Here is a 115,343-nt window from a genome sequence, read left to right as displayed (position 1 = left end):
TGGAGCGCTTGAGCTTCCAGTACCGCTCAGCCCAGCGGGCGTGCGCCTCGCGGTCGGGGCAGGAGTGACAGGGATGCCGCTGCATCCGCCGCCGCAACGACTGGATCTGCTGCTGCCGCTCGTCGCGCAGACGGCGCGGCGCCGTCGCGTCGCGGCGGTTGATCTTCTCGAGGTCGGACAGCTCGCGGCGGATCGTGGAGTACTCGCGGAAATCGCCGCGATCGCAGGTCATCGCGGTCTCGTACCCGGCGAGCGACTCCTCGGCCTCCTTCACCTGACGCGCGAGGCCGACGACCGAACGGTCGGCCTGGAACTGCGCGAACGAGGACTCGAGGATCTTGCGCGCGCGAGCGCGACCGAACCGATCGATGAGGTTGACGGCCATGTTGTACGTCGGGCGGAAGCTCGAGTTCAACGGATACGTGCGACGCGAGGCGAGGGCGGCGACGGACTGGGGTTCGAGCCCCTCGGTCCACTGCACCACCGCGTGGCCCTCGACGTCGATGCCGCGGCGACCCGCACGGCCGGTCAGCTGCGTGTACTCCCCCGAGGTGATGGCGACGCGCGCCTCGCCGTTGAACTTCTCGAGCTTCTCCAGCACCACGGTGCGGGCAGGCATGTTGATGCCGAGCGCGAGCGTCTCGGTCGCGAAGACCACCTTGACGAGCTTGCGGCGGAACAGCTCCTCGACGACCTCCTTGAAGGCCGGCAGGAGTCCGGCGTGGTGCGCCGCGATACCCCGCTCGAGGTTCTCGCGCCACTCCCAGAAGTGCAGGACCGCGAGGTCCTCGTCCTTGAGCGCGAACGTCAGCTCGTCCACCACGCGGCGGATCTCGGAACGTTCCTCGGGGGTGGTCAGCCGCACATCCGCACGCCGCAGCTGCTGCACCGCCGCGTCGCAGCCGGCGCGGCTGAAGATGAAAAAGATCGCCGGGAGGAGGTGATTCCGACGCAGCAGGTCGACGACCTGCGGACGATCGATCCGCTCGATCCGCGGGGCCTGCGCCGCGCGCAGCGGGCGCTGTCCTCCGCGCGGCTGACGCCGCCCGCCGGCGTGGCGCGCGGAACGGTACTCCTGCGCACGCCGGTTGCTCTCGTAGGTCGAGGCGTGACCGCCGCGGATGCGCAGGAGCTCCTGGTTCACCTGTGCGGTGGCGACACCGGCGCGATCGTCGAAGAGCGGCAGCAGATCTCCCCGGACGAGGACGTGCTGCTCGAGCGGCACGGGCCGCGTCTCGGACACGATGACCTCGGTGTCGCCGCGAACGGTGTCGAGCCAGTCACCGAACTCCTCGGCGTTCGAGACGGTGGCCGAGAGCGAGACGAGCTTCACCGATCGCGGCAGGTGGATGATGACCTCTTCCCACACCGCTCCGCGGAAGCGGTCGGCGAGGTAGTGCACCTCGTCCATCACGACGAACCGCAGTCCGCGCAGCGCCGGGGAATCGGCGTAGAGCATGTTGCGCAGCACCTCGGTCGTCATGACCACGATGCGCGCGGAGGCGTTGATGTTGGTGTCGCCGGTGAGCAGCCCCACCTCGTCGTCGCCGTACACCTCTTGGAGCTCGTGGAACTTCTGGTTCGAAAGCGCCTTGATGGGGGTCGTGTAGAACGCCTTGTCGCCGGGCTCGAGCATCGCCAGGTGGATGGCGAACTCGCCGACGATCGTCTTGCCCGCTCCGGTGGGGGCCGCGACCAGCACGCTCCGACCGTCTTCGAGGGCCTGGCATCCCGCGATCTGGAAAGGATCCAGGTCAAACCGCTGCGACTCCGCGAAATCGGCGGTCAGAGGGTGCTGGGCACGGGCCGAGGCCCGCGCGAATCGATCTGCCGCGCTGAGTCCGCTCACACGACCGATCCTGGCAGACCCATCGTGTTGAGGCGCTTGGCCTTGCGCCGGTCGAAGAGCAGGGATACCCCCGCGGCGGCGAAGAAGAGCACGACCAGGATGCCGGCGAGCATCACCATGCTGATGACGTCGGCGGCCGGAGTCGCCAGGGCGGCGAAGACGGTCGCGACGATGATGGCGACGCGCCACCCCTTCAGGATGGCCCTGCCGGTCAGGACGCCCGCGACGTTGAGCGCGACGAGGAACACCGGCAGCACGAAGGCGACACCGATGACCAGCATGAGCTTGAACACGAAGTCGTAGTACTCGGTGGCGCTGAACAGGTTGGCGGCCCCGTCCGGCGTGAAGCCCGCCATCAGTTCGATCACGTGGGGGACGATGAGGAGGCCGACCCAGCAGCCCACGAAGAACAGCGGGATGGCCGCACCGACGAAGCTCGCGGTGTACCGGATCTCTTTGCGCGTGAGCCCGGGCACGACGAACGCCCAGATCTGCCAGATCCACACCGGCGCGGACAGGAAGATGCCGATCGTGAACGCGATCCGGATGCGCAGATCGAACGCCGACGTCACCGTCGGGAAGTTCAGCATCGACTGCGCGTCGCCGCGCTGTTCGTTAATAACGCGGATCGGCTCGGTGATCAGTTGGATCACCGGATCGGTGATGATGAATGCGATCACCATTCCGATGACGAGGCCGAGAGCGGCGATCACCAACCGCTTGCGAAGTTCGACGAGGTGAGCGCCGATCGACATGCGCTTGTCGCGCCGCGGTCCTTCCGGGACGTCGATCCGCGGCGGGCCTGCCGTTGCCACGTGTCAGGCGGAAGTGTCGTTCGGCGCGCGCTTCTCGGGCGCCACCGAGGAAGCGGTGCCGGCGTCCGTCGCGCGGGGCGCCTCGGGGGACGGCGCGGCGACCTCGTCGTCGCGCTTCATCTCCTTCATCTCGCTCCGGAAGACGCGAGCCGACTGGCCCATGCTCTTGGCCAGGGCGGGGAGCTTCGCGGCACCGAACAGCAGCAGGATGACCGCGAGAACGATCAGCAGGTGCCATCCGTTCAGATTGCCTAGCATGAGGACTCCTCAGTCTCGTTCGGGCGTGACTCTCAGTGTAGCCCGTGCTCCCCGGCGACGGCCGGAGAGCACCCCGGGTTCACCCCTCGGGCGACACATCGCCGCCGTACTGGGCGAGACCCGCCGCCGCCCACGCGGCCGCGGCCGCGCGGGCACCGGTCGGCTCGATCAGCTCGACCTCGCCGCCACGGCGGGCGGCGAGGCGCTTCAGGCTCTGCTCGTCGGCCAGGCGGAGCGACGCGACGGCGACGTCGCCCTCACCCTCGATGGTGGCGCGCTCGAGGTAGTCCGACAGCAGCGGCGCCACCGCACGGGGGAACCGGAAACGCGCGACGACCTCGTCGTCGGAGGGGGCAAATAGCTCGGGCACGGGGTCGGCGCCGTGGACGGCGGGGATGTCGGTGAGCTCGGGATCGGAGACGCGCTCGAGGAGGAACGTCCGCACGGCCTCGCGCGTGTGGCACCACCCCTGCAGGTACCACTGCCCGCCGGCGATGTGCACCTTGATGGGGTCGACGGTACGGATGGTGGGGCCGGTCCCCGGGGCGCGGTAGGTGAACGACACCGCCACGCGCCGGCGCAGAGCCCGGTCGACCACGTCGCGGACGCCGTCCACGGGGCCTGGCGCGACGATCACCGCGGGCGGGGTCGACGACGCACCGCGCCGCAACTTCGCCAGCAGGCCCGTGACGAGCGCGCTGTCACCGACGCCGGGGAGCGTCCGGGTCAGCTGGAGACCCGCGAGCAGAGCGGCGGCCTCGCGGGCGGTGAGACGCGGCGACCGCTCGAGCCCGACGGTGTTCGTGATCGAGATGACGTCGTCTCTGTCGAGCAGATCCCAGTCGATGTCGAACAGTTCGTTCGGGAGCTGCCAGTAGCCGCCCTCGCCGGGCAGTCCGATGACGGTGAGACGCTCGACCATCGCCCGCATCTGGTCGGCGGTGACGTCGAAGTCGGCCGCGGCTTCGGCGATGGACACCTCGCCCTTGCCGACGATGTACGGCACGAGCTGGAGGAGGAGGGCGGCTCGGTCGAGCGCGGGAAGGGCGCGGTCGGAACTCACGCGGCACCTCCGTGCAGCGCGAGTGTCGCGGTCAGACGCCGGATCACCTGGTCGCGGAGGTCGTCGGGCGCCACGACGCGGACCTCGGGCCCGTACGACGCGAGCTCGTCGGCGAACACGTGGAGATCGACGTACGGGACGACGATGCCCTGCGGCGCGGACTCGGCGCGACGCGACAGCCGCAGCGCGGCCTCGGTGCCGGGATGCACCTCCAGCAGCGCCCGCTGTCGTCGCGCGACCTCCTCGAGACCGGCGAGGGCCCGCTCCCCCGCACCGACCCGGAGCGCCTCGTCGAAGCGTTCGCGCGTCACCGTCACGTCGCCGACGATGCGCGACAGCAGGAACGTGCGCTCGGCATCCATCGTCAGGTCGAACCCGAAGACGTGCCACCGCGCCTCGTACTCCAGCAAGGCCAGAGGACGGATGCGACGCTCCCGCGACCGCGCATCGCCCGGACGCAGGTAGCTGAACGTGACGACGCGGCACTGCTCGATCGCGCGCTGGAGCGCAGGGAAGGCGGCATCCCGAGCCCGGATGCGCGGCGCGTAGCCGATGATCGGTTCGTCGACCGGGATGCCGAGCGCGCGGATCTTGCGCAGTCCGCTGCGCGCGTCGGCGGAGAGCGATTCGCTCCCCCAGACGCTGCCGGCGATGTTCAGCAGCGCGACCTCGGCCGGGCTGAAGGAGATGTCTTCGGGGAGGGCGTACTCGGCGGTCGGCACGCGGTAGCGGGCCTCGCGCAGGTCTTCGGGGTCGGCGCGGTCGCCGATCGTCTCGATCGGAACGCCGAGTCCGCGCAGATTCTCCTTGTCGCGCTCGAACATCTTCTCGAGCGCGTCCTTGGACGCCCCGGCCTCCCACTGCTCGCGATAACCGGCCACCGACGACAGGATCGTCTCTTTGGTCAGCCCCTGTTCGGTCGCCATGAGGGCGACGACGAGGTTGACCAGACGCTCCTCCGGAGCGGGTCGGGACGAGGTGGCGGACACCCGCCCATCCTAGGCGCGGTGGTCGGTCAGCCGACGACGCCGAGGATGTCCACGACGTAGACGAGCGCCTTGTCCGCGGGCGCCTGCAACGCCTGCTGGTCGGCCTCCGTCTGGTCGGCGGGCACGACGACCAGCACCTGGGAGCCGACGGTCTGGCCCTCGAGCGCGGAGGCGAGCGCGGGCGGCAGTGCCGACACCGCCGCCTGCCCGGGCGCGCCGTTGTCCCAGGTGGAGGCGAACGTGGTCGTGGCTCCCCACGCGATGCCCTGGAGGTGGATGACGACCGACGAGTCGGCGGTCACCTCTTCGCCCGAGCCCTTCTTGATGGTCTGCGACCGCGCCTCGGTGGGAGCGTCACCGGCGGGGATGACGACACCCGGCTGACCGTCGGGCGCGCGCACGACGGAGGGCATGCCCGAATCGGCGTTGAACTGGTCGGCGCCGTTCGCCGCGGGCAGGAACACCCGGCGGAGGTCGAAGACGAAGACCGCACCGTCGCCCTCGTTCACGCCGAGGGCCTGGGCGCCCTGGGCACCGAGATCGGAGCCGGGGATCGCCACCGCCACGCGGGAGCCCTCCGCCGCGCAGTGCAGCAGCGGCGCGATGGCGGGGATCGACTGCGCGAGCCTCGACAGGGGCGTCGCCGACGCGACGTCGGACTTGTACGGGGTGGCGACCAGCTTCTCACCGGTGGTCGCGTCGAACACCGTCACATCGACCAGGGCGAGCTGGTTGTCGACGGTGAGGCGCTCGCCGTCGCCGGCGATGAGCGTCTGCGCGCCGGACTGCTCGGGAAGGAAGGGGGAACGCACGGAAACCGTGGGCGCCGTGCCGAAGTCGCCGTCGGCCTGGACCGCGGCCCCGATCGCACTGTCGGTGGGATCCGAGCACGACGCGGCGGGGGATGCCGAGCATCCGACGAGACCGATGGCGGCCAGGGCGGTCACGGCGACGAGGGCGGGGAGTCTGCGCACCGGATCAGTTTAGGCGTTCGCGTCGGGTGTCTCCGTCGCGCCCGCGGGGTCGCCCTCGCGGTGACGGACACCGTCGGCGGCCTTCTGCGCCTCCCGCACGCGCTTGCGGAGGTTCTTGTCGGTGATCTCGCGGTCGCCGACGGCGCCGGGGGTCCACAGCTCGACGTCCTCGTCGCCGTAGCTCGACTTCGACGCGCGGCGCTTGACCTCGGGCGGGACGGCGCCCGGGGCGAGACGGCGGGCGGTGAGCAGGAAGCCGGTGTGCGCCACCATGCGGTGGTCGGGGCGGACCGCGAGTCCTTCGACGTGCCAGCCGCGGACCATGGTCTCGGAGGCATCCGGGTCGGTGAACAGCCCCGTGGCACGGATGTACTCCGCGACGCGGCTCAGCTGGGTCGCGGTGGCGACGTAGCAGAGCACGACGCCTCCGGGGGTGAGCGCGTCGGCCGCGGCGTCGATGCACTCCCACGGCGCGAGCATGTCGAGCACGACACGATCGACGGATGCCGGGGCGACGGCATCCGGGAGGTTCTCGACGAGGTCGCCGACGACGACCTCCCACGTGGCGGGGGTCGCGCCGAGGAACGTCTCGACGTTGGCGCGCGCCACGTCCGCGAACTCCTCGCGGCGTTCGAACGACACCAGGCGCCCGCTCGGACCGATGGCACGCAGCAGCCACAGCGACAGTGCGCCCGAACCGACGCCCGCCTCCACGACCGTCGCGCCGGGGAAGATGTCGGCCTGCGAGAGGATCTGCGCCGCGTCCTTCGGATAGACGATCGCCGCCCCCCGCGGCATCGACATCACGAAGTCGCGCAGCAGCGGCCGCAGCGCCAGGTAGTCGTGACCGGAGCTGTTGGTGACGACGCTGCCGTCGGGCTGGCCCACGAGGAGTTCGTGCTTGAGGACGCCGTTGTGGGTGTGCAGCTCGCCGTTCTCACGCAGCGTGATCGTGTGCATCCGGCCCTTGGGCCCGGTCAGCTGCACGCGATCGCCGACCCGGAAGGGTCCGCTCAGGTGCGGGGTCTCGCTCATCGGGTCTCCTGCGGGTTCGGCGCGGCTGCGTGGGTGAAGTGAAGGGTCGCGAGGTCCGCGGCGCCGCGTCCCTCCAACGTCGGCCAGAGGTCGTGGGCCCCGACCCCGTCGAGCGGCACCATGAGCGGGACGCCGAGGGTGACCGCGCCGCTGGCGATCGCCGAGCGCAGGCCGTTGGGCGAGTCCTCGATCGCGACGGTGTCGACGATCGAGACGCCGAGGGCGTCGGCCGCCTGGAGGTAGGGATCGGGGTGGGGCTTGGGCCGTGCGACGTCGTCGCCGGCGACGACGACGTCGAACGCGGGGAAGTCGATCAGGTCGACGACCGAGAGCGCCATGCGCCGCATCGACATCGTCACGAGGGCGGTCTTCACGCCGGCGCGGCGGAGGTCGGCGAGCAGTTCGCGGGCGCCGGGCCGGAAGGGCACGCCTTCCACGGCGAGCTGCCGCAGCACCTCATCGGTCAGGTGGGCGATGATCTCGTCGACGCCCCAGGGGACCCCGGCGTTCTGCAGCAGGCGGGCGGAGTCCTCGAGGGCGAGCCCGACCATCCCCAGCGCCTGCGCGTGCGACCAGGTGCCGCCGAAGCGCTCCACGAGGGGGGTCTCCGCCGCCATCCAGAAAGGTTCGGTGTCGACCAGGGTGCCGTCCATGTCCCACAGGACGGCGGCGGGGGCGGGGGAAGTCATCGTTCCATCGTATCGAGCGCCCGGCGGCCGCCTCGCGCTCCCCCGGGCGCATGCGCCTATCCTGGATATCCAGCCCCGCAGGGGCAGAGGAGGTTGCGTGGACGCACTGGGTCGCCGGATCATCGTCGCCGCTTTCGACGGGTGGAACGACGCCGGAGAGGCGGCCTCGGCCGCGGCGTCGATGCTGCGCGCCGGCGGCGACTACGAGGTGGTGCACTCGGTCGACCCCGAGCTGTACTTCGACTACCAGTACACGCGCCCGCAGGTCGGAGTGGATGCCGAGGGTCGCCGCACGCTCACGTGGCCCGAGGCGACGCTCCTCCGCCCCGCCGAGCGCACCGACGGCCCGGAGATCTGGCTGCTCACGGGCGTCGAGCCCGCCCGAGCCTGGCAGGCCTTCGCCGCCGAGTTCGTCGACGTGGCGCTCCGCGAGGACATCACGGGCTTCGTCGCGCTGGGCTCGATGATGTCCGACGTCCCGCACACCCGCCCGATCTCGGTCTTCGCCGGCAGCGACAACGACGCGGTCCGCCAGTCGCTCGGACTCGAACGGAGCCTCTACGAGGGGCCCGTCGGCATCCTGAGCGCACTCGGCGACGCGGCCGAGCGCGCCGGCATCCCCACGGCGAGCCTCTGGGCCAGCGTCCCGCACTACGTCGCGGGGCACACGCCCTCCCCCAAGGCCACGCTCGCGCTCCTCGACCGCCTCGAGACCGTCTCCGGCATCCCGGTTCCCCGGGGCGAGCTGGCCGCCGAAGCCCTCGCGTGGGAGGCGTCGATCGACGCCGCCGCCGCGGACGACGACGAGATGCGCGACTACATCCACCAGCTCGAGCAGACCCGCGACACGTGGGATTCGCCCGAGGCATCGGGAGACGCCATCGCGCAGGAGTTCGAACGGTACCTGCGGCGCGGCGGCGACGGCCCGACCAAGCCGGGCCGCGACGACCCGCCCCGCCGCTGAACGCGAGAACGGCGCCGTCCCCGAGGGGGCGGCGCCGTTCTGCTGCGTGCGGGGTCAGCCGGAGATGATGGTCGACTCGGCCGGCACGACTCCGGTGAGGAGCAGCACGATGACCACGACGCCGAGGACGATGCGGTAGATCACGAACGGCAGGAAGCTGCCCTTCTTGAGGTACTGCATCAGGAAGGCGATCACGAGGAAGCCCACCACGAACGCGATCACCGTGGCCAGGGCGGTCTCGCCGAGGTTGTACGGCCCGGTCCCCTCGTCGAAGCTCTTATAGAGCTCGTACAGCCCGCTGACGAACACCGCGGGGACGGCGAGGAGGAACGAGTACTCCGCGACGGCGGTGCGCTTGTACCCGAGGGCACGGCCGAGCGTGGTCGTCGCGCCCGACCGGGACACGCCCGGCACGAGGGCGAGGGCCTGCGCGAACCCGTAGGCGAGGCCGTGCGGGTAGGTCAGGTCGTCGAGATCGCGTCGACGCTTGCCGTAGTGGTCGGCGAGACCGAGCAGGATGCCGAAGACGATGAGCACGACCGCGGTGATCCAGAGGCTGCGGAAGTTGTCGCGGATGAGGCTCTGCAGGAGGAACCCGGCCACCCCGATCGGGATCGTGCCGATGATGATCAGCCACCCCATGCGGGCGTCGGGGTCGTTGCGCGGCACCCGGCCGGTGAGCGACCCGAACCAGCGGGAGATGACCCGGCCGATCTTCTTGCGGAAGTAGATCAGCACCGCCAGCTCGGTCCCGAGCTGCGTGATCGCGGTGAACGTCGCCCCCGGGTCGGTCTGCGACGGCAGGAACTCCCCCACGATGCGGATGTGCGCACTGGAGGAGATGGGGAGGAACTCGGTCAGGCCCTGCACGAGCCCGAGGATGATGACCTCGAAGATGTTCTGCATGCGTTCCTTCAGTACGTCCGGATGAGGTCGGCGAGAACTCGACGACCGAACTCGAGCGCGTCGACGGGGACGCGCTCATCCACACCGTGGAACATCCCGGTGAAGTCGAGATCGGACGGGAGTCGCAACGGCGCGAACCCGTAACCGGAGATTCCGAGGGAGGCCAGGGCCTTGTTGTCGGTGCCGCCGCCCATGAGGTACGGGATCACCGGGACGCCGGGGTCGTGGCGGGCCAGCTGGCCCACCATGGCATCCACGAGGTCGCCGGCGAACGGCACCTCCAGTCCGATGTCCTGGTGGACGATCTCGACCTCGATGTCGGGGCCGACGATGCGGCGGATGTCGGCAAGCGCCGCCTCCTCGGTACCGGGCAGCACCCGCACGTCGATGAGGGCTTCGGCACGGTCGGGGATGACGTTGTGCTTGTACCCCGCGGTGAGTCCCGTGGGGTTCGTCGTGGTCCGAAGCGTCGAGCGGAGGAACCCCGATGCCGCGCCCGCGCGCTGCGCGAGGAGATCGGGGTCGCCCGCGTCATCGCCGGTGAGCTCGGCGAGGCCCGCGAGGAGCTGCGTCGTGGTGTCCGTCAGGCGGACGGGCCATCGCGTCCGGCCGAGGGCGGCGACGGCCTCCGCGACCGCGGTCACGGCGTTGTCGGGGTGCAGGGCGCTGCCGTGACCGGCGCGGCCCCGCGCGACGAGCTTGATCCACAGCAGGGCCTTCTCGCCCACCTGCAGCAGGTACGCGCGCCGATCGTCGACCGTGATCGAGTATCCGCCGACCTCACTGATCGCCTCGGTGGCACCCGCGAACCACTCGGGGCGGTCGCGGACCACCAGGGCCGAACCCTCGACGCCGCCGTTCTCCTCGTCGGCGAAGAACGTCACGATGATGTCGCGTTCGGGCTGCTCCCCCGCGCGCAGCACGTCGGCCACGGCGGAGAGGATCATGGCATCCATGTCCTTCATGTCGACCGCCCCGCGGCCCCACAGGATGCCGTCGCGGATCTCGCCCGCGAAAGGGTCGACGCTCCAGTCCTCGGCGACGGCGGGGACGACGTCGAGGTGGCCGTGCAGGATCAGCGCCGGCTTGTCGCGGTTGCGGCCGGGCACGCGCGTCGAGAGGTTCGTGCGGCGCGCGATCGGCTCGTAGTAGTCGACGTCGAGACCGAGGTCTTCGAGGTACGCGCCGGCGTACTCGGCGGCCTCGCGCTCGCCGCGCGACCGTCCGCCGCCGAAGTTGGTGGTGTCGAAGCGGATCAGGTCGGCGGCCACGCGGGCGACCTCGGGCGGGTCGGCATCGTGCTCGGACATGGGCACTACGGTACCCGGATGCCGGGCCCTCCCCCGTCCACGCCACGAGGGGGACGCGCCCGGGTTGCGGCCGCGGTTCGGGGGCACGGCGCGGGCGTGGTAATGTCGTTCTTCGTTGCGAAAGCGACCAACACCCAATGCGCGGGTGGCGGAATAGGTAGACGCGCTAGCTTGAGGTGCTAGTGCCCGTATAGGGCGTGGGGGTTCAAGTCCCCCCTCGCGCACAGATGAGAAAGACCCCCGGGTTCATCCCGGGGGTCTTTCTCGTTTCTGCGGGAGCGGGAGGGCTGTGAACCCGTGCGGGGTTGGGCCCACGCCGCCGGAGGCTCCGCGTGCCGCGCAGCGGCGCGTGGAGGGGCGGTGGGGAAAGTCCCCCCTCGCGCACAGAACGAAGAAGGCCCCGGATTCGTCCGGGGCCTTCTTCGTTGTCTGCAGGAGCGGGCGGGCGACGAACCCCGACCCGGCGCAACCGTGACACCGACGAAACGCCCACGTGACATCGTGGCTTTAGCGTCGAGGCATCCCGGAAGGATGGATGCCACATGTACCGGTTCCACGTTCCCACCATCGACATCTCCGCCTGGGTCGGCCGAGGACCCGAGGCGGCCCGCGCGGCCGTCGTCGCCGCCGTCGATCACGCCTGCCGCACCGTCGGGTTCATGCAGATCGTCGGGCACGGCGTACCCGACCGGGTGATCTCCGATCTCGAAGAGGCGCTCGACGACTTCTTCGGCCTGCCCCTGGATGCCAAGAAGCAGTACGTCCGCCCGGCCGCCGAGAACCGCGGGTACACGCCTCCCAAGAGCGAGTCGCTGAGCTACAGCCTCGGCATCGACCCGGTGACGCGGATGAACGACTTCTTCGAGGCGTTCAACGTGGGCACGTCCTGGCGCGACTATCCCGGCACGACGGCGACCCCCGCGGACTACGCCGAGAACACGTGGCCGGACGCCACCCCCGCGTTCCGCGGTGCGGTCGAGGCGTACTTCGACGAGGCCCGGCGGGTGGCCCAGACGCTGACGCGCGTCTTCGCGGCGGCGCTCCGGGTGCCCGACGACTCTTTCGACGCTCTCACCGACCACTCGATCGACGTGCTGCGGATGAACAACTACGCGCTGCCACCGGGCTCGATCGAGCTGGGCGCCGAGCTGACCGGAATGGGCGAGCACACCGACTTCGGACTCGTGACGGTGCTGTGGGCCGACCGCGTCGCGGGGCTGCAGGTGCTGGGGCTCGACGGGTCGTGGAACGACGTCATGCCGGCCGAGGGGGCGCTGCTGGTGAACATCGGCGACGTCGCGGCACGGCTGACGAACGACAAGTGGCTCTCGACGCTGCACCGGGTCAAGCCTCCCGTGATCAACGGCACCATCGAGCGGCGCCGGTCGGCGGCGTTCTTCCACGACGGCAACGCCGACGCGGTGGTCGGGGTGCTCCCCCACTTCGCCACGCGGGAGTCCCCGGCCCTCTACGAACCGGTGACGGTCGCGCAGCACATCGCCGCGAAGCTCGCCGGTTCGCGCGCGGGCCGGAAGAACCTGTCGGCGGTGCGCGAGGCCGCGCGGGTCAGCGCGAGCCGCGGCTGAGCGTCGCGCCGCGAGATGCCCCGGGGCGCCCGGGCCGTCGCGGCGCCCGGGGTGCCGCGCGAGGCCGCGGCCGCCGGGACGATCCGTCGGCGCCGCGCCGCTCGGCATCCGTCATAAACGCGATCCGCGCGCATAAACGCGTTGTCTGCGCGTTTCTCGTCGTGGATCGCGTTTATGGCGGACAGAACGTCGGGTGCGAGCGGATGCCAGGGCGTCAGGCCGCGGACACCCCGAACAGCAGGCCCAGGACGTACGTCACGGCGGCGGCGCCGAAACCGATCGCGAGCTGGCGCAGACCGCGCTTGAGCGGCGAGGCGCCCGAGAGCAGCCCCACCATCGCGCCGGTGCCCAGCAGGGCGACCCCGACGAGACCGAGTGCGAGGGCGACCGCCCCGACACCGCTCATGCCGAAGATCCACGGCAGCACGGGGATGATCGCGCCGGAGGCGAAGAACAGGAAGCTCGAGATCGCCGCGCCCCACGCGCTGCCGACGACCTCGTGCGACGACTCCCCGGGCGCTGCGGCGGCCGGGGCGGTGCCGGCCTGGGCCGCGGTGACCACCTCGCGCGCCTTGGCGAGGGCCTCCTCGGCATCCATTCCGCGGGTGCGGTAGACGAGCGCGAGCTCGTTGGCATCCAGGTCGAGGTGCGGCAGGGCCGCGTCGGCGTAGTCGTTCTCCTCGGTGGCCTCGAGCAACTCGCGCTGCGAGCGCACCGAGACGAACTCGCCCGCGCCCATGGACAGGGCGCCGGCGAGGAGGCCCGCGATGCCGCTGAACAGCACGAAGCTCGGGGCGACGCCCGTGGCCCCCACACCCATCACGAGCGCGAGGTTCGACACGAGGCCGTCGTTCGCGCCGAACACGGCGGCGCGGAACGTCCCGGACAGGCGGCGTCGGCCGCGCGCGGCGAGGCCGCGGACGACCTCGTGATGCACCTGCTCGTCGGCGGCCATCTGCGCGGTCGCGTACGGCTCGTCGGCGTACGGCGAGCGCGCCTCGGCGTTCTGGGCGAGTGCGAGGACGAAGATCGAGCCGAAACGGCGGGCCATCCAGGCGAGCATCGTGGTGCCCAGGCCCGGCCGGGGAAGTCGGTGGGGAGCGTCGCCGAGCAGGTCGATCCAGTGCTGCTCGTGGCGGCCCTCGGCCTCGGCGAGCGCGAGGAGGATCTCGCGCTCCTCGCCGGTGCGGCGGCTCGCGAGGTCGCGGTACACGCGGGCCTCGGCACGCTCGTCGACGAGATAGCGCGCCCAGCGGCGGCGGTCGCGGGCGGTGGGTGTGGCGGCGATCGTCACGGTTCTCCTTCAGGTCGGCCCCCACGTTAGGCCGCGGGATCCCCTCCCCCGGGCGCGTCGGCCGATACTGACAGCATTTCGGGCCTCCGAAGCCCGGAAAGACGCGGATGCCGGCGGCTCGGCGTCAGCATTTCGGCCCGGCGAATCCGCTGCTCTCAGGACCGGACGCGCTTGCGCAGCACTTCGATGCGCGCCTGCAACTGCGCGACGGTGGCGTGCGAGACGGCGGGTCCGCCGCAGATGCGGCGGAGCTCGGCGTGGACGAGGCCGTGCGCTTCGCCGGTCTGCCGGGCGTAGAGCCCGACGAGGCTGTTGAGGAGCTGCCGCTGTTCCTTGAGCGTGCGGTGCAGGGGCTGGGGCAGCCCGCCCTCGTCGACGCTGGGCGGCTCCTGGCCGCTCGCCTTCTCCTTCGCCTCGCGCGAGGAACGGTGGCGCGACTGGCGCGACGCCCGCGTCATGAGCACCTCGTGCACCTGTTCGGGTTCGAGGAGCCCCGGGATGCCGAGGAACTCCTCCTCCTCGACCGTGCCGGGGACGGCGAGCTGACCGAACTCCTGCCCGTCGAACAGGACGCGGTCGAAGTGGGCCAGCGAGCCGAGGGCCTGGTACTCGAACTCCTGCTCGAGCGCGTCGGACGCTTTGTCCTCGCGCTCGGCGGCATCCATCATGTCTTCTTCGGCGTTCCACTGGTCGTCCGCGTCGCTGTCGCGGTCGAGGGCGTGGTCGCGCTGGGCCTCCATCTCCCCGGCGAGCGCGAGGAGCTGCGGCACGTTGGGGAGGAAGACGCTCGCGGTCTCACCGCGTCGGCGGGCACGGACGAAGCGGCCGATGGCCTGGGCGAAGAAGAGCGGGGTCGAGGCGCTCGTGGCGTACACGCCGACGGCGAGGCGCGGGACGTCCACTCCCTCGGACACCATGCGCACGGCGACCATCCAGCGGCTCGTGCCCTTCGAGAACGTCTCGATGCGGCCCGAGGCCTCGGCTTCGTCGGAGAGGACGACGGTGACCTTCTCGCCGCTGATGTCCTCGAGGATCATGGCGTAGGCCCGCGCGGCGGTCTGGTCGGTCGCGATGACGAGGCCGCCGGCATCCGGGACCGTCTCGCGCACCTCGGTGAGGCGCCGGTCTGCGGAGCGCAGGACCGCGGGGATCCAATCGCCGTTGGGGTCGAGCGCGGTGCGCCAGGCCTGCGAGGTGATGTCCTTGGTGTTGTCCTGCCCGAGCTGGGCCTCCATCTCCTCCCCGGCCTTGGTGCGCCAGCGCATCTGTCCGGCGTAGACGAGGAAGAAGACGGGACGCACGACCCCGTCGTCGAGCGCGCGCCGGTAGCCGTATGCGTAGTCGGTGCGCGAGAGGCGGATGCCCTTGTCGTTGGGGTGGTACTCCACGAACGGGATGGGCGCGGTGTCGCTGCGGAACGGCGTCCCCGACAGCAGCAGACGCCGGGTGGCGCGGCCGTAGGCCTCGCGCAGCGCGTCGCCCCAGCTGAGCGCGTCTCCGCCGTGGTGCACCTCGTCGAGGATCACCAGGGTTCTGGCATCCATCGTCAGGCGCTGGTGCACATCGGCCTTCACGGCCACCTGCGCGTAGGTGACCGCGACGCCGTGGTACTGCCGCGACGGGGTGGCGTGCCGGTTGGAGAAGTACGGGTCGAGGCGGATGCCGACGCGCGCCCCCGCCTCGGCCCACTGGGTCTTGAGGTGCTCGGTGGGGGCCACGACGACGATGCGGTCGACGACGCGGCGGCGCATGAGCTCGGAGGCGAGGCGGAGCGCGAACGTCGTCTTACCGGCGCCCGGGGTGGCGGCGGCCAGGAAATCGCGCGGGCCCTTGCCGACGCCGTCCGGCCCGTCGGAGCCGAAGTACTGGTCGAGGGCCTCGGCCTGCCAGGCGCGCAGGCGCTGGGCCGTTCCCCAGGGTGCGCGCTGCGGGAAAGAGGGTGAGAGGTGCTCGGCGGCGAAGCTTCCGAAGTGGTGCTCGTCGGCATCCGCGGCCGGGTCGTACGCCTCGGGGGTGCGAGCCTGTTCCTCCAGCATCGAACCTCCATCCCTCACGAGCGCGAACATCCACGATAGGCGAAGCCGTGGGGGTGCGGTTGCGGCCTGGGGAGGGTTCCGCCACCCCACCAGCGATAAACGCGATCGGCGATGAGAAACGCGCCGTCGTCCTGTTTCTCGCCGCCGATCGCGTTTATCGGCGCAGATGGGCGCGCAGACCGCAGCGCAGCGCACGGCACCGTCGCCGAGAGGGGCCCCGCAGCACCCCTTGCCGTGTCGCAGCCCGGGGTTAGCCTGGAAGCGGAGGTTTCGATGACACTCGATCCGCACTCGCCCGCCCCGTCTCCGTTCGACAACCCCGGCCCGCACCCCTGGCGCCGCTTCGTCGCCCTCGGCGATTCGTTCACCGAGGGGATCGGCGACCCGCTGCCCGACGGCGGGCACCGCGGCTGGGCGGATCGTGTCGCCGAGGTGCTGGCCTCCCAGGTCGACGACTTCGCGTACGCCAACCTCGCCGTGCGGGGGAAGCTGATCGGCCAGATCGTCTCGGACCAGATCGAGCCCGCGCTCGCGCTCAAGCCCGACCTCATCACGTTCTCGGCGGGCGGGAACGACGTCATCCGCCCCGGCACCGACCCCGACGCGGTCTCGCAGCAGTTCGAGGATGCCGTCGTGCGGCTGCGCAGCGGGGGCGCGACGCTCGTCGTCTTCACGGGGATCGACACCGAGTTCACGCCGGTGTTCCGCGGCATCCGGGGGAAGGTCGCGATCTACAACGAGAACATCCGCTCCATCGCCGACCGCTACGACTGCATCGTCGCGAACCAGTGGGGGCTGAAAGAGGTCCAGGACATGCGCTTCTTCGACGACGACCGCCTGCACTACAACACGCTCGGCCACCACGAGGTGGCACGAATGGTGCTGCGCGCCCTGAACGTCCCCAACGACCTCCAGCCCATGCAACCCGAAGCGCTCACGCCCACGACGTGGCGCGCGGCGCGCGAGAAAGACCTGGTCTGGGCACGCTCGTACCTCGTGCCGTGGGTGCTGCGGCGCCTGCGCCACGAGTCGTCGGGCGATCACATCCTGCCCAAGCGCCCCGAGCCGCTGCCCGTGATCACCCTCGCCCCGGGCCGGGACCCCGCCGCCTCCCGCGAGACGCAGGTCTGAACTCAGCGCAGCGCGCGACCCAGTTCCCACAGCGCGACCGCGCTCGCGGCCGCGACGTTGAGCGAGTCCACTCCCCCGGCCATCGGAATCGTCACGACCGTGTCGGCGGCGGCGAGCGCCCCGCGGCTCAACCCGTCGCCCTCCGCCCCGAGCAGCAGGGCGACGCGCTCGTGCCCCGCAGCCGAGAACGCGTCGAGCGTCACCGCGTCCTCCGACAGTGCGAGGGCGGCGAGGTGCAGCCCTGCCTCCTGCAGCAGGGGCTTCGCCCGGGGCCACTCCGGCAGCCGCGTCCACGGCACCTGGAACACCGTTCCCATGCTCACCCGCACGCTCCGCCGGTACAGCGGGTCGGCGCACCGGGGCGTGACGAGCACGGCATCCGCCCCGAGGGCCGCTGCCGAACGGAACGCCGCTCCGATATTGGTGTGGTCGACGATGTCTTCGAGTACGACGACGAGCCGCGCGTCCTTCACGACCTCCTCGACGGATGCCAGGACCGGCCGGTGCATGGATGCCAGGAGCCCGCGGTGCACGGCGTATCCCGTCACCTGTTCGGCGACCTCGGCGGGCACGACGTAGATCTCGGCGTCCTCCCCGACGAGGGCGAGCGCGTCGTCGAGGAACTTCTCCTGCACGAGAACGGAGCGGGGACGATGTCCCGCGCGGAGCGCCCGATCCAGCACCTTCGCGGACTCCGCGATGTACAGGCCGCCCGCGGGCTCGGAGACCCGCCGCAAGGACACGTCGGTGAGGTCGCGGTAGTCGGCCAGGCGCGGATCGTCGGCGGCGTCGAGGGGGATCACGGGCATCGTCCCACTCTGCCAGCCTCCTCGGGCGACGGCGTCCGCGCGCGGTCCTAGACTCGATCCGACGGAGGTGGGCATGACGGACACGACGAAGGATGCCGAGACCATGGCATCCATCGATCGAGCCGTCGAGGTGCTCGCCGGTCGTCGCGTGGCCGTCCTCACCGGCGCCGGGGTGTCCACCGACTCGGGGATCCCCGACTATCGCGGCAAAGGTGCGCCCACGCGGACGCCGATGACGGCACAGCAGTTCCTCGCGAGCGCCGAGGCACGCCGGCGCTACTGGGTCGGCAGCCACCTCGGCTGGAAGGTGTTCGCCGCGGCCGAGCCGAACGACGGCCACCGCGCGCTCGCCGCGCTCGAGAACGCCGGCGTCTCCAACGGTGTCATCACGCAGAACGTCGACGGTCTGCACGTTCGGGCCGGCAGCCACCGCGTCGTCGAGCTGCACGGCACGATGCGGCGGGTCGGCTGCCTGCACTGCGGTCAGGTGTTCGACCGCCGCGATCTCGCGGCGCGCGTCGAGGCCGACAACCCGTGGATCACGCTGCCCGAGAACGTCGAGCTCGGTCCCGACGGCGATGTGACCCCGGCCTCGGCCGAGGGGTTCGTCGTGCCGGTGTGCTCGGTGTGCGGCGGCACGCTCAAGCCCGACGTGGTGTTCTTCGGCGAGTACATCCCCGTCGAGAAGTTCCGCGAGGCCGAGCAGCTCGTGCACGCCAGCCAGGCGCTCATCGTGGCCGGATCGTCCCTCGTGGTCAACAGCGGCATCCGGCTGGTCGAGCGCGCGCGGCGACGCCGCCTCCCCGTCGTCATCATCAACCGCGGGGCGACCCGGGCCGATCAGCGGGCCGCGGTCAAGATCGACGCCGGCACGAGCGACGTGCTCGGCGCCTTCGCCGAACGCCTGCCCGGGCTCCTCTAGCCGCCCGACGCCTCACGCCCCGCAGCGACGGGCCCGGCGGCGACGGCACCGACACCCGCGGGTAGGCTCGGACCGTGACGATTCTGACTCTGGTGCGACATGGCGAGACGGCGTGGAACTTCGGAGGACGCATCCAGGGCTCGACCGACATCCCCCTCAACGACACGGGCCGGGTTCAGGCCCAGGGCGTCGCCGAGATCCTGGCCGCCGAGAACGCCGGCCGCGAGGTGACCGTCGTGTCGAGCGATCTGTCGCGCGCGGCCGAGACCGCCGACATCATCGCCGCAGCTCTCGGCACCACCGTGAGCCGCCGGCTGGCAGGGCTCCGCGAGAGGTCCTACGGCGACGCGGAAGGCATGGATGCCGCCGCTTTCCAGGCGAACTTCGGCCCGTGGAACACCGCCCAGGTGCCGAACGCCGAAGCGTGGCCGGTCGTGCGCGAGCGCGCGCTCGCCGCGATCGCCGAGGTCGTCGCCGAGACGCCGGAGGGCGTGGACGTCATCGCGGTCGCGCACGGCGCGCTCATCCGCGAGGTGATCATGCACGCCACCGACGGGGAGTTCCCCCGCCCCGGCGAGCGCCTGCCGAACTGCTCCGCCACGGTCTTCCGCCTGGACGGCGAGAGCTGGGAGATGCTGGCCTACGCCGGCGTCGTGAGCTGAACCCCGGCCCTCACCCCGCCGCGTCCCGGGACCACACCAGCACCGTGCGGGTCGCGGTGGCCACGACCTCGTCGTTCTGCGAGCGGCCGGTGTGCGCGAGCACGACGACGCCCTGACCGGGGCGGGATGCCGACGGCCGCACCGACACCACCTCGGTCTCGGCGGTGAGGGTGTCACCGACGAACAGGGGCGCGGGGAAGCTCACGTCGCTCAGCCCCAGCTGCGCGACGAGCGTGCCCTGGGTCAGCTGCGCCACCGAGAGTCCGACGAGGGTCGACAGCGTCCACATCGAGTTCACGAGGGGCCTGCCGAAGGGCTGGGTCGCCGCGTACGCGGCATCCAGGTGGAGAGCCTGCGCGTTCATCGTGAGGGTCGTGAACAGAACGTTGTCGGCGTCGGTGACGGTGCGTCCGGGGCGATGCCCGTACCGCTCACCGACGACGAACTCCTCCAGATACAGGCCCCGCTGCTCGATCATGCGGCAACGGTACTCCCGGCCAGGCCCAGCGCCCGCGAGATCACCAGGAGCTGCACCTCGGTCGTCCCCTCGCCGATCTCGAGGATCTTCGAGTCGCGGTAGTGCCGCGCGACGGGGTACTCGTTCATGAAGCCGTTGCCGCCGAAGATCTGCGTCGCGTCCCGGGCGTTGGCCATGGCCGCGTCGCTCGCGGTCATCTTCGCCACGGCCGCGTCCACCGCGAAGGGCTTGCCCGCGTCGCACAGGCGCGCCGCGTGCACCCAGGCCAGACGTGCGGTGTGGACGCGCGCGTGCATCCGCGCGAGCGTGAACTGCACGTTCTGCTTCGTCGACAGGCGCTCACCGAACACGGTGCGGCTGCGGGCGTAGTCGACCGCCGCTTCGAGGCATCCCTCGGCCGCTCCCGTCGCGAGCGCCGCAATCGCCACGCGTCCCTCGTCGAGGGTGCGCAGGAAGTTCTTGAACCCCTGACCGCGCTCGCCGAGCAGGTTCGCCGCGGGGACGCGTACGGCGTCGAAGGTGAGCGGATGAGTGTCGGAGGCGTTCCAGCCGACCTTGTCGTACGCGGGTCCGACGGTGAAGCCGGCGGTGTCCCGCGGGACGATGATCGTCGAGATCTCGGGGCGGTCGCCGCTCCGGTCGGTGACGGCGGTGACGGCGACGTAGCTGGTGATCGCCGTGCCGGAGTTGGTGATGAACTGCTTCGACCCGTCGATCACCCACTCGTCGCCGTCGAGCCGGGCGGTCGTGCGCGTGGCTCCGGCGTCGCTGCCGGCCTCCGCCTCGGTCAGGCCGAACCCGGCGAGGGCGCGCCCGGAAACGAGATCGGGCAGGTACTCGGCCTTCTGCGCGTCGCTGCCGAACCGGTAGAGGGGCATGGCACCGAGCCCCACCCCCGCCTCCAACGTGATCGCGAGCGACTGGTCGACACGGGCGATCGCCTCGATCGCGACGCACAGCGCGGCGTAGTCGCCGCCCTGGCCGCCGACCTCCTCGGGGAACGGCAGCCCGAACAGCCCCAACTCCCCCATCTGGGCGACGATGTCGAGCGGCAGCTCATGGGCGCGATCGGCCTCGTAGGAGCGCGGCGCGATCACCTCGTCGGCGAACTCGCGCACCATCCCGGCGAGCTCGCGCTCGTCGTCGGTGAAGGCCTGCTGGCTGTCGATGCTCACGGGGATCCTCCTGGGGATCGAGGGGACGGATGCCGCGAACGCGGCGTTTCGAATCGGGTGCGGGGCAAGGAGCGCGAGTCCTCGTGCCCGGGTCACCGCAGGAGCATCGCCCGGCCGGGCTCGCGCAGGACGCCGGCGACGTCGGTGAGGAAGCGTGCGGCCTCGGCTCCGTCGACGAGCCGGTGGTCGAACGAGAGGCTGAGGGTCAGCACGTCCCGCAGCGCGATCTCGCCGTGGTGCTCCCATGGGGTGCGGCGCACCGCCCCGACGGCGAGGATCCCGGCCTCACCCGGATTGAGGATCGGGGTTCCGGCATCCACGCCGAAGACGCCGACGTTCGTGATCGAGAACGTCCCGCCGGTCATGTCGGCGGGCGCGGTCCGGCCCGCGCGGGCGGTGCCGGCGAGCTCGGCGATCGCGTCGGCGAGGTCGACGAGCGGCAGGGCGTCGGCATCCCGGACCACGGGGACGACCAGACCGCGATCGGTCGCCGCCGCGATGCCGAGGTTCACGAAGTGGTGCTCGACGATCTCGCCCGCCTCCTCGTCCCAGCGGGCGTTGAGCGCCGGGGTGCGCCCGAGAGCGAGGCACACCGCCTTCGCCACGATCGCGAGGACTCCGATGCGGTGGCCGTCGAGGGCCCGATCGGTCTTGAGTGAGGCGAGGAGCTCGGTCGTCGCGGTGACGTCGAGCGTGAGGAACGTCGTGGCGTGCGGCGCGGTGAAGGCGCTGCGCACCATGGCGGCGGCGGTGTGCTTGCGCACCCCGCGGATCGGCGTGCGCGTGGTCCGCGGGTCGGAGGAGACAGCCGGGGGGACCGTCGACGCGGGGGGAACGGTGTCGGCGCGCGATGACCCCGCCCGTGACGCCTCAGCCGGGGGGACCGTCGACGCGAGGGAGAACGGATCGGCGGAGGCACGCGCGGGGGTCGACGCCACGGAGGTCGCGCCGGTGGATGCCGCCCGCGCGGCGAACTCCTCGACGTGCGCCCGCGTCACCAGGTCGCCGGGGTGGGCGGCGGCGACGAGGACGAGATCGACGCCGAGGTCTTTCGCGAGCTTGCGCACGGGCGGTGTGGACCGGGGCCGCTCGGGAGCCGAGTCCGCCGCCGCCGCGGGCACGACGTCGTGCGGCGCCGACCGGTGCACCGCGTGCTCGATCTCCGCCGTGGCGGTCGTCCCGGCGGCGCGGGGGCGGCGGCGCGGCCGCGCACCGGAGGCGGGCGCGGCGCCGTAGCCGACGAGGTTCGGGGTCGCCGCGGGCGCGGACTCCCGTTCCGTCGTGCGGGGTTCGTCAGCGACACGCCGTTCGGCGTCATCCGCGGCCGGGGTGTCGGCGGCGGACTCCGCGGACCCGGGCACAGCCCCGGGCGTGGTCGGGGCGGCATCCGCCTCTCCCACCGCGAAGGACACCAGGGGCGAACCCACGGCGACGACATCTCCGGCGGCGGCGTGGAGCCCTCGCACGGTCCCGGCGTACGGCGAGGGGATCTCCACGACCGCCTTGGCCGTCTCGACCTCGGCGATCGTCTGGTTCAGACTCACCTCGTCTCCCTCGTCGACGAGCCACTGCACGATCTCGGCCTCGGGGAGTCCTTCGCCGAGGTCGGGAAGCAGGAATTCGGCGATCACAGCGCCACCTCCGTCCGGGTCGGGGTCGACGTGCACGGGCTGGGGTGTTCCGCGATCACAGCGCCACCTCCCGGTCACCGGTCCGCTCGAGCACCGCGTCCACCGCGTGCAGGATGCGGTCGAGGTCGGGCACGTGGTGCTTCTCCAGCTTCGACGGCGGATACGGGATGTCGTGCCCCGTCACGCGCTGCGGCGGCGTCTCGAGGTGGTGGAAGCAGCGTTCCGTGATGCTCGCGACGATCTCGGCGCCGAGTCCCGCCTGGCGCGCGGCCTCGTGCGCGACGACGACCCGCCCGGTCTTGCGCACCGACGCGGCGACGGTGGTGAAGTCCATGGGCGACAGCGACCGCAGGTCGATGACCTCGAGCGAGATCCCCTCGTCCTCCGCGGCGAGCGCGGCGTCCAGCGCCGTGCGGACGAGCGCGCCGTAGGTGACGATCGTCGCGTCAGTGCCCTCGCGGGCGACGCGGGCGAGGTGCAGGGGTGGGGCGTCGGCGAGGTCGGCATCCAGATCCACCTCCCCCTTGGAGTGGTACAGGCGCTTGGGCTCGAAGAACACGACGGGATCATCGGATGCCACGGCCTGGCGGAGCATCACGTAAGCGTCCTGCGGGGTGCTCGCCGCGACGACGCGCAGTCCCGCGGTGTGCGCGAAGTAGGCCTCGGGCGATTCGGAGTGGTGCTCGGCGGCGCCCACGCCTCCGGCCCACGGGATGCGGATGACCATCGGCATCCGGATCCGGCCGCTGCTGCGGTAGTGGAGCTTGGCGACCTGGCAGACGATCTGGTCGAACGCCGGGTATACGAAGCCGTCGAACTGGATCTCCACCACCGGGCGGTAGCCGCGGAGGGCGAGGCCCACGGCGGTGCCGACGATGCCCGCCTCGGCGAGCGGGGTGTCCACGACGCGCTGCGCGCCGAAGCGCTGCTGGAGGCCGTCGGTCACGCGGAAGACCCCGCCGAGCTTGCCGATGTCCTCCCCCATGAGCAGGACACGGTCGTCGTCCGCGAGGGCGCGGGCGAGTCCGGCGTTGATCGCCGAACCCATCGTGAGAGCGGTCATGCGAGGTCCTCCCCTGCCGAGAATCCGGCGAGGTACTGCACGTAGTCCGCCTTCTGCTGGGCCAGGGCCGCGTGCGGCTCGGCGTAGACGTGGTCGAACACCGTCTCGGGTGCGCGGGTGGTCGCGCCGATGCAGGCGGCACGGACCTCGGCGGCGAGGCTGTCCGCCGCCGCGGCGACCTCCGCCAGAGCGGAGTCGTCGAGCACCCCGGCGGCGCACAGGTACGCCTCGAGACGCGCGATCGGGTCGCGCTGCGCCCACATCTCCACCTCGTCGGGGGTGCGGTAGCGGGTGGGGTCGTCCGAGGTGGTGTGCGGACCCATCCGGTAGGTGACGGCCTCGAGGAAGGCGGGGCCCTCTCCGCGGCGCGCGCGGTCGAGTGCCCACCGCATCGCAGCCACGCAGGCGAGCACGTCGTTGCCGTCGATCCGGAGGCTGGGGATGCCGAATCCCGGCGCGCGACCTGCGATGGGGTACTTCGCCTGGACGGTGACCGGCTCGGAGATCGCCCACTGGTTGTTCGAGCACACGAAGACGACGGGGACGCGGAACGAGGAGGCGAAGACCATGGCCTCGTTCACATCGCCCTGACTCGTCGCTCCGTCGCCGAAGTACGCCACCGCGACATCCGTCGAGCCGTCGCGCTGAGCGCCCATCGCCCACCCGGTCGCGTGGAGCGTCTGGGCACCGATGATGATCTGCGGCGGGGCCGCGTTGATCGTGGTGTGGTCGTACGCGGAGTGCTCCTCGCCGCGCCACGCGAGGACGTAGCCCTCGGGCCGCGCGCCGCGGGCCAGCAGCACGCCGTGCTCGCGGTAGCTGGGGAAGACGAAGTCGCCCGCGGCGAGCGCATGGGCGGTACCGACCTGCACGGCCTCCTGACCGCGGCACGGCGCCCACAGGGCGAGTTGCCCCTGGCGCTGGAGGGCGACGCCCTCGGCGTCGAGGCGACGGGTGAGGACCATGTCACGGTGGAGGGCGCGGAGCTCGTGCGGTGAGAGGTCGGCGATCCAGGGGTCCAGCGCGGAGTCGGCCACGCGGGTGCCGTCCGGCGCGAGCACGCGGGCGACGTCGTCGATGTCGGCGACGGGCTCGGCTGCGGCGTCCGCGGGTGTGGCGGAAGCGGCCGATCCGTGGTCCGGCTCGGTCTGGGTGTACGTCATCGTCATCCCTCCAGGTGCGGCCCGCGATCCTCGTGGGAGCGGGGCGGTCCGGGTGCCGGCAGCGTCGCCGACAGGCCCGACCGTACGCGTGGCAGGCAGGCCGCTCAAGACCTCCGCCGCAGGTTCAGCAATGTGCGCATTGCGGAGACCGGGCATCCTGCTAATGTTTCGCAGCATGACCAAGCTCGACGCGGTCGACCTCGATCTCCTCCGCGCCCTGTCCCACGATCCGCGGGCCACCGTGGTCGCGCTCGCCGAGAAGCTGGGGCTCTCCCGCAACACCGTCCAGGCGCGCATGAGCCGCCTCGAGAAGGGCGGGGTGTTCCTGGCGTTCGAGCGCACGCTGTCGGCCGAGGCCCTGGGCTTCCCGATCGAGGCGTTCCTGCAGGTCACGGTCCGCCAGGCGGAGCTCCCGGCGATCCGCGAGGCTCTCGCGCAGGTGCCCGAGGTGTTGCAGGCGCACGGCCTCAGCGGTCAGGTCGACCTGCTCGTGCGCGTGGCGTGCCGCGACACCCAGCATCTGTTCGACACCGACGCGCGGATCCTCGCGATCGAGGGTGTCGAGCGCACCGAGACCTCCCTCGTCATGGGCGAGGTGATCGGCTACCGCGTCGGTCCGCTCATGAACCTGGCGCGCGAACGGCTGTAGCGCCCGTCGACCGCCCGCGGCTCGCGGCGGGCTCGGGCGACGCGGCTACGGCCGATCCCCCGGCCCCGTCTACGGCGACGGCACCACCGGGATGGTCGCGGTCTCGGTCCGCTGTTCCATCGGGTCACCGGCATCCATCCGCACGAGCACGACGCCGGCGAGGAGCACCGCTCCCCCGATGAACTGCACGAGCGCGGGGGTCTCGCCGAGCAGCAGCCACGCGAACCCGAGGGCGAACAGCACTTCGCTGAGGCCGACGAACGACGCGACCCGCGACCCGATGAGCGGAACGGCGATGACGCCGAGCGCGTAGCCGAGCGTCGTGGCGACGCAGCCGACCCAGAGCAGGGGCAGGATGCCGGGCACCTCCATGCCGAGCATCGACACGGTGATCGAGGGCGCCGCGAACGGCAGCACACCGGTGGCCACGAGGACGCCCATGACGATCGTCCCGACGACGAGACCGCCGGCCGCGAGCGCGAGCGGCGGGAGCGAGTCGCCCGCCCGGGCGGCGATCACGAAGTACACGGCCGTGCATGCCGCGGCGCACAGGGCGAAGAGGGTCCCGAGGAGGTCGAACCGGGCGCCGCTGATGTCGACGACGAGCACGAGCCCGACCATCGCCACGATCGATCCGATCATGACGAGCTTCGAGGGCGCGCGGCGGGTGCGCACCCACACCGCCGCGACGAGCAGAACCGGCGCGATGTACTGGATGAGCAGGGCCACCGCGACGGGCATGCGTTGCATCGCCGCGAAGTAGAAGAGCTGGCAGCCGGCCACCGCGGTCAGACCGAACGCGAGGATGAGGAGGCCGTGGCGACGCACGAATCCGGGCTGGCGCCGCACGGCACGGATGAGCGCGGGGGAAAGCAGCAGGGATGCCAGCCCCATGCGCACCAGCAGGACCGCGCCGAGCGACCAGCCGCCCTCGAGGAGCGGCTTGACGAAGGGTCCGCTGGAGGAGAACGCCAGCGCCGAGGCGACCGCGATCGCGAGTCCGGTGACGGCACCCGACGCCCGGTGGGTCGGACGTGGGAGGGTGGCGGAGGAAGTAGTCATGCAAAGCCCGCTGTCATGAGTCAAGTACGTTTACACTCGTGACAGTAGAGCCTTCGCCTGTCAGGAGTCAACATGGTCTTCATTCGTGACACCGAGCTCGTCCTCCGCGCCACGGTCGAGCTCGTGAACACGCTCCCCCACACCGACACGACGGGGGTCGACACGCTCGTGTCACCCGACCAGCTCGACGACTTCGCGACCCGCCACGCCTACACCGGCTCGCGCACGCGTGACGACCGGGAACTGGCGGCGGTCCGTGGCATCCGCCCCCGGATCTACGAGCTGTGGACCGTCGACCGCGACGAGGCCGTGCCCCTGGTGAACGCCATGCTCCGCGACGGGAAGGCGCTGCCCCAGCTGGTGCGGCACGACGACTTCGACTGGCACATCCACGCCTCCGACCCCGCGGACGCCCTCGCTCAACGCATGCTCGTCGAGGCGGCGATGGCGTTCGTCGACGTGATCCGCGCCGACGAGTACGCCCGCGTCCGCGTGTGCGACGCCGACGACTGCAGCGGCGTCTACGTCGACTTCTCGAAGAACGGATCGAAGCGCTACTGCGACGCCGGAAACTGCGGCAACCGCATGAACGTCAACGCCTATCGACGACGCAAGGCGGATCAGCCCGCCTGACACCGCAACCGCATCCGCGCGCTCAGCGCTCCAGGAATCCTCGGATCGCGGATGCCGCGGCGGCGGGCGTCTCGTAGTGGATCAGGTGGCCGACGTCGGGGATCTCGACGAGTTCGGCATCCGGGAAGAGCGTGGCCAGGTGACGTTCCGCCTCGATGGGGGTGATGTCGTCCTTCTCGGCCGCGATCAGGAGGGTCGGCTGCACGATTCGCGGGGCGAACTCGCGCACGTCGTGCGAGACGCTGGTGACGAACGCGTCGTGGAGCACGTCGCGGTCGGCGAATCGCGAGAAGTACGCGTCGTGCTGTTCGTGCACGAACCGGCGCAGGCGCGGATCGCGGGTCTTGGCCATGGCGTTGCTCATCACCCGCACGATCACGCCGTTGCGCAGCAGCGCGTCGCCGAGGGCGCGCGGGAGCCGCGCGCCGGCGAGGTAGTAGAAGACGGCGAGGCGCGTGAGCACGCCGCGGGGCCCCTCGAGCGCGGGGGCGCCGATCGGGTTGACGAGGATCAGCCGGGGCGTGGCGAGCCCGCCCGCCACGGCCGCGGACGCCACGATCGAGCCGAACGAATGCCCGAGCACGATCGCGCCCGGCGCGACCGACTCGACGAACGCCCGCAGCCACGCGGCGTACGCGTCGAGGTCGTGCGTGCGGCCGGGGAGCGGGGGCGTCTCGCCGAAGCCGGGCAGGTCGGGAGAGATGACCCGGATGCCGGCCAGATGCGCCACCACGGGCTCGAGTCCGTGGTGCTCGCCGCGGAACCCGTGCACGGCGACGATCGTGATCGGATCGGCGGCGTCGCCGTAGGTCCAGTAGGCCGTCGTCCCACCGAGCACGTCGGCCGTTCCGCGCTCGACCGGGATCTCGGCCAGGAGCGGGGCGTAGGGGTTCGGCATCCGTCGAGTCTAGGCTGCACGCGTTGGCTCCGGCCGTGCCGCGGAGCGCCTCGGCGGTCGTGTCGGAGCCCCGATCTACTGTGAGCGCATGACCACGTGGCAGGCCGAGCCGCTCCCTCTGTTCCAGACGCCCGAGTGGGCGCGCGTCGTCGGCGTGTTCGACCTCGAGACCACGGGCGTCGACGTCCGCAACGACCGGATCGTGACGGCGCACGTGGGCGTGCTCGACGCGGACGGCCACATCATCGACGCGCGCGACTGGCTCGCCGACCCCGGCGTCGAGATCCCCGCCGGTGCCGCGGCGATCCACGGTGTCACCACGGCCCACGCCCGCGCCGAAGGAGCGCCCGCCGCGGAGGTCGTGTCACAGGTCGTCGAGGCGCTGCGGGCGTTGTTCGACGCGGGCATCCCGGTGGTCGCGTACAACGCGCCGTTTGACTTCTCGCTGCTCAAGTACGAGGCGCTGCGCCACGGTGTCGCGCCGATCGACGCACCGTCGCCGGTGATCGATCCGCTCGTCGTCGACAAGACCTACGACCGCTACCGCCGCGGCAAGCGCACGCTCACCCACGTCGCGGCGCACTACGCCGTGCCGCTCGAGGCGGCTCACGAGGCCTGCGCCGACGCCGTCGCCGCGGGGCGCCTGGCCCTGGCCCTCGCCGAACGCTACGCGGCCTGGCTGCCACCGACCCTCGACGAGCTGCACACGCGCCAGATCGCGTGGGCGCGCGCGCAGGCGGCGAGCCTCACCGAGTACTTCGTGAAGATCGGGCGGTTGGATGCCACGGCTCCCCCGCTCGACGGGGCATGGCCGATCCGCTGACGCGCGGACGACTGTCGCGATGACCTGTCGCCGACGGTGACCGTCGGCCGGTGGTGGCCGGCGGCCCACGACGACCGGCCACGGGCGGCGCTCGATGACGGGCTGGGATCTCCCACGGGCGATGTCGGAGGCCCTCGCTAGCGTTGGTTCATGGACTTCCCGCCTCCCGCAGCCGATCGGTCAGTCGCGACCGTTCGCAGCGACGAGGCGCCCTGGCCCGACGAGGACACCCTGCGTTCCGACGCGGATTCCGCCTGGGCGATCACGCTCGGGCTGGTCGACGAAGACGATCCCCTGGGCACCGCCCCCGGCGGCGGGCCGTCGCACGGACCCGCCTCGCTCCTCGACCGCCTCGAGGACTCGTCCACCGCACGGCACCGGGCCGCTGCCGCAGAGTACGACCTGATCCTCCGCGTGCTGCAGGACGCGCTCGATGACCCCGCGGTGTGGGTCGGTCCCGACCCGACTCTCGACGGACTGTGGCACGACCCCCGGGGCCGCACGGTCGCCGCCGTCCGCCGCGATCGCCTCGACATGGCCGAGCGCGCCGCGGTGGCCGAGATCGCGGTCCGGCTCCGTCTGGCGGAGCAGACCGTGCGCACGCAGGCTGCGCACGCGACCGTGCTCCGCGAGCGATGCCCGCGGATATGGGCCGGGTTCGCCGAGGGCCGTGTGTCAGAGCGCCACGCCGTCGAGACCGCGCGGCTAGCCGCCACTCTCCCGCCGGATCGCGACTCGTGGGTCGCGTTCGACACCGGCGCCCTCGACCGGGCGCTGAGGCTCGCGCCCGCCCGGTTCGCCACCTCGGCGCGAACACTGCGGGAACGTGTCCACGCCGAGTCCCTTGTGACGCGCCACGGTCGCGCCCGCGGCGACCGGGGTGTCTGGATGACGCCCGAGCTCGACGGCATGGCCACACTCACCGCCTTCCTTCCCGCCGACCGTGCCGCGGCGGCGATGACGCGGGTCGACCGCGCCGCGCGACACCTCGCGACCGCCGACGACGAGACGCGCACGCTCGCTCAACTCCGCGCCGATGCGTTCGCCGACCTCCTCGTCGGGGCACGGCCCGCGGAAGCCACAGCCGACCTCGAGACCGCGGCAGCGGGATCCCGGGTCCCCGCGTCGAGCGTGAGCCCGGCTGCCGCCCGTCCGGGCATCGTCGTCACCATCCCGGCTCTGACCCTGCTCGGCGCCGACGACGCTCCCGCGACCCTCGACGGGTACGGCCCGATCGACCTCGAGACCGCCCGGCGGCTGGCGGGCGATGCGACGTCGTGGATCCGCGTGCTCACCCACCCCGTGACGGGTGCGCCCGTCACCCTCGACCGCACCACCTACCGGGTGCCCACGGCACTGCGCCGCTGGCTCGGGATCACGTCGCCGACGTGCGCCTTCCCCGGCTGCGCCCGCCCGACCCGGGAGTGCGACCTCGACCATCTGCACGCCTGGAGCGAGGGCGGCACGACCGACGACGACAACCTCGATCCCGAGTGCCGCCACCATCATCGCCTCCGCCACGAGAGTCGCTGGGCCGCCGGCCGCGACCCCGATACCGGCGGCCTGTCATGGACGACCCCGTTCGGCGCGCACGTCGACGCCGACCCGCCGCCGTTCTAGCCCGGAACCGCGCCGAGCGGGCGAGCACACCTTGTGACCGGCTGCCAGGACGACCGGCTTCCCGGACGACACGCACCCGGAACGACACGCACCCCGGAACAACCGGCGGCCGCACGCGGGAAGCTCGTCGTCCCGTGGAACCGCAAGGGGGACGCCCCCGAGCCAGGGACGACCCGCGTTTCGGACTGCCTCCGCAGCGCCCGGTACGCTCCCCCCATGGACGTGCCACCCGAGTCCTCGCCGCCCGATTCGCCGGCCTCGCGTGCCCCGGGTGCCCCGGGTGCCCAGCGTGCCTGGGCGCTGCGCCCCGCACGGCCCGCCGACGCCCCCGCGATCGCCCGCGTTCACGCGGCATCCTGGCGGGAGACGTACGGGAGATTCGTCGACGACCCCGACACCAACCCGTGGTTCAGCGTCGACCGTCGCATCGCCGTGTGGGAGGCCACTCTGCGCGAGGCCGGAACGTCGACGATCGTCGCCGAGGGCCCCGAGGGGATCGTCGGGTTCGCGTCGACGACACCGTCGACGGAATCGGATGCCGTCCGCCCCGAGGAACTCGCGATGCTGTACGTCCTCGAAAGCGCCCACGGATCGGGCGTCGGTCAGGCGCTCCTCCACGCGACTCTGGGCGACCGGCCCGCGTCCCTGTGGGTCGCCGCCGACAATCCCCGGGCCCACGCGTTCTACCGCCGCAACGGGTTCCGGCCCGACGGCGCCGAGTCATCGTTCGGGCCGATCCCCCGAACCGTCCGGCTGATCCGCTGAGCACCGGGCCGCACCCCGCCCGCTGACCCGTTCCGCCGGGGTAACCCCTACGCCGCTCCGGCGCTCCAATCCCGCGCTACGGCACCCACCCCGCTGCAGCGATCCGATCCGGCCCGACGGCGCCGACCAGCGCCGACACACCTGCGAGAATTCGTCGGTGACCGTCCGCATCGCCACCGTCCAAGCCGAGGCGACGCCCGGCGACATCGCGGCCAACCTGTCGAGCGCGGCGACGTGGATCGAACGCGCCGCCGAGCGGGGCGCGGACGTCGTCGTGTTCCCCGAGGCCTTCACCACCGGATACGACGAGTCCGCGTTCGCCGGCTCCCTCCCCTCCGCCGACGACCCCGCGTGGCTCGCCCCCGTGCAGCGCGCCGTCGACGGCACCGGAGTGGTCGCAATCCTCAACACCGCCCTCGACCGCGTCGACCGTCGCACGCTGACCGACGTGATCGTCGTCCCGCGCGAGCCCCCGGTCATGGCGTACGACAAGCAGCACCTCTACGACAGCGAGCGCGCCGTCTTCGCCGCCGGCGAGGGCGGATTCTCGTTCGTGGTGAACGACCTGCGTCTCGCGCTGTCGGTCTGCTACGACGCGAACTTCCCGGAGCACGCTGCCGCGGCCGCCGCCGCGGGTGCCGACGTCTACGTCAACAGTGGCGCGTACTTCCCGGGCGGCTCCCACCGCCGCGACGTCCACTACGCCGCCCGCGCGCTCGATAACGGCATGTACGTCGTGTTCAGCGGCCTCACCGGCGGGTCCCACGACTTCATCGGCGGCTCCGCGGTCTTCGACCCGCTCGGCCGCCGTGTCACCGGCGTGGCCGCCGCGACCCCCGGCGACACCCCCGCGACGTCCACCCCTCCGGAGGGCCTGGCGATCGCCGACCTGGATGCCGCGGTCGTCGCGGCCGCCCGCGAGCACCAGCGCATGTGGGCCGACCGCCGCGACGATCTCGGAGTCCCCCGCACGATCGGCACCGTCGCCTCCGGGGCATCGGTAGACGCCTGAGGGGTGACGCCAGAAGCGTGAGGCGCGACGCCCGCCACGCGACGCGCAACGCCCACCCCCGACACGCGACGCCCGCCGCCAGAAGCGCCACGCCCGCCGCAGGACCTCCACCACGGGAGTGTCGTCCGCCCCTCACCGCCCGATCAGCCGCGCCAGAGCCTCCTTGCCGCGCGGCCAGTCCCCCAAGCCGCTCGCGGAGTTGAGGTGGCCGCCCGCGGGAATCGCCTCGAACGCGCTCCCCCACCGGCGTCCGAGCTCCCGGGCCACGTCGACGGCGCAGAACGGGTCGTCGACGCTGGCGACCAGGACGGTCGCACTCGGCAGCGGGCGTGCGGACATCCCGAGGAAACTGGCCGTCACGACCGATCGGAATGCGCTGCCCGACGGGTCCGGCGGTGCGACGAGGAGAGCACGGAGTGGTCGCCGGGTGGTGGTGGCGAGCCATTCCACGACGGCCCAGCATCCCAGGCTGTGCGCCACCAGCACGATGTCGTCGACGCGCGGATCGAGGAGGCCCACGCCGCGATCGATCGCTTCGACCCAATCGTCGAGCTCGGGCACCGACCACGAGCCCGGCTCGATCCGCACCGCCCGCTCTCCCCAGGCCTGCTCCCATCGCGACTGCCAGTGCGCGTCATCCGACCCGTCGATCCCGGGCACCACGACATAGCCGATCATCCTGCTCCTTCTCACTCCATCGCCGATCGGACGTTCCGCGAACGCCCCCGTGAACCATGATGATGAGACCATCGACCGCCGGCACGCCCGGCAAGCGTTCTTAAAGCGTCGAAGGGAGAACACGATGGAATCACTCGACCGCGTCGACCAACGCATCCTCGCGCTGTTGCAAGAGGACGGGCGGTTGACGGGCGCCGAGATTGGCCGGCGGGTCGGCCTGTCCCAGCCCGCCGCCAGTGCCCGCATCCTGCGTATGGAGAGGGCCGGGGTCATCGCCGGGTACCGCGCCGTCGTCGATCCCGCCGCGGTCGGGCTCAACATCCGTGCCGTCATCCGGCTGCGCACGACGCACGCGCAACTGAGCGCCGCGATGCACCTGGCGGCTCAGACGGCCGACGTCACCTCGACCCTCCGGGTGACCGGCGAGGACTGCCTGATCTTCGACGTCCACTGCGTCGACGCGGCGCGGCTGGAACGCGTGGTGGATTCCCTCGCGCGCTTCGGCCCGGTCACCACGGCGCTGGTGCTGCGCGAATACCCGTGCAAGCCGCTGACCCCCGCCGCCTCCCCCGCCCCGTGACGCGCGCTCTTCGGATCGAGGCGGTGCCTCACGACGGCCTCGGGTCCGACGACCTGGTCGCCCTCGGCTCCCTCTTCGACGCCGAGTACCTCGACGCGTTCGGCCCATGGCATCCGGCACAGCCCTACGGCTATGCGGGTCACGACGTCCACGTCCTCGCGTGGGACGGGTCTCGCCTCGTCGGTCACGTCGGCTGGGCGCGCCGCCGGATCGACGTCGGCGGAACCGAGGTCGCCATCGCGGGGGTCGGCGGCGTCCTCGTCGCCGACCGCGCGCGCGGGCGGGGCCTCGGGCGCCGGCTCCTGGGCGACTGCGCCGTGTCGATGGAAGCCGCCGGCGACGTCGACTTCGGATTCCTCGGATGCCGCGAGAGCGCCGTCCCGTTCTACCGGGCGTGCGGATGGCACCGGATCTCCGCCCTCGAACGCTCCGTGGCGCGAGACGGCTCGGCGGTGGTCGTCGAGCCCGGCCCGCCGCTCCTGATCCTGCCGCTCCGCACCCGCGCGGATGCCTGGCCGCCCGGCACCGTGGACCTCCGCGGCCGCGCCTGGTAGCCGATCCCCGAAATGACGGAAGCCCCCGTCCCGAAGGACGAGGGCTTCCGGCGAGAACCGCTGGGACTCAGCGCGAGCCGCCGAAGTTCTTGAAGCGCTGGTTGAACTTCTCGACGCGACCGGCCGAGTCCATGATGCGCTGCTTGCCCGTGTAGAAGGGGTGCGAAGCCGACGAGATCTCCACGTCGATGACGGGGTACTCGACACCGTCGAGCTCGATCGTCTTGTCGCTCGACACGGTCGAACGGGTGAGGAAGGTCTCGCCCGAGCCGAGGTCGCGGAACACGACAGCCTTGTACGTGGGGTGGATGTCAGTCTTCATGGGAAGTCCTTTGAGAAGTGGTGCCCTGGATTCTGCCAGGACGGTCAAAGTCTGCGGCGCCGGAGGCACCAAAGGACAAGTCTACCAGGCCCACGGCCCGCGCACGACGCTCGCCGTGCGGCCGTCAGGAGGCGCGGGCCGCGTAGCGACCGGCATCCTGGCTCAGGGTGATCTCGACGCCGAACGTGGCGGTCAGATTCTCGGCCGTGAGCGCCTCGGAGAGGGGCCCGTATGCCACGACCTCCCCGTCCCGCAGCAGGAGGACGTGCGTGAACCCGACGGGGATCTCCTCGACGTGGTGCGTGACCATGATCATCGCCGGCGTGGTCGGGGCCTGCGCGTAGCCGGAGAGGAGGGCGAGGAGCTCTTCACGGGCACCGAGGTCGAGGCTCGCGGTGGGCTCGTCGAGCAGCAGCAGCTCGGGGTCGGTCATGACGGCCCGGGCGATCTGCACGCGCTTCTGCTCGCCGTCCGACAGCGTTCCGAACGTGCGGTCGGCGAGGTGGTCGAGGCGCCACTCCGCGAGGACGCGCAGCGCGCGGCGCTCGTCGATGTCGTCGTACTGCTCGCGCCAGCGACCGGTCACCGAGTACGCGGCGGTCAGGACGACGTCGAGCACCGTCTCCTCCGGCGGCACGCGGCGCGCCATCGCCGACGAGGCGAAACCGATGCGCGGGCGCAGCTCGAACACGTCGGTACGCCCCAGACGCTCGCCGAGGATCGTCACCGAGCCCGAGGTCGGGTGGATGAGCGTGTCGGCCAGCTGCAGGACCGTGGTCTTGCCGGCGCCGTTCGGGCCCAGCACCACCCAGCGTTGATCGTCGGTGACGGTCCAGTCGAGGTGGGACACGATGTCCCGGGCGTTCCGGCGGACGACGACGTCGGAGAACTCCAGAACCTGCGGCATGCCTCCAGCCTAACGGCCTCAGCGCACCGGTAACGGCGCGCCACCCCGGCCTGGGGAAGGGCCCCTTACTTCCCCGCGACCTCCGCGTACAGCGCCGCGGTGGTCTGGGCGATCGCGCCCCAGCTGAAGTCCTCGATCGCGCGTCGGCGTCCGGCCTCGCCGTACTCGGCGGCGCGCGCGGCATCCGTCACCACTTCGGTGAGCACGCGCGCGAGATCGTCGACGAAACGCTCCGGGTCGACGGGAGTGCCGGTGCCGTCCTGCAGCTGCTCGATCGGCACCAGGCGGCCGGTGACGCCGTCCACGACGACCTCGGGGATGCCCCCGGTCGCCGTGCCGACGACCGCCGCACCGCAGGCCATGGCCTCGAGGTTGACGATGCCGAGGGGCTCGTACACCGACGGGCAGACGAACGTCGTGGCCGCGGTGAGGATCGCGCACAGCTCGTGACGGGGCAGCAGCCGGTCGATCCACACGACGCCCTCGCGGGTGGCCTGGAGACCGCGGACGAGTTCCTCGACCTCGGCGAGGATCTGCGGGGTGTCCGGGGCGCCCGCGCAGAGCACCAGCTGGACGTCGGGCGGCAGCTGCTCGGCCGCGCGCAGCAGGTACGGCAGCCCCTTCTGACGGGTGATGCGCCCCACGAACACCACCGAGGGCCGCGCGGCGTCGATGCCGACGGAGGCGAGGAACTCGTCATCCGAGACGGGATGCCAGGCCTCGGTGTCGATGCCGTTGTAGATGACGCGCACCTTGCCGGGGTCGAGCGCGGGGTAGCTGCGCAGGATGTCCTGGCGCATCCCCTCGCTCACCGCGACCACCGCGGCGGCCCCCTCGTAGGCGGTCTTCTCGATGTAGCTCGACACGGCGTAGCCGCCGCCGAGCTGCTCGGCCTTCCACGGCCGCAGCGGTTCGAGGCTGTGGGCGGTGACGACGTGCGGGATGCCGTGGAGAAGGGATGCCAGGTGCCCAGCGAAGTTCGCGTACCACGTGTGGGAGTGCACGACGTCCGCGCCGGCGACGTCGGACACGATCTCGAGGTCGGTCCCGAGGGTCTGGATCGCACCGTTCGCGGCAGCCAGTTCGGACGGCACCGCGTACGACGTCGTATCGGGTTCGTCGCGCGGCGCACCGAAGGCCCGCACCTGCACCTCGGTGCCTTCCGCCCGCAGCGCACGGACCAGCTCGGTCGCATGGACACCCGCTCCCCCGTAGATCTCCGGCGGGTACTCCTTGGTCACGACGTCGACGCGCATGAGACGAACCGTAGCGCAGCGAAACCCCTGCCGCGCGTCTGTTCCCGGGATCGCGCGCGCCCCCTAGTGTGGTGCCATGCCTGCAGCGCCGAAGGTCTTCGGAATCATCCTCGCCGGCGGCGAGGGAAAGCGACTCATGCCCCTCACGGCGGATCGAGCCAAACCCGCCGTCCCCTTCGGAGGCCAGTACCGTCTCATCGACTTCGCGATCTCGAATCTCATCAATTCGGGCCTGAGACAGCTCGTCGTCCTGACGCAGTACAAGTCGCACAGCCTCGACCGGCACATCTCCCAGACGTGGCGCATGTCGCCGATGCTCGGTTCGTACGTGGCATCCGTCCCCGCCCAGCAGCGCCTCGGCAAGCGATGGTTCTCGGGTTCGGCCGACGCCATCCTGCAGTCGATGAACCTCATCCGCGATGAGAAGCCCGACATCGTCGTCGTCATCGGCGCCGACCACGTGTACCGCATGGACTTCAAGCAGATGCTCGACGCGCACATCGCCTCGGACGCGCGGGCGACGATCGCCGGCATCCGCCAGCCCATCGCACTGGCGAACCAGTTCGGCGTCATCGACACCGACCCCTCCGACCCGACGATGATCCGCGAGTTCCTCGAGAAGCCGCAGAACCCCACGGGTCTCGCCGACGCGCCGCACGAGGTGCTCGCCTCGATGGGCAACTACATCTTCGACGCCGACGCGCTCGTCGAGGCCGTCACGCACGACGGCGAGCTGCCGACCTCCGCGCACGACATGGGCGGCGACATCGTGCCGTACTTCGTCAACCGCGGCGAGGCGGCGGTGTACGACTTCCAGCGCAACGACGTCCCCGGGTCGACGTCCCGCGACCGCTCGTACTGGCGCGACGTGGGCACCATCGAGTCGTTCTACGACGCCCACATGGATCTGATCTCGACGCTGCCCATCTTCAACCTCTACAACGACGACTGGCCGATCTTCTCGCAGACCTTCAACGCTCCCCCGGCGAAGTTCGTGCGCGACTCGGTGGGCCGCATCGGCAACGCGATCGACTCGATCGTGTCCCTCGGGTCGGTGCTGTCGGGGACGCACCTCGAGCGGAGCGTCGTCGGACCGTGGGCGCTCGCGGGCGGCGGGTCGACGATCACCGACTCGGTCCTCTTCGACGGCGTGCAGGTCGGCGCGGGAGCACGTATCCACCGCGCGATCCTCGACAAGAACGTGACCCTCGCGCCGGGCGCGACCATCGGGGTCGACCGCGAACGCGACCTCGCGCGCGGCTTCACCGTGACCGAGACCGGTATCACCGTGGTCGGCAAGGACGTCCGCGTCGACGTCTGATCCCGGATGCCGGAAGGGGCGGTGACCGCGATGGTCACCGCCCCTTCCGCGTCTCGGGAGGATCAGACGCCGACGCGCGCGAACGCGTCGCGGCTGATGCCCTGCGAGAGCACGAGCTTGGACCACTCGCGCGCGGTGTGCAGGCTGTGGTCGCGGTAGTTGCCGCAGCTGAACGCGTCGGTGCCCGGAACGTCCTCCCACTCCACGTCCTCGGCGATCGCGCGAAGAGAGTCGGAGACGGCGGCCACGACGTCACCGAGGTCGGGCTCTCCCCACATGATGAGGTGGAAGCCGGTGCGGCATCCGAACGGCGAGATGTCGATCACGCCGTCGATCCGGTCGCGCAGGAGGCTCGCGAGGAGGTGCTCGATCGTGTGGATGCCGGCGGTCGGGATCTCCCCCTCGTTGGGCTGCACGAGGCGCACGTCGAAGTTCGAGATGACGTCTCCGCGTGGGCCCGACTCCGTGCCGATCAGGCGGATGTAGGGGGCGAGAACGGCGGTGTGGTCGAGCGTGAAGCTCTCGACGTCGGCCATCGGGTGATCCTTTCAGCGGCGGGCACGTGTCCTCCGAGCCTACGCGCGGCCGCTCCGACCGGCGCCGCGTGGGTCACCGCATGACGCGCTAGGGTCGAGGCCGTGCCTGCGCCCGCCCGTTTCCTCGTCGTCCTGGATGCCGATTCCACCCTCATCCGCAACGAAGTCATCGAGCTCCTCGCCGACGAAGCCGGCCGCGGAGCCGAGGTGGCCGCGGCCACCGAGGCCGCGATGCGCGGCGAGGTCGACTTCGCCGACAGCCTCCGGTCCCGTGTCGCCGCGCTCGCCGGGGTCCCGATCGAGGCGTTCGCCCGCGCGATCGCGCGGATCGAACCGACACCCGGGGTGCGCACGCTCATCGACGCAGTCCACGCCCGCGGCGGGCTGGTCGGCGTGGTCTCCGGTGGGTTCCACGAGGTGCTCGACACCGTCGCGCCCGACCTCGGCGTCGACGTGTGGCGCGCCAACCGCCTCGGCGTCGCCGACGGCGCCCTGACCGGAGAGGTGGACGGACCGATCGTGGATGCCGCGGCCAAGGCCGACACCCTGCGCGAGTGGGCCGCGGCGCACGGCGTGCCGTCGCACCTCACGTTCGCGATCGGCGACGGTGCCAACGACCTCCGCATGATGGAGGCCGCCGGTCTCGGCCTCGCGTTCAACGCCAAGCCCGCCGTCCGCGCCGCGGCCGACCTCGTGATCGGCCCCGTGGATCTGGCCGCGGTGGTGCCGCTTCTCCCGCGCTGACGTCCTCTCCGCGATGTCGGCGGCCCGGCCTACAGTGACGTCATGGACGTGATCCTGGTTCCGGGCCTCTGGCTCGATGCATCGTCGTGGGATGCCGTGACCCCCGCGCTCACCGGGGCGGGGCACCGCGTGCACCCGCTGACCCTCCCGACCGATCCCGACGCCGGCATCCAGCACTGGGTCGACGCGGTCGTCGCTCAGGTCGACGCCGCCACCGACCCCGTGGTGCTCGTCGGGCACTCCGGCGGAGGCAACGTCGTGTGGGGCGCCGCCGACGCCCGTCCCGAGCGGGTCGCGCGCGTCGTCTTCGTCGACACCATGCCCCCACCGCCCGGCGCCATGATCTCCGAGTTCCCCGTCCAGGACGGTGTCGTCCCGTTCCCCGGGTGGGACTTCTTCGACGAGCCCGACATCGCCGACCTCGACGACGAGACGCGCCGACGCGTGGGAGCCGCGGTCATCGACGTCCCGGGCAGCGTCCCGACCGACCCGATCCCGCTCTCAGACGACCGTCGCCACGACATCCCCGTGACGGTGCTGTCGGGGCAACTCGACGAGGACGGCGTCCGCGAGGTCCTGACCCAGTGGGGCGCGTTCGCCGACGAGTTCGCGCGGATCCGCGACGTCGAGGTCGTCACGCTCGGCAGCGGTCACTGGCCCCAGTTCTCGCAACCCGAGGCCTTCGCCGAGAAGCTGCGCGCGGCGGTGCGCTGAGCGGAGGTGCGGGGAGGTGCGGGATTCCTCCGCCCTACCCCCGCACACCGCCGAAGAAGCACCGGTGTCCGCGAAGGAGACCTGCGCTCAGTGCCCCATGCCCAGTCCGCCGTCGACGGGGATGACGGCGCCCGAGATGTAGGCGGCGTCGTCGCCCGCGAGCCACGTGACGACGCCGGCGACCTCATCCGCCGACGCGAAGCGGCCGGCCGGAATGTTCTTCTTGTACTCGGCCTGCGTGTCCGCGGGCAGTTCGGCGGTCATGTCGGTCTCGATGAACCCGGGCGCGACGACGTTCGCGGTGATGCCGCGGCCGCCGAGCTCGCGGGTGAGCGATCGGGCGAACCCGACGAGGGCGCTCTTCGACGCGGCGTAGTTGATCTGGCCCGCCGAACCGTACAGCCCGACGACACTCGAAATCAGGATGACGCGACCCCAGCGCGCCTTCAGCATGCCCTTCGACGCGCGCTTGACGACGCGGAAGGCGCCACCGAGGTTCGTCGAGACCACGCTGTCGAAGTCGTCCTCGCTCATGCGCAGCAGCAGCATGTCCTTCGTGATGCCGGCGTTGGCGACGACGACGGCGATGGGTCCGAGCTCGGCCTCGATCTCACTGAACGCGGCGTCCACGGCGACGGCGTCCGTGACGTCCGCGCGGACCGTGAGCGTTCCGGCCGGTCCCTCGCCCGACCGTGCGGTGACCGCGACGCGCCAGCCCTCGGCCACGAAGCGTTCGGCGATGGCTCGTCCGATACCGCGGTTTCCTCCGGTGACGACGACGACGCGGTCCTGGGACATGTGAGACTCCTGCGGTGCGAGGGACGGAACCGGCCCAGCCTACCGACGACCTCGGTCCCGCCCGGCCCCCGGGCGTTTGACACGGCCCGCGCCGCGCTGGAAGCCTGGACGCGAGCACGACGAAAGGGACACCCGTGAGCGACGACCAGAACCCCGCCCCGCGCAGCGAAGGCGAGACGCCGGCCACCACCGGCGCACACGACGCCGCCGCGCACCCCGCTCCCCCGGCGCCGCCCATCCCGCCCGCGCCCGCCGCGGACGCGCCGTCGTACGCTCCGCCGACCTCCGACGCCCCCGCGGCCCCCGCGTACGACGCCCCCGCGACTCCGACGTACGACGCCCCCGCAGCCCCCGCCTACGGTGCACCCGCGGCGCCGCCCTACGGCACCCCGGCCTACGGCCAGGCACCGGCGTACGGCCAGACCACGGCATATGGCCAGTCCCCGTACGGATCGGCTCCCGTCGCCGGCGGCTACGGATCCGCCGTGCGGACCAACGTGCTCGCGATCATCTCGCTCGTGGCATCCATCGCGGGGTTCATCGGGCTGGTCCCGGTCATCGGACCGATCACCGGTGTGATCACCGGACACATCTCGCTCGCGCAGATCAAGCGCACGGGCGAGCAGGGACGCGGCATGGCGCTCGCGGGCACCATCATCGGCTGGGTCGGAATCGGTGTGGTCCTGCTGCTCACGATCTTCTTCATCGTGTTCGTGGGGATCGCGGCGAGCCAGTCCTCTCGATACGGCGCCTAATCGCGCCCTCGCCCCGCGAGACGGGCGTACCCTGGGGTTCACCGTGAAGACATCGCCCCGCGCCCAGTCAGCGACGTCGCTCCCGCAGGCTCCCCGGGACGACGCCGGATCCCGTCTCGTCAAGTACATGGTGATGATGGGGATCCGTTTCGCGTGCTTCGGAGCCATGTTCCTCGTGACCCCCTACGGCTGGTACACCTTCGTGTTCGCCGCCGGCGCGATCTTCCTCCCCTACCTCGCCGTGGTCGTGGCGAACGTGGGGCAGGATGCCGCGACGGTCGACGCGGTGAACCCCGAGCGCATGATCGAGGCCGCGCCGTCGGCACCCGTGTCGCCGTCCGCGGAGGCCCCGACCGTGATCCGCATCGCCGAGACGGCGCGTCTCGAGCAGCCGCGCGACGACCGGTCGTGACCGACGCCCCCGCCGAATGCTCCCGCGCCGGCTGCCGCGCGTCCGCCGAGTGGGCGATCCGGTGGCGGAACCCTCGGATCCACTCCGCCGACCGCCGCAAGACCTGGGTCGCGTGCGGCGAGCACGTCGGATACCTGCGCGAGTTCCTGAGGGCGCGCGACTTCCCCGTCGAGGTCTCCGCACTGGCGGACGACGCGGCGTGAGCGCGGGAGCACCGACCGACGTACGCTGGACGACGTGGTCAGGTCGATCGAGGTGAACGTACGAGCCGCGCGGAGCCCTCTGCGCGTCCGCGTCGCCCGCCCCGGGGCCGCCCCCCGCGGAGCGTCGTCGTGAGCGCGCGCGAGATGCCCGCCGCCGCGCGGTGGAGCATGTACGTCGGGATCGCGATCCTCTTCGCGATCGCGTGCGGCTTCCTGTCGAACTGGCAGTTCTCCCGCAACGCCGATCGCAGCGAGCAGTTGCAGCTCGTCGCCGACAACTACGACGCCGCACCCGTGCCGCTCGCCGACCTGCTCGCACCGGGCGCGCAGATGAACCCCGCCGACGAGTGGCGTCCGGTGCGGCTGGAAGGGCGATACCTCGCCGACGAACAGCTGCTGGTGCGCAACCGAGCGCACGGCGGGACGGCGGCGTTCGAACAGCTCGTCCCCTTCCGTCTGGTCGACGGCCGGACGTTTCTCGTCGATCGCGGCTGGCTTCCGCCGGGCAACCGTCAAGCCGATCCCGACGAGATCCCGGCGCCCCCCGCCGGCGACGTCGTCATCGAGGTCCGGCTTCGGCCCGAGGAGGCCGCACCGACCTCGGGGCGCACCGCCGAGCCCGGGCAGGTGCCGACGATCAATCTCGGTCTCGTCGCCGAGCAGACCGGACCCATCGAACAGGGTGCGTACGGCCTGCTCATGTCGGAATCGCCCGCGCCGGCGACCGCCCCCACTCCCGTCGACCCGCCGAGCAACGACCCGGGCCCGTATCTGTCCTACGCGGTGCAGTGGATCCTGTTCGCCGTGATGGGGTTCGGTTTCATCACGTACGTCATCGTGAGCGAGCGACGACTGCGCCGCGAGGAGGCCGAGGAGGCCGAGCTCCGCGGCCAACCGGAGCCGACACCCGAAGCCGAGCAGGTTCCGACGGAGCGCCGCCGCGTCGACCCCGTCGCACTCCACCGCTCCCGCAAGCGTCCGAAGGACCGCGACGCCGACGACGAAGACGCCCTGCTGGACGCCCGTTGAGCATCACGCTCGACGCCCGCTGAGCACGAGAAGAACACTGCCGCCGCGGCATCCGCTCGATCCGGACAGGATCTACGCGAGCGTGATCAGGTCGGCGTAGTCGCGGCCCCAGATGTCTTCCACCCCGTCGGGGAGGATCAGCACGCGCTCGGGGTTCAGCGCCTCGACGGCGCCCTCGTCGTGCGACACGAGCACGACCGCACCCTCGTAGTGCGCGAGGGCGCCCAGGATCTCCTCGCGCGAGGCGGGGTCGAGGTTGTTCGTGGGCTCGTCGAGCAGCAGCATGTTCGCCGACGACACCACCAGCGTCGCGAGCGAGAGTCGCGTCTTCTCGCCGCCCGAGAGCACGCCGGCCGGCTTCAGCACGTCGTCGCCCACGAACAGGAACGAGCCGAGCACCTTGCGCGCCTCGGTCGCCGTGATGTCGGGGGCGGCGGACATCATGTTGTCCAGCACCGACCTCGTGACGTCGAGGTTCTCGTGCTCCTGCGCGTAGTAGCCGATCTTCAGACCGTGCCCGGGCTCCAGCTGACCGGTGTCGGGCTGATCCACGCCGGCGAGGATCCGCAGCAGCGTCGTCTTTCCCGCACCGTTGAGCCCCAGGATGACCACGCGCGACCCGCGGTCGATCGCGAGGTCGACGTCGGTGAATATCTCGAGCGATCCGTACGACTTCGACAGACCGGATGCCATGAGCGGGGTCTTGCCGCACGGCGCGGGCTTGGGGAACCGGAGCTTGGCGACGCGCTCGTCCTGACGGACGTCGTCGAGGCCCTGGAGCATCTTCTCGGCGCGCGCGACCATCTGGTGCGCGGCGGCGGCCTTGGAGGCCTTCGCGCCGAACCGGGCGGCCTGGAGTTGCAGGGCCGTGGCCTTCTTCTCGACGTTGGCACGCTCCTTCTTGCGGCGCTCCTCGTCGGCCACCCGCTGGCGCAGGTAGTTCTTCCAGTTCATGTTGTAGACGTCGATGACCTGGCGGTTGGCATCCAGGTAGAACACCCGGTTCACCGTCTCGCCGACGAGCTCGACGTCGTGCGAGATCACGATGAGCCCGCCCTTGTACCCCTTGAGGAATTCGCGCAGCCACACGACGCTGTCGGCATCCAGGTGGTTGGTGGGCTCGTCCAGGATCATCGTCTGCGCGTCCGAGAACAGGATGCGCGCGAGTTCGATACGGCGGCGCTGACCACCCGAGAGGGTCTTCAGCGGCTGGTCGAGGATGCGGTCCGGCAACGAGAGGTTGTGGGCGATGGATGCCGCCTCGGCCTCGGCCGCGTAGCCGCCCGCGGATTCGAACTCCTCGGTGAGCCGGCCGTACTTCTTCATCGCTTTCGCGGCGACGGCGGGGTCGTCGTCGCCCATCGCCATCGACGCCTCGTGCATGCCGAGGGCGAGGGACCCGAGGCCCCGGGCGTCGAGGATGCGCGTGCGCGCGAGCATCTCGGGGTCGCCGGAACGGGGATCCTGCGGAAGGTAGCCGAGTTCGCCGCTGCGGTCGACTCCGCCGTTCGCGGGCAGCAGGTCGCCGGCGAGGACCTTGGTGAGCGTGGTCTTCCCGGCACCGTTGCGGCCGACCAGACCGATCTTGTCGCCGTCCGAGACGCGGAACGACACCTCCGACATGAGCACGCGCGCGCCGACGCGGATCTCGAGATCGTGCACGGCGAGCACAGCAGACGTCCGTTCGTCGAAGGGGAGGGAGAAAGGCCGAGGATGGCCAGCCACCCAGTATACGACGAGCCGCTGTTACCTCGCCGTCGAGAGGTTCGCCGGGGCTGGAGGGCCTCCGGGTTTGCGGTCACCGTCGGGCCGTGATCTAAACTAAGCCTATCCTTACCTAACCGCAGGAGGTCCTCTGTGTCCCGTTTCCGCGCGCTGGCTGCTCTCGCCGCCGCCACGGCCCTCGTCCTGACCGGCTGCGCCGGCACCTCCGCCACCCCCGGGGCGCAGGACGCCTCCACGGCCGCCGACGGCTCCTTCCCCGTCACGATCGCCAACGTCTTCGGCGACACGACGATCGAGGCGAAGCCCGAGCGCGTCGTCACGGTGGACTGGGGCAACCAGGATGTCGCGCTGGCGCTCGGCATCGTCCCCGTGGCCATGCCCAAGGTGACGTACGGCGACGAGGATGGCGACGGCCTGCTGCCCTGGACCAAGGACAAGCTGGCCGAGCTCGGCGCGGAGACGCCCACGCTCATGGACGAGACGAACGGGTACGACTACGAGGCGATCGCCGACGCGCAGCCCGACGTCATCCTCGCCGCCTACTCGGGCATGACGCAGGAGCAGTACGACACGCTGAGCAAGATCGCGCCCGTCGTGACGTACCAGAGCGTCGCCTGGGGAACGACCTGGCAGGACATGACCCTCCTCGACGGGACGGCCCTGGGACTCAAGGACGACGCCGAGAAGCTCATCGCCGAGAAGGAGCAGCACATCGCGGACGAAGCGGCGAAGTACCCCGCTCTCGCCGGCAAGAAGTCGCTCCTGACCTACTTCGACCCGACGAACCTGTCGACCCTCGGCTTCTACAGCACGCTCGACCCGCGTGTCGGCTACCTCGAGGAGCTCGGACTGACGCCGTCGTCCTACGTCGCTTCGCAGTCGTCGGGCTCCGAGACCTTCTGGTTCACCCCCAGCACCGAGCAGATCGAGAACTTCGCCGACGTGGAGATGATCGTCGCCTACGGAGACGACAGCACGATCGCCGCCATGCAGGCCGACCCGCTCCTGTCGAAGATCCCCGCGGTGGCGAAGGGCGCGATCGCGGTGGTCGAGGGCGGCTCGACCCTGTCGTCCGCCATCACCCCGACTCCGCTGAACATCGGCACGAGCTACAACGACGAGTACATCGGTCTCGTCGGCGCCGCGGCCGAGAAGGCCGCGTCCTGATGCGGATCATCCTCCCGTCGGCGCGATGACCGTTCTCGCTCCGACCCCCGCCGCCCCCGGCGACGCGCGTCCGCGTCGTTGGGGGCGGCGGCGGGTCGTGGGAGTGACGGCCCTGGTGCTCGTGCTCGTCGCCGCGGCCGTGCTGTCGGTGACCTTCGGCGCCCGCGACGTCGCTCCCGCGGACGTGTGGGCGGGCCTGACCGGCTCGACCGACACCGCGTCGGCGGCCGCCGTCGCCAAGCGCGTGCCCCGCACACTCCTCGCCATCCTCGTCGGCGCCGCCCTCGCCGTCTCCGGTGCCGTCCTGCAGGGCGCCACACGCAACCCGCTCGCCGATCCGCAGATCCTCGGCATCAACGGCGGCGCGGGACTCGCCATCGTCATCGGCATCGCGTTCTTCGGGCTCGGCTCGGCCACGGCGTACATCTGGGTGGGCATGATCGGCGCGGCGGCGGCCGCCGTCCTCGTCTACGCCGTCGGCTCGCTCGGTCGCGGCGGAGCGACTCCCCTGCGGCTGGCCCTCGCCGGCGCCGTCACCGCGGTGGCCTTCAGTTCGCTCACGAGCGCCATCCTGCTCCCGCGCATCAACGTGATGAACGAGTTCCGGTTCTGGCAGATCGGCGGTGTCGGCGGCGCGACCTTCGACTCGATCCTGCAGGTGCTCCCCTTCCTCCTCGCGGGCCTCGTGGTGTGCCTGGCCAGCGCCTCCGCGCTGAACACCCTCGCCCTCGGCGACGAGCTCGCCGCCGGACTCGGCGCCCGCGTGCGCACCGCACGCCTCGTCTCCTCCGCCGGTGCCGTGATCCTGTGCGGTGCGGCCACCGCGGTCGCCGGCCCGATCGGCTTCGTCGGGCTCGTCGTCCCGCACATGATCCGGCTCGTCGTCGGCGTCGACCACCGCTGGCTCCTTCCGGTCTCCGCCCTCGGCGGGGCAGCCCTCCTGACCCTCGCCGACGTGATCGGTCGCGTCGTCGCCCGCCCCGAGGAGATCGAGGTCGGCATCGTCACAGCCCTCGTGGGGGCCCCGTTCTTCATCGCGCTCGTGCGCCGACAGAAGATGCGTGCGCTGTGACCGGAACCCTGACTCCCCCCGCTCCCTCCGCCCTGGCATCCGTCACCACCGGGCGGCGACGTCGACGTCGACGCTGGGCGCTGGTCACCGGCATCCTGGCGCTCCTCGTGATCGTCGCGTTCGCCCTGTCGCTGATGCTCGGGCAGACGAACTACTCGCCCGCCGAGGTGTGGGGCGTCCTCACCGGCCACCGCGTCGCGGGCGCGTCGTTCACCGTAGGCGAGTTGCGGCTCCCCCGCGCGACCACGGCCCTGTTCACGGGACTGTGCTTCGGCATGGGCGGTGTCGTCTTCCAGACGATGCTGCGCAACGCCCTCGCCAGCCCCGACGTCATCGGGATCAACACCGGCGCGAGCGCCGCGGCCGTCATCGGGATCGTCGTGCTCGGGCTGAACGAGACGGCGGTGTCCTTCCTGGCGATGGCGGCGGCCCTCGCCGCGGCTCTCGCCATCTACCTGCTCGCCTACCGCGACGGCGGGTCGGGGGCACGGCTCATCCTCGTCGGCATCGGCGTCGCGGCGATGTGCCAGGCCGTGGTGTCGTACGTGATCGCGCGCGCCGCGGAGTACGACCTCCCGGCCGCGATGCGGTGGATCACCGGCAACCTCAACGACGCCACGTGGGCTCGCGCGCTCCCGGTCGTCGGCGCCGTGATCGTCCTGGGTCCGCTGCTGCTCGTGCTCGCTCGCCGTTTGGAGATCCTCCGCATGGGCGACGACACCGCCGCGGCGCTCGGCCTCCCGGTCGAGCGCAGCAGGTTGCTGCTCATCGTCGCCGCTGTGGGACTCCTCGCCTTCGGCACCGCCGCGGCGGGGCCCATCGCGTTCGTCTCGTTCCTGGCCGGCCCGATCGCCGTCCGCATCCTCGGCCCCGTGGGTTCTCCCGTCCTCCCCGCCGGCCTCGTCGGGGCCCTCCTCGTCCTCGCGGCGGACTTCTGCGCGCAGTACGCGTTCGGCACACGACTCCCCGTCGGCGTCATCACCGGCGTGCTCGGGGCGCCCTATCTCATCTACCTGCTCGTGCGCAGCAGTCGATCCGGAGGAACCACGCTATGACCGCGGAACGCACTCTCCACGCCGAAGCCGTCACCCTCGGCTACGGCGACCGCACGATCGTCGACACACTCGACCTCCGCCTTCCCCCCGGGCGGGTGACCGCGATCGTGGGCGCCAACGCCTGCGGCAAGTCGACGCTGTTGAAGGCGATGGCCCGGCTGCTCACCCCGACGAGCGGTCACGTGCTCCTCGACGGCAAGGCCATCCACCGGATGCCGACGAAGCAGGTCGCGCGCGTTCTGGGTCTCCTCCCCCAGTCGCCGGTGGCACCCGACGGCATCGCCGTGTCCGACCTCGTCAGCCGCGGGCGGCATCCCCACCAGGGCGCCCTGTCGCGCTGGACCCGCGCCGACGACACCGCGGTGGCCCGGGCCCTGGAGGCCACCGACACCGCGCACCTCGCCGATCGGCACGTCGACGAACTCAGCGGCGGCCAGCGCCAGCGCGTGTGGATCGCGATGGCGCTCGCCCAGGAGACCGACGTGCTGCTGCTCGACGAGCCCACGACGTTCCTCGACATCAGCCATCAGATCGACGTGCTCGACCTGCTGACCGACCTCAACCGCGAACGCGGCACGACGGTGGCGATGGTGCTGCACGACCTCAACCTCGCCGCGCGGTACGCCGACCACCTCGTCGCCATGGCGGGCGGACGGGTGATCGCCGCGGGAGATCCCGGCGAGGTCATCACCGAGCAGACGGTGCGCGACGTGTTCGGCCTCGACAGCCGCGTCGTCCCCGACCCGTTGACGGGGCGCCCGATGGTCATCCCGATCGGGCGTCATCACACGGTGGTCGAACCGGAGCAGGTCGCCCGCTGACGCGGGTGCGGTCGTGGGCTCACCGTCGGAGGGCCGGCCATCTGCGCTGCAGGCAGGCCCACCCGCCCGGCGGGCGCGATCTCAGACCGTGCGCTCGACCTGGCCGGCGCGCCAGTAGCCCATGAACGCGACGCGCTTGCGGTCGACGCCGCAGCCCTGCACGAGCAGGCGCCGCAGCACCTTGACGGTCTGCGACTCCCCCGCGATCCACGCATAGAACTCGCCCTCCGCGTCGGCGGGGCTGTCCCACAGCAGCTCGACGTCGACGTCGATGTCGTCGAGCTCCTGCGGGCGGGGCGCGGCCGCGCGGGCGAGCACGTCGCCGGATGCCGCGGTCCAGGCCTCGACGGCCTCGATGAGGGCCTCCCCGTGGGGACGGTCGTCACGGGCGAGCCAGGTCGCGCGGGCCGCGCCCGCGGGCAGGGGCAACGCGTCATCGGCCGTGGGCACCTCGATGAACGCCTCCGCGACGATCCCGGGCGCGAGGCCCTCGAGGATCGCGCAGATCGCGGGAGCGGCGGTCTCGTCGCCGGCGAGCAGCAGGCGCTGCGCGGTGCCGGGGTGGAAGTCGATGCCCTGCGCGGACTCGGCGCTGCGCGCGTCGGGTCCCACCACGAGGATCCTGTCGCCCGTCGCGGCGACCTCGGCCCACGCCCCCGCGGGGCCGGCGTCGTGATGCAGGACGAAGTCGATGTCGAGCTCGAGCGCCTCGGGGTCGATCCGGCGCACGGTGTAGGTGCGGAACGGCATCCGCTCCTCGTCGGGGAGGTCGCGCCAGCGGGTGTACCACTCGCCGTTGTCGATGGCCACGGGATCGTCCTGCCCGATGTCGCACAGCCGACCGTCGGGTCCGGGCAGCACGAGCTTGATCCGCTGGTCGCGGCGGTCGGTGCCGAAGACCTCGAAGTCGGGTGAGGTGAAGGTGATCCGCGCGAAGTGCGGCGACAGCCGGCGGGCCTCCTTCACCACGGCGACGTACGGGCGGTAGGCGGGACGCGTGGCTGTCTTCACCGGATAAGGATATCCTTACCTATCCTCGGATGCCACGCCGAGCCGTCGCGATAGGTCGCCGCCGTACTACTCGACGAGCGCGCCGATGCGACGGATCGCGTCCTCCAGGACCTCCGGCGCGCAGCCGACGTTGATCCGCACGTGCCCCACACCCTCGGTCCCGAACAGCGGCCCGTGGTGGAGCGCGACCTTCGCCTCGCGGCGGACGAACGGGGCGGGGTTGTCCCCCCACCCGTACGCCGAGACGTCCACCCAGGCGAGAAAGCCGGCCTCCGGCACGCGATAGCGCGCGAGCGGCAGGTGCTCGGCGAGCAGGTCGGCCAGGAGCCGGCGGTTGTCGTCGAGCGCGACGAGCAGCTGCGCGAGCCACGCGTCGCTCTCCGGCGCGAACGCGGCGCGGTTGGCGATGACCCCGAACAGGCCCGCCCGCCACTCGACCTCCCACGGCAGCGCCCGCACGACCGCGGCGGTCTCCTCCGACCCCGTGACGATGACGGCGCACTTGAGCCCGGCCAGGTTGTACGTCTTGCTCGCGCTCGTCACGGTGTACCCGACGGCCGCCGCCTCGGGCGCGGCGTCGAGGAACGGGGTGAACACCGAGGGCGCGAAGGTCAGCGGCGCGTGGATCTCGTCGCTCACGACCGCAGCCCCGTGGCGCGCGGCGAGGCGCGCCAGCTCGGCGAGGGACTCCCGCGAGTGCACCGTGCCGGTCGGATTGTGCGGGTTGCACAGCAGAACAGCCGTGGCTCCGGATGCCAGCGCCTCGCCGATCCCGTCGAGGTCGAGCTCCCAGCGCTCCCCCGTGTCGCGCAACGGCACGCGCTCGACGACGGCACCCGCCTCTTCGACGGTGTCGTAGAACGGCGGGTAGACCGGCGGCGTGACCACGACGCGGTCGCCCGGCGAGGTGACGGCCCGGAGCACCTCGACGACGCCCATCATGACGTCACCGGTCCAGCGGATGCGCGCGGGGTCGGGGCGCCACCCCCACCGGCGCTCGGCGAAGTCGGCGAAGTCGAGATCGATGCCGGGCCGCGGCGGGGTGTAACCGGTGTCGCCGATCTCGACCGCACGGGTCAGGGCGGCGGTGATCGCCGGCGCGAGCGGGAAGTCCGTCTCGGCCACGAACATCGGGATCACGTCGTCTCCGTACGATCGCCACTTCGTACTCGAACGCTGACGCAGCAGTTCGAGCGGCAGGGCTTGGAGAGGGGGGACGCTCATCCCGAAAGCCTAATGAGAGCCCCGGATGCCGGGGAATCCGGGCGTCAGAGAGGGAAACACGAACGCCCACCCCGACGAAGGGGGTGGGCGTTCGAAGAAGTGTCAGATCGCGAAGCCGAGGGCGCAGAACCCGATCACGAGCCGCGAGACGTCGCCGCCCGTCCTCAGATCGCGAAGCCGAGGGCGCGCATCATGTCGCGTCCGTCGTCGGTGATCCGTTCCGGACCCCACGGCGGCATCCAGACCCAGTTGATGCGGAACCGGTCCACGACGTTGTCGAGTGCCTGAGCGGTCTGCTCCTCGAGCACGTCGGTGAGGGGGCACCCCGCCGACGTGAGGGTCATGTGGATGACGAGCGCGTCGTTCTCGTCGTCCCACGCGAGGTCGTAGATCAGCCCCAGGTCGACGACGTTGATCCCCAGCTCGGGGTCCATGACGTCTTTCAGGGCCTCGGTGACCTCGTCGTACTTCTCGGGCGCGAGCGTTGCGGTCATGTAACGATCTTACGCGTCGACCGGCGTACCGGCCTCGAGGAAGCGGTCGTAACCCTCTTCTTCGAGCCGGTCGGCGAGTTCGGGGCCGCCCTCTTCGACGATCCGGCCCTTGACGACGACGTGGACGAAGTCGGGGCGGATGTAGCGGAGGATGCGCGTGTAGTGCGTGATGAGCAGCACGCCGAGGTCGGTGGTCTCCTTGGCGCGGTTGACGCCCTCCGACACGATCTTCAGCGCGTCGACGTCCAGGCCCGAGTCGGTCTCGTCGAGCACGGCGATCTTCGGCTTGAGCAGCTCGAGCTGGAGGATCTCATGACGCTTCTTCTCGCCGCCCGAGAATCCCTCGTTGACGTTGCGCGACGCGAACTTGGCATCCATCCGCAGGTTCTCCATGGCGCCCTTGACGTCCTTGGTCCACGAACGGATCGCCGGCGCCTCGCCGTCGATCGCCGTCTTGGCGGTGCGGAGGAAGTTCGTCACGGTGACGCCGGGGATCTCGACCGGGTACTGCATCGCGAGGAAGAGTCCGGCGCGGGCGCGCTCGTCGACGCTCATCTCGAGGACGTCCTCACCGTCGAGGGTGATGGAGCCGCTGGTCACGGTGTACTTCGGGTGGCCGGCGATCGTGTACGCCAGGGTCGACTTGCCGGACCCGTTGGGGCCCATGATGGCGTGGGTCTCGCCGGTGCGCAGCGTCAGCGTCACGCCGTTGAGGATCGGGGTCGTGCCGGCATCCGTCTCGACCGTCACGTGGAGGTCGCGGATCTCGAGGACAGACATGGTGTTCCTTACTCGGTAGTTCGGGGAGTCGATGGGGGGCGCGGCCGTCAGGCCGACGCCTTGGTGACGGCGGGGTCGATGAGCACGTCGTCGCCGTCGATCACGACCTCGTACACGGGGACCGGCTCGAAGGCCGGCAGGTTCAGGGGGTGGCCGGTCTTCAGCGAGAACGCCGATCCGTGCGCCCAGCACTCGAGCGTGTCGCCCTCGACGAAACCGTCGGAGAGCGAGATGTCGCCGTGCGTGCAGACGTCGCCGATGGCGTGGATCTCGCCGTTGCCGTCGAGCACGACAGCCATGGCGACGCCGTCGACCTCGACCCGGCGCGCTTCGTCCTGCACGAGCTCGCTGAGGCCGCACACGCGGGACGCGCTCACGCCGCGGCTCCCTCAGCCAGCTCGCGCTCGATCGCCTCGATGAGCTCGGTCTCGAGCTCGGGGATGCCGATGCGCTGGACGATCTCGCTGAGGAACCCGAGCACGACGAGACGCCGCGCCTCGTCCTCGGCGATGCCGCGGGCCTGCAGGTAGAAGAGCTGCTCGTCGTCGAAGCGACCGGTCGCGCTCGCGTGCCCGGCGCCCTGGATGTCGCCGGTCTCGATCTCGAGGTTCGGGATCGAGTCGGCGCGGGCGCCGTCGGTCAGCACGAGGTTGCGGTTCGCCTCGTACGAGTCGGTGCCGGTGGCATCCGATCCGATGAGCACGTCGCCGATCCAGACGCTGCGGGCGCTCGCACCCTGCAGCGCGCCCTTGTAGAGGACGTCGCCGACGGTGTGGGGGCCCTTGTGGTGCAGGTAGACCTGCGACTCCAGGTGCTGGCCGGCGTCGGCGAACGACAGGCCGTACAGCCGACCCTCGGCGCCGGATCCGGCGAGCTCCACCGACGGGTTCACGCGGACGACGCCGCCGCCGAAGCTCACCACCACGTGGGTCAGCTTCGCGTCGCGGTCGACCCGCGCCTGGTGCGACGCCGCGTGGACCGCGTCGTCGTCCCAGCGCTGCACCGACACGACCGTCAGCTCGGCGCCGTCGCGGACGAGGATCTCGACGTTCTGCGCGTGCTGCGCGCTGCCCTCGTGCCGCAGCACCACGGTGCCGCGGGAGTTCGGCTGCGCCTCGATGACGACATGGGCGTGCGCGAGGCCGCCCGTGCCGGTCAACCGCACGACGATCGGCTCGTCGAGCTCGACGTTCGCGGGGATGCGCAGCAGCGGCGCCTCGGGCTCGTGCACCCACGCCAGCGCTGCCGGGAGGTCTTCCGGGCGGAAGTGCTCGCCGCGCGGAGCCTGATCCGCCGTCAGGCGCAGCTGCTCGACCGCGTCGGGCGCGCTCACCTCGACGCGCATGATGCCCTCCGGGCCCGCCTCGTCCACGAAGAGTGGTGCAAGCCGGTCGACCGGGCTCAGCTTCCAGTTGACCTCGCGGCCGGTGGGGGTGCCGAAATCGCTCGGGTCGAACGACGTCGGACGCTCCGACCGCGTCTGGACGGGAACGACGGATGCCACGAGGGCGGCAGGATCGATGTGACCCTCCGCCGTGCCGGCGGGGGTCTGGGTCGCAGTCGTCATTTAACCGACGGATCCTTCCATGCCCATCTCGATGAGCTTGTTCAGTTCGAGGGCGTACTCCATGGGCAGCTCGCGGGCGATCGGCTCGATGAAGCCGCGCACGATCATGGCCATGGCCTCGTCCTCGGGCAGACCGCGGGACTGCAGGTAGAACAGCTGCTCCTCGCTGACCTTCGAGACGGTGGCTTCGTGGCCGAGCTGCACGTCGTCGACGCGGATGTCGATCGCCGGGTACGTGTCCGACCGCGAGATGGTGTCCACCAGCAGCGCGTCGCACCGCACGGTGTTCGCGGAGTGGTGGGCATTGGCATCCACGCGAACCTCGCCGCGGTAGCCCGCGCGACCGCCGCCGCGCGCGATGGACTTCGACACGATCGAGGACTGCGTGTACGGCGCCATGTGGATCATCTTCGCGCCGGCATCCTGGTGCTGACCGGGACCCGCGAAGGCGACGGAGAGCGTCTCGCCCTTGGCGTGCTCGCCCATGAGGTAGATCGACGGGTACTTCATCGTCACCTTGGAGCCGATGTTGCCGTCGACCCACTCCATCGTCGCGCCCTCGTGGGCCACGGCGCGCTTGGTGACGAGGTTGTAGACGTTGTTCGACCAGTTCTGGATCGTCGTGTAGCGCACGCGTGCGTTCTTCTTCACGATGATCTCGACCACGGCCGAGTGGAGCGAGTCGCTCTTGTAGATCGGGGCCGTGCAGCCCTCGATGTAGTGCACGTAGCTGTCTTCGTCCGCGATGATCAGGGTCCGCTCGAACTGGCCCATGTTCTCGGTGTTGATGCGGAAGTACGCCTGCAGCGGGATCTCGACGTGCACGCCCTTCGGGACGTAGACGAACGAGCCGCCCGACCACACGGCCGTGTTCAGCGCCGCGAACTTGTTGTCGCCGGCCGGGATGACCGTGCCGAAGTACTCCTCGAAGAACTCGGGGTGCTCGCGCAGAGCCGTGTCGGTGTCCATGAAGATGACACCCTGCTGCTCGAGGTCCTCGCGGATCTGGTGGTAGACCACCTCGGACTCGTACTGCGCGGCGACGCCGGCGACGAGGCGCTGACGCTCCGCCTCGGGGATGCCGAGCTTCTCGTAGGTGTTGCGGATCTCCTCGGGGAGGTCCTCCCACGACTGCGCCTGCTTCTCGGTCGAGCGCACGAAGTACTTGATGTTGTCGAAGTCGATCTCCGACAGGTCGGCGCCCCAGGTGGGCATCGGCTTGCGGCCGAAGAGCTGATAGCCCTTGAGACGCGTCTTCAGCATCCACTCGGGCTCGGACTTCAGGGCGGAGATGCCCCGCACGACGTCTTCATTGATGCCCCGCTGCGCGATGGCGCCCGCGGCATCCGTGTCGTGCCAGCCGAACTCGTATTGCCCCAGGCTTTCGAGCTCTGGTCGGTCGATGAGTACGTCGGACATGGTGGTCACTCTCCTTCTCGGGCCTCAACGGTGTCATCCGCCCCAACATTCCGCGACGGACTCCGGTCGGAGTCACAGGAACGTCGCTGGTGGGCCCGCTCGAAGGCGCTGGCTGCGCGCCTAGACTGTCAGAGGTGCGAGACGCGCGAGCGCTGCACCGGAAGACCCTTCGATTCTACAGGCAACGCCCGCTCCCGGCACGGCACGCGCACCCCTCGCACCGGCCCGAGCGCCCCGCCGCCAGGAGGCTGCGCGCATGTCCACCGCTTCGTCCCCCCGCGCGCTCCGTCGCGTCCTCGACTGGCTGCCGGCCCGCATCGACCGCCGCATCCGTGTCTTCGCGTGGCTGTCGTTCGTCGCCGAGGTGCTTATCATCGGCACCGGCGGCGCCGTCCGACTGACCGGTTCGGGCCTCGGCTGCCCCACCTGGCCGCGCTGCACGCCCGACTCGCTCGTGAACACCCCCGAGATGGGGATCCACGGGATCATCGAGTTCGGGAACCGGACGCTCACCGGCGTCGTCGGCATCCTGGCCCTGGCCGTCGTCGTCCTGATGTGGCGTCTGCGTCACGAGCGGCGCGTGATGTTCGTCCTCGCGGTCGTCGTGCTCGGCGGGATCGTCGCGCAGGCCGTCGTGGGCGGCATCACGGTGCTCACGGGCCTGAACCCCTTCATCGTGGGCTTCCACTACATCGCCTCGGTCGCCCTCGTCACCGTGTGCGCGGCGTTCCTGACCCTCATGTACCTGCCGGCCGGACCGCGCGAGCGCGTCGTGCCCGCCTGGTTCGCGGGACTGGTGCACGCCACGACCGGCGTGCTCGCCCTCACCGTCGTCTTCGGCGTCCTCACCACCGGCGCCGGCCCCCACTCGGGCGACGCGGCGGCGGTGCAGCGCAACGGCTTCGACGCCGAAGTCCTCGAGCACGTGCACTCCTGGCCCGGCTACGCCCTGTTCGTGCTGACCCTCGCCATCGTCGTTCTCGCGTGGCGCCTGCGGCTGCCCGTTCGACGCTGGGCGACGGCGCTGCTGGCGGTCGAAGTGGTGCAGATCGCCGTCGGCCTGTACCAGGCCCGCAACGGTCTGCCCGAGCTCGCCGTCGGCGTGCACATGGTCCTGGCCGCCCTCACCGCCGCGGCCATGACGGTCGTCGTCCTCCGGCTCAAGGCCCCGGTCGCCGTCGGTTCCGTCGATCGGCTCGACGCCGTCGGAGCTGCGCGGCGCTGACCTTAGCGCGTTCATAGGGATTTCATCGAGAGCCCAGAGTCCCCGCACTGATGGGTGCGAGACTGTGGACGCTCCGGTGCCGACCGTGCCCGGAGATCGAAGGAGTTCTTCCATGCAGACCCGCCCCCGCCTGGTGACCAGCATCCCGTTCTGGGTGCTCCTGGTGCTTTCCCTGGCCTCCGTGATCGGCGGACTGGTCATCGTCTTCCAGCAGATCGACGCGATGCAAGCGGTGCTGAACGACCCGAACGCGACCGTCGTCACGGTCTACGTCGCCCAGTCCTGGGCGATCGTCGGCGCCGCGGTGCTCGGTGCCGGTGCCATCGGACTCGTCGCGACGCTCGCCGTCGCCACCGCGGTGTCCACGCGTCCGCGCCCCGATGTCGCCGTCGAGACGATCGACTGGACCAGCGACGACGAGAGCGCCCCGTTCGCGGCCGCCCCCACCGTCGCCGCCGCCGCGACGACCGCCCCCGCCGCGCCCCTCGTGCTCGAGGACGCGGACGTCGAGACCACGTCCGACACCCCCGCCCCGCCGCAGGCGGCGCACGACGCGCCGAAGCTCGACACGGGTGACGAGCACCCGCGTTCCTGAGCACGGCCCGTAAGACAAAGAACGCCCGCTCCCCGAAAGGGGGCGGGCGTTCTTCGTGGAGCCGGCGACTCAGAACGGCAGGAGCGGGTCGACCGCGATGGCCACGAAGAGCAGCGTCAGGTAGGTGATCGACGCGTGGAAGACGCGCATCGGTCGAGGTTCGCCCCCCTGAACGGCGCGGGAGTACAGGCGGTGCGACTCGTAGACGAACCAGCCGCCGAAGACCAGGGCGGACACGCTGTAGACCACACCCATGGATGCCACGGGGATCAGCAGCAGCGAGCACGCGACGGTGGCCCACGCGTAGAGGATGACCTGGAGTCCGACCTGCGAGCCGCTGCGCGTGGCACCGAGCATCGGGACATCGACCTCGTCGTACTGGGCGGCGTACTTCATCGACAGCGGCCAGTAGTGCGGCGGCGTCCACAGGAACACCAGCGCGAACAGGATGAGCGGCGCCCAGGAGAGCGAACCGGTCACGGCGGACCAGCCGATGAGCACCGGGAAGCAGCCGGCGATGCCGCCCCACACGATGTTCTGCTCGGTGCGGCGCTTGAGGATCATCGTGTAGATGACGACGTAGAAGAAGATCGCGCTGGCCGAGAGGGCGGCGGCGAGCGGGTTGGTGAAAACCCACAGCCACACCGTCGACACGGCGGCGAGCGTCCACGCGAACGTGAGGGCGCCGCGGGGCGACACCTCGCCGGTGACCAGCGGCCGGTTCTCGGTGCGCTGCATGTGCGCGTCGATGTCGCGGTCGAGGTACATGTTGAAAGCCGCCGCCGAACCGGCGCTGAGCGATCCGCCGATGACGGTGGCGAAGATCAGCCAGAGGTCGGGCAGCCCGTGCGCGGCGAGGATCATGACCGGAACGGTCGTGACCAGCAGCAGTTCCAGCACGCGCGGCTTCGTCAGCGCGACGTAGGCGCGAACCGTGCGTCCGAGAGAGCGCCGATCGGTCGTCGCAGTGACGTGCGACGTCGTCGAGATGTCCATCGTCCCCCGGGGTAGAGCGTGCGTATCCCTCCGATTCTATGGCATCCCGTACACACGCCCGGCCGCCTGTCGACCCCCTCGGGAACAGTCTCGGGCGCTGGCGCGTTCTCGCTATGCTGGCGATGAACGCGCGCCCCGCGCCGACCACCCCACCCCACTCCCGCCCCTACGGCGTCGAGTGCGGCGTCGGATCGTGACCCGGGCGCAAAGTGACGAGAAAGGCACCGTGTTGTCGGACTTCGAATGGGATGAGATCGATCGGCGCGCGGTGGACACCGCACGCGTTCTGGCGGCGGACGCCGTCGAGAAGGTGGGGAACGGGCACCCCGGCACCGCGATGTCTCTCGCACCGGCCGCTTACCTGCTGTACCAGCGCGTCCTGCGCCACGACCCGGCCGACACGCACTGGCCCGGCCGCGACCGCTTCATCCTCTCGGTGGGGCACTCCTCGCTCACGCAGTACATCCAGCTCTACCTCGGCGGTTTCGGCCTCGAGCTGAAGGACCTCGAGGCGCTCCGCACGTGGGGCTCGCTCACCCCCGGTCACCCCGAGTACGGGCACACCGACGGCGTCGAGATCACGACGGGTCCGCTCGGTCAGGGCCTGGCCTCCTCGGTCGGCTTCGCCTACGCGGCGCGCTACGAGCGCGGCCTGTTCGACCCCGAGTCGCCCGCCGGCGAGAGCCCCTTCGACCACTACGTGTACGTCATCGCCGGCGACGGCGACCTGCAGGAGGGCGTGACCAGCGAGGCCTCCTCCCTCGCCGGCCACCAGGAGCTCGGCAACCTCATCGCGATCTACGACTCCAACCAGATCTCGATCGAGGACGACACCAACGTCGCCTTCACGGAGGACGTGCAGAAGCGCTACGAGGCCTACGGCTGGCACGTCCAGACCGTCGACTGGAAGAAGACCGGCCAGTACGTCGAGGACGTCGCCGAGCTCCACTCCGCGATCGAGGCGGCCAAGGGCGAGACGAGCAAGCCCTCGCTCATCATCCTCAAGACGATCATCGGCTGGCCCTCCCCCGGCAAGCAGAACTCCGGCAAGATCCACGGCTCCGCCCTCGGCGCCGACGAGCTCAAGGCCACGAAGGAGGTTCTGGGCTTCGACCCCGAACAGCACTTCGCGGTCGCCGACGACGTCCTGGCCCACACCCGCGAGCTCGTGAAGCGCGGCGAGGCCGAGAAGGCCGCGTGGCAGGAGAAGTTCGACGCGTGGGCCGCCGCCCACCCCGAGCGCAAGCAGCTGTGGGACCGCCTGCAGGCCCGCGAGCTCCCCGCCGACATCGCCGACGCGCTCCCCGCCTTCGAAGCCGGCAAGGACGTCTCGACCCGCGCCGCCTCGGGCACCGTCATCAACGCGCTCGCCGCGGAACTCCCCGAGCTCTGGGGCGGATCGGCCGACCTGGCCGAGTCGAACCTGACCACGATCAAGGATGCCAAGTCCTTCATCCCCGAGTCGTGGTCCACGCACGAGTGGTCGGGCGACCCCTACGGCCGGGTGCTCCACTTCGGTATCCGCGAGCACGCGATGGGCGCGATCCTCAACGGCATCGTGCTGCACGGGCCGACGCGTCCGTTCGGCGGCACGTTCCTCATCTTCAGCGACTACATGCGCCCGCCGGTGCGTCTGGCCGCCCTGATGAACATCCCGACGATCTTCGTCTGGACGCACGACTCCGTCGCCCTGGGCGAGGACGGCCCGACGCACCAGCCGATCGAGCAGCTCGCCACGCTCCGCGCCATCCCGAACTTCGCCGTCGTGCGACCGGCGGACGCCAACGAGACCTCGGTGGTCTGGCTCGAGATGCTGCGCCGCACGGAGGGTCCCGCGGGCATCGCCCTCACGCGTCAGAACATCCCGGTGTTCGAGCGCGGCGCCGGCGAGGCCTCGGGCGAGGAGTTCGCCTCCGCGGCGAACGCCGTCAAGGGCGCCTACGTGCTGGCCGAGGCCGCGAACGGCGAGCCGGACGTCCTCCTCATCGCCACGGGCTCCGAGGTGCAGCTGGCCGTCCAGGCGCGCGAGACGCTGGCCGCCGAAGGCATCCACGCCCGTGTCGTGTCGGCACCGTCGCTCGAGTGGTTCGCCGAGCAGGACGAGGCGTACCGCGAGTCGGTGCTGCCCTCCTCGGTGAAGGCACGCGTGTCCGTCGAGGCCGGTTCGGCCCTCACGTGGGCGGGCATCGTCGGCGACGCCGGCCGCTCCGTCGCGATCGATCACTTCGGCGCCTCCGCCGACTACAAGACCCTCTTCCAGAAGTTCGGGATCACCGCCGAGGCCGTCGTCGCGGCCGCGCACGAGTCGATCGCCGCCGCGAAGTAAGAGACCAGGAGAACAGACATGAGCACTCCCACCGAACAGCTTTCCGCCGCGGGCGTCAGCATCTGGCTCGACGACCTGTCCCGTCAGCGCATCCAGTCCGGCAACCTCGCCGAACTCATCGAGAAGCGCAACGTCTCGGGCGTCACCACGAACCCGACGATCTTCGCCGGCGCCCTGTCCAAGGGCGAGGCGTACGAGGGCCAGGTTCGCGAGCTCGCCGCCCAGGGCGCCGGCGTCGACGAGGCGATCTTCTCGATCACCACCGACGACGTGCGCGACGCCTGCGACATCTTCTTGCCCGTGTTCGAGGCCACCGGGGGCGTCGACGGCCGCGTGTCGATCGAGGTCTCCCCCGACCTCGCGCACGACACCGAGGCCACCGTCGCGCAGGCGAAGGATCTGTCCGCGCGCGTCGACCGCCCGAACGTGCTGATCAAGATCCCCGCCACCAAGGCCGGGCTCCCCGCGATCACCGAGGTCATCGGCGCCGGCATCTCCGTCAACGTGACGCTGATCTTCAGCCTCGAGCGCTACGCCGAGGTCATCGACGCCTACCTCGCGGGCGTCGAGAAGGCCCACGCGGCCGGGCACGACATCTCGACCCTCCAGTCGGTCGCGTCCTTCTTCGTCTCGCGCGTGGACACCGAGGTCGACAAGCGCCTCGCCGCGATCGGCACCGACGAGGCGGCCGCACTCAAGGGCAAGGCGGGCCTCGCCAACGCGCGTCTGGCGTACGAGCTCTACGAGCAGAAGTTCGCCGAGGACCGCGCGAAGGAACTGCTCGCCGCCGGCGCCACCGTCCAGCGCCCCCTGTGGGCCTCCACGGGCGTGAAGGACCCGGCCCTGCCGGACACGCTCTACGTCACCGAGCTCGTCGCTCCCGGCACGGTCAACACCATGCCCGAGAAGACGCTCGAGGCGACCTTCGACCACGGCGTGATCACCGGTGACACCATCACCGGCGCCTACGCCGAGGCGCACGAGGTCTTCGACCAGCTCGCCGCCGCGGGCGTCGACTTCGCCGACGCGACCCAGGTGCTCGAGGACGAAGGCGTGGAGAAGTTCATCGCCTCGTGGCACGAGCTGCAGGACACCGTCGCCACGGCGCTCGAGGCCGGAAGCGCCCAGGCCGCGAAGTGACCTTCGCCGTCAAGGTCACCGGCCAGGTGAAGTCGGTCGTCGACTCGGAGCTGCCCGATCTGGTCGGCTCCCTGGTCGCGTCCGGCATCACGGCGGGCGACCCCACGCTGTGGGGTCCCGCGGCCGAGGAAGAGGCATCCCGTCGGCTCGGGTGGGTGCAGGCGGTCTCCGTCTCGCGCCCGCTCGTGCCCGAGATCACCGCCCTGCGCGACGAGCTCGTCGCGCAGGGCGTGACCCGCGTCGTCCTGGCCGGAATGGGGGGATCCTCCCTCGCACCCGAGGTGATCGCCCGTTCCGCGGGCGTGCCGCTGGTGATCCTGGACTCCACCGCCCCCGGGCAGGTGCTCGCGGCGATCGACGGCGACGCCGAAGCCGGTGGCCTGCGCGAGACCGTCCTGGTCGTCTCCAGCAAGTCCGGTTCGACCATCGAGACCGACTCGGCCAAGCGCGCGTTCGAGGCCGCCTTCCGCGACCTGGGCATCGACCCGGCCGATCGCATCGTCGTCGTCACCGACCCCGGCTCGCCGCTCGATCAGGCGGCGCGCGCCGACGGCTACCGGGTGTTCACCGCCGACCCCACCGTCGGCGGCCGTTATTCGGCGCTCACCGCCTTCGGCCTCGTACCGGCGGGCCTCGCCGGCGTCGACATCGACGACCTGCTCGACGAAGCGGATGCCACCCTCCTCGAAGTCGCGATCGACTCCCCCGAGAATCCGGCCCTGGTCCTGGCGGCGGCGATCGCGGGCGGCGGCGCGCGGCGCCGCGACAAGCTCGGCCTCGTCACCGACGGCAGCCATCTCCCGGGCCTCCCGGACTGGATCGAGCAGCTCGTCGCCGAGTCGACCGGCAAGGACGGCACGGGCATCCTCCCCGTCGTCCTGCTGCCCGTCTCGCCCGAACTGGAGTCCCGCCCGGCCGACCTGCAGGTCGTGAGGTTCGTCGACCACGCCGACGCGTTCCACCTGTTCGAGCGTCACGAGGGCGAGGTCCTGGTGAGCGGCTCCCTCGGTGCGCAGTTCATCGTGTGGGAGTACGCCACCGCCATCGCCGGACGGCTGCTCGGCATCGACCCGTTCGATCAGCCCGACGTGGAGTCGGCGAAGGTCGCCGCCCGCGGCCTGCTCGACGCGCGCCCGGAGGAGACCGCCCCGGCGCTCGTGTTCGACGGCGTCGAGGTTCGCGTGTCGGACCCCGCCCTGGCATCCGGTGGCACCCTGGCGAGCGTCCTGGACGCCCTGTGGGCGTCCGTGCCGGCCGACGGTTACGTGAGCATCCAGGCCTACGTGAACCGGCTCGATCTGCCGCAGCTCGCGGGGCTCCGCGAACTGGTGGCAGCGGATTCCGGTCGCCCGACGACGTTCGGATGGGGACCCCGGTTCCTCCACTCCACGGGCCAGTACCACAAGGGCGGACCCGCCACCGGCGTCTTCCTCCAGATCACCGAACGCACCGACGTCGACCTCGAGATCCCCGGTCGCCCGTTCACGTTCGGTCAGCTCATCAACGCACAGGCCGCGGGCGACGCGAGCGTGCTGGCGGAGGGCCACGGCCGCCCCGTCGTCACGCTCACGCTCACCGACCCGCAGGTCGAGGTGCTCTCACTCTTCGAGGCGGCGCAGTAGAAGCATGGTCGTAGAGATCACACCCGGTCACAATCCCCTCCGCGATCCCGAGGATCGTCGGCTCAACCGCATCGCGGGTCCCAGCGCGCTGGTGATCTTCGGCGTGACAGGAGACCTGTCGCGCAAGAAGCTCATGCCGGCCGTCTACGACCTCGCCAACCGCGGCCTCCTGCCCCCCGGATTCGCGCTGGTCGGCTTCGCCCGTCGCGACTGGGAGGACCAGGACTTCGCGAAGGTCGTGCACGAGTCGGTCAAGCAGTACGCCCGCACCGAGTTCCGCGAGGAGACGTGGCAGGAGCTGCTCGAAGGAATCCGCTTCGTCCAGGGCGAGTTCGACGATCCCGAGGCGTTCCGTCGTCTGCGTGAGACCGTCGACAAGCTCGACGTCGAGCGCGGCACGATGGGCAACCACGCGTACTACCTCTCCATCCCGCCGAAGGCCTTCCCCTTGGTCACGACGCAGCTCAAGGCGTCCGGGCTCGTCGGCGAGGGCGACCAGAAGCCGGCCGGCTGGCGCCGTGTGGTGATCGAGAAGCCCTTCGGTCACGACCTCGCCTCCGCGCGCGAGCTGAACGAGGTCGTCGAGAGCGCGTTCCCCGCCGACTCGATCTTCCGGATCGACCACTACCTCGGCAAAGAGACCGTGCAGAACATCCTGGCGCTGCGTTTCGCCAACGAGCTGTACGAGCCGATCTGGAACCGCAACTACGTCGACCACGTGCAGATCACGATGGCCGAGGACATCGGCGTCGGCGGTCGCGCGGGCTACTACGACGGGATCGGCGCGGCTCGCGACGTCATCCAGAACCACCTGCTGCAACTCCTCGCCCTCACGGCGATGGAGGAGCCGATCAGCTTCAACGCCGCCGACCTGCGCGCCGAGAAGGAGAAGGTGCTCGCGGCCGTCCGCCTGCCGGAGAACCTCGCCGAGGCGACCGCCCGCGGGCAGTACGCCGGCGGATGGCAGGGCGGCGAGAAGGTGCTCGGCTTCCTCGAGGAAGACGGCATGAACCCGGAGTCGGTCACCGAGACCTACGCCGCGATCAAGCTCGAGATCAACACGCGCCGCTGGTCCGGAGTGCCGTTCTACGTGCGCAGCGGCAAGCGGCTCGGACGCCGTGTCACCGAGGTCGCCGTGGTGTTCAAACGTGCGCCGCAGCAGCTGTTCTCGCGCAGCCAGACCCAGGAACTGGGGCAGAACGCGCTCGTCATCCGCGTGCAGCCCGATGAGGGCGTCACCATCCGCTTCGGTTCGAAGGTCCCGGGCGACGGCACCCAGGTGCGCGACGTGACGATGGACTTCGGTTACGGCCACGCCTTCACCGAGGCCAGCCCCGAGGCCTACGAACGGCTCATCCTCGACGTGCTGCTGGGAGACCCGCCGCTCTTCCCGCGCCACGAAGAGGTCGAGCTCAGCTGGAAGATCCTCGACCCGATCGAGGAGTTCTGGGCGGCTCAGGGTGGCCCGCTCGAACAGTATTCACCCGGGTCGTGGGGGCCGGCATCCGCCGACGAACTCCTCGCCCGCGATGGCCGCACGTGGAGGCGCCCGTGATCATCGATCTGCCCGACACCACCGTCAGCGCGATCTCGAAGAAGCTCGTCAGCGTTCGCGAAGAGGGCGGCGCCGTCGCCCTCGGTCGCGTACTGACCCTCATCATCGTGACCCGTCACGGTGCCGAGGAAGAGGTCATCGAGGCCGCGAACGACGCCTCGCGCGAGCACCCGATGCGTGTGATCGCGGTGCTGTTCGGCGACGAGGGCGAAGAGCCGCGCCTCGACGCCCAGATCCGCGTGGGCGGCGACGCCGGCGCGAGCGAGGTCGTGGTGCTGCGGGCACACGGAGCAGCCGGGTCCAACGCCGAGAGTCTCGTGACGGGTCTTCTGCTGCCCGACGCCCCCGTCGTGGCCTGGTGGCCCGCCGAGGCGCCGGAGGATCCCGCACTTTCCGCGATCGGCCGGATCGCACAGCGCCGCATCACCGACGCGTCGTCGCAGGCCGACCCGACGTCGTGGGTCGCCCACCTCGGCGAGCACTACGCGCCCGGCGACACGGACTTCGCGTGGACCCGCGTCACACGGTGGCGCGAGCAGCTCGCGGCCGTGCTCGATCAGCCGCCGTACGAGCCGGTGACCTCCATCGAGGTCGCGGGTTCGAGCGACTCCCCCTCCACCGCTCTCCTCGCGGCGTGGCTGGGTCTCAAGCTCGAGGCCCCGGTCGCGTACACGTACCTGCCGGAGGAGCAGTGGGCCGGCGGCATCAAGTCGGTGCGCCTGACCCGCGAGAGCGGCGACACGCTGCTGGAGCGCCCGGTCCCGGGCGTGGCCGTGCTCACCCAGCCGGGGCAGCCGACGCACGAACTCGACTTCCCGCGCCGTACGCTGCGCGAGTGCCTGGCCGAGGAGCTGCGTCGCCTCGACCCCGATGTGCTCTACGGCCGCGTCCTCACCCAGTGCACCGAGTTGCTCGGCACGCTCGACGAGCTGAGCACCCGATGACCGAGAACGGTGCGGCCAAGCAGGTCATCATCAAGAAGGATGCCGCGACCCTCGCCGACTACGTCGCGACGCGTTTCGTCAACCGGGTCGTCAAGCGCGTGGCCGAGGGCAAGCGCATGCACATCTGCCTGACGGGCGGAACGATGGGCGGCGCCGTGCTGCGCGCCGCCGCGCTCGATCCGCGCGTTGCGGACATCGACTGGTCGCTCGTGCACTTCTGGTTCGGGGACGAACGGTTCGTGGGCCGTGACTCGGGCGACCGGAACGACCGGCAGGCGCGTGCCGCTTTGTTGGACGCTCTGGCCGTCCCCGCCGAGAACATCCACACGGTCGCTTCGACCGACGACGGTCTCGACCTCGACTCCGCGGCCATCGCGTACGCCGATGAGCTGGCGCAGTTCGCTCCGTCGGATCGCAGTGAGACCGGCCCGTGGCCGTCGTTCGACATCTGCTTCCTCGGTGTCGGTCCGGATGCGCACATCGCGTCGCTCTTCCCCGACCGGCCCGAGATCTCGGTGACCGACCGGGCGACCGTACCGGTGCGCGACTCCCCGAAGCCGCCGCCCGAGCGCATCTCGCTCACGCGTCCGGTCATCAACTCGTCCAAGCGCGTGTGGATGGTCATCGCCGGCGCGGACAAAGCTGCAGCGCTCGGCCTCGCGCTCGCCGGTGCGAGTTATCAGAGCGTCCCCGCTGCCGGGGCCAAGGGCCGCCGTCGTACGGCGTTCTTCGTCGACGAGGCCGCGGCCGACCAGGTCCCGCCGCAGCTCATCGATCGCGAGTACTGACACCGGATTTCTGTCGGGAATCCGAGGGGGCCACGTGCGATGCACGCGGCCCCCTCCGCCGTCAACGGGGAAAATCTCCTCTTGTCTTCGTCCGGCACCGTTGCTTACAGTGGCGGCCTGGGGGCATCCAGGACGGATGCGGCGAATCGCCCGCCGCGTCGTCCACCGACGCAGTTGGGAGCGTTCGGATGCAGTTTTTTGGGCGCGAACGGGAAATCCAGGTCGCCGAGGCGATGATCGGCATGCGGGAGGGGGCCGCGTGCGTGTTCGTCGGCGACACCGGGGTGGGCAAGACGGCCCTCGTCAGGGAGATCGCCCGACGACACGACACCGCGGTCGTCGCGGTGAGTCCGAGCGAACGGATGTGGCCCCTGTCGGGTGTCTCCGCCTTCGCCGCCGGGCTGACGGGGTCGCGGAGCAGCGCCCTCGACGCGGTTCTGTCCCGGGGACGCGATTGGCCGGAACACCTGCTGGCGGAGGAGATCAGCCGCACTCTCCACCTCGTTCAGGACGAGCCCCGCGTACTGGTCATCGACGACTTGGACGAGATGGACGGCGCGAGCCTCAGCATCCTGGCGTTCGTGTGCGCTCGGCTCCGAGGTACCGGGGTCAGCGTGATCGCGACCGTGCGCACGCCGGAGGGGCGCCACGATTTCGCCGGGGTGACCCACATCCACATCGAACGGCTCTCCTTCGACGAGTCGGTCGAGCTCGCTCGCGCGACGATCGGCGCGGGCACCAGCCCGGCGGTGACGCACATCGTGGCCGCATCGACGGGCGGTGACCCCGGGCTGATCGCGCGTGTCCGGCTGACTCCCGGCGAGGCGGCCGGCGACGACGCGCTGCCGCTGCCTCTGCGCGTCGTCCGTCCCTCGGTCCGGCGCCAGCGCAGCATGCCGCGGTGCTCCGAGGATCCCCGGGTGTCGGCCGTCCTCGACCTGCTCTCGATGGGGCCCCTCTACGACTACGAGCACCTTCGATCGGCGGCCGCCGAGATCGGCATCGAGCTGGACGAGCTGATCGACCGCGGTCTCGTGAGCGTGCACGGCGACCGCGCGCGCGTCTCCGACCCGGCCCTGCGCCTCCGCCATCACGCGGCGCTGTCCCCCGCCGAGCGTCGCCGGCTGCACGCCCGGTCGGCGAGCGACCACCGGCGGCAGGACCCGGCGACGTATCTGTGGCACGCCAGCTTCCTCGACCCCACGGGCGACCGGCTCCCGCTCCTCGCCGCGGCCGTCGAACTGTCCCGCGGGGGTGACACGTTCGCCGCGATCGAGTTCGCCGAGCGCGCCCTGGGGGGTGAGCTGGACCCGATCCAGCGGGATCGCGGACTCGTCGAGCTGGGCGACGCCCTCGTCCTCGGCGGACACGACCTGCTCGGACAGCACTATCTCGATCGCGCACTCGACACGGCCGCGGCGGATGTCCGCGTGCGGGCGACGATCGCGGCTCTGCGTGCCGGCGCCCGCGTCGATCACGTCGTGCGCGACGCCCTCCCCGAATCCGTCGAATGGGAGGACGACGCCGTCTCCACCGAGCGCCTCCTGTGCGAGAGCGCACGTCTGCACCTCTCCCGCGGGGAGCTGGAGCAGGCGGTCGCGCGGGTCTCCGCGGTCGTCGAGCGCGGGGCCGTGTCTGAGGAGACACTGCTGCTGGCCGCGATCCTGCGGGGAATGGGGATGGAGGTTCCCGACGATCTCCCGGACACCGTCGACCTCGAGGTCGGGCTCAGCCCGGACGCTCCGATCGAACTTGCCAGCCTCGCGGTGACCGTGCTGCTCCTGGACGAACGGTACGCGGAGGTCCGGCGCGTCACGGAGACACTGCTCAGCAGCATGCCGCGCCCTGCCCCGATGTGGCGGGAGCGTCTCCTGCGCATCGTCGTCGCCGCCGAGGTACGGGGAGGCGATCCCCTCGCGGCCCGGCACGCCGTGGCGGCGTGGCGACACGAATGGCTCCCCGGACGCGGACCGGATGCCGCCCGCACACTGCTGCTGGCTCAGGCCGCCGCCATCGACCCGTCCGATCCGACGACCCACGACCTCGTGCGCCGCGGCAGGGAACTGTGCCGGAGAGAGGGAACGCCGACGCTCCTGCCCTTCTTCGCGGCGATCGAGGGAGGTCTCGCTCTGACGGAGCGACGTTTCGACGACGCGGTTGGCAGCCTGCAGGCCGCGCGGGCCGCCGGACCGGGGAACGACCCGGCGCTGATGCGGACCGACGCCGACCTGATCGAGGCGCTGTGGCTGAGCGATCGGGTCGTCGAGGCCCGTTCTGAGACGGCGCGTCTGGAGGTCGCGCTCGCGGCGCGTCCCCGCCGGTGGACGACGCTGGCGGTGGCCCGGTCCCGCGCCGTGTGCCGGTCGGGTCGAGAGGGCCGACTCGCCTTCGACGAGGCGCAGGCCCTCTATCGCACGGACGACTCGCCCCACGAGTACGCGCGCCTGCGCGCGGCTCGCGAGCGGTGCGTTCCGGCGGATGAGTACCGCGTCCTCCGCAGAGTCGGCTACGACGCTCGCGCCGACACCGTGCTCTCGCCCGAGGAGCAGGAGGTCGTCGCCCTGGTCCAGCGGGGTCTGCGCAATCGCGAGATCGCCGCGACGCTGTTCATCTCCCTGCGGTCGGTCGAGCTGCGTCTGACGCGCGTCTACCGGAAGCTCGGGGTCGGTTCACGCGCGCAGCTCGTCGCCCACCTGCACGGGGAGGCCTCCGCCTGACCTCGCAGGAGCGGATGCCGGGGGCCCGAATGCCGGCCCGGTCGCCCCGCCCCCGACCACCCGGCGGTCGGGGCTCTTCCATCGGCCGTCCGACGGCCGCCCGAGAGCGGCGGCCAGGGCCCGCAGGCACAGCACCGCGTCCCAGACGCGCAGCAGCGGGAACAGCAGCATCGACACCCGCGGAGGCCGCCGCGTGACCGCGCACAGGAAGACCGTCATCACGGTGTCCACGAGGAGGAACCCCACCAGGAGCGGCACCGTCGGGATCGCCGCGGCCACGGTCTCGGCGACGCCTGCCGCGGTCCCGCTCAACAGCCGACCGCCCAGGGCGGCAAGAGCCCCCACGACGAGCGCGGGCACGACCGCCGCGATCACCAGGCTCGCGACGGCGGTCTCGGCGGCGAAGACGCCCACGGACGTCCAGAACAGCCCGGGGCGGATGCCGTGGCGCCGCACGGTCTGCCAGAAGCCGAGGCTCCAGCGGCGCATCTGGGCCGAATAGTCCCGGAGGACGGCCGGATCCTGCGTCTCGGCGATCGCGCACTCCGGGTGGAAGGCGATCCGGCCGAGGCGCTTGGCGTGGACCTCGAAGGTCATGTTGAAGTCCTCGATCGACAGCCCGGGGGCGTCGATGTCGATCCGGTCCAGCACGTCCGTGCGATACAGGCTCGCGAAGCCGGGCACGATGGCGACGGCGTCCGCGGCGCGCGCCGCCTGGCCGAACTTGTGGAGGTACTGCGTGCACACGTACGTGCGTTCCCGGTAGGTCGTGAGCAGGCGCCCCGTGCGAGTCGCCGGGGCGTCCGCGGCGGTCGTCGCGCGTCCCGCGACGGCCACCACGTCCGGGTCGGTGAACAGCGGCAGGCCCGTGCGCAGGTAGTCCGGGCGCGGGCGGGAGTCGGCATCCAGGAGGAGCAGGAGGGGGAATCGCTCGGGGATCCGGAAGCGCTCGAGTCCCGCCCGGATGGCGCCCGCCTTGCCGCGATTCGGGAAGAGGTCCCACGCCGACGCGCCCGCGTCGCGCGCCCGCTCCACCGTCGCGTCCCCCGACCCGTCCGACACCACGAACACGTTCCGAGCCGGCACGAGGGCCCGGGCGGCGCGCACCGCGTCGGCGATGACGAGCTCCTCGTCGTGCGCGGCGATGAGCACCGCGACCTCCGTCGACCGGAAGTACATCGACGGTGCGAGCAGCGATGGACGAGGGCGCCGCTCGCAGGCGAGCCGGCCGAGGGCGACGGTGCCCCACACCAGCGTGGAGACCCCGATCGTGCAGACGGCGACGAGGAGCGCGAGCGCGAGGGTCATGGCATCCCTTCGTCCGGAGGCGGGCAGTGCCACGACCGTACGCGTTCTCTGCTCCGCCGGCGCCCGCACGGCCCGCATGCGCGCTTGCGGTTTCCCGCACACCGGCGTGCGGGGCGCGGCATCCCGCAGGATCGGCCGCGATCGCTTGACCGCTCCCCCGGGCCCGGCGGAGGGTGGGCCCCGGATCAGCACCGACGCTCGTTCGGATGCCCCGCCCCGGATCACCCGAACGTCCCTTGCACGCGGCAGGTCGCCGCCTGTCGCGGGACCTCCCCCCTTGGAGGATGACGATGTCCACACTCGATGTCCGTGCGACCGCGCCGCTGTCGACGACCGCGACGGAGCCGGCTGCTCCCCCACCGTTCGACTTCGAGGTCGCGATCGTGGGACTCGGCTACGTGGGTCTGCCCACGGCTCTCGCCTACCGGGCGAGCGGCTCGCGGGTCCTGGCGCTGGATGCCTCGCCCCGGCGGCTGCGCACCATCGCCGCCCGCGGCGCCGACCTGATCGACTCCGACCGCGACCGCCTCGAAGCCGCCCTCCGCTCGCCGCGGGAGTTCCGCCTCACCAGCGACGTCTCGGAGCTCGCCCGGGCCGCCGCGATCGTCGTGTGCGTGCCGACCCCCGTCGACCACCAGCAGGTCCCCGATCTCGCCCCGCTGCGGGCCGCGTGCGCCACCGTCGTCGCCGCGGCTCGCCCCGGCCAGCTGATCATGCTGACCTCCACGACCTACGTCGGCTGCACCCACGACCTCGTCGAGCAGCCGCTCCGCGAGCGGGGGCTGGAGGTCGGCCGGGACGTCTTCGTCACCTTCAGCGCGGAGCGGATCGATCCCGGGAACGTCGGGTTCGCGCAGGAGGTGGTGCCCCGTGTCGTCGGCGGCGCCACGCCGCAGTGCCAGGAGGAGGGCGTGCGCCTCCTGTCGCGGTACGCCGCGCGCGTGCACCCCGTGTCGAGTCTGGCGACGGCCGAGATGACCAAGCTGCTCGAGAACACCTTCCGCGCGGTGAACATCGCGCTCGCCAACGAGTTCGCCGACATCTGCGGGGCGCTCGACGTCCCCGTCACCGAGGTGATCGAGGCCGCCAGCACCAAGCCGTACGGCTTCATGGCCTTCTATCCCGGGCCGGGGGTGGGCGGACACTGCATCCCGTGCGACCCGCACTACCTGCTGTGGCAGCTGAAGGCCCTCCACGTGGATGCCGGGGTGATCACCGAAGCGATGACCCGCATCGCCGCGCGACCCCGGCGCGTGGTCGACCGCGTCCGCGACGTCCTCGGTCGGGCCGGGAAGGGCACGCTCGGCGCCCGGGTGCTGATCGTCGGCGTCACGTACAAGCCCGACGTCGCCGACCTCCGCGAGTCCCCCGCGCTGGAGATCATCGACGGACTCATCGACGCCGGCGCGGAGGTGCAGTACGTGGACACCCACGCGCCGCACATCCATCTCGACTCCGGACGCGAACGGGATTCGCTCACCGACCCGGCGGCCTTCCACCCCGACGTCGTCCTCGTCCACACGCGCCACCACGACTCCGATCTGGACTGGCTCGACGGCGACGCCGTCGTCCTGGACGGCACGTATCGCAGCTCCGACATCGCCGGGCGGGTGCTGCTGTGAGCGGGGTCCCGATCTACCCGTCGGGCGACCGCACGGCGCACCGCACCCTCGTCACCGGTGGCGCCGGCTTCGTGGGCAGCCACCTCGTCGAGCATCTGCTGGCCGCCGGGGACGAGGTCACCGTCCTCGACGACCTCTCCACCGGGTCGGCGCGCAACCTGGCCGGGGTCGCCGACAACCCGCGCCTGCAGATGATCCACGGCTCGATCCTCAACACCAAGACGGTCGGCCAGGCCATGGAATCCTGCGACCGGGTGTTCCACCTCGCGGCCGCCGTCGGCGTGAAGCTCATCGTCGAGCAGCCGTTGCGCGGCCTGCGCATCAACATCCACGGCACCGAGAACGTCCTCACCGCGGCGATCGAGCGGCAGGCGTCGGTGCTCCTGGTGTCCACGAGCGAGGTCTACGGCAAGAACACCGCCGACCGCCTGCGGGAGGACTCCGACCGCATCCTCGGCGACCCCCTCCTCTCGCGGTGGACGTACGCCGGCGCGAAGGGCATCGACGAGGCGTTCGCGAAGGCCTACTGCGATCAGGAGGGCCTCGACGTCGCGATCGTCCGACTCTTCAACACCGTGGGCCCGCGGCAGACCGGTCGCTACGGGATGGTCTTCCCGAACCTCGTCGGCCAGGCGCTCAGGGGGCACCCGTTGACCGTGTTCGGCGACGGGCAGCAGACCCGATGCTTCTCGGCGGTGGAGGACGTCGTGCCCGCCATGGTGCGCATCGAACGCGACCCGCGCGCACGCGGGCAGGCGTACAACCTCGGCGGGGCTCGGGAGATCTCGATCCTGGACCTCGCCCACGAGATCGTCCGCACGCTCGACAGCCGGAGCGAGATCCAGCTCATCCCCTACGACCAGGCCTACGCCCCGGGGTTCGAGGACATGCGTCGCCGGGTTCCCGACAACACCAAGGCCAACGACCTGGTCGGCTACGAGCCGCAGACGTCGCTGACCACGACGATCCTCCGGGTCGCCGCCGACCTGCTCGCCCGCGAGCGCCTCGCCTCCGACGCCATGCCCCTCGCCGGCACGCGATCCTTCCGCGGGGTGCTCTGATGTGCGGCATCACCGCGTTCCGGGGCCCGTCCGCGGCGACACACGCGCGCGTGGCCCTCGCCCGACTGGAGTACCGCGGCTACGATTCCGCGGGCATCGCCGCACGCCGCCCCGACGGAACGGCGATGCACGTGCGCACCCTCGACGGCGTGGAGGCGCTCGCCGACGCCGTCGAGTCGGACACGGATGCCACCACCGCGGCGATCGGCCACACCCGGTGGGCCACCCACGGCGGTGTGAGCGAACGCAACGCGCACCCCCTCGAGGATTGCGGGGGCCGTCTGTTCGTGGTCCACAACGGCATCGTCGAGAACGCGGGTGCGCTGCGGGACCGCCTGCGGTCGGCCGGCCACCGTCTCGCGACCGACGTCGACACCGAGGTCATCGTCCATCTGCTCGAGGAGGCGGTGAGCGTCGGCATGGACCTCGGTGAGGCGCTCGCCGACACGGCGACCCATCTGGTGGGGTCGTGGGCCGTGGTCGCGTTGGACTCCCGGACGGGTGCGCTGGCCGGAACCGCCCACGGATCGCCACTGATCCTCGCGGACGGCGGCGACGGGGTGTATCTCGCGAGCGATGTCGGCGCGGTCGCGCCGTTCGTGTCCGCGTTCCGCGTGCTCGAAGACGACGACGTCGTCGACATCGACGCGGCCGGCGCGCACTGGCACCGTTCGGGCGGGAGCGACCGGCCGCGTGGGCTCTGGCCGGTTCCCGAGGTGGCGCTGCTGTCCCGCGGCGGCCGGCACGACGACCACATGGGCAATGAGATCGACGAGCAGCCGGTGGTCGCTCGACGCGTACTCGACGCCCTGGCCCCGAGCATCCGCGACGGCGCCCTGTGGAACCGTCTGGGGCTCCCCCCGGTGGAGGAGATCGACCGGGTGGCAGTCCTCGGCTGCGGCACGTCGCTGCACGCCGGACGAGCCCTCGCCGGGGTGTTCGCGCGGGTGGGACGCATCCCCACGCGCGCACTGACGGCGAGCGAGGCCGCGCACGAGGTGTGGGAGCCGCGGACGCTCGTGGTGGCGATGAGCCAATCCGGCGAGACCGCCGACGTGCTGCGTGCGCTGGACGGCCTGCCGTCCGGCCACGGCACGGTGCTGGCCCTCACCAACAACACCGCGTCGTCGCTGGCGCGTCGAGCGGACGCCGTCATCGATTGTCTCGCGGGGCCCGAGATCGGTGTCGCCGCGACGAAGACGTTCGTGGCGCAGGTGCTCACGGGCGCGTGCGTGGCCCTGTCGGGGCTGTCGGTGTCGGGGCGCGCGGATGCCGCCGTCCTCGACGCCGACCTGAGCGCGCTGGCCGCGACGCCCGACGCCCTCTCGGGCGCCCTGCACGCCTGGCGTGATCGAGCCGCGGATCTCGCCGCCGACCTGGTGACGGCCTCCGGGTTCCTGTTCCTCGGTCGCGGCGCGGGTCTCGTGTACGCCGCCGAGGGCGCGCTGAAGCTGAAGGAGCTCTCGTACCGCTGGGCGGAGCATCACGCCGCGGGCGAGCTGAAGCACGGCCCGTTGGCCCTGGTGGATGCCGGGACCCCGGTGTTCGTCGTCGACGACGGCGACCCGCGCCTGGACGTCGACATCGCCGAGGTCGAGGCCCGCGGTGGGCGGGTGATCCGCGTGGGCGAACGGGCCCTGCGGGTGGGGGGCCTCTCGCTCCAGCTGCCGCGCACCGGCCCGTCCTGGGGGCCGTTGGAGACGGTCGTGCCGTTGCAGCTGTTCTCCCGCGAGCTGGCTCTGCGTCTCCAGCGCAACGTCGACAAGCCCCGCAATCTCGCCAAGTCGGTGACCGTCGCATGACGACGCCCCCGGCTCGGCTTCCCCTCTCGAGAAAGGCCGCCCGCATGGTCCCCGCTCCCCCCACTCCGAGCCGACGACGGCGTCGCCTGCGCCTCGCGATCGCCGCCGTCGCCCTCGCGGCGATCCCTCTCGCCGGTCTCGTCGCCGTCGCGCCGTCCCCCGCTCAGGCGGCCACGCGCACGGTCGTGAGTCTCACGTTCGACGACGCCAACGCCAACCAGCTGAACGCTCTGCCGGCGCTGAAGGCGAACGGGATGAAGGCGACGTTCTACGTCCCGTCGGGCTTCATCGGCGCGGCCGGACACATGACCCGCGCCGACCTGACGAACCTCGCGAGCGCGGGGCACGAGATCGGCGGCCACACGGTGAACCACCCCGATCTCGCGCAGGTGAGCGTCGACGAGGCGAAGCGGCAGATCTGCACCGACCGGAAGAACCTGACGTCGTGGGGCTTCACGGTCCGCAGCTTCGCGTACCCGTTCGCCTCCAGCACCCCCGACGTCGAGAAGGCCGCGGCCGACTGCGGCTACAACAGCGCCCGGCTGCTGGGAGACATCCGCAGTCGCTTCGGGTGCCCGGACTGCGCGTACGCCGAATCCACCAAGCCCGCGGCTCCGTTCGCCCTGAAGGCGCTCGACCAGGTCGATGCGACCTGGACGCTCGACGATCTCAAACAGGGGGTCACCAACGCCGAGAAGAACGGCGGTGGCTGGGTGCAGTACACGTTCCACGACATCTGCGCCGACGCGTGCAGCGATCTCGCCATCACCCCGACCGTGTTCTCGCAGTTCGTCTCGTGGCTGAAGACGCGGCAGGCTGCCGGCACCGTCGTCAAGACGATCGGCAGCGTCATCGGCGGGGCGACCAAGCCGCTCGTCGACGGGCCGTCGGTGCCCGCCCCGACCGGTTCGACCAACGGCATCGTGAACCCCGGCATGGAGCAGGGGGCGCCGGACTGCTGGATGCGCGGCGGCTGGGGCACCAACACCCCCGCCTTCGAGACGGGATCGCCCGCGCACGGCGGCGCCATCTCGAGCGGGATCACCATGACCGGGTACGTCGACGGCGACGCGAAGCTGCTCCCGCAGTTCGATCTGGGCCAGTGCGCCCCGACGGTGACGCCGGGCCGCACGTATACGCTCCGCGAGTGGTACCGCGCCAGCGGCGTGACGCAGTTCGCCGTGTATCTGCGCTCCACGGCCGGGGCGTGGTCGTACTGGACCTCGAGCCCCTGGTACGCCTCGGCGACCGACTGGACCGAGGCCGACTGGACGACGCCGGCGATCCCGGACGGGTACAACGGGATCAGCTTCGCGCTGACGATCTTCGGGAACGGGACGCTGCGCACGGACGACCTCGCGCTCTACGACAGCGCCGGGGCCCCACCCCTCTCCCCGGTCGCCGGCGTCAGCCGTGTCGCCCCCGACACGACGACGCCGCCCGAGGGTCCGGTCGAGCTCTTCCAGCCCACCGAGAGCGACGTCACCGGATGACGCGCCGCACGGCGGCGGCGGGCGCCCTCGGGCTGCTCGTCGCCGCCGGCGTCGTGGCGTGCGCGCCCGCGACCGCGACCGCTCCGCTTCCCGACACCGGATACCCGTGGCACACCGACATCGTGGCGACGACCTTCTGGGTCGGCGAGGTGTTCGACCCGAGCGCGTCCGACGGCAGCCAGCGTCTGTCGACCTACGACTCGCGATGGCTGGCTTCGTACGGGGGCTGCGACGGGGTGTCCGAGGGCACGCAGTGCCGCACGGAACCTCGCACGGCGGAGAACGGGTACTTCCCGACGCGGATGACTCCCCTCGAGAACCCCTTCTACCTCGATCTGCCGTACGACGACGTCAACGACGACGTGGGTTTCGCCGAGCGCGGGAAGGTGATCCCGTGGGCTTCGGAGGCGCCGTACGCCGCCGGCGTCGCCGACCCGACGGTCAGCCTGATGAAGAACCGATGGGTGGTGCTGCGCAAGGGCGACCGGCTGTGCTACGGCCAGATCCAGGACGCCGGTCCCGGCGAGTATCGCGACGCCGCGTACGTCTTCGGCTCCGACGATCGTCGTCCCGACAACGCGCGGTTCAACGGCGCCGGTCTCGATGTCTCCCCCGCGCTCAACGGTTGCCTGGGTTTCCGCGAGCTCGACGGCGAAGACGACCGCGTCGACTGGGCGTTCGTCGACGAGGGCGACGTCCCGGACGGGCCGTGGACCAGGATCGTGACGACCAGCCCGGTCCGGTGACAACGGAAGAGACCGGATGCCGTCGGCATCCGGTCTCTTCCGTTGGGGAGGTCTTACTGGCCCCGGCGCTCGCGCAGCTGCTGCAGCGCGTCGTCGAGGAGCGACGCCGCTTCCTCGTCGGTACGGCGCTCCTTCACGTAGGCGAGGTGCGTCTTGTAGGGCTCGGTCTTGGCCAGGGCCGGCGGGTTGTTCTTGTCGCGGCCGGCGGGAAGACCGGAGTGCGGGGAGTCGATCGTCTCGGGGATCTCGTCGTCGGGGATGCCCGCCGCGAAATAGCGGACGGTCTCGTTGCCGAGGGCGTCCCAGTACGAGACTGCGACGCGATCGGCGTGGAAGCCGTGGTCCTGTTCTCCCATCGGGCCCGCGCCGACGCGCGTGCCGCGGATGGCGTTGCCGCCAGTGGCCATGTCAGAGCTCCGCGAACTTGGTGAGGAGACCGAGACCGACGATGGTGATGAACCACACCAGGGCCAGGACGATCGTGAATCGGTTGAGGTTGCGTTCGGCGAGGCCCGACGAGCCGAGAGCCGAGCTCATGCCGCCGCCGAACATATCGGAGAGGCCGCCTCCACGTCCCTTGTGGAGCAGGATGAGCAGGGTCAGCAGGAGGCTGGTCACGCCCAGGAACACCTGCAGGACGAACTCGAGAATCTGCACTGTCGAAAGCCTTTCGCGGCGGTCGGATCGGACCGCACAAGCGTCAAGTATACGGGGAGGCGGCCGGACACACGGGATGCCCGCGGCGCGAGGCCGCGGGCATCCCGAGTCGGTCAGACTCCGACGTGCTTCTGGTAGCGGATGATCGCCGCGAACTCGTCCACGACGAGGCTCGCACCGCCCACCAGCGCACCGTCGACGTCGGGCTCGCGCATGAAGCCGGCGATGTTGCCCGACTTCACCGAACCGCCGTAGAGGATGCGTGTGCGCGCTGCCGCGTCGGCACCGAGCTTGTCGGCGACGACGGCACGCAGCTTCGCCGCGACCTCCTGCGCCTGGTCGGGCGTGGCGGCCTGGCCGGAGCCGATGGCCCAGACCGGTTCGTACGCCACGACGATGTCGGCGTCGGATGCCACGCCCTCGAGCGCGACCTCGAGCTGACCCACGGGAACGGCGCTGGCGCCGAACTTCTCGAGGTCTTCGGAGGTCTCACCGACGCAGATGACCGGGACCAGGCCGTGGCGAAGCGCCGCCTGGGTCTTGGCCGCGATGATCTCGTCGGTCTCGTGGTGGAACTGCCGGCGCTCCGAGTGACCGATGATCACGTAGCGCGCGTCGAGCTTGGCGAGGAACTGGCCCGAGATCTCGCCCGTGTACGCGCCGGAGTCATGGGCCGAGAGGTCCTGACCGCCGAGGGCGAACTCGATCTTGTCGGCGTCGAGAAGCGTCTGCACGGTGCGCAGGTCGGTGAAGGGCGGGAAGACCGCCACCTCCACGCTGCCGCTCTCGTGCTTCGCGTCCTTCAGCGTCCAGTGCAGCTTCTGGACGAACGCGACCGCCTGCAGGTGGTCGAGATTCATCTTCCAGTTGCCCGCGATGAGGGGGGTGCGGTTCAGGACCATCCGAGGACCTCCAGTCCGGGGAGCTTCTTGCCTTCGAGGAACTCCAGGCTGGCCCCACCACCGGTGGAGATGTGGCCGAACTGGTCGTCCGTGAAGCCGAGCTGACGTACGGCGGCCGCCGAATCGCCACCGCCGACGACGCTGAGGCCGTCGACCTCGGTGAGCGCCTTCGCGACGGTCTTGGTGCCCGCGGCGAAGGCGGCCATCTCGAACACGCCCATAGGCCCGTTCCAGAAGACGGTGCGCGAATCGCGGATGGCCTCGGCGAACAGGTCCGCCGTGCGAGGACCGATGTCCAGGCCCAGACCCGAGGCGCCGAACGGGGTGTCCTCGAGCGCCACGGCATCCGCGACGACGTGCTCCGCGTCGGCCGAGAAGGACGCCGCGACGACGGCATCCACGGGGAGGACGATCTCGACGCCGCGCTCCTTCGCCGTGGCGAGGTAGCCCTTCACGGTGTCGATCTGGTCCTGCTCCAGAAGGCTCGAGCCGACCTTGTTGCCCTCGGCCGCCAGGAAGGTGAACATCATCCCGCCACCGACGAGGAGCTTGTCCACGCGCGGGAGCAGGTGCTCGATGACTCCGAGCTTGTCGCTGACCTTCGAGCCGCCGAGGACGACCGTGTAGGGCCGTTCGGGGTTCTCAGTCAGGCGGTCCAGGACCTCGAGCTCCTTCTGGATGAGCAGGCCGGCCGCCGACGGCACGATCTGCGCCAGGTCGTAGACGCTGGCCTGCTTGCGGTGTACCACACCGAAGCCGTCGGAGACGAGGGCGTCGCCGAGCTCGGCGAGCTGCCGCGCGAACTCCTGCCGCTCGGCCTCGTCCTTCGAGGTCTCCCCCGCGTTGAAGCGGAGGTTCTCGATGACCGCGACGTCGCCGTCCTCGAGCGAGGCGACGGCCTCGCGGGCGGACTCGCCGACCGTGTCGCGCGCGAACGCGACCGGCTGACCGAGGAGCTCGGACAGGCGCTGCGCGACCGGCTCGAGCGAGTACTTCGGGTCGGGCGACCCGTCGGGACGGCCCAGGTGCGAGCACACGACGACGCGGGCGCCGGCGTTGATCAGGGCGTTGAGAGTCGGCAGCGACGCGCGCACGCGGCCATCGTCCGTGATGACGCCGTCCTTCAGGGGGACGTTCAGGTCACAACGGACGATGACGCGCGTGCCGGCCAGCGACCCCAGCGTTTCGAGGGTGCGCAGAGCCATGGAGGGTCAGAGACGCTCGGCGACGTACTCGGTCAGGTCGACGAGACGGTTGGAGTAGCCCCACTCGTTGTCGTACCAGGACGAGACCTTGACGAGGTTGCCGGACACGTTGGTCAGCTCGGCGTCGAAGATCGACGAGTGCGGGTTGCCCTGGATGTCGCTGGAGACGATCGGGTCCTCGGTGTACTCGAGGATGCCGGCGAGGCGACCCTCGGCGGCGGCCTGCTTGTAGACCGCGTTGATCTGGTCGACGGTCAGGCCCTCGGTGGGGGTGACGATCGTGAGGTCGACGATCGAGCCGGTGGGAACCGGCACGCGGTACGAGGAGCCGCTGAGCTTGCCGTTCAGCTCGGGCAGGACCAGGCCGATGGCCTTGGCGGCACCGGTGGAGGCGGGCACGATGTTGATCGCGGCGCCGCGCGCACGACGGAGGTCGCCGTGCGGGCCGTCCTGCAGGTTCTGGTCGGCGGTGTACGCGTGTGCGGTCATCATGAAGCCGCGCTCGATGCCGAAGGCGTCGTTGAAGACCTTCGCCAGCGGGGCGAGGCAGTTCGTGGTGCACGACGCGTTCGAGATGATGACGTCGGTCTCGGGGTCGTACGTCTCTTCGTTGACGCCCATGACGATCGTGGCGTCGTCACCCGTGGCGGGAGCCGAGATGAGCACCTTCTTGGCACCACCGGCGACGTGCTTCTTGGCGTCCTCGGCCTTGGTGAAGCGGCCGGTCGACTCGATGACGATGTCGACACCCAGCTCGCCCCAGGGGAGGTTCGCGGGGTCGCGCTCTTCGAAGACCTTGATGGTCTTGTCGCCGACGGTGATGGAGTCTTCGGTGTACGAGACGTCCTCGGACAGCACGCCGCCGACGGAGTCGTACTTCAGCAGGTGCGCGAGCGTCTTGTTGTCGGTGAGGTCGTTCACCGCCACGATTTCCAGGTCAGCACCCTGCGCGAGAGCCGCGCGGAGGTAGTTGCGTCCGATACGGCCGAAGCCGTTGATTCCGATCTTGACGGTCACGGAATATCTCCTGAATCAGTTGTGCGCGAGAAGCGCGCGATTGCGGTGTTCGCTGGCGGACAACGGCGTCCCGACGGGGTGTCCCGTCGGGACGCCCACGCCGTTTACGACAGTACCAGCAGACCCGTGGTCTTCTCACGGGCGGCCGCGAAACGCTCCTGCGCATCGGCCCAGTTGGCGATGTTCCAGAACGCCTTCACGTAGTCCGCGCGGACGTTCTTGTAGTCGAGGTAGTACGCGTGCTCCCAGACGTCCAGGAGCAGCAGCGGGACGGTGCCCGCGACGATCTGGCCCTGCTGGTCGAAGAACTGCTGGATGATCAGGTTCTGACCGATCGAGTCCCAGAACAGGCCGGCCCAGCCCGAGCCCTGCACGCCGAGCGCCGCGGCGGTGAACTGGCCACGGAAGGCGTCGAACGAACCGAACTGGTCGTCGATCGCGGCCTCGAGGTCGCCGGTGGGCTTGTCGCCGCCGTTCGGCGAGAGGTTCGTCCAGAAGATCGAGTGATTCGTGTGACCGCCGAGGTTGAACGCGAGGTCCTTCTGCAGGCGGTTGATGTTCGCGAAATCGCCCTTCTCGCGCGCCTCGGCGAGGAGGTCGAGCGTGGTGTTCGCGCCGTTGACGTACGTCTGGTGGTGCTTGCTGTGGTGCAGCTCCATGATGGTCGCGCTGATGTGCGGCTCCAGCGCGGAGTAGTCGTAGGGCAGTTCGGGCAGCGTGTACTTCGCCATGTTCTCTACTTCCGAATCGGCGCTGCACCGAAGCCTCGGCGCAGCGAGGGTGACGTGTTCATCCTACTGAGCGGCAACGCACGGACCACGGGGTTGCTTCCCCGAATGACGAGGGATAACGAAAACGGATGCCATGGACCATGGCATCCGTTCGTGATCGGGCTCGTGCGGGCTAGTCGTCGGCGCCGACCGGCACCGCGGACTCGGTGCCGGGGATGCCCTCGGCCTCGGCCTTCTTGTCGGCCATCGCCAGGAGGCGGCGGATGCGGCCGGCGACGGCGTCCTTCGTCAGCGGCGGATCGGCGTGGTGGCCGAGCTCGTCGAGGCTCGCGTCGCGGTGCGCCAGGCGCAGCTCGCCGGCCTGCTGCAGGTGATCCGGCACCTCGTCGCCGAGGATCTCGAGCGCGCGCTCGACACGGGCGCACGCGGCCACCGCGGCCTGGGCGGAGCGGCGGAGGTTGGCGTCGTCGAAGTTGACCAGGCGGTTCACGCCCGCGCGCACCTCGCGGCGCTGGCGCATCTGGTCCCACTCCCCCGCGGTGCGGCGGGCTCCCATCTCGTACAGGGCTCCGCGGATCGCCTCGCCGTCGCGCACGACGACGCGCGGCACACCGCGCACCTCGCGGGCCTTCGCCGGGATGCCGATGCGGTGGCCGGCGCCGACGAGCGCCATGGCCGCCTCCGACGAGGGGCACAAGATCTCCAGGGCTGCGGAACGGCCCGGGTCGCTGAGCGAACCGCTCGCGAGGAACGCGCCGCGCCAGATGGCGCTCAGGTCGGGGCGCGACCCGGTGGTGAGCTTGTTGGGGAGGCCCCGCACCGGACGGCGACGCTGATCGAGGAGCCCGGTCTGGCGCGCGAGGGTCTCGCCGGCCTCGATGACGCGGACGGCGAAATGGCCGCCGGTGCGTCCCCCGGAGCCCTGCACGTGGTGCAGTTCGGGGCGCACGCCGTAGAGCTCCATGAGGTCGCGGGCGACGCGGCGGGCGAGGACGTCGGAGTCCAGCTCGGCCTCGACCGCCACGCGGTTCGCGATCGAGTGCAGGCCACCCGAGAAGCGCAGGATCGCCGTGAGCTCGGCGACGCGCGCCGTCGGACGCGGGTCGCGTACGGTGATCAGCTCGGCCTTCACGTCGGCGGTCAGCGGCACGGTTCTCCTCGGTTCAGGACGATGGGGCAACGCTCAGGACAGCACGGGGTGAGGCTATCGAAGCGGCGGGGACGAGGGTACAGCCTACTCGCGGCCGAGGTCGCGGTGAGTCACACGGACCGCGACGCCGGGCAGCTCGCCGAGGCGCGCGGCCAGTTCGCGGGCCATCACGACCGAGCGGTGCTTGCCGCCGGTGCAGCCGACCGCGACGACCGAATGCCGCTTGTTCTCGCGCTCGTACCCCGCGAGGACGGGCCGCAGCGCCGCCGCGTAGGCGTCGAGGAACTCCCGCGCGCCCTCCTGGCCGAGCACGTATTCCCGCACGGACGGATCCTCGCCGGTCAGCGGCCGCAGCTCCTCGTTCCAGAACGGGTTCGGGAGGAACCGCATGTCGGCGACGAGGTCGACATCGGTGGGCAGTCCGTATTTGAAGCCGAAGCTCATCAGTGTCACGGTGTGGCGGGCGGCCCCCTCTTCACCGAACAGCTCGACCGTCCGGATCGAGAGCTGATGCACGTTGTACGTCGAGGTGTCGATCACGACGTCGGCCGCTTCGCGCAACGGGGTCAACCGCTCGCGCTCGCGACGGATGCCGTCGAGGATCGTGCCGTCCGCCTGCAGCGGGTGCGGACGCCGCACGGCCTCGAACCGGCGTACGAGCACCGCGTCGGAGGCATCCAGGAAGACCACGCGGACCTGCCCGTCGGCCTGCAGCGAGCGCATGGCCTCGGGCAGGTCGCCGAACAGCGAACGCCCCCGGACGTCCACGACGACCGCCACCTTCGGCACCGCTCCGCCCGCGCGCTCGGTGAGATCGAGGAGCGGACGCAGCATCCGCGGCGGGAGATTGTCGACGACGTACCAGTCGAGATCCTCCAGGGCGTTGGCGACCGTGGAACGACCGGCCCCCGACATCCCGGTGACGATGAGCACCTCGCCGGGCGCACCCCGTGCCGCCTGCATGATTCGCCCTTTCGTCGGGGTTCCAGCCTACCGAGCCAAGCGGGTGTGAATGGCCTCGGCCAGGGTCGGACCGATGCCGGGCAGCTCCATGATCTCGTCGGGCGAGGCGTTCTTCAGCGCCGTCACCGAACCGAAGTGCCGGAGCAGAGCCTTGATGCGGGCATCTCCCAGCCCCGGAACCTCCGACAGCACGCTCGAGATGTCGCGCTTGCGCCGCTTGCGCTGATGCGTGATCGCGAACCGGTGGGCTTCGTCGCGGAGCCGCTGCAGCAGGTACAGCGCCTCCGACGTGCGCGGAAGGATGACCGGGTAGTCCTCTCCCGGCAGCCACACCTCCTCGAGCCGCTTGGCGATGCCGCACAGGGCGATCTCCTCATGACCGGCATCCGCCAGTGCGCGCGCGGCGGCCGCGACCTGCGGCTGACCGCCGTCGACGACGAGCAGCTGCGGGCGGTAGGCGAAACGCGGGCGCTTGCGCGTGGTCACGACCTCGCCGTCGGCCGTCGCCTCCGGGCTCTCGGCATCCGCGACGATCGCGCCGCCCAGGGTCTCGCGTTCGTCGTCCTCGGGCCTGTCGAGGTAGGCCAGCCGGCGCGTGAGCACCTGGTACATCGAGTCGGTGTCGTCGGTGGTCTCGGCGACGCCGAACGAGCGGTACTGGTCCTTGCGCGGCAGCCCGTCCTCGAAGACCACCATGGATGCCACGACGTTGGTACCCGAGAGATGCGAGACGTCGTAGCACTCGATGCGCAGGGGCGCCTCCGCGAGTCCGAGGGCCTCCTGCAGGTCGGTGAGGGCTTGCGAGCGCGCGACGTAGTCACTGGTGCGGCGCGTCTTGTGGAGCATGAGCGCCTGCTGCGCGTTGAGCGTCGCGGTCTTCAGCAGGTCGGCCTTCGACCCTCGCTGCGCGACCTGCAGCGACACCGGCCGCCCCCGCCGGTCGCGCAGCCACGCCTCGAGTTGGTCGGCGTCGTCGGGCAGCTCGGGCACCAGTACCTGCCGGGGGATGTCGGCGGGCGCCGCGTCTCCGTACGTGCGCTGCAGCACCTGGTCGACCAGATCCGCGCCGGAGATGTCGATCTCCTTCTCGATCGTGGTCGCCCGCACCCCTCGGACACGACCCCCGCGCACGACGAAGTGCTGCACGGTCGCCGCGAGCTCGTCCTCGGCGATGCCGAACAGGTCGGCGTCCGTGTCGGCCGGCAGGACCAGGGCGCTCTTGCCGAGGACGGCGTCGATGGCCTGCAGCCTGTCGCGGTAGCGGGCCGCCGCCTCGTAGTCCATGGCGGCCGAGGCCTCCATCATGCGAGCCGTGAGCGCCTTGGTGAACCTCTGATCGCCGCCCGACATGAACGCGACGAAATCGTCGACGATCGCGCGGTGCTCCTCGATCGTGACCTTCATCGAGCACGGCCCGCCGCAGCGGCCGATCTGCCCCGGGAAGCACGGTCGACCCGACTGCATCGCCTTCTTGTACGACGCGTCGCTGCACGTGCGGATCGGGAAGACCTTGATCATGAGGTCGATCGTGTCGTGCACCGCCCAGACCTTCGGGTAGGGCCCGAAGTACTTGGCCCCGCGGATCTTGGGGTTGCGCGTGACGATCACGCGGGGGGCTTCGTCGGCGAGGGTGATCGCCATGAACGGGTACGACTTGTCGTCGCGGTAGCGGACGTTGAACGGCGGATCGAACTCCTTGATCCACATGTACTCGAGCTGCAGCGAGTCGACGTCGCTGGGGACGACGGTCCACTCGACCGAGGCCGCGGTCGTCACCATCCGGCGGGTGCGCTCGTGCAGCGAGTACAGCGGCGCGAAGTAGTTCGACAGCCGCGCGCGAAGGTTCTTGGCCTTGCCGACGTAGAGCACCCGCCCTTCGGCATCCCGGAAGCGGTAGACCCCCGGATTGGTGGGGATCTCCCCCGCCTTGGGACGATAGGGCAGGTGCGACACCCGCTCTCGGGATGCCACGGCTCAGGCTCCCGCGCGGGCCAGTTCCGGCTCGCGCTCGGCGGTGTTGCGCTGCGTGCCGGTGCGACCGGTCTCGAGGAGTTCCGCGAGGAAGGCTCCCGTGTGGCTCCCCGACACCGCCGCGACCTGCTCGGGCGTTCCGGTCGCGACGATCGTTCCGCCACCGGCACCGCCCTCGGGGCCGAGGTCGATGACCCAGTCCGAGCTCTTGATGACGTCGAGGTTGTGCTCGATGACGATCACGGTGTTGCCCTTGTCGACCAGGCCGTTGAGCACCTTCAGCAGCAGCGAGACGTCCTCGAAGTGCAGACCCGTCGTCGGCTCGTCGAGCACGTAGATCGAACGGCCGTTGCTGCGCCGCTGGAGCTCGGTCGCGAGCTTGACGCGCTGCGCCTCGCCACCCGACAGCGTCGTCGCCGACTGGCCCAGACGCACGTACCCCAGCCCCACGTCCACGAGCGTCTTGAGGTACCGGTGGATCGCCTGGATCGGCTCGAAGAACTCCGCCGCCTCCGAGATCGGCATCTCGAGCACCTCGGCGATGTTCTTGCCCTTGTAGTGCACCGACAGCGTGTCGCGGTTGTACCGCTTGCCGTGGCAAACCTCGCAGTCGACGTAGACGTCGGGGAGGAAGTTCATCTCGATCTTGAGCGTGCCGTCACCCGAGCACGCCTCGCAGCGGCCGCCCTTGACGTTGAAGCTGAAGCGCCCGGCCTGGTAGCCGCGCACCTTGGCCTCGGGCGTCTCGCTGAACAGCGTCCGGATGCGGTCGAACACGCCGGTGTAGGTCGCCGGGTTCGAGCGCGGCGTGCGGCCGATCGGGGCCTGGTCGACGTGCACGACCTTGTCGAGGTTGTCGAGACCCGTGACGCGCGTGTGCTTGCCCGGCACGCGGCGTGCGCCGTTGAGCTTGGACGCGAGGACTTCGTACAGGATGCCGTTGACCAGCGTCGACTTCCCCGAACCGCTGACGCCCGTCACGGCCGTCAGCACCCCCAGCGGGAAGTCGACGGTCACGTTCTGCAGGTTGTTCTCGCGCGCGCCGACGACGGTGACCTGACGCTTCTTGTCGATCTTGCGCCGCTTCTTCGGCGCTTCGATCGACCGCCGACCCGAGAGGTACGCGCCGGTCAGCGACCGGTCGTCGTCGAGGAGCTGGGCGAGCGGACCGGAGTGCACCACGTTGCCGCCGTCGACGCCCGCGCGGGGTCCGATGTCGACGACCCAGTCGGCCGCGTGGATGGTCTCTTCGTCGTGCTCGACCACGATGAGGGTGTTGCCGAGGTCGCGAAGGGTCTCGAGGGTCTGGATCAGACGGCGGTTGTCGCGCTGGTGCAGACCGATCGACGGCTCGTCCAGCACGTACAGCACGCCGGTCAGGCCGGACCCGATCTGCGTCGCGAGACGGATGCGCTGCGCCTCGCCGCCCGAGAGCGTGCCGGCGGCGCGGCCGAGGCTGAGGTAGTTGAGCCCGACCTGCAGCAGGAAGTCCAAGCGCGCGCGGATCTCGCGCAGGACGGCCGCGGCGATGGTCGCCTCGCGGTCGGTGAGCGTGAGCTTCGTGAAGAACTCGCGGGCGTCCGCGAGGCTCAGTCGAGACGCCGCGGCGATCGAGGTTCCGTCGACGAGGACGGCCAGCACCTCGGGCTTGAGCCGGTCGCCGTCGCACACGGCGCACGGCACCTCGCGCAGGTACTCCGACCAGCGCTGGCGTTGCGCGTCGGATTCGGCCTGGAGGTACTGACGCTCGATGTAGGGCACGACGCCCTCGAAACCGGAGGAGTACCGCATCTCGCGCCCGTAGCGGTTCTTCCACTTGACGGTGACCTTGTAGTTCTCACCGCGGAGCACCGCGTCCTGGACGTCCTTCGAGAGGTCGCGCCACGGCGTGTCGAGCGAGAAGTCCAGGTCGCGCGCAAGACCTTCGAGCAGCCGCTCGTAGTACTGGAAGAGGCCCTTGCCCTGCGTCGTCCACGGCAGGATCGCCCCGTCGCGGATCGAGAGTTCTTCGTCGCCGAGCATGAGGTCGACATCGACCGACATGCGGGTACCGAGGCCCGAGCACACCGGGCAGGCGCCGAACGGTGCGTTGAACGAGAAGGTCCGCGGCTCGATCTCGGTCAGCTGCAGCGGGTGTCCGTTGGGGCACGCGAGCTTCTCGGAGAACGACTGCCAGGCGGCATCCCCCTCTTCGTCGACGAAGTTCACCTGCATGATGCCGCCGGCGAGTCCGAGGGCCGTCTCCACGGAGTCGGTGACGCGGCTGAGGATGTCGCCCGAGGCCACGAGACGGTCGACCACCACGGCGATGTCGTGTTTGTAGCTCTTCTTCAGCGTCGGCGGCTCGGCGAGCTGCACCAGCTCACCGTCGACGACGGCGCGCGCGTACCCCTTCGCACTGAGCTCTTTGAAGAGGTCGACGAACTCGCCCTTCTTCTGGGTCACCACGGGCGCGACGATCTGATAGCGGGTCCGCTCGGGCAGCTCCATGAGCTGGTCGGCGATCTGCTGCACCGTCTGACGCTGGATGGGGGCGCCGCAGTCGGGGCAGTGCGGCACGCCGATACGCGCCCAGAGCAGACGCATGTAGTCGTGGATCTCGGTGATCGTGCCCACGGTCGAGCGGGGGTTGCGGTTGGTCGACTTCTGGTCGATCGAGACCGCGGGGCTCAAGCCCTCGATGAAATCGACGTCCGGACGGTCGACCTGGCCCAGGAACTGGCGCGCGTACGCGCTCAGAGATTCGACGTAGCGGCGCTGGCCCTCGGCGAAGATCGTGTCGAACGCCAGGCTCGACTTCCCCGACCCCGAGAGGCCGGTGAAGACCACGAGCGAATCACGCGGAATGTCGAGGTCGACGTTCTTCAGGTTGTGGACGCGGGCGCCGCGAACACTGAGCTTTCCGCTGGTGTTTCCGGGAGACGAGACAGGAACGATGGGCACTCGTCAAGTCTAGGTTCCCCCTCCGACATCGGTCCCGGGTTCGCCTCCGGCGCACATCTGTGCGAGGGTGCGGGTCCGCGTCACGCGGGCCCCGGCTTCCTCGCGGTCGCGCCCTCGCCCGCTCGAGCCGGATCTGGATGCGGGGACTCAGCCGTTCGGGTCGAATCTCCCCGCGAACGGTGCGAGGCCGTCGCGCAGTGCGATGAGCGCCCGCTCGTCGATGCCGACGCGCTCCATGATGCGCGCGGGCACCTCGATCGCCCGTTCGCGCAGCGCGCGACCGTCGGCGGTGAGGTCGATGTCGAGGACCCGCTCGTCGTCGACGCGCCGCGTGCGCCTCACCCGCCCCTGCGCTTCGAGTCGCTTGACCAGGGGCGAGAGGGTGGCGGGCTCCATCGCGAGCTCGCCGGCGAGGGCGCTCAGCGACCGGGGCGCCTGCTCCCACAACGCCAGCATCACGAGGTACTGCGGATGAGTGAGCCCCAGCGGTTCGAGAACGGGACGGTAGATCGACACCACGTTGCGCGCGGCGGTGACGAGCGCGAAGCACACCTGATTCTCCAAGCGCAGCGGATCGTCCACGCACCCTCCTCAAATACTTAGTACACTAATGATCATGGCACAAAAGGATGCCGACCGGCCCCCGCTGCGCGAACGCGTGCGGGCCGCCGGCGGGTGGTACCAGTACATCAACACACGCCTGATCCGCGTCGCCGGACCCGCCTCGGTCGGCCCGTACGAGACGACGCCCGAACCGGTGCGCACCGGACGCCCGTGCCCCCTGTGCGGTCATCCGATGTCCGAGCACAGCGTCGACCGGTCGGGCGTGAAGCCACTCCTGCACTGCCCGTGACGGCTGCACTGCCCGTGACGGCTGCGCGGCCGTGGGGCCGCGTTCGTCACCGGGCTCGATGTCGCGTCACGGCAGCCGCGGTCCTCCATCGGAATCGAGCGGCCACCCCGGGTTGACCGCGATCTCCCACGGATGACCGTCCGGATCGACGAAGACGCCCGAGTAACCGCCCCACTCCGTCGGGGCGCCCGGCCGGCCGAGCGTCGCACCGGCAGCCACGGCCTCCGTCAGGACGGCATCCACCTCGTCGGGCTCGCGCACGTTGTGGGCCAGGGTCACGCCGCCCCATCCGCGCCCGTCGGTCACGGTCGAGTCGGCCGCGAGCTTCTCCCGCGACCACAACCCGAGGACCATGCCCCCCAGATCGAAGAAGGCGACCTCCCCTTCGACCGAACTCGGCGACCGTCGCCAGCCGAGGCGCTCGTAGAAGGCGACCGATCGTCGAAGATCGGCGACGCCGAGGGTGATCAACGAGATCCTCTGCTCCATGATCGCGTCCCGTCGCTCCCCCGCCGTCGGCCGCTCAGGCGTGGCCGGCGCGCTCCATCGCGCGGAGCTCCTTCTTCAGGTCCTGCACCTCATCGCGCAGGCGTCCCGCGAGCTCGAACTTGAGCTCGCCCGCCGCCGCCAGCATCTGCTGGGTGAGGTCGGCGATCGTCGACTCCAACTGATCGGCACCTTCGGCGGCGATCCCGGTGCGGCGCAGCTGCGGTGTCGGCGACTTGCCCTTCCCCGCTTTGTCGTTGCGGGACAGCAGGCTCCGGGTGTCGGAGGCCTCTCTCGCAAGCACCTCGGTGATGTCGGCGATCTTCTTCCGCAGCGGCTGCGGGTCGATGCCGTTCGCCGTGTTGTAGGCGATCTGCTTCTCCCGGCGTCGCTCGGTCTCCTCGATGGCGTTCCGCATCGAGTCGGTCATCTTGTCGGCGTACATGTGCACCTCGCCCGACACGTTGCGGGCGGCGCGACCGATCGTCTGGATGAGGGAGGTCCCGCTGCGCAGGAACCCTTCCTTGTCGGCATCCAGGATCGCGACGAGAGACACCTCGGGCAGGTCGAGACCCTCGCGCAGCAGGTTGATGCCGACGAGGACGTCGTACACGCCGGCCCGGAGTTCCGTGAGCAGTTCCACGCGTCGAAGGGTGTCGACGTCGGAGTGCAGGTACCGCACGCGCACACCGTGCTCCCCCAGGAAGTCGGTGAGCTCCTCCGCCATCTTCTTGGTCAGTGTCGTCACCAGGACGCGCTCGTCGCGTTCGACGCGCAGACGGATCTGCTCGAGCAGGTCGTCGATCTGTCCCTTCGAGGGCTTCACGACGATCTCGGGGTCGACGAGGCCGGTCGGGCGGATGATCTGCTCGACCACGCCGTCGGCGATGCCCATCTCGTAGCGCCCGGGCGTCGCCGACAGGTACACCGTCTGCCCGATCCGGTTCTTGAACTCGTCCCAGCGCAGCGGGCGGTTGTCCATCGCGCTCGGCAGACGGAAGCCGTGCTCGACGAGCGTGCGCTTGCGGGACGCGTCGCCCTCGTACATCGCCCCGATCTGCGGGACGGTCACGTGCGACTCGTCGATGACGAGCAGGAAGTCGTCGGGGAAGAAGTCCAGCAGCGTGTGCGGCGGATCTCCCGGATTGCGGCCGTCGAGGTGCCGCGAGTAGTTCTCGATGCCCGAGCAGAAGCCCAGCTGCTGCAGCATCTCGAGGTCGAACGTGGTGCGCATCCGCAGCCGCTGCGCCTCGAGGAGCTTGCTCTGCGACTCGAGTTCCTTGAGCCGTTCGGCCAGCTCGTGCTCGATGGTGCCGATCGCGCGCTGCACGGTGTCGGTCCCGGCGACGTAGTGCGAGGCGGGGAAGATCGGCACGGAATCCATCTTCTGGACCACGTCTCCCGTCAGCGGATGCAGCATGTACAGCGCCTCGATCTCGTCACCGAACATCTCGATGCGGATCGCGTACTCCTCGTACACCGGGATGATCTCGATCGTGTCGCCGCGGACGCGGAAGTTGCCGCGCGAGAAATCGACGTCGTTGCGGTTGTACTGCATCGCGATGAACTTGCGGATCAGGGCGTCGCGGTCGTACCGCTCCCCCACCTGCAGCGCGACCATGGCCCGCAGGTACTCCTCGGGCGCGCCGAGGCCGTAGATGCAGGACACCGTGGACACCACGACGACGTCGCGACGCGACAGCAGGGAGTTCGTCGTCGAGTGGCGAAGACGCTCGACCTCGGCGTTGATCGAGGAGTCCTTCTCGATGAACGTATCGGTCTGCGGGACGTACGCCTCCGGCTGGTAGTAGTCGTAGTACGAGACGAAGTACTCGACGGCGTTATTGGGCATGAGTTCGCGGAACTCGTTGGCCAGCTGGGCCGCGAGCGTCTTGTTGTGGGCCAGGACGAGCGTCGGGCGCTGGACGGCTTCGACGAGCCAGGCGGTCGTCGCCGACTTTCCGGTACCGGTGGCGCCGAGCAGCACGACGTCGGTCTCGCCGGCGTTGATCCGCGCGGCCAGGTCGGCGATCGCCTGCGGCTGATCACCGGACGGGGAGTACTCGCTGATGACCTCGAAGGGGCGGACGGAACGCGTGGCCTGCATGATTCCAGCGTAGGCGGGGCCTCCGACATCGGGGCCGGCGTGCTGTTCGCCATGCGCGAGCGGGGTGCTCGACGGACCGACGCCCGGCGACGCGTTCGTCGACTCTCCGAGGGGATCGCCGCCCGGGAGCGGGACCGTGGCGGCTCAGTCCCGCGAGACGCGGTCCCACAGCTCGTCGACCTGGCGTCGCGTGGCATCCATGTCGCCGGCCGTGTCGATCACGACGTCCGCGAGCGCCAATCGTTCGTCGTCACCGGCCTGGGCGGCGACCCGGGCGCGGGCCTCCGCCTCGGAGAGGCCGCGATGATCGACGAGCCGCCGCACGCGCAGCTCGGCCGGAGCGTGGGCCACGACGACGAGGTCCCATTCGCCGGTCCCGCGGGATTCCGCGAGGAGCGGGACGTCGTAGACGACCAGGGCGCCGGGATCGGCGGAGAGCGCCGCGCGGAATCGCCGCTGCGACTCCTCCCGCACCGCGGGGTGCACCAGCGCATTCAGCGCGGCGAGCCGCTCGGGATGACCGAAGACGCGTGCTCCCAGCGCGGGCCGGTCGAGCGATCCGTCGGGCCGCAGCACCTCGGGTCCGAACTCCGCGGCGATCGCGGCGAGCACCGGCGAACCGGGCGCCTGCACCTCGCGGACGATCGCATCCGCATCCACGATCACCGCGCCCTTCTCGGCGAGAATCCGGGAGATCGTGGACTTTCCGGACGCGATTCCGCCGGTCAGCGCGAGGAGGGTCACCCCTCGAGGATGCCACAGCCGCCACGCCCGGGTCCGGTGCCATCCGGGGTGGTCTACCATTCGATCAAGGCCGCATCCGCGCCCTCCGACCGGTTGGCGAGAGTGTCATCATGCCGAATCCGAACGTCGTGGTCGTCATCGAGGACGACGTCGACATCCGATCGCTGCTCACGGCGACCCTCGAACCGGTGGGCTTCGTCGTGCACACCGCCGTCGACGGTCTCACCGGCATCGAGACGGTCCGACGCACCGACCCCGCGGTCACCACGCTGGACGTCAGCATGCCCGGACTCGACGGTTTCGAGACGGCTCGGCGCATCCGGGAGTTCAGCACGACGCGCATCCTGATGGTGAGCGCCCGAGTGGATGCCACGGAAGAACGGCTCGCGCGTGAGGCCGGCGCCGACGACTACCTCACGAAGCCGTTCCGTCCTCGTGAGCTCCGCGCCCGTGTGCACGCCCTCGTGGCCGCGGACGACGAGGACTGATCGCCCCGCCCTCAGTCGGTCGCGAGGCCGAACGGCTGCTCGCCCGTCGACGCGGCGTGGCTCGCGTTCGCATCCGCTCGGTCGACGAGGGTCGGACCGTCCGCGCCGTCGACCGAGGCGAGCGCCACGCCGATCCCCACCACCGGCACGACGGAGGTCCCGAGGTCCGAGAGATCGGCGACGAGCCGCTCGTGAAGCACACGGACGATCCGTCGATGGTCGGTGGCCCCCGTCGTCGAGAAGGCGACCGAGAGGCCCGTCGCGTCCGTCTCCCCCACGAGTGCCATCGTCGGGGCGTGCCGCCGCACGGAGCCGCGGAACGCCCGCGCCATCTCCTCCGCCTCCTCGGGACCGAAGGCGGTGGCCACCCGCCGCAGATCGTCCACCCGGATGCCGATGACGCACAGGTCCTCTCCGGCTGCTCGGGCGCGCGCCACGAGGATGGTGAGGACCGCACCGAACGACTCGCGGAGCAGGACTCCGTTGCGGTCGACGATGAGCTGGCGCGTCTCGGGGTTGCCGCGCAGGGCGGATTCGCTCGTGCGCAGGACGGAGGTGACCACGACAGCGGCCACCACGAGGGACATCGTGAGGAAGGCGGAGACGCTGGTGCCGAAGTAGGTCAGGAATACCGGGCTGTCCGGCCCCTGGGACACGAACACGATCGTGCGGACGAAGAACCAGGCGGCCTCGATGGCCAGGATCGTCGTCAGAGCCGCCGCGCTCCATCGTCGTCCGATGGCGCCGCGTCGCGTCTCGATCGCCCCGAGCACGGCGAACAGCGCATTGGCGAGGAACAGGGGCACCGCTCCCGCCCAGTCGCCCGCCGAAGGCCCGTCGACGAGGGCGAGCACCACGACGATGACGAGACCGACCGCGGTGATGATGAGCGGGATCCGCAGCGGTCGCCCGTTGAAGGCCACACTGCCGAGCCAGATGAACGCCGTCGCCGCGACGAACGCCCCGTTGCCGAGGGCGAGGGCGACGAACGCCCCGGGCACGGAGACCCACACCAGATAGCACACCGCGGAGAAGACCCCGGCGAGGAATGCCGTCGCCCAGAGCCGCCCCGGGAGAGCGTCGCGCAGCATGAGGGTGTCGAGCAGGTACAGCACGGCCGACACCAGGATGACCAGGGACGAGGCCGTCTGCAGGCTCAGGACGTCGAAGACCATGACGCCGCTCCTTCCTTCTGCGGAAGATGCACGGTGAAGACCGACCCTGCCCCGGGCTCGGTCGTCAGCGTGATGTCGCCGCCGTGGGCACGCGCGATGTCCCGGCTGATCGCCAGGCCCAGGCCGCTGCCGTGGATGCTGGAGTTGCGCACGGTGTCCGCGCGGAAGAACCGCTCGAAGATGCGCCCTTGCTCGCTCGGCGAGATTCCGGGCCCGTCGTCGGCGACCGTGATGAGGACCGTGTCGGCCTCGCGCTCGACGGAGACGAGCACGACCCCGCCGCTGGTGTTGTACTTCACGGCGTTGGACAGGAGATTGTCGACGACCTGCCGCAGACGGTGCGCGTCGACGACGGCCGGGCACGAACGCACACCGGAGGCGTCCACCCGGATGCCGTGCGCCGCCGCGCGCGGCGCCACCGAGGTGACGGCACCCGCGACGATGTCGGCGACGTCGGTCGCGGCCGGTTCGAGCGCGAACCCGACCCCGTGCCGGGAGGCCGCCGACATCGCGAGGATGTCGGCCACGAGTTCGCGAAGACGCGTGGCGTTGCGCTCGGCGATCTCCAGTTGCTCACGCGTCGCGCCCGCCAGGGCATCGTCGTCGAGGGCGAGTTCGAGGTAGCCGATGATCGAGGTGAGGGGCGTGCGCAGCTCGTGCGAGACGCTCGCCACCAGGTCCTCGCGGGCTCGGAGCGCCAGTTCCTCGGCCGTCACATCGCGCGAGACGACGACGGTGCCCGCACCGACGCCGTCGCGCGCGGGGAGATGCCGCGCCGTCACGTTCAGAGCGCGGCGGTCGTCGCCCGGCATCCCGAACCACACGAGCTCCCCCTCGAATGCCTCCCCGGCGCGAGCGCGCGCGAACGGCGTCTCGCTCGCGACGAGCGGGGTGATGCCGTCTGCGGCGTACACCGCCGGCGCGGGGCCGAGTGATCCGGCGCCGGCCTGCAACCGCGCGTGCGCCTCGTTGCTCACCGAGTACTCGCCCTGCGCGGTGATGCGGATGACGCCGAAGTCGACCGCGTCGAGCACTTCGGTGACCAGGTCCTCCTGCCGACGCGATCGCTCGAGCGAACGCCGCAGCTCCGCCGACTGCTTCTCGAGCAGGGCTCGCTGCGCCCGGGTCCGCCTGGCTGCGAAGTGCGACATCGTCGCCAGCGCGGCGAGCGTGAACGGGAGCACGAAGGTCGACGCCGCGACGCGCTGCGACCCGTCGAATGCCTGATAGGCGATGATGGCCGCCACGGTCGCCGTCACGCCCACGACCCCGCGAACCCCGAAGGCCGAGCCGATCCAGATGGCCGGGAAGGCCCAAAGCAGTCCGATGCCCGCAACCGGGGCGCTCTCGCGCATGAGCCCGATCGCGGCGACGTCGACGACCGGCGCGACGAGGATCAGCCACGACGGCAGATCATCCCGGGGCGAGAGGACGACGATCCCCGCGCACACGAAGATCATCCCGGCACCCGCCACGAACAGCGTCACGTCCTCGATCTGCCCGAGGACGAGTGTCGCCACGGCCGCGAGTACCGTGGCGGCCGCCTGCAGCAGCTGACTGGTCAGCAGGCTGCGGTGGAGACCGAGCCGCTCGCTCGGCGACGGGCCGGACATGGCCTCGACCCTAGCGCGCGGGACCCCCGCACGCGCGGCCCCCACGCGGCACGCGGGAGGAGTCGACCCTCCGCCCCCGAGCGCGCGGCGGGACGGCCCGCGGCTGCGGCGTCAGAATCCGAAGTCTCCGCCGAAATCCCCGCCGAAATCCCCGAATCCCCCGACGTCGGATGCACCCGGATCGTCGAAGGATGCCGTATCGCCGCTGTCGGCCGCCACCCCGTCCTCGAAGCCGGCGGCGTATCCCGGGTCGAACAACGCTCCGACCAGCGCGGACCCGATCACGTATCCGCCGATCGTGCCGAGCATCGAGGCGCCGAGCATCGACCCGAACCCCGGTGCTCCCCCACCGCCACCGCCACCGAAGGAGCGTCCACCGAACGTGCGCTCCATGAACCCCGGGCGCGTGTACTCCGCCCGTGTCGCCGCGCGGGCCAGCGAGGCCGGGTCGTCGCCGACCGGTCGTTCCGACGCCGGGAGCCCGGAGGAGAGCTCGTGCAGGACCTGCTGCCTCTGGCCGGGCGTCAGCCGGGCGAACGCCTCGGCGTGGACCTGCTCGACGGTTTCGGGGGGCGCCGTCCGCAGGAGGTAGCGATACCGCTCCAGCGCCTGTGCGTCGTCGCCCGCGGGGCCGGATGCCGGGCCGGCGGCGCCGGGCGGGGGCGGCGGGGCGTAGCGCCCCTCGGCGTCGCGGGTACCGCTCGCGGACCCGGATGCCGACGACGTCGGGATCGACGACGGGCGACGCTGGTCCTCGCCGCCGCCGAAGAGTCGATCGAGGAAACCCATGAGTGCCTCCCTGTGGCTGGGGACATCACGCTAGGACCGCGGGCTTTGAGTCCCCTGTGACGCGCGGCCGCTCAGCCCTGCCGCGCGAAGGCCTCGCTCGTCCACCGCGCGAACAGGTCCCAGGGATCGTCCACGCCGTCGGAGAGGGCGGCGATGTGGGCGTCGAGGACGTCGGTGCGGGCGAACCACTCCGATCCGCCGAACCGCTCCGCGGCGAACTGCGCATGGCGCCGCTTTTCCACCGACCGGTCGCCCCGTTCGAATGCGAGGAGCTCGTCGTGACGGATCGCCCGCAGACGCTGCCGCGGCCGGGCGCTCGTACCGATCTTCACGCGATCACGGAAACGCAGGTAGTAGACCACGTCGACCCGGGGCGGGGGCAGCTCGCCGTCCACGGGCTCGCCGTGCCGCCATTCGCACACGGCGCACAGCCAGCCGCTCGGCCAGCGGACACCCAACCGTGAGCCGCAGAGGAGACACGGCGTGGGCAGGACATCGGCGACGCCGTCACGGCGGCCGACCCACTCCGCCGCGGTCATCAGGTGCTCACCGCACAGACCGAGCGGCGCGTCCGGCGCGACGGCGTCGCCGCATCCGGGCACGAGACATCGGACCGATTCGTTCACACGCCGAAGCGTACGCACGACCTCCGACACGACCGTCCGCTAGTCCTCCACGGTGTCGGGCCCCTGCAGCCGGAGGAAGAGCCCGGCGTACGGGCCCAGCTCGAGCGCGAAGCTCTGCAGCTCATCGACCCGGCCGACGACGTCGCCCGTCGCGGCATCCACGGCTGTGCTCTGAGGAACGAGCCACTCCGAACGCACCGTGCCCTCGATGCTCTCGCCGGAGAAGTTGAGCACGGTGATCTGCAGCGGCGCATCCTCGAGGCGGCGGTCGCCGCCGTCCAGCCGGTGCACCATCACGAGCATGCTGGGGTGCCCGACCTGCGGGATGTCGACCTGGGATGCCACGGCGATCTCGTTCTCGCTGCGGATCCGCAGGATGTCGCGGAGACCGGCGAGGAAGGAGTCGGGATCGGCCTGCTGCCGGGCGAGCGATCCGTAGAGCGACCGCGCGCGAGGCATCCCCGAGGCGGAAGTGGACGCATCGGGTGCCACGTCGAGCAGATCGTGCGCTCCGCGCTCGATCCACCGGGTGTCACCGGAGGAGATCAGGTGACGCACCTCGTCGGCGGGAACGGTGAGCGACCCGGTGAGGTCCCACCCCGAGAGCGCGAAGACACCGGGCTGCCACGAGTTGTACTTCGCCAGCAGCAGGTGAGCGTCGCGGATCGCGGGGACGTCGGCTTCGGTGATGTCGTCGAGGGTGGCCTTGCCCTGCGTCGCGGCGATCAGGGACGCCGTCGTGCAGGCGATGCCGTTCTGCGTGAAGACGAGGTTGTAGTCGGCGTCGACGGTGAGGGCCTGCGTGAGTTCGGCCCGCACGGTCTCCGCGATCTCCCCGCCGGTCGACTCGCCGTGGCGGAACGGGTAGACGGTGTCGCGGTGCGTCGTGGCCCAGTGCACCAGCTCGTACGTCAGCTCGTCGTGGTTCTGCATGCCGTGGACCAGTTGCACGGGCTCGACGCCGGTCTCGAGCGCCGTCGTGAGCGCGAGCCGCAGGAACTCGGTGTTCGCCGTCGCGAGGGCGTGGTGGTACCCGGGGCGCGTCACGAAGTCGTACGACAGATCGGCCCCGACGGCTCCGGTGTCCCGGATGTCCTCCATCGTCAGGTTCAGCTCCTGGAACGTGAAGCCGCCGACCTTGCGCACCATGCCCGCGATGATGTGGTTCGCGGCGTGCGAGAGCGGGTGGCCCTCCGACCACGCCGGCAGCCCCTCCGCGCTCTTCTCGACGCCGAGGAACCCGTTCGCGTCCAGGCGCAGCGCGCTGGTGCCGAGATCGCCCAGTGAGTGGAGCGCGTCACCGATCACCAGGCGCATACCGGCGAAGGTGGGGTCCAGCCAGTTGATCGAGGGCTGACCCTCCTTGAAGTAGTGGAGGTACACCCAGCGGCGCTCGAGTCCGTCCGTGCCGACAACGGGCGCGGTGGCACTCCAGTTCGTCTCCTTGACCCCGGGAGTGAAGAAGATGACGCGCTGGAGCTCGCCGATGATGTAGCCCCGGGCGCTGAGCTCGCGCTCCGTCTCGGCGTCGAGGTTGACCGAGTCGCGGCCCGCGGGCACCTCGGGCAAGAGCCCCCAGTCCTCGCGCGGAATCTCGACCATGTGGTAGATCCCGGGGTAGTCCTTGTAGGCCATCTCCGCCAGCCGGAAGTCGGCGCCCTTGCCGGTGTGTCCCGGCACGATGTCGTCGATCACGCTTCCGCCGTGCGCGTCGGCCATGTCGGCGATGCGACGGAAGGCGTTCTCGTCACCGAATTCCGGGTCGATCTGCGTGCTGATGCGGTCGAAGTGTCCGTCGACGCTGGGCGTCTCCTGCCACCCGCTGATTCCACCCGCGCGCTTGACCGGACCGGTATGGATGCCGTTGATCCCGACCCACTCGAACGCCTCCCACAGCGCCTCGTCGCCCAGAGCGTCGAGGAAGGACTCCCCCGGGCGCGCCATGAGCGAGATCGGGTAGGCCGTGAACCACACGTCGGTGGACTCGATCGCGCGACGCGCGTCGGGGCGCGCATAGGGGTTCCGCCACATCGAGGGCTGCCCCGACAACTGTCGGCTCAGCACGTCGGCATCCTTCAGCATCGACTGCCGCACGAGCCATTCGACGTACGACGGATTTGCGCCGTTCGCATTACGGGGATCCGTGAGGAAGCGCCGCAGCGTGCCACCCCGGAACTGCTCGCGCGGACGCAGACGTCGAGGGCGGGCCGGATAGCGCTGTTCGTCGTAGCTGATCTCAGCGACCGGCTCCCCGGCATCGTCGCCCGTGGCGCTGCTGTCGATACCGTCCTCCGGCGTCCGTGCTGTCGTCAGCTCGTCGGCGTCGTCCACTCGCGACCTCCTCATGTCGTCGTACCGACGGTAGTCGTCATGAACGACATCGTGGTGAGGGATTGACCCGGAGTCGGCAGAACCTCGCCTCACCGATCACCACCGGGACGCAGAGCCACCCACGCGACGGCGGCCGAGATCGCACACATGCCGACGACGGCGCCGATGAACCACGTCCACCCGACCGTGCTGAAGGCGAGGCCGAGCAGCCAGCCGAACAGACTGGACCCGCCGTAGTAGCCGAGGTAATACAGCGAAGACGCCTGCGCGCGCGCCTCGGGCACCGCCGCGACCGGAGTCCACCCGGATGCCACGGCATGCGCGGCGAAGAACCCCGCCGTGAACACGACGAGCCCGAGGATGACGACGAAAGTCGATGGCACCGCCATCAGAACCGCACCGGCCGCGGTAATGCCGATGGAGGCTTCGAGGACCGGAAACCGTCCGCGTCGCACGGCCACCGCGCCCGCGCGGGGCGACGACACCGTCCCGGCGAGGTAGGCGAGGAACAGCAGCGTCACGACAGCGGGGGCAAGGGAGAACGGGGGCTGCGCGAGATGGAACCCGAGGTAGTTGTACACCGCGACGAACGCACCCATGAGAAGGAACCCCTGGGCGTACAGGGCGAGTTGGACACGTGAACGGAGATTCACGCGAAGACGCGCCAGGACCGTGGGGCCGGGGAGCGCACGCGCTCGACCGGGGACGAATCCCCGTGCGGGCGGAACGAGAGTCAGGAAGATCGCCGCAGCCACCGCGCAGAGGAGGATCACCGCGGCCACGCCCCACCGCCAGCCGGCGAGCTCCCCGATCGGGCCGGAGACGAGCCGACCACTCAGTCCGCCCACGGTGGTGCCGGCGATGTAGGAGCCTGCGGCTGCCGCGACATGCCGCGGATCCACCTCTTCGCTCAGGTACGCGAGAGCCACGGCCGGCACGGCTCCCAGTGCGACCCCTTCCAGGAGCCGCAGCGCGAGGAGCACGGAGATGTCCTGCGAGAACGCGGCAGCTGCGCCCAGGAGGGTCGCCGCGATCACACCGATCGCCATCGCGGGGATCCGCCCGACGCGGTCCGCGACCAGAGACCACGGAAGCACGGCGACGGCCAGCCCGAGAGTGGACGCGGACACGGTGAGCGCGGCCGTGGCGGGATCACTTCCCGTGTCGACGGCGACCTGCGGGAGGACGGCCTGTGTCGCGTACAGCTGCGCGAACGTCGCCACGCCCCCGAAGAACAGCCCCACGAGAAGACGGCGATACGCCCGACTTCCAGGGATATGTCCTGAGAAGCCGCTCACGTAGCGACCCTATCCGTTCGCCACGCACCCAGAGCGAACGCAAAAAGGCGTCGATCTCCCCTCCGCGGAGGGTCGATCGACGCCTGAAAGCAAATGTGTCCGTATATGCGAAATGGCCACCCAGCGTTGGGTGGCCATTTCGTCTTAGAAGAAGTCCGGCGGTGTCCTACTCTCCCACAGGGTCCCCCCTGCAGTACCATCGGCGCTGAGAGGCTTAGCTTCCGGGTTCGGAATGTAACCGGGCGTTTCCCTCTCGCTATGGCCGCCGAAACACTATTGATGTTTCAAAAACCAACAACGATCATGTCATTGTCGTGTTCCCGACCGTACATCGAGAACCACTCAGTGGACGCAAGCACCAAAAACGGTGTGTTATCAAGTCATCGGCTTATTAGTACCGGTCAGCTTCACGTATTACTACGCTTCCACATCCGGCCTATCAACCCAGTAGTCTGGCTGGGAGCCTCTCACCATAAATGGTATGGAAGTCTCATCTTGAGGCCGGCTTCCCGCTTAGATGCTTTCAGCGGTTATCCATCCCGAACGTAGCTAATCAGCGGTGCTCCTGGCGGAACAACTGACACACCAGAGGTTCGTCCAACCCGGTCCTCTCGTACTAGGGTCAGATCCTCTCAAACTTCCTACGCGCGCAGCGGATAGGGACCGAACTGTCTCACGACGTTCTAAACCCAGCTCGCGTACCGCTTTAATGGGCGAACAGCCCAACCCTTGGGACCTACTCCAGCCCCAGGATGCGACGAGCCGACATCGAGGTGCCAAACCATGCCGTCGATATGGACTCTTGGGCAAGATCAGCCTGTTATCCCCGAGGTACCTTTTATCCGTTGAGCGACAGCGCTTCCACAAGCCACTGCCGGATCACTAGTCCCGACTTTCGTCCCTGCTCGACCTGTCAGTCTCACAGTCAAGCTCCCTTGTGCACTTACACTCGCCACCTGATTGCCAACCAGGTTGAGGGAACCTTTGGGCGCCTCCGTTACATTTTGGGAGGCAACCGCCCCAGTTAAACTACCCACCAGGCACTGTCCCTGAACCGGATCACGGTCCTAAGTTAGATATCCAGAGTGACCAGAGTGGTATTTCAACAATGACTCCACGAACACTGGCGTGTCCGCTTCACAGTCTCCCACCTATCCTACACAAGCCACACCGAACACCAATACCAAGCTGTAGTAAAGGTCACGGGGTCTTTCCGTCCTGCTGCGCGTAACGAGCATCTTTACTCGTAATGCAATTTCGCCGAGTTCGCGGTTGAGACAGTTGGGAAGTCGTTACGCCATTCGTGCAGGTCGGAACTTACCCGACAAGGAATTTCGCTACCTTAGGATGGTTATAGTTACCACCGCCGTTTACTGGGGCTTAAATTCTCAGCTTCGCCTTGCGGCTAACCGGTCCTCTTAACCTTCCAGCACCGGGCAGGCGTCAGTCCGTATACATCGTCTTGCGACTTAGCACGGACCTGTGTTTTTAGTAAACAGTCGCTACCCACTAGTCTCTGCGGCCACCACACCCTTTCGGAGCAAGTCCTAATAAGTGGATGGCCCCCCTTCTCCCGAAGTTACGGGGGCATTTTGCCGAGTTCCTTAACCACGATTCTCTCGATCTCCTTGGTATTCTCTACCTGACCACCTGAGTCGGTTTGGGGTACGGGCGGCTAGAACCTCGCGTCGATGCTTTTCTCGGCAGCATAGGATCACCCACTTTTTATCCGCATCGTGTCTCAGCCTTAATGAGTGACGGATTTGCCTATCACTCGGCCTACGCACTTGCACCAGGACTACCATCGCCTGGCTTGGGCTACCTTCCTGCGTCACACCTGTTAATACGCTAGCCGCACCAGCATGGGGTCGAGCGTTCACACAGACAACCATCACCCCGAAGGGATCCGGAAAATTCCATGCTAGGACTCTTAGCACCACTGGATTAGCTTGGGCGGTTCTTCGCCGGTACGGGAATATCAACCCGTTGTCCATCGACTACGCCTGTCGGCCTCGCCTTAGGTCCCGACTTACCCAGGGAAGATTAGCTTGACCCTGGAACCCTTGGTCTTTCGGAGGACGTGTTTCTCACACGTCTTTCGCTACTCATGCCTGCATTCTCACTCGTGTCGCGTCCACGGCTGGGTCACCCCGCCGCTTCACTCGCGACACGACGCTCTCCTACCCATCAACACGGCTGGACCACGAAGGCCTACCAAAAATGTCAATGCCACAACTTCGGTGGCGTGCTTGAGCCCCGTTACATTGTCGGCGCGGAATCACTTGACCAGTGAGCTATTACGCACTCTTTCAAGGGTGGCTGCTTCTAAGCCAACCTCCTGGTTGTCTAAGCAACTCCACATCCTTTCCCACTTAGCACGCGCTTAGGGACCTTAGATGGTGGTCTGGGTTGTTTCCCTCTCGACTATGAAGCTTATCCCCCACAGTCTCACTGCTGCGCTCTCACTTACCGGCATTCGGAGTTTGGCTGACGTCAGTAACCTTGTAGGGCCCATCGGCCATCCAGTAGCTCTACCTCCGGCAAGAAACACGCAACGCTGCACCTAAATGCATTTCGGAGAGAACCAGCTATCACGAAGTTTGATTGGCCTTTCACCCCTATCCACAGCTCATCCCCTCAGTTTTCAACCTAAGTGGGTTCGGTCCTCCACGACGTCTTACCGTCGCTTCAACCTGGCCATGGATAGATCACTTCGCTTCGGGTCTAGGACACGCGACTGAATCGCCCTATTCAGACTCGCTTTCGCTACGGCTACCCCACACGGGTTAACCTCGCCACGTATCGCTAACTCGCAGGCTCATTCTTCAAAAGGCACGCTGTCACCCCTACTAAGGAGGCTCCAACGGTTTGTAAGCAAACGGTTTCAGGTACTATTTCACTCCCCTCCCGGGGTACTTTTCACCTTTCCCTCACGGTACTTGTCCGCTATCGGTCATCTGGGAGTATTTAGGCTTATCAGGTGGTCCTGACAGATTCACACGGGATTTCTCGGGCCCCGTGCTACTTGGGATACTCTTCACGCCAAGAACAGGCATTTCGACTACGGGGTTCGCACCCTCTATGACCGGCCATTCAAAACCGTTCGTCTATACCCTCTTGTCACGTCGACTGCTCGGCAGAACAATCAGAAAAGTCCCACAACCCCCAACATGCAACGCCTGCCGGCTATCACACACGCTAGGTTTAGCCTCTTCCGGTTTCGCTCGCCACTACTCACGGAATCGCTGTTGCTTTCTCTTCCTGTGGGTACTGAGATGTTTCACTTCCCCACGTTCCCTCTACCCGCCCTATATATTCAGGCGGGAGTCACCAGGTACGCACGCGCCCTGGCGGGGTTTCCCCATTCGGACACCCTCGGATCAAAACTCGCTTATCAGTTCCCCGAGGCTTATCGCAGATTGCTACGTCCTTCTTCGGCTCCAGATGCCAAGGCATCCACCGTTTGCTCTTAAAGACTTGAAATCACATGAGTTGAATCGTCAAAAAATTGACTAATGATCTTTAAGATCATCTACACCACACAACCCCGAAGAGTTGCATGGAAGATGCTCGCGTCCACTGTGTAGTTCTCAAAGTACGGGCGGTACCCTTCCCGCATGCCACAACCGTGACACCAGAAAAGGCCCTAGAGGAACAGCCACCAACCAGATCCGAAAACCCGATCAGCGCCCGGCCCCTCAGGACCCAACAGCGTGCATGTGCCAGACACTCCAACCCCGAACCGTTCCTGCAGCAAGCTGCGTACTAGACCCGGAACCATCGTCCCCGACACCTCGTCAAATGTTCCACCCATGAGCTAACCGGCAAGACACATTCGGTCTCGATCCGGCGCCTGGACACCACCAGGAAAACCCGACGGTGCCAGATGCTCCTTAGAAAGGAGGTGATCCAGCCGCACCTTCCGGTACGGCTACCTTGTTACGACTTAGTCCTAATTACCGATCCCACCTTCGACGGCTCCCTCCACAAGGGTTGGGCCACCGGCTTCAGGTGTTACCGACTTTCATGACTTGACGGGCGGTGTGTACAAGACCCGGGAACGTATTCACCGCAGCGTTGCTGATCTGCGATTACTAGCGACTCCGACTTCATGAGGTCGAGTTGCAGACCTCAATCCGAACTGGGACCGGCTTTTTGGGATTCGCTCCACCTCACGGTATTGCAGCCCTTTGTACCGGCCATTGTAGCATGCGTGAAGCCCAAGACATAAGGGGCATGATGATTTGACGTCATCCCCACCTTCCTCCGAGTTGACCCCGGCAGTATCCCATGAGTTCCCACCATTACGTGCTGGCAACATAGAACGAGGGTTGCGCTCGTTGCGGGACTTAACCCAACATCTCACGACACGAGCTGACGACAACCATGCACCACCTGTTCACCAGTGTCCAAAGAGTCCCGTATTTCTACGGTGTTCTGGTGTATGTCAAGCCTTGGTAAGGTTCTTCGCGTTGCATCGAATTAATCCGCATGCTCCGCCGCTTGTGCGGGTCCCCGTCAATTCCTTTGAGTTTTAGCCTTGCGGCCGTACTCCCCAGGCGGGGAACTTAATGCGTTAGCTGCGTCACGGAAACCGTGGAATGGTCCCCACAACTAGTTCCCAACGTTTACGGGGTGGACTACCAGGGTATCTAAGCCTGTTTGCTCCCCACCCTTTCGCTCCTCAGCGTCAGTTACGGCCCAGAGATCTGCCTTCGCCATCGGTGTTCCTCCTGATATCTGCGCATTCCACCGCTACACCAGGAATTCCAATCTCCCCTACCGCACTCTAGTCTGCCCGTACCCACTGCAGGCCCGAGGTTGAGCCTCGGGATTTCACAGCAGACGCGACAAACCGCCTACGAGCTCTTTACGCCCAATAATTCCGGATAACGCTTGCGCCCTACGTATTACCGCGGCTGCTGGCACGTAGTTAGCCGGCGCTTTTTCTGCAGGTACCGTCACTCTCGCTTCTTCCCTGCTAAAAGAGGTTTACAACCCGAAGGCCGTCATCCCTCACGCGGCGTTGCTGCATCAGGCTTCCGCCCATTGTGCAATATTCCCCACTGCTGCCTCCCGTAGGAGTCTGGGCCGTGTCTCAGTCCCAGTGTGGCCGGTCACCCTCTCAGGCCGGCTACCCGTCGACGCCTTGGTGAGCCATTACCTCACCAACAAGCTGATAGGCCGCGAGCCCATCCCAGACCGAAAAATCTTTCCAACCCCCACCATGCGATGAGAGCTCATATCCAGTATTAGACGCCGTTTCCAGCGCTTATCCCAGAGTCCAGGGCAGGTTGCTCACGTGTTACTCACCCGTTCGCCACTGATCCACCAAGCAAGCTTGGCTTCACCGTTCGACTTGCATGTGTTAAGCACGCCGCCAGCGTTCATCCTGAGCCAGGATCAAACTCTCCGTAAAAGAAAAATGCCCACCCAACCGGAATAAGGTCGGGACAAGCGAGTTCAATCTGACCAAACAGGAAGTCAAAACTGACTATCCAGATGCCAACCCCAAAGGGTTGGACTTTGATCCAAAGGAATTTCTCGCAATCCGCAAAAACGGACCGACGAGGAATAAATTGGCATTTGACAAGTGCACGCTGTTGAGTTCTCAAGGAACGGACGCACCCACAGAAACGATCTCTCGACCTACCCGCGAGGCAACTTCACTACCTTATACGACCCCCAACCCAACCTCACACAGTGGGACCCACCAAGGGATCAACGTCGTGGAAGCCGGTCGAAGACCAGAACCAAAACTCTACACCATCGGCGCGAGCTTTGGGATTCGTTCACCGCTTGAGAGGACGCGGGGCCTTTCGGCCGCTCCGCTCTCCCCTGTGGGGCGAACAAGTAATAACTTACGCGGATCCCGCCGACCCGTCCAATCCACAGCGCACCCCGGGCGTGTCGCACCTCCGAAACCGCGGAAAAACGCGGAACTTCGGTGTTCGGAGCTCAGACGGCGTCGTGGCCTCTCCGGCGGTCACATTCGGACGGGGATCCACGGCAGCAAGGCCGCGGCATCCACCGCTCCCCCGGTGAACTGGATGCCGCCGAAGAACAGGGCGCCGATCACAAGGACGTACACGAACGCGATCGCGAGGAAGAGAACCGCGGCGCCGGCGATGGCGAGGAGCAGGGGAAGTCGAGAGATCATGCGCCCATCCTCCCCAACCGCGTCACGGGAGGTCGGGGGGTTGCGCAGGAACGACCGAAGGCCGGCACCTCCGCAGAGGTACCGGCCTTCGGTGAGGACGAGAGGATCAGCGACCGCTGAGCTTCTCCCGCAGTGCGGCGAGGGACTCGTCGTCCGCGAGCGTGCCCTGGGCGGGCGACTCGGACGAGAAGGATCCACCGAACGAACCCGAGTCGATCGGGTTGGCTGCCTCGGCCTCGAGGGCCTTGGCGACGGCGGCCTTGTGAGCCTCCCAGCGACCCTGGGCAGCGGCGTACTCCTGCTCCCACTGCTCGCGCTGAGCGTCGAAGCCCTCGAGCCAGGCACCCGACTCGGGGTCGAAGCCCTCGGGGTACTTGTACTCGCCACGCTCGTCGTACTCGGTGACCATGCCGTACAGGGCCGGGTCGAACTCGGTGCCGTTGGGGTCGACCGACTCGTTGGCCTGCTTGAGCGACAGCGAGATGCGGCGACGCTCGAGGTCGATGTCGATGATCTTGACGAAGACCTCTTCGCCGACCGACACGACCTGCTCGGCGAGCTCGACGTGCTTGCCCGACAGCTCGGAGATGTGCACGAGGCCCTCGATGCCGTCGGCCACGCGGACGAACGCACCGAAGGGAACGAGCTTGGTGACCTTGCCCGGAGCGATCTGACCGATCGCGTGGGTACGGGCGAAGACCTGCCACGGGTCTTCCTGCGTCGCCTTGAGCGAGAGCGACACGCGCTCGCGGTCGAGGTCGACCTCGAGGATCTCGACGGTGACCTCCTGGCCCACCTCGACGACCTCGGACGCGTGCTCGATGTGCTTCCACGACAGCTCGGAGACGTGGACGAGACCGTCGACGCCGCCCAGGTCGACGAACGCACCGAAGTTGACGATCGACGACACCGTGCCCTTGCGGACCTGGCCCTTGTGGAGGTTGTTGAGGAACGTGGTGCGCGACTCGGACTGCGTCTGCTCGAGCAGGGCGCGGCGGGAGAGCACGACGTTGTTGCGGTTCTTGTCGAGCTCGAGGATCTTCGCCTCGATCTCCTGCCCCAGGTAGGGCGTGAGGTCGCGCACGCGGCGGAGCTCGATGAGCGAAGCCGGGAGGAAGCCGCGGAGGCCGATGTCGACGATGAGACCACCCTTGACGACCTCGATCACGGAACCGGTGACCACACCGTCGTTCTCCTTGATCTTCTCGACGTCGCCCCACGCGCGCTCGTACTGGGCGCGCTTCTTGGACAGGATGAGACGGCCTTCCTTGTCCTCCTTCTGGAGAACGAGGGCCTCGACGTGATCGCCGACGTTGACGACCTCGTTGGGGTCGACGTCGTGCTTGATCGAAAGCTCGCGCGAGGGGATGACACCCTCGGTCTTGTAACCGACGTCGAGGAGGACCTCATCGCGGTCGATCTTCACCACGGTGCCTTCGATGAGGTCGCCGTCGTTGAAGAACTTCAGGGTCTTCTCGACCGCGGCCAGGAAGTCTTCAGCAGAGCCGATGTCGTTGATCGCGACCTGCTTGATGGCCGGGGCGGTCGTTGCGGTAGTCATGTAGTGGGTTGTCCTAGTTGGATTGGTGTCGGGCTTCGACTCTTACGACGCGATCCGGATGAATCCCGCCGGCCGGAGCACCCCCGCCCGAGGGCGAACGGATGCCGCGAGCCGAAGCGAAGCGGAGTTTTTTCGTGCGATGCCACTGAGCCTGAGGCCGGGCGTGCGGAACGAGCCACACGAGTGACACTCGAGGTTACCAGAATCAGAGCCCCGTTCGCGGGGCGGGGTCGGCATCCCGCCGGTCAGCGCTTCTCGCTCAGGCCGAGCGCGGGCAGCACGATCGCGTCGACGACCGACACCAGGAAGGCGCGCGTGACGGGCCGGCGCTCCACCAGCAGGCGGTGGGCCACCATGGCGGAACCGACCGAGGCGATGAGGTCGATGTCGACGTCCGCGGGAACCTCGCCGCGGGCGATCGCCCGCTCGATGAGCACGCGGTGGGCGGCACGACGCGGCGCCACGAGCGCCTCCTCGGCGACGTCCGCGAGCTCGGGCGACTTCGAGAGCATCGACACGATGCCCGCCATCACCTGCATCTTGCGCTCCGCGTCGGCGATCGACGGCTCTTTGATCATCGCGAGGAGGTCACCGCGCAACGTGCCCGTATCCGGAAGCGACGAGAGGTCGTAGGCCCCCCGCTTCATACAGGCGACCGCGTCGATCACCAGTTCGGACTTAGACGGCCACCGGCGGTAGAGCGTGGCCTTTCCGGCGCGGGCGCGAGCGGCGACCTCGTCGATCGTCATCCGCTCGAACCCCGTCTCCGCGAGCACGTCGAGAGCCGCCTCGAGGATCTCCGGATCGCGGCTGAGGTCGCGCTTGCGACCGAGTCGCGGCGTGTCGGTCGCCGTCTGATCGGGGGCCGTCGTCATCGCACGTCCTTACGTCGGGGTGCGCCCCACCCTATGTCATTACGGAACAACGTGTTTCAGGAACATTTCATTTCCGAAACTCATTCGTTCCGTATATGTTGTCGCCATGACCTCCTCCCCTGCCGCCCAGCCCACCACGGCGGCACCCGCGACCCCGTCCCGCCGACGGTGGCTGACACTGGCCATCGTCGGAATCGCCCAGCTGATGGTCGTGCTCGACGCGACCGTCGTGAACATCGCCCTCCCCTCCGCTCAAGCCGATCTCGGCTTCTCCGACGGTGACCGCCAGTGGGTCGTCACCGCCTACTCCCTCGCGTTCGGATCACTCCTCCTCCTCGGCGGACGACTCTCCGACCTCTTCGGCCGCAAGCGCACGTTCATCGCCGGACTCATCGGCTTCGCCGCCGCCTCGGCACTGGGGGGCGCGGCACCCGACTTCGGCGTCCTCGTGGCCGCGCGCGCTCTGCAGGGTGTGTTCGGCGCGCTGCTGGCTCCGACCGCGCTCGCGGTCCTCACCACAACGTTCACGATCCCGCGGGAGCGCGCCCGCGCGTTCGGGGTCTTCGGTGCGATCGCCGGCGCAGGCGGGGCCGTCGGGCTCCTGCTGGGCGGCTTCCTCACCGAGAGCCTCGACTGGCGCTGGAACCTCTACATCAACGTGGTCTTCGCGATCGTCGCGATCATCGGCACGCTCCTGTTCGTCGGGCGGGTGGAGAGCGACGGTCCGCGTCCGCGACTGGACCTCCCCGGAACCGTCCTCGTGTCCGCCGGTCTGTTCGGCGTCGTCTACGGGTTCGCCAACGCCGAGACCGAGGGATGGGACTCACCGCTCAGCTGGATCCCGCTCGCCTCCGCCGCCGTCCTCCTGACCGCCTTCGTCCTCTGGCAGCGTCGGACGGAACACCCCCTGCTCCCCTTGGTCATCCTGACCGAGCGCAACCGTGCCGCGGCCTACCTGTCCATCCTCATCGCGGGCGCGAGCATGTTCGGGATCTTCCTCTTCGTCACCTACTTCCTGCAGGCGACGCTGGGATTCAGCCCGATCCAGACCGGACTCGCATTCCTCCCGATGGTCGCCATGCTGGTCCTGGCCGCGCAGCTGTCCACGAACCTCCTGTTCCCCCGCCTCGGCGCGAAGGTCATGGTTCCCCTCGGAATGCTGCTCGGCACCGGCGGCATGCTGCTCCTGACCCGCCTCACCGTCGACAGCGTGTACGTCAGCGACGTGCTGCCGGGCCTGATCCTGCTGGGCCTCGCGATGGGGTCGATCATGCCCGCGTCGATGCAGACCGCCACACTCGGCGTGGACCGCCACTTCGCGGGAGTGGCATCCGCGATGGTGAACACGAGCCAGCAGGTCGGCGGCTCGATCGGCACGGCACTCCTGAACACGATCGCCGCGACCGCCACCACGGCCTATCTCACCGACCACGTCGCCGACGGACCGGGCGCGCTCGGCCCCGCGGCCGTCGCCGGCTACACCACGGCCTTCACGTGGGGTGCGGCGTTCTTCGCGGGCGGCGCACTCCTCGCGGCGCTCCTCTTCCGACGCCGGGCACGCGGTTCGCTCACGCCCACGGCGACCGCGGAGCATCCCTCCGAACCCGTCGTCGCCGCCTGAACCGAACCGGGTCGGGACACTCCGTCGAGAGTCACGACCCGGCGGTGGAAGAGCCACGGATCAGCCCTTTTCCTCCCCCCGGAAACCGCGCTCCGCCCAGGTTCCGTCCAGACAGGCGTGCCAGGCTCCCCGTTTCGTGCCCGCTTTTCGCGGACCGGACGTGCGATACCCGCGCCGTCCTCCTGACACGAAACCGGTTTTATGCGCTCTGATTCGACGCCCTCGTCCAACCGCCGCGACCGACGCCTGGCCTCCCGCCGGGCACGTCGCCGCCCTGCACTGACCGCCGGCGTCCTCGCCGTCGGAGTGCTCGCCACCGCCGCTCTCACCGGCACCGCTCCCCTGGCATCCGCCACCCCGTCCGACGATCTGGCGTCGGCCTCCTTCCGCCTCGCGAGCTTCTCCGCGCCGAGCGAGGCCGCCGCTCCCGAAGCCGTGGCCGCACGAGCCGCGGTGACCGCCGCCGGCACCACGTCCGAGGCCGCGACCGCAGTGCAGAACGACATCGCGGCATCCGGTCTGGACATCGGGCAGACCGCCGACGTCGACACGTCGGAGCTCACCGCCGCGACCGAGCGCCTGAGGGACGCCCAGACACTTCCCGCGACCTTCCTCCCCGAGCTCACCGACCGCGTGACCGCCGCCACCTCGGCCGTCAGCGAGCGCGTCGCCATGCTGAGAGGCAGCCTTGACGCCGCCGTCGCCGAGAAGCAGGCCGAGGAAGCCGCCGAGAAGGCGCGCCAGGAGGCCGAAGCAGCCGCTCAGGCGAAGGCCGAACAGGAAGCCGCAGCCGCATCCTCGTCATCGTCGTCCTCGTCGTCGTCGGGCGGTTCGGCTCCGGTCGCCGCCTCCGGCGGGGGTTCGGGGGACAACAGCCCCGGGGGTGCCCAGGCCACCGCGCGCGGAATGCTCGCCGGGTTCGGGTGGGGCGACGACCAGTTCTCCTGCCTCGTCTCGCTGTGGAACAAGGAGTCCGGCTGGAACGTCCGCGCCTACAACGCCGGCAGCGGCGCCTACGGCATCCCGCAGGCCCTCCCCGGCAGCAAGATGGGCTCGGCCGGCGCCGACTGGGAGACCAACGCCGCCACCCAGATCTCCTGGGGTCTCGGCTACATCTCGGGTCGCTACGGCAGCCCGTGCGGCGCCTGGGGTCACTCGCAGTCGACCGGGTGGTACTGACCCGCGACACCCCGCGAAGGGCCGCACCGGTGATGCCGGTGCGGCCCTTCCGTCTTCTCCGGCGCGCCCCCTCCTCCACAGCGAGTGTGCTGTGGACGGGTCTGGTGAGCGACGCGACGGCATGGCTAGGGTGTCCGGATGACTCCCCCCGGAACCGGAATGCCCCTGCGGGACTACCGCATCCATCGATACGTCAACGCATTCTGCCCGCTGTGCCACGAGGAGGACCCCGAGCGGCCGCTCGACCAGGTGCAGCGACTGTCGGGGTGGCTGGCCGACCGCGACGGCACGGTGTGGCTGGAGCGCGGATGCGCCACACACGGACTCGTGCGGACGCTCTACGACGAGTCCGCGGAGATCCTCACCTATCTCGAGCAGTGGACGGCACCGACGAAGGTGCACACGCCGGACGTCGCCGGCAACTTCGCGCCGGTGCCCTCGGCGTACCAGGACGGCCTGCCCGCGATGCAGACGCAGCACACCTGCATCCTGCTGGAGGACCTCACCGACCACTGCAACCTGCGCTGTCCCACCTGCTTCGCGGAGTCCGGGCCCGCGGCATCCACCGTGGCTCCCCTGGCGGAGGTGCTCGCATCGGTGGATGCACGCCTCGCCAAGGAGAACGACCGGATCGATGTCCTGATGCTCTCCGGGGGCGAACCGACGCTGTACCCGTGGTTGGAGCAGCTGCTCGAGCACCTCGTCGCCCGACCGGTCGTGCGCATTCTCATCAACTCGAACGGGCTGCGGATCGCCCAGGACGACGCGTTCGTCGAGGTTCTGAAGAAGCACCGGCAGCGCGTGGAGATCTACCTGCAGTACGACGGCGAGTCGGCGGAGTCGTCGAGTTTCCACCGCGGCGCCGACATCCGCCGCTTCAAGGAGCGCGCGCTCGAGCGACTGTCTGACGCCGGGGTGTTCACGACCCTCACGATGACCGCGACCCTCGGCGTCAACGACGACGAGATCGGGGCCGTCATCCGTCGGGCGCAGAACACGCCGTACGTCGGCGGCGTCACGATCCAGCCGGTCTTCGGCTCCGGGCGAGGCTCGGGCATCGACCCGGACGACCGACTGACGCACACGGGCGTCCTCGCGCGCCTCGGACCGCAGACCGACGGCGACATCACGTGGCGCGACCTGACGGCATTGCCGTGCAGTCACCCACACTGCTGCTCGGTGGGGTACTTCCTGAAGGACGACTCGGGCGAGTGGAAGTCGCTCGTGGGACTCATCGGCCATGAGCGGCTCAAGGAGTTCCTCGACCTCTCCCCCGATCTGGTGGCGAACCGCATCGCCGACTCGAACGTCAACAAGGCGATCCGCGAGGTCGTGAAGACGTCGTTGCTCGACCTGCTCAGCGAGCAGTCCTCGTTGTCGCACCCGTCCATGGCATCCATCTGGGGCGACATCTGCCGCAACTGCGACCTGGGCATCGGGACGCTCGCGACCCTCGCGGCCTCGAAACTCCCGGGCCAGCACGCGCGGCTGCGCTCCATGCTCGGCGAACGGGTGCTGCGCGTCACCGTCAAGCCCTTCATGGACATGAACACGATGATCGAGGAGCGCCTGACCCAGTGCTGCGTGCACGTGGCCACGGTGAACGCCACGACCGACGCGCACCAGTGCGCCCCCTTCTGCGCGGTGCAGGCGTGGGCGCCGCTGTCGCGCACCCGCCTCTCAACGGCGACGGGTCGTCGCCCGATCCCGGTGACGGTGCGATGAGCGCGTCGGAGTTCCTGCACCTCAACCAGCGCGATCCGTCGGTGCCGGCCCCGCCGGGCGGCTTCGACCCGCTCCGGCTGTGCGTCTTCACCACGATCGCCGTGATCAGCGCGCTCCTCGGCCCGGTCGCCGTCGCCGTCTTCGCGGGCGTGGCGATCGCGGGGTACCGCGCGGCCCGGCGGGGAGGTCTGCTGCGCTCCCGCTGCAAGCTCGGCGACACCCGCGTGGTGCTGGCGTACCTCTGGGCGGTCGAGGTGCTCGCGGTGGTCGGCATCCCGTTCTGGGTGCTCCTGTGGGTCCGGGTCTGGAGCTAGCCCGTGTTCCCCCTGCTCGAAGATCTCGCGCCGTGGCTGCCCCCGTGGGACACCCATTCGACGCTGGTCATGATCGCGCTCGTCGCCGCGGGCATCGTGTTCCTCATCGAGAAGCGTCGGCGCCGAGTCGACGACCCGCAGATCGTCTACCTGGTGCTCGGCGCCCTCGTCGGCGCGGCGATCTTCTCCCGCCTGGGCACGTGGGCGCAGCACCTCGATCCGTCCCAGAATCTGAGCCTCGTCGACCAGCTCGCGCGCGGGAACGCGTCGATGCTGTCGGCGCTCGTCGGCGCATGGGCCGGCGTCCACGTCGCCAAGCGCATCGTGCGCTATCCCCACCGCAGCGGCGATCTCTTCGCCCCGGCCGTCGCTCTCGCGCTCGCCATCGGCCGCATCGGATGCCTGCTCACCGAGAAGCCCGGGACCCCGACGGGAGGCGACTGGGGCATCGTGCTCGACCCCGCCGCCGCGGCCCGGGTGGGTGCGCCCGCGGGAGTGCCGTTGCACCCGA

General features: G+C 69.9%; 104 protein-coding genes, 1 tRNA gene and 3 rRNA genes (2 of these 108 only partly in view). 46 read left to right on the top strand and 62 right to left on the bottom strand.

Features of this window, described 5'->3' with window-relative positions; translation table 11 throughout:
* The 8 genes from P8R59_RS13985 to P8R59_RS13950 all read right to left on the bottom strand — a co-directional run.
* Nucleotides 1-1,849, bottom strand: partial view of a DEAD/DEAH box helicase gene (locus P8R59_RS13985; RefSeq protein ID WP_278101557.1) — the 5' portion only. 626 nt of this gene lie to the left of the window's left edge; 1,849 of the gene's 2,475 nt are visible here — the first part of the coding sequence; its start codon is at nt 1,847-1,849; its stop codon lies off the left edge, out of view.
* Nucleotides 1,846-2,604, bottom strand: a complete 759-nt coding sequence (tatC, locus tag P8R59_RS13980) for a twin-arginine translocase subunit TatC (protein WP_278103832.1) — start codon at nt 2,602-2,604, stop codon at nt 1,846-1,848. The genes P8R59_RS13985 and tatC overlap by 4 nt, the downstream gene beginning before the upstream one ends.
* A gap of 63 nt (nt 2,605-2,667) precedes the next feature.
* Nucleotides 2,668-2,922: a Sec-independent protein translocase subunit TatA gene (tatA, locus tag P8R59_RS13975; RefSeq protein WP_077050049.1), complete on the bottom strand. Its 255-nt coding sequence runs from the start codon at nt 2,920-2,922 to the stop codon at nt 2,668-2,670.
* Between the two features lie 79 nt (nt 2,923-3,001).
* Entirely contained in the window at nt 3,002-3,985 is a 984-nt protein-coding gene (locus P8R59_RS13970; protein WP_077050048.1) for a helix-turn-helix transcriptional regulator, read from the bottom strand.
* Nucleotides 3,982-4,974 (bottom strand): helix-turn-helix transcriptional regulator, encoded by a 993-nt coding sequence (locus tag P8R59_RS13965; RefSeq protein WP_278101556.1) that lies wholly within the window; start codon nt 4,972-4,974, stop codon nt 3,982-3,984. Before P8R59_RS13965 ends, P8R59_RS13970 begins: the two co-directional genes overlap by 4 nt.
* 26 nt (nt 4,975-5,000) lie before the next feature.
* Nucleotides 5,001-5,948 (bottom strand): FKBP-type peptidyl-prolyl cis-trans isomerase, encoded by a 948-nt coding sequence (locus P8R59_RS13960; protein ID WP_077050046.1) that lies wholly within the window; start codon nt 5,946-5,948, stop codon nt 5,001-5,003.
* Between the two features lie 9 nt (nt 5,949-5,957).
* The gene (locus P8R59_RS13955; protein WP_077050045.1) at nt 5,958-6,983 is read right to left on the bottom strand and encodes a tRNA (adenine-N1)-methyltransferase; all 1,026 of its coding nucleotides are present in this window, start codon (nt 6,981-6,983) and stop codon (nt 5,958-5,960) included.
* A complete protein-coding gene (locus P8R59_RS13950) occupies nt 6,980-7,672 on the bottom strand; it encodes an HAD family hydrolase (RefSeq protein WP_278101555.1) in 693 nt (230 codons plus the stop codon). Before P8R59_RS13950 ends, P8R59_RS13955 begins: the two co-directional genes overlap by 4 nt.
* A gap of 97 nt (nt 7,673-7,769) precedes the next feature.
* Here P8R59_RS13950 and P8R59_RS13945 point away from each other — a divergent pair, with 97 nt between their 5' ends.
* Nucleotides 7,770-8,636, top strand: a complete 867-nt coding sequence (locus tag P8R59_RS13945) for a PAC2 family protein (RefSeq protein WP_278101554.1) — start codon at nt 7,770-7,772, stop codon at nt 8,634-8,636.
* 54 nt (nt 8,637-8,690) lie between these two features.
* On the opposite strand, the gene P8R59_RS13940 is transcribed toward P8R59_RS13945, so the two are convergent.
* Both P8R59_RS13940 and P8R59_RS13935 read right to left on the bottom strand, forming a co-directional pair.
* Nucleotides 8,691-9,542, bottom strand: a complete 852-nt coding sequence (locus tag P8R59_RS13940) for an undecaprenyl-diphosphate phosphatase (protein WP_278101553.1) — start codon at nt 9,540-9,542, stop codon at nt 8,691-8,693.
* 8 nt (nt 9,543-9,550) lie between these two features.
* Nucleotides 9,551-10,852 (bottom strand): M20/M25/M40 family metallo-hydrolase, encoded by a 1,302-nt coding sequence (locus tag P8R59_RS13935; protein ID WP_278101552.1) that lies wholly within the window; start codon nt 10,850-10,852, stop codon nt 9,551-9,553.
* A 139-nt stretch (nt 10,853-10,991) separates the two neighbouring features.
* On the opposite strand from P8R59_RS13935, the gene P8R59_RS13930 reads away from it, so the two are divergent.
* Nucleotides 10,992-11,076: transfer RNA gene (locus tag P8R59_RS13930), tRNA-Leu, on the top strand.
* Nucleotides 11,077-11,394: 318 nt separating this feature from the next.
* Complete coding sequence (locus P8R59_RS13925; protein ID WP_278101551.1) at nt 11,395-12,438, top strand: isopenicillin N synthase family dioxygenase; 1,044 nt, start codon at nt 11,395-11,397, stop codon at nt 12,436-12,438.
* A 214-nt stretch (nt 12,439-12,652) separates the two neighbouring features.
* Here the strand turns inward: P8R59_RS13925 and P8R59_RS13920 are convergent, their stop codons facing one another.
* Together P8R59_RS13920 and P8R59_RS13915 are read right to left on the bottom strand one after the other, a co-directional pair.
* Entirely contained in the window at nt 12,653-13,732 is a 1,080-nt protein-coding gene (locus P8R59_RS13920; protein ID WP_278101550.1) for a VIT1/CCC1 transporter family protein, read from the bottom strand.
* A gap of 155 nt (nt 13,733-13,887) precedes the next feature.
* Nucleotides 13,888-15,768 carry a DEAD/DEAH box helicase gene (locus tag P8R59_RS13915; protein WP_278101549.1) on the bottom strand — a complete coding sequence of 627 codons (1,881 nt, stop codon included), beginning with the start codon at nt 15,766-15,768 and terminating at the stop codon, nt 13,888-13,890.
* Between the two features lie 273 nt (nt 15,769-16,041).
* On the opposite strand from P8R59_RS13915, the gene P8R59_RS13910 reads away from it, so the two are divergent.
* Complete coding sequence (locus P8R59_RS13910) at nt 16,042-16,899, top strand: SGNH/GDSL hydrolase family protein (RefSeq protein WP_278101548.1); 858 nt, start codon at nt 16,042-16,044, stop codon at nt 16,897-16,899.
* Nucleotides 16,900-16,901: 2 nt separating this feature from the next.
* Here P8R59_RS13910 and P8R59_RS13905 read toward each other — a convergent pair whose 3' ends face one another.
* Nucleotides 16,902-17,708 carry a TrmH family RNA methyltransferase gene (locus P8R59_RS13905; protein WP_077050037.1) on the bottom strand — a complete coding sequence of 269 codons (807 nt, stop codon included), beginning with the start codon at nt 17,706-17,708 and terminating at the stop codon, nt 16,902-16,904.
* 73 nt (nt 17,709-17,781) lie between these two features.
* Here P8R59_RS13905 and P8R59_RS13900 point away from each other — a divergent pair, with 73 nt between their 5' ends.
* Both P8R59_RS13900 and P8R59_RS13895 read left to right on the top strand, forming a co-directional pair.
* Nucleotides 17,782-18,630, top strand: a complete 849-nt coding sequence (locus P8R59_RS13900; protein ID WP_077050036.1) for a Sir2 family NAD-dependent protein deacetylase — start codon at nt 17,782-17,784, stop codon at nt 18,628-18,630.
* 74 nt (nt 18,631-18,704) lie between these two features.
* Nucleotides 18,705-19,292 (top strand): histidine phosphatase family protein, encoded by a 588-nt coding sequence (locus P8R59_RS13895; protein ID WP_278101547.1) that lies wholly within the window; start codon nt 18,705-18,707, stop codon nt 19,290-19,292.
* A gap of 10 nt (nt 19,293-19,302) precedes the next feature.
* Here the strand turns inward: P8R59_RS13895 and P8R59_RS13890 are convergent, their stop codons facing one another.
* The 5 genes from P8R59_RS13890 to pdhA form a co-directional block, all read right to left on the bottom strand.
* Nucleotides 19,303-19,770, bottom strand: coding sequence for a MaoC family dehydratase (locus P8R59_RS13890; protein WP_278101546.1), 468 nt, complete (start codon nt 19,768-19,770; stop codon nt 19,303-19,305).
* Entirely contained in the window at nt 19,767-20,945 is a 1,179-nt protein-coding gene (locus tag P8R59_RS13885; RefSeq protein ID WP_278101545.1) for an acyl-CoA dehydrogenase family protein, read from the bottom strand. Before P8R59_RS13885 ends, P8R59_RS13890 begins: the two co-directional genes overlap by 4 nt.
* 92 nt (nt 20,946-21,037) lie before the next feature.
* Nucleotides 21,038-22,576, bottom strand: coding sequence for a dihydrolipoamide acetyltransferase family protein (locus tag P8R59_RS13880; RefSeq protein ID WP_278101544.1), 1,539 nt, complete (start codon nt 22,574-22,576; stop codon nt 21,038-21,040).
* A 55-nt stretch (nt 22,577-22,631) separates the two neighbouring features.
* A complete protein-coding gene (locus tag P8R59_RS13875; RefSeq protein WP_278101543.1) occupies nt 22,632-23,639 on the bottom strand; it encodes an alpha-ketoacid dehydrogenase subunit beta in 1,008 nt (335 codons plus the stop codon).
* Entirely contained in the window at nt 23,636-24,802 is a 1,167-nt protein-coding gene (gene pdhA / locus P8R59_RS13870; RefSeq protein ID WP_278101542.1) for a pyruvate dehydrogenase (acetyl-transferring) E1 component subunit alpha, read from the bottom strand. The genes P8R59_RS13875 and pdhA overlap by 4 nt, the downstream gene beginning before the upstream one ends.
* Nucleotides 24,803-24,977: 175 nt before the next feature.
* On the opposite strand from pdhA, the gene P8R59_RS13865 reads away from it, so the two are divergent.
* Nucleotides 24,978-25,451 (top strand): Lrp/AsnC family transcriptional regulator, encoded by a 474-nt coding sequence (locus P8R59_RS13865; RefSeq protein WP_077050030.1) that lies wholly within the window; start codon nt 24,978-24,980, stop codon nt 25,449-25,451.
* Between the two features lie 69 nt (nt 25,452-25,520).
* Here P8R59_RS13865 and P8R59_RS13860 read toward each other — a convergent pair whose 3' ends face one another.
* The gene (locus tag P8R59_RS13860; protein ID WP_278101541.1) at nt 25,521-26,513 is read right to left on the bottom strand and encodes an EamA family transporter; all 993 of its coding nucleotides are present in this window, start codon (nt 26,511-26,513) and stop codon (nt 25,521-25,523) included.
* Nucleotides 26,514-26,585: 72 nt separating this feature from the next.
* Between P8R59_RS13860 and P8R59_RS13855 the strand changes: the two genes are divergently transcribed.
* Complete coding sequence (locus tag P8R59_RS13855; RefSeq protein ID WP_278101540.1) at nt 26,586-27,146, top strand: CGNR zinc finger domain-containing protein; 561 nt, start codon at nt 26,586-26,588, stop codon at nt 27,144-27,146.
* A gap of 22 nt (nt 27,147-27,168) precedes the next feature.
* Here the strand turns inward: P8R59_RS13855 and P8R59_RS13850 are convergent, their stop codons facing one another.
* Nucleotides 27,169-28,044, bottom strand: a complete 876-nt coding sequence (locus tag P8R59_RS13850) for an alpha/beta fold hydrolase (RefSeq protein ID WP_278101539.1) — start codon at nt 28,042-28,044, stop codon at nt 27,169-27,171.
* 88 nt (nt 28,045-28,132) lie between these two features.
* On the opposite strand from P8R59_RS13850, the gene P8R59_RS13845 reads away from it, so the two are divergent.
* The 4 genes from P8R59_RS13845 to P8R59_RS13830 all read left to right on the top strand — a co-directional run bounded on the left by P8R59_RS13845 (nt 28,133) and on the right by P8R59_RS13830 (nt 32,264).
* Nucleotides 28,133-28,867, top strand: coding sequence for an exonuclease domain-containing protein (locus P8R59_RS13845; RefSeq protein WP_278101538.1), 735 nt, complete (start codon nt 28,133-28,135; stop codon nt 28,865-28,867).
* Between the two features lie 150 nt (nt 28,868-29,017).
* Nucleotides 29,018-30,487 (top strand): HNH endonuclease signature motif containing protein, encoded by a 1,470-nt coding sequence (locus tag P8R59_RS13840; RefSeq protein WP_278101537.1) that lies wholly within the window; start codon nt 29,018-29,020, stop codon nt 30,485-30,487.
* Nucleotides 30,488-30,703: 216 nt separating this feature from the next.
* The gene (locus tag P8R59_RS13835; RefSeq protein ID WP_278101536.1) at nt 30,704-31,252 is read left to right on the top strand and encodes a GNAT family N-acetyltransferase; all 549 of its coding nucleotides are present in this window, start codon (nt 30,704-30,706) and stop codon (nt 31,250-31,252) included.
* Between the two features lie 157 nt (nt 31,253-31,409).
* A complete protein-coding gene (locus P8R59_RS13830) occupies nt 31,410-32,264 on the top strand; it encodes a carbon-nitrogen hydrolase family protein (RefSeq protein ID WP_278101535.1) in 855 nt (284 codons plus the stop codon).
* Nucleotides 32,265-32,396: 132 nt separating this feature from the next.
* Here P8R59_RS13830 and P8R59_RS13825 read toward each other — a convergent pair whose 3' ends face one another.
* Nucleotides 32,397-32,942 carry an RBBP9/YdeN family alpha/beta hydrolase gene (locus tag P8R59_RS13825; RefSeq protein ID WP_278101534.1) on the bottom strand — a complete coding sequence of 182 codons (546 nt, stop codon included), beginning with the start codon at nt 32,940-32,942 and terminating at the stop codon, nt 32,397-32,399.
* A 124-nt stretch (nt 32,943-33,066) separates the two neighbouring features.
* On the opposite strand from P8R59_RS13825, the gene P8R59_RS13820 reads away from it, so the two are divergent.
* Complete coding sequence (locus P8R59_RS13820) at nt 33,067-33,522, top strand: Lrp/AsnC family transcriptional regulator (protein ID WP_278101533.1); 456 nt, start codon at nt 33,067-33,069, stop codon at nt 33,520-33,522.
* Nucleotides 33,523-33,545: 23 nt separating this feature from the next.
* A complete protein-coding gene (locus P8R59_RS13815) occupies nt 33,546-34,076 on the top strand; it encodes a GNAT family N-acetyltransferase (protein WP_278101532.1) in 531 nt (176 codons plus the stop codon).
* A 67-nt stretch (nt 34,077-34,143) separates the two neighbouring features.
* Here P8R59_RS13815 and P8R59_RS13810 read toward each other — a convergent pair whose 3' ends face one another.
* The 3 genes from P8R59_RS13810 to glgA form a co-directional block, all read right to left on the bottom strand.
* Complete coding sequence (locus tag P8R59_RS13810) at nt 34,144-34,398, bottom strand: type B 50S ribosomal protein L31 (protein WP_076490581.1); 255 nt, start codon at nt 34,396-34,398, stop codon at nt 34,144-34,146.
* A gap of 124 nt (nt 34,399-34,522) precedes the next feature.
* Entirely contained in the window at nt 34,523-35,305 is a 783-nt protein-coding gene (locus tag P8R59_RS13805; protein WP_278101531.1) for an ABC transporter ATP-binding protein, read from the bottom strand.
* Nucleotides 35,306-35,370: 65 nt separating this feature from the next.
* Nucleotides 35,371-36,561 (bottom strand): glycogen synthase, encoded by a 1,191-nt coding sequence (gene glgA / locus P8R59_RS13800; protein ID WP_278101530.1) that lies wholly within the window; start codon nt 36,559-36,561, stop codon nt 35,371-35,373.
* Nucleotides 36,562-36,637: 76 nt separating this feature from the next.
* Between glgA and glgC the strand changes: the two genes are divergently transcribed.
* Nucleotides 36,638-37,882, top strand: coding sequence for a glucose-1-phosphate adenylyltransferase (glgC, locus tag P8R59_RS13795; protein ID WP_077050018.1), 1,245 nt, complete (start codon nt 36,638-36,640; stop codon nt 37,880-37,882).
* A gap of 62 nt (nt 37,883-37,944) precedes the next feature.
* On the opposite strand, the gene P8R59_RS13790 is transcribed toward glgC, so the two are convergent.
* Nucleotides 37,945-38,418 carry an S-ribosylhomocysteine lyase gene (locus P8R59_RS13790; RefSeq protein WP_077050017.1) on the bottom strand — a complete coding sequence of 158 codons (474 nt, stop codon included), beginning with the start codon at nt 38,416-38,418 and terminating at the stop codon, nt 37,945-37,947.
* Between the two features lie 102 nt (nt 38,419-38,520).
* Here P8R59_RS13790 and serB point away from each other — a divergent pair, with 102 nt between their 5' ends.
* The gene (serB, locus tag P8R59_RS13785) at nt 38,521-39,162 is read left to right on the top strand and encodes a phosphoserine phosphatase SerB (RefSeq protein ID WP_077050016.1); all 642 of its coding nucleotides are present in this window, start codon (nt 38,521-38,523) and stop codon (nt 39,160-39,162) included.
* A 42-nt stretch (nt 39,163-39,204) separates the two neighbouring features.
* Complete coding sequence (locus P8R59_RS13780; protein ID WP_278101529.1) at nt 39,205-39,876, top strand: alpha/beta fold hydrolase; 672 nt, start codon at nt 39,205-39,207, stop codon at nt 39,874-39,876.
* An 87-nt stretch (nt 39,877-39,963) separates the two neighbouring features.
* Here P8R59_RS13780 and fabG read toward each other — a convergent pair whose 3' ends face one another.
* On the bottom strand, nt 39,964-40,674 hold the full coding sequence (gene fabG / locus P8R59_RS13775) for a 3-oxoacyl-ACP reductase FabG (RefSeq protein WP_278101528.1): 711 nt from the start codon (nt 40,672-40,674) through the stop codon (nt 39,964-39,966).
* Between the two features lie 134 nt (nt 40,675-40,808).
* Between fabG and P8R59_RS13770 the strand changes: the two genes are divergently transcribed.
* From P8R59_RS13770 to P8R59_RS13755, 4 genes are all read left to right on the top strand, one after another.
* Complete coding sequence (locus P8R59_RS13770) at nt 40,809-41,429, top strand: DUF4190 domain-containing protein (RefSeq protein ID WP_278101527.1); 621 nt, start codon at nt 40,809-40,811, stop codon at nt 41,427-41,429.
* Between the two features lie 43 nt (nt 41,430-41,472).
* On the top strand, nt 41,473-41,841 hold the full coding sequence (locus tag P8R59_RS13765; protein ID WP_278101526.1) for a DUF3099 domain-containing protein: 369 nt from the start codon (nt 41,473-41,475) through the stop codon (nt 41,839-41,841).
* Complete coding sequence (locus P8R59_RS13760) at nt 41,838-42,044, top strand: hypothetical protein (RefSeq protein WP_278101525.1); 207 nt, start codon at nt 41,838-41,840, stop codon at nt 42,042-42,044. Before P8R59_RS13765 ends, P8R59_RS13760 begins: the two co-directional genes overlap by 4 nt.
* 144 nt (nt 42,045-42,188) lie before the next feature.
* Nucleotides 42,189-43,073 (top strand): SURF1 family cytochrome oxidase biogenesis protein, encoded by an 885-nt coding sequence (locus P8R59_RS13755; RefSeq protein ID WP_278103831.1) that lies wholly within the window; start codon nt 42,189-42,191, stop codon nt 43,071-43,073.
* 72 nt (nt 43,074-43,145) lie between these two features.
* Here P8R59_RS13755 and P8R59_RS13750 read toward each other — a convergent pair whose 3' ends face one another.
* Nucleotides 43,146-44,744, bottom strand: a complete 1,599-nt coding sequence (locus P8R59_RS13750) for an ABC-F family ATP-binding cassette domain-containing protein (RefSeq protein WP_278101524.1) — start codon at nt 44,742-44,744, stop codon at nt 43,146-43,148.
* A 186-nt stretch (nt 44,745-44,930) separates the two neighbouring features.
* Here P8R59_RS13750 and P8R59_RS13745 point away from each other — a divergent pair, with 186 nt between their 5' ends.
* The 4 genes from P8R59_RS13745 to P8R59_RS13730 are packed head-to-tail and all read left to right on the top strand — an operon-like array spanning nt 44,931 to nt 48,913.
* Nucleotides 44,931-45,965: an iron-siderophore ABC transporter substrate-binding protein gene (locus P8R59_RS13745; RefSeq protein WP_278101523.1), complete on the top strand. Its 1,035-nt coding sequence runs from the start codon at nt 44,931-44,933 to the stop codon at nt 45,963-45,965.
* A 25-nt stretch (nt 45,966-45,990) separates the two neighbouring features.
* A complete protein-coding gene (locus P8R59_RS13740) occupies nt 45,991-47,037 on the top strand; it encodes a FecCD family ABC transporter permease (protein WP_278101522.1) in 1,047 nt (348 codons plus the stop codon).
* Complete coding sequence (locus P8R59_RS13735; RefSeq protein ID WP_278101521.1) at nt 47,034-48,092, top strand: FecCD family ABC transporter permease; 1,059 nt, start codon at nt 47,034-47,036, stop codon at nt 48,090-48,092. Before P8R59_RS13740 ends, P8R59_RS13735 begins: the two co-directional genes overlap by 4 nt.
* Entirely contained in the window at nt 48,089-48,913 is an 825-nt protein-coding gene (locus P8R59_RS13730) for an ABC transporter ATP-binding protein (protein WP_077050007.1), read from the top strand. The genes P8R59_RS13735 and P8R59_RS13730 overlap by 4 nt, the downstream gene beginning before the upstream one ends.
* Nucleotides 48,914-48,994: 81 nt before the next feature.
* Here the strand turns inward: P8R59_RS13730 and P8R59_RS13725 are convergent, their stop codons facing one another.
* From P8R59_RS13725 to sufB, 7 genes are all read right to left on the bottom strand, one after another.
* Nucleotides 48,995-49,924, bottom strand: coding sequence for a siderophore-interacting protein (locus P8R59_RS13725; protein WP_278101520.1), 930 nt, complete (start codon nt 49,922-49,924; stop codon nt 48,995-48,997).
* Nucleotides 49,925-49,990: 66 nt separating this feature from the next.
* Entirely contained in the window at nt 49,991-51,148 is a 1,158-nt protein-coding gene (locus tag P8R59_RS13720; RefSeq protein ID WP_278101519.1) for a MalY/PatB family protein, read from the bottom strand.
* Between the two features lie 164 nt (nt 51,149-51,312).
* A complete protein-coding gene (locus P8R59_RS13715; RefSeq protein ID WP_013586729.1) occupies nt 51,313-51,642 on the bottom strand; it encodes a metal-sulfur cluster assembly factor in 330 nt (109 codons plus the stop codon).
* Nucleotides 51,643-51,651: 9 nt separating this feature from the next.
* On the bottom strand, nt 51,652-52,422 hold the full coding sequence (sufC, locus tag P8R59_RS13710; RefSeq protein WP_278101518.1) for a Fe-S cluster assembly ATPase SufC: 771 nt from the start codon (nt 52,420-52,422) through the stop codon (nt 51,652-51,654).
* Between the two features lie 47 nt (nt 52,423-52,469).
* The gene (locus tag P8R59_RS13705) at nt 52,470-52,799 is read right to left on the bottom strand and encodes a non-heme iron oxygenase ferredoxin subunit (protein ID WP_278101517.1); all 330 of its coding nucleotides are present in this window, start codon (nt 52,797-52,799) and stop codon (nt 52,470-52,472) included.
* On the bottom strand, nt 52,796-53,989 hold the full coding sequence (gene sufD, locus P8R59_RS13700; RefSeq protein ID WP_278101516.1) for a Fe-S cluster assembly protein SufD: 1,194 nt from the start codon (nt 53,987-53,989) through the stop codon (nt 52,796-52,798). Before sufD ends, P8R59_RS13705 begins: the two co-directional genes overlap by 4 nt.
* The gene (sufB, locus tag P8R59_RS13695; RefSeq protein WP_077050001.1) at nt 53,990-55,408 is read right to left on the bottom strand and encodes a Fe-S cluster assembly protein SufB; all 1,419 of its coding nucleotides are present in this window, start codon (nt 55,406-55,408) and stop codon (nt 53,990-53,992) included. It abuts the gene before it with no gap.
* Between the two features lie 256 nt (nt 55,409-55,664).
* Here sufB and P8R59_RS13690 point away from each other — a divergent pair, with 256 nt between their 5' ends.
* Complete coding sequence (locus tag P8R59_RS13690; RefSeq protein ID WP_278101515.1) at nt 55,665-56,633, top strand: COX15/CtaA family protein; 969 nt, start codon at nt 55,665-55,667, stop codon at nt 56,631-56,633.
* A gap of 112 nt (nt 56,634-56,745) precedes the next feature.
* Nucleotides 56,746-57,228, top strand: a complete 483-nt coding sequence (locus tag P8R59_RS13685; RefSeq protein ID WP_278101514.1) for a dinucleotide-utilizing enzyme — start codon at nt 56,746-56,748, stop codon at nt 57,226-57,228.
* 69 nt (nt 57,229-57,297) lie between these two features.
* Here the strand turns inward: P8R59_RS13685 and P8R59_RS13680 are convergent, their stop codons facing one another.
* A complete protein-coding gene (locus tag P8R59_RS13680; protein ID WP_278101513.1) occupies nt 57,298-58,224 on the bottom strand; it encodes a heme o synthase in 927 nt (308 codons plus the stop codon).
* Between the two features lie 229 nt (nt 58,225-58,453).
* Here P8R59_RS13680 and tkt point away from each other — a divergent pair, with 229 nt between their 5' ends.
* From tkt to P8R59_RS13645, 7 genes are all read left to right on the top strand, one after another.
* Complete coding sequence (tkt, locus tag P8R59_RS13675) at nt 58,454-60,550, top strand: transketolase (protein ID WP_278101512.1); 2,097 nt, start codon at nt 58,454-58,456, stop codon at nt 60,548-60,550.
* 18 nt (nt 60,551-60,568) lie between these two features.
* Nucleotides 60,569-61,690, top strand: a complete 1,122-nt coding sequence (gene tal, locus P8R59_RS13670) for a transaldolase (protein ID WP_278101511.1) — start codon at nt 60,569-60,571, stop codon at nt 61,688-61,690.
* Complete coding sequence (locus tag P8R59_RS13665) at nt 61,687-63,312, top strand: glucose-6-phosphate isomerase (protein ID WP_278101510.1); 1,626 nt, start codon at nt 61,687-61,689, stop codon at nt 63,310-63,312. Before tal ends, P8R59_RS13665 begins: the two co-directional genes overlap by 4 nt.
* A 4-nt stretch (nt 63,313-63,316) precedes the next feature.
* Entirely contained in the window at nt 63,317-64,867 is a 1,551-nt protein-coding gene (gene zwf / locus P8R59_RS13660; protein WP_077049995.1) for a glucose-6-phosphate dehydrogenase, read from the top strand.
* Entirely contained in the window at nt 64,864-65,811 is a 948-nt protein-coding gene (locus tag P8R59_RS13655; RefSeq protein ID WP_278101509.1) for a glucose-6-phosphate dehydrogenase assembly protein OpcA, read from the top strand. The genes zwf and P8R59_RS13655 overlap by 4 nt, the downstream gene beginning before the upstream one ends.
* Nucleotides 65,808-66,599 (top strand): 6-phosphogluconolactonase, encoded by a 792-nt coding sequence (gene pgl, locus P8R59_RS13650; protein WP_278101508.1) that lies wholly within the window; start codon nt 65,808-65,810, stop codon nt 66,597-66,599. Before P8R59_RS13655 ends, pgl begins: the two co-directional genes overlap by 4 nt.
* A 188-nt stretch (nt 66,600-66,787) precedes the next feature.
* The gene (locus P8R59_RS13645; protein WP_278101507.1) at nt 66,788-69,316 is read left to right on the top strand and encodes a helix-turn-helix transcriptional regulator; all 2,529 of its coding nucleotides are present in this window, start codon (nt 66,788-66,790) and stop codon (nt 69,314-69,316) included.
* On the opposite strand, the gene P8R59_RS13640 is transcribed toward P8R59_RS13645, so the two are convergent.
* Entirely contained in the window at nt 69,269-70,657 is a 1,389-nt protein-coding gene (locus P8R59_RS13640; RefSeq protein ID WP_278101506.1) for a glycosyltransferase, read from the bottom strand. The genes P8R59_RS13645 and P8R59_RS13640 overlap by 48 nt on opposite strands.
* Before the next feature lie 257 nt (nt 70,658-70,914).
* Between P8R59_RS13640 and P8R59_RS13635 the strand changes: the two genes are divergently transcribed.
* Genes P8R59_RS13635 through P8R59_RS13615 form a run of 5 tightly spaced genes read left to right on the top strand, consistent with a single transcriptional unit; the run spans nt 70,915 to nt 77,348 of the window.
* Nucleotides 70,915-72,246 carry a nucleotide sugar dehydrogenase gene (locus tag P8R59_RS13635; RefSeq protein ID WP_278101505.1) on the top strand — a complete coding sequence of 444 codons (1,332 nt, stop codon included), beginning with the start codon at nt 70,915-70,917 and terminating at the stop codon, nt 72,244-72,246.
* Nucleotides 72,243-73,307, top strand: a complete 1,065-nt coding sequence (locus P8R59_RS13630) for an NAD-dependent epimerase/dehydratase family protein (RefSeq protein WP_278101504.1) — start codon at nt 72,243-72,245, stop codon at nt 73,305-73,307. Before P8R59_RS13635 ends, P8R59_RS13630 begins: the two co-directional genes overlap by 4 nt.
* On the top strand, nt 73,307-75,109 hold the full coding sequence (glmS, locus tag P8R59_RS13625) for a glutamine--fructose-6-phosphate transaminase (isomerizing) (RefSeq protein WP_278101503.1): 1,803 nt from the start codon (nt 73,307-73,309) through the stop codon (nt 75,107-75,109). The genes P8R59_RS13630 and glmS overlap by 1 nt, the downstream gene beginning before the upstream one ends.
* Before the next feature lie 44 nt (nt 75,110-75,153).
* Nucleotides 75,154-76,602 carry a polysaccharide deacetylase family protein gene (locus P8R59_RS13620; protein WP_278101502.1) on the top strand — a complete coding sequence of 483 codons (1,449 nt, stop codon included), beginning with the start codon at nt 75,154-75,156 and terminating at the stop codon, nt 76,600-76,602.
* Nucleotides 76,599-77,348, top strand: a complete 750-nt coding sequence (locus tag P8R59_RS13615; RefSeq protein WP_278101501.1) for a hypothetical protein — start codon at nt 76,599-76,601, stop codon at nt 77,346-77,348. The genes P8R59_RS13620 and P8R59_RS13615 overlap by 4 nt, the downstream gene beginning before the upstream one ends.
* A gap of 53 nt (nt 77,349-77,401) precedes the next feature.
* Here the strand turns inward: P8R59_RS13615 and P8R59_RS13610 are convergent, their stop codons facing one another.
* The 11 genes from P8R59_RS13610 to P8R59_RS13560 all read right to left on the bottom strand — a co-directional run bounded on the left by P8R59_RS13610 (nt 77,402) and on the right by P8R59_RS13560 (nt 89,469).
* Nucleotides 77,402-77,755: an RNA polymerase-binding protein RbpA gene (locus P8R59_RS13610; protein ID WP_063257886.1), complete on the bottom strand. Its 354-nt coding sequence runs from the start codon at nt 77,753-77,755 to the stop codon at nt 77,402-77,404.
* 1 nt (nt 77,756) lies between these two features.
* Nucleotides 77,757-78,005, bottom strand: a complete 249-nt coding sequence (gene secG, locus P8R59_RS13605; RefSeq protein WP_077049988.1) for a preprotein translocase subunit SecG — start codon at nt 78,003-78,005, stop codon at nt 77,757-77,759.
* Nucleotides 78,006-78,118: 113 nt separating this feature from the next.
* Nucleotides 78,119-78,907, bottom strand: a complete 789-nt coding sequence (tpiA, locus tag P8R59_RS13600; protein WP_278101500.1) for a triose-phosphate isomerase — start codon at nt 78,905-78,907, stop codon at nt 78,119-78,121.
* Nucleotides 78,898-80,112, bottom strand: coding sequence for a phosphoglycerate kinase (locus tag P8R59_RS13595; RefSeq protein WP_278101499.1), 1,215 nt, complete (start codon nt 80,110-80,112; stop codon nt 78,898-78,900). Before P8R59_RS13595 ends, tpiA begins: the two co-directional genes overlap by 10 nt.
* Before the next feature lie 6 nt (nt 80,113-80,118).
* A complete protein-coding gene (gene gap / locus P8R59_RS13590; protein WP_278101498.1) occupies nt 80,119-81,129 on the bottom strand; it encodes a type I glyceraldehyde-3-phosphate dehydrogenase in 1,011 nt (336 codons plus the stop codon).
* Nucleotides 81,130-81,233: 104 nt separating this feature from the next.
* Nucleotides 81,234-81,860, bottom strand: a complete 627-nt coding sequence (locus P8R59_RS13585; protein WP_077049984.1) for a superoxide dismutase — start codon at nt 81,858-81,860, stop codon at nt 81,234-81,236.
* A gap of 172 nt (nt 81,861-82,032) precedes the next feature.
* The gene (gene whiA, locus P8R59_RS13580; RefSeq protein ID WP_278101497.1) at nt 82,033-83,010 is read right to left on the bottom strand and encodes a DNA-binding protein WhiA; all 978 of its coding nucleotides are present in this window, start codon (nt 83,008-83,010) and stop codon (nt 82,033-82,035) included.
* Nucleotides 83,011-83,094: 84 nt separating this feature from the next.
* Nucleotides 83,095-83,973 (bottom strand): RNase adapter RapZ, encoded by an 879-nt coding sequence (gene rapZ / locus P8R59_RS13575; protein WP_278101496.1) that lies wholly within the window; start codon nt 83,971-83,973, stop codon nt 83,095-83,097.
* 27 nt (nt 83,974-84,000) lie between these two features.
* Nucleotides 84,001-85,944, bottom strand: coding sequence for an excinuclease ABC subunit UvrC (gene uvrC, locus P8R59_RS13570; protein ID WP_278101495.1), 1,944 nt, complete (start codon nt 85,942-85,944; stop codon nt 84,001-84,003).
* A 3-nt stretch (nt 85,945-85,947) separates the two neighbouring features.
* The gene (gene uvrA, locus P8R59_RS13565) at nt 85,948-88,887 is read right to left on the bottom strand and encodes an excinuclease ABC subunit UvrA (protein WP_278101494.1); all 2,940 of its coding nucleotides are present in this window, start codon (nt 88,885-88,887) and stop codon (nt 85,948-85,950) included.
* 147 nt (nt 88,888-89,034) lie between these two features.
* Nucleotides 89,035-89,469, bottom strand: a complete 435-nt coding sequence (locus tag P8R59_RS13560) for a MarR family winged helix-turn-helix transcriptional regulator (RefSeq protein WP_077049979.1) — start codon at nt 89,467-89,469, stop codon at nt 89,035-89,037.
* A gap of 34 nt (nt 89,470-89,503) precedes the next feature.
* Between P8R59_RS13560 and P8R59_RS13555 the strand changes: the two genes are divergently transcribed.
* Nucleotides 89,504-89,740, top strand: coding sequence for a hypothetical protein (locus P8R59_RS13555; RefSeq protein WP_077049978.1), 237 nt, complete (start codon nt 89,504-89,506; stop codon nt 89,738-89,740).
* Between the two features lie 66 nt (nt 89,741-89,806).
* On the opposite strand, the gene P8R59_RS13550 is transcribed toward P8R59_RS13555, so the two are convergent.
* The 3 genes from P8R59_RS13550 to coaE form a co-directional block, all read right to left on the bottom strand.
* Nucleotides 89,807-90,229: a VOC family protein gene (locus P8R59_RS13550; protein WP_278101493.1), complete on the bottom strand. Its 423-nt coding sequence runs from the start codon at nt 90,227-90,229 to the stop codon at nt 89,807-89,809.
* A 34-nt stretch (nt 90,230-90,263) separates the two neighbouring features.
* Nucleotides 90,264-92,333 carry an excinuclease ABC subunit UvrB gene (gene uvrB, locus P8R59_RS13545; RefSeq protein WP_278101492.1) on the bottom strand — a complete coding sequence of 690 codons (2,070 nt, stop codon included), beginning with the start codon at nt 92,331-92,333 and terminating at the stop codon, nt 90,264-90,266.
* A gap of 144 nt (nt 92,334-92,477) precedes the next feature.
* The gene (coaE, locus tag P8R59_RS13540; RefSeq protein ID WP_278101491.1) at nt 92,478-93,077 is read right to left on the bottom strand and encodes a dephospho-CoA kinase; all 600 of its coding nucleotides are present in this window, start codon (nt 93,075-93,077) and stop codon (nt 92,478-92,480) included.
* A gap of 110 nt (nt 93,078-93,187) precedes the next feature.
* On the opposite strand from coaE, the gene P8R59_RS13535 reads away from it, so the two are divergent.
* Entirely contained in the window at nt 93,188-93,565 is a 378-nt protein-coding gene (locus tag P8R59_RS13535) for a response regulator transcription factor (RefSeq protein ID WP_278101490.1), read from the top strand.
* Between the two features lie 11 nt (nt 93,566-93,576).
* Here P8R59_RS13535 and P8R59_RS13530 read toward each other — a convergent pair whose 3' ends face one another.
* The 12 genes from P8R59_RS13530 to P8R59_RS13475 all read right to left on the bottom strand — a co-directional run bounded on the left by P8R59_RS13530 (nt 93,577) and on the right by P8R59_RS13475 (nt 109,993).
* On the bottom strand, nt 93,577-94,740 hold the full coding sequence (locus tag P8R59_RS13530; RefSeq protein ID WP_278101489.1) for a hypothetical protein: 1,164 nt from the start codon (nt 94,738-94,740) through the stop codon (nt 93,577-93,579).
* Nucleotides 94,722-96,353, bottom strand: coding sequence for a sensor histidine kinase (locus P8R59_RS13525; RefSeq protein WP_278101488.1), 1,632 nt, complete (start codon nt 96,351-96,353; stop codon nt 94,722-94,724). Before P8R59_RS13525 ends, P8R59_RS13530 begins: the two co-directional genes overlap by 19 nt.
* Before the next feature lie 111 nt (nt 96,354-96,464).
* The gene (locus P8R59_RS13520) at nt 96,465-97,142 is read right to left on the bottom strand and encodes a hypothetical protein (protein ID WP_278101487.1); all 678 of its coding nucleotides are present in this window, start codon (nt 97,140-97,142) and stop codon (nt 96,465-96,467) included.
* A gap of 71 nt (nt 97,143-97,213) precedes the next feature.
* Nucleotides 97,214-97,768, bottom strand: a complete 555-nt coding sequence (locus P8R59_RS13515) for a GIY-YIG nuclease family protein (protein WP_278101486.1) — start codon at nt 97,766-97,768, stop codon at nt 97,214-97,216.
* Nucleotides 97,769-97,807: 39 nt separating this feature from the next.
* Nucleotides 97,808-100,114, bottom strand: a complete 2,307-nt coding sequence (treS, locus tag P8R59_RS13510) for a maltose alpha-D-glucosyltransferase (protein ID WP_278101485.1) — start codon at nt 100,112-100,114, stop codon at nt 97,808-97,810.
* Nucleotides 100,115-100,188: 74 nt separating this feature from the next.
* On the bottom strand, nt 100,189-101,397 hold the full coding sequence (locus P8R59_RS13505) for an MFS transporter (RefSeq protein ID WP_278101484.1): 1,209 nt from the start codon (nt 101,395-101,397) through the stop codon (nt 100,189-100,191).
* Between the two features lie 153 nt (nt 101,398-101,550).
* Nucleotides 101,551-101,667 (bottom strand): 5S ribosomal RNA (gene rrf / locus P8R59_RS13500).
* A 101-nt stretch (nt 101,668-101,768) separates the two neighbouring features.
* Nucleotides 101,769-104,880: ribosomal RNA gene (locus tag P8R59_RS13495) — 23S ribosomal RNA — on the bottom strand.
* A 414-nt stretch (nt 104,881-105,294) separates the two neighbouring features.
* Nucleotides 105,295-106,816, bottom strand: a 16S ribosomal RNA gene (locus P8R59_RS13490).
* Together the 16S, 23S and 5S rRNA genes form the textbook arrangement of a ribosomal RNA operon.
* A gap of 567 nt (nt 106,817-107,383) precedes the next feature.
* Nucleotides 107,384-107,557 (bottom strand): hypothetical protein, encoded by a 174-nt coding sequence (locus P8R59_RS13485; protein WP_278101483.1) that lies wholly within the window; start codon nt 107,555-107,557, stop codon nt 107,384-107,386.
* Between the two features lie 106 nt (nt 107,558-107,663).
* A complete protein-coding gene (gene rpsA / locus P8R59_RS13480; protein WP_077049967.1) occupies nt 107,664-109,118 on the bottom strand; it encodes a 30S ribosomal protein S1 in 1,455 nt (484 codons plus the stop codon).
* A gap of 245 nt (nt 109,119-109,363) precedes the next feature.
* Nucleotides 109,364-109,993: a TetR/AcrR family transcriptional regulator gene (locus P8R59_RS13475; RefSeq protein WP_278101482.1), complete on the bottom strand. Its 630-nt coding sequence runs from the start codon at nt 109,991-109,993 to the stop codon at nt 109,364-109,366.
* Between the two features lie 106 nt (nt 109,994-110,099).
* On the opposite strand from P8R59_RS13475, the gene P8R59_RS13470 reads away from it, so the two are divergent.
* The 5 genes from P8R59_RS13470 to P8R59_RS13450 form a co-directional block, all read left to right on the top strand.
* Nucleotides 110,100-111,614 carry an MFS transporter gene (locus P8R59_RS13470; RefSeq protein ID WP_278101481.1) on the top strand — a complete coding sequence of 505 codons (1,515 nt, stop codon included), beginning with the start codon at nt 110,100-110,102 and terminating at the stop codon, nt 111,612-111,614.
* Nucleotides 111,615-111,815: 201 nt separating this feature from the next.
* On the top strand, nt 111,816-112,793 hold the full coding sequence (locus P8R59_RS13465) for a lytic transglycosylase domain-containing protein (protein WP_278101480.1): 978 nt from the start codon (nt 111,816-111,818) through the stop codon (nt 112,791-112,793).
* Nucleotides 112,794-112,931: 138 nt separating this feature from the next.
* The gene (locus P8R59_RS13460) at nt 112,932-114,518 is read left to right on the top strand and encodes a radical SAM protein (protein ID WP_278101479.1); all 1,587 of its coding nucleotides are present in this window, start codon (nt 112,932-112,934) and stop codon (nt 114,516-114,518) included.
* A complete protein-coding gene (locus tag P8R59_RS13455; RefSeq protein ID WP_278101478.1) occupies nt 114,515-114,832 on the top strand; it encodes a hypothetical protein in 318 nt (105 codons plus the stop codon). Before P8R59_RS13460 ends, P8R59_RS13455 begins: the two co-directional genes overlap by 4 nt.
* Nucleotides 114,833-114,835: 3 nt before the next feature.
* Nucleotides 114,836-115,343, top strand: partial view of a prolipoprotein diacylglyceryl transferase gene (locus P8R59_RS13450; protein ID WP_278101477.1) — the 5' portion only. The gene runs 305 nt beyond the window's last position; the window shows 508 of its 813 coding nt (coding positions 1-508); the start codon lies at nt 114,836-114,838; its stop codon lies off the right edge, out of view.

The sequence above is a fragment of the Microbacterium proteolyticum genome, assembly GCF_029639405.1.
Classification (GTDB): domain Bacteria; phylum Actinomycetota; class Actinomycetes; order Actinomycetales; family Microbacteriaceae; genus Microbacterium.
This window is presented reverse-complemented; position numbering and strand designations above follow the sequence as displayed.

Coding starts and splice junctions, on each gene's coding strand:
- tatC (WP_278103832.1), bottom strand. CDS start 2,604: ATGTCGATCGGCGCTCACCTCGTCGAACTTCGCAAGCGGTTGGTGATC.
- tatA (WP_077050049.1), bottom strand. CDS start 2,922: ATGCTAGGCAATCTGAACGGATGGCACCTGCTGATCGTTCTCGCGGTC.
- P8R59_RS13955 (WP_077050045.1), bottom strand. CDS start 6,983: ATGAGCGAGACCCCGCACCTGAGCGGACCCTTCCGGGTCGGCGATCGC.
- P8R59_RS13950 (WP_278101555.1), bottom strand. CDS start 7,672: ATGACTTCCCCCGCCCCCGCCGCCGTCCTGTGGGACATGGACGGCACC.
- P8R59_RS13940 (WP_278101553.1), bottom strand. CDS start 9,542: ATGCAGAACATCTTCGAGGTCATCATCCTCGGGCTCGTGCAGGGCCTG.
- P8R59_RS13935 (WP_278101552.1), bottom strand. CDS start 10,852: ATGTCCGAGCACGATGCCGACCCGCCCGAGGTCGCCCGCGTGGCCGCC.
- P8R59_RS13925 (WP_278101551.1), top strand. CDS start 11,395: ATGTACCGGTTCCACGTTCCCACCATCGACATCTCCGCCTGGGTCGGC.
- P8R59_RS13915 (WP_278101549.1), bottom strand. CDS start 15,768: ATGCTGGAGGAACAGGCTCGCACCCCCGAGGCGTACGACCCGGCCGCG.
- P8R59_RS13910 (WP_278101548.1), top strand. CDS start 16,042: ATGACACTCGATCCGCACTCGCCCGCCCCGTCTCCGTTCGACAACCCC.
- P8R59_RS13905 (WP_077050037.1), bottom strand. CDS start 17,708: ATGCCCGTGATCCCCCTCGACGCCGCCGACGATCCGCGCCTGGCCGAC.
- P8R59_RS13900 (WP_077050036.1), top strand. CDS start 17,782: ATGACGGACACGACGAAGGATGCCGAGACCATGGCATCCATCGATCGA.
- P8R59_RS13890 (WP_278101546.1), bottom strand. CDS start 19,770: ATGATCGAGCAGCGGGGCCTGTATCTGGAGGAGTTCGTCGTCGGTGAG.
- P8R59_RS13875 (WP_278101543.1), bottom strand. CDS start 23,639: ATGACCGCTCTCACGATGGGTTCGGCGATCAACGCCGGACTCGCCCGC.
- pdhA (WP_278101542.1), bottom strand. CDS start 24,802: ATGACGTACACCCAGACCGAGCCGGACCACGGATCGGCCGCTTCCGCC.
- P8R59_RS13865 (WP_077050030.1), top strand. CDS start 24,978: ATGACCAAGCTCGACGCGGTCGACCTCGATCTCCTCCGCGCCCTGTCC.
- P8R59_RS13860 (WP_278101541.1), bottom strand. CDS start 26,513: ATGACTACTTCCTCCGCCACCCTCCCACGTCCGACCCACCGGGCGTCG.
- P8R59_RS13855 (WP_278101540.1), top strand. CDS start 26,586: ATGGTCTTCATTCGTGACACCGAGCTCGTCCTCCGCGCCACGGTCGAG.
- P8R59_RS13850 (WP_278101539.1), bottom strand. CDS start 28,044: ATGCCGAACCCCTACGCCCCGCTCCTGGCCGAGATCCCGGTCGAGCGC.
- P8R59_RS13845 (WP_278101538.1), top strand. CDS start 28,133: ATGACCACGTGGCAGGCCGAGCCGCTCCCTCTGTTCCAGACGCCCGAG.
- P8R59_RS13840 (WP_278101537.1), top strand. CDS start 29,018: ATGGACTTCCCGCCTCCCGCAGCCGATCGGTCAGTCGCGACCGTTCGC.
- P8R59_RS13835 (WP_278101536.1), top strand. CDS start 30,704: ATGGACGTGCCACCCGAGTCCTCGCCGCCCGATTCGCCGGCCTCGCGT.
- P8R59_RS13825 (WP_278101534.1), bottom strand. CDS start 32,942: ATGATCGGCTATGTCGTGGTGCCCGGGATCGACGGGTCGGATGACGCG.
- P8R59_RS13820 (WP_278101533.1), top strand. CDS start 33,067: ATGGAATCACTCGACCGCGTCGACCAACGCATCCTCGCGCTGTTGCAA.
- P8R59_RS13810 (WP_076490581.1), bottom strand. CDS start 34,398: ATGAAGACTGACATCCACCCCACGTACAAGGCTGTCGTGTTCCGCGAC.
- P8R59_RS13805 (WP_278101531.1), bottom strand. CDS start 35,305: ATGCCGCAGGTTCTGGAGTTCTCCGACGTCGTCGTCCGCCGGAACGCC.
- glgA (WP_278101530.1), bottom strand. CDS start 36,561: ATGCGCGTCGACGTCGTGACCAAGGAGTACCCGCCGGAGATCTACGGG.
- glgC (WP_077050018.1), top strand. CDS start 36,638: ATGCCTGCAGCGCCGAAGGTCTTCGGAATCATCCTCGCCGGCGGCGAG.
- P8R59_RS13790 (WP_077050017.1), bottom strand. CDS start 38,418: ATGGCCGACGTCGAGAGCTTCACGCTCGACCACACCGCCGTTCTCGCC.
- P8R59_RS13780 (WP_278101529.1), top strand. CDS start 39,205: ATGGACGTGATCCTGGTTCCGGGCCTCTGGCTCGATGCATCGTCGTGG.
- fabG (WP_278101528.1), bottom strand. CDS start 40,674: ATGTCCCAGGACCGCGTCGTCGTCGTCACCGGAGGAAACCGCGGTATC.
- P8R59_RS13755 (WP_278103831.1), top strand. CDS start 42,189: ATGCCCGCCGCCGCGCGGTGGAGCATGTACGTCGGGATCGCGATCCTC.
- P8R59_RS13740 (WP_278101522.1), top strand. CDS start 45,991: ATGACCGTTCTCGCTCCGACCCCCGCCGCCCCCGGCGACGCGCGTCCG.
- P8R59_RS13730 (WP_077050007.1), top strand. CDS start 48,089: ATGACCGCGGAACGCACTCTCCACGCCGAAGCCGTCACCCTCGGCTAC.
- P8R59_RS13720 (WP_278101519.1), bottom strand. CDS start 51,148: ATGAGCGTCCCCCCTCTCCAAGCCCTGCCGCTCGAACTGCTGCGTCAG.
- P8R59_RS13715 (WP_013586729.1), bottom strand. CDS start 51,642: ATGACCGCAACGCTCGCGCCCGAGAAGTACGACGAGGTCACCGAGGCC.
- sufC (WP_278101518.1), bottom strand. CDS start 52,422: ATGTCTGTCCTCGAGATCCGCGACCTCCACGTGACGGTCGAGACGGAT.
- sufD (WP_278101516.1), bottom strand. CDS start 53,989: ATGACGACTGCGACCCAGACCCCCGCCGGCACGGCGGAGGGTCACATC.
- sufB (WP_077050001.1), bottom strand. CDS start 55,408: ATGTCCGACGTACTCATCGACCGACCAGAGCTCGAAAGCCTGGGGCAA.
- P8R59_RS13690 (WP_278101515.1), top strand. CDS start 55,665: ATGTCCACCGCTTCGTCCCCCCGCGCGCTCCGTCGCGTCCTCGACTGG.
- P8R59_RS13685 (WP_278101514.1), top strand. CDS start 56,746: ATGCAGACCCGCCCCCGCCTGGTGACCAGCATCCCGTTCTGGGTGCTC.
- P8R59_RS13680 (WP_278101513.1), bottom strand. CDS start 58,224: ATGGACATCTCGACGACGTCGCACGTCACTGCGACGACCGATCGGCGC.
- tal (WP_278101511.1), top strand. CDS start 60,569: ATGAGCACTCCCACCGAACAGCTTTCCGCCGCGGGCGTCAGCATCTGG.
- zwf (WP_077049995.1), top strand. CDS start 63,317: ATGGTCGTAGAGATCACACCCGGTCACAATCCCCTCCGCGATCCCGAG.
- pgl (WP_278101508.1), top strand. CDS start 65,808: ATGACCGAGAACGGTGCGGCCAAGCAGGTCATCATCAAGAAGGATGCC.
- P8R59_RS13645 (WP_278101507.1), top strand. CDS start 66,788: ATGCAGTTTTTTGGGCGCGAACGGGAAATCCAGGTCGCCGAGGCGATG.
- P8R59_RS13635 (WP_278101505.1), top strand. CDS start 70,915: ATGTCCACACTCGATGTCCGTGCGACCGCGCCGCTGTCGACGACCGCG.
- glmS (WP_278101503.1), top strand. CDS start 73,307: ATGTGCGGCATCACCGCGTTCCGGGGCCCGTCCGCGGCGACACACGCG.
- P8R59_RS13620 (WP_278101502.1), top strand. CDS start 75,154: ATGGTCCCCGCTCCCCCCACTCCGAGCCGACGACGGCGTCGCCTGCGC.
- P8R59_RS13615 (WP_278101501.1), top strand. CDS start 76,599: ATGACGCGCCGCACGGCGGCGGCGGGCGCCCTCGGGCTGCTCGTCGCC.
- P8R59_RS13610 (WP_063257886.1), bottom strand. CDS start 77,755: ATGGCCACTGGCGGCAACGCCATCCGCGGCACGCGCGTCGGCGCGGGC.
- tpiA (WP_278101500.1), bottom strand. CDS start 78,907: ATGGTCCTGAACCGCACCCCCCTCATCGCGGGCAACTGGAAGATGAAT.
- P8R59_RS13595 (WP_278101499.1), bottom strand. CDS start 80,112: ATGGCTCTGCGCACCCTCGAAACGCTGGGGTCGCTGGCCGGCACGCGC.
- P8R59_RS13585 (WP_077049984.1), bottom strand. CDS start 81,860: ATGGCGAAGTACACGCTGCCCGAACTGCCCTACGACTACTCCGCGCTG.
- rapZ (WP_278101496.1), bottom strand. CDS start 83,973: ATGCAGGCGGCACGGGGTGCGCCCGGCGAGGTGCTCATCGTCACCGGG.
- P8R59_RS13555 (WP_077049978.1), top strand. CDS start 89,504: ATGGCACAAAAGGATGCCGACCGGCCCCCGCTGCGCGAACGCGTGCGG.
- P8R59_RS13550 (WP_278101493.1), bottom strand. CDS start 90,229: ATGGAGCAGAGGATCTCGTTGATCACCCTCGGCGTCGCCGATCTTCGA.
- uvrB (WP_278101492.1), bottom strand. CDS start 92,333: ATGCAGGCCACGCGTTCCGTCCGCCCCTTCGAGGTCATCAGCGAGTAC.
- P8R59_RS13535 (WP_278101490.1), top strand. CDS start 93,188: ATGCCGAATCCGAACGTCGTGGTCGTCATCGAGGACGACGTCGACATC.
- P8R59_RS13530 (WP_278101489.1), bottom strand. CDS start 94,740: ATGGTCTTCGACGTCCTGAGCCTGCAGACGGCCTCGTCCCTGGTCATC.
- P8R59_RS13525 (WP_278101488.1), bottom strand. CDS start 96,353: ATGTCCGGCCCGTCGCCGAGCGAGCGGCTCGGTCTCCACCGCAGCCTG.
- P8R59_RS13520 (WP_278101487.1), bottom strand. CDS start 97,142: ATGGGTTTCCTCGATCGACTCTTCGGCGGCGGCGAGGACCAGCGTCGC.
- treS (WP_278101485.1), bottom strand. CDS start 100,114: ATGAGGAGGTCGCGAGTGGACGACGCCGACGAGCTGACGACAGCACGG.
- P8R59_RS13485 (WP_278101483.1), bottom strand. CDS start 107,557: ATGATCTCTCGACTTCCCCTGCTCCTCGCCATCGCCGGCGCCGCGGTT.
- rpsA (WP_077049967.1), bottom strand. CDS start 109,118: ATGACTACCGCAACGACCGCCCCGGCCATCAAGCAGGTCGCGATCAAC.
- P8R59_RS13475 (WP_278101482.1), bottom strand. CDS start 109,993: ATGACGACGGCCCCCGATCAGACGGCGACCGACACGCCGCGACTCGGT.
- P8R59_RS13470 (WP_278101481.1), top strand. CDS start 110,100: ATGACCTCCTCCCCTGCCGCCCAGCCCACCACGGCGGCACCCGCGACC.
- P8R59_RS13465 (WP_278101480.1), top strand. CDS start 111,816: ATGCGCTCTGATTCGACGCCCTCGTCCAACCGCCGCGACCGACGCCTG.
- P8R59_RS13460 (WP_278101479.1), top strand. CDS start 112,932: ATGACTCCCCCCGGAACCGGAATGCCCCTGCGGGACTACCGCATCCAT.
- P8R59_RS13455 (WP_278101478.1), top strand. CDS start 114,515: ATGAGCGCGTCGGAGTTCCTGCACCTCAACCAGCGCGATCCGTCGGTG.